The 115343-nt window shown below is 54.3% G+C and carries 89 protein-coding genes and 2 tRNA genes (1 of these 91 running past the window's edge); 36 read left to right on the top strand and 55 right to left on the bottom strand.

Annotated features, from left to right (window positions below; translation table 11 throughout):
• The 3 genes in view from IEW12_RS17790 to IEW12_RS17780 are tightly spaced (at most 20 nt apart) and all read left to right on the top strand, a layout consistent with a single transcriptional unit that may run on beyond the window.
• Positions 1-589 carry the 3' portion of a Maf family protein gene (locus IEW12_RS17790; protein ID WP_188567403.1) on the top strand. It extends 32 nt beyond the left edge of the window, so the window shows 589 of its 621 coding nt (coding positions 33-621); its start codon lies off the left edge, out of view; it ends in the stop codon at positions 587-589.
• A gap of 20 nt (positions 590-609) precedes the next feature.
• A complete protein-coding gene (rng, locus tag IEW12_RS17785) occupies positions 610-2076 on the top strand; it encodes a ribonuclease G (protein WP_188567402.1) in 1467 nt (488 codons plus the stop codon).
• A gap of 15 nt (positions 2077-2091) precedes the next feature.
• Complete coding sequence (locus IEW12_RS17780) at positions 2092-2886, top strand: alpha/beta hydrolase (RefSeq protein ID WP_188567401.1); 795 nt, start codon at positions 2092-2094, stop codon at positions 2884-2886.
• 281 nt (positions 2887-3167) lie between these two features.
• Here IEW12_RS17780 and IEW12_RS17775 read toward each other — a convergent pair whose 3' ends face one another.
• The 6 genes from IEW12_RS17775 to dnaE all read right to left on the bottom strand — a co-directional run bounded on the left by IEW12_RS17775 (position 3168) and on the right by dnaE (position 12674).
• Entirely contained in the window at positions 3168-3959 is a 792-nt protein-coding gene (locus tag IEW12_RS17775) for a THxN family PEP-CTERM protein (protein ID WP_188567400.1), read from the bottom strand.
• Positions 3960-4415: 456 nt separating this feature from the next.
• The gene (gene waaF, locus IEW12_RS17770; RefSeq protein WP_188567399.1) at positions 4416-5456 is read right to left on the bottom strand and encodes a lipopolysaccharide heptosyltransferase II; all 1041 of its coding nucleotides are present in this window, start codon (positions 5454-5456) and stop codon (positions 4416-4418) included.
• The gene (locus tag IEW12_RS17765; RefSeq protein WP_188567398.1) at positions 5453-6034 is read right to left on the bottom strand and encodes a peroxidase-related enzyme; all 582 of its coding nucleotides are present in this window, start codon (positions 6032-6034) and stop codon (positions 5453-5455) included. The genes waaF and IEW12_RS17765 overlap by 4 nt, the downstream gene beginning before the upstream one ends.
• 44 nt (positions 6035-6078) lie before the next feature.
• Positions 6079-7812, bottom strand: a complete 1734-nt coding sequence (gene msbA, locus IEW12_RS17760; protein WP_188567397.1) for a lipid A export permease/ATP-binding protein MsbA — start codon at positions 7810-7812, stop codon at positions 6079-6081.
• Between the two features lie 39 nt (positions 7813-7851).
• Complete coding sequence (locus IEW12_RS17755; RefSeq protein WP_188567396.1) at positions 7852-9174, bottom strand: O-antigen ligase family protein; 1323 nt, start codon at positions 9172-9174, stop codon at positions 7852-7854.
• Positions 9175-9179: 5 nt separating this feature from the next.
• Positions 9180-12674, bottom strand: a complete 3495-nt coding sequence (dnaE, locus tag IEW12_RS17750) for a DNA polymerase III subunit alpha (protein WP_188567573.1) — start codon at positions 12672-12674, stop codon at positions 9180-9182.
• Between the two features lie 239 nt (positions 12675-12913).
• Between dnaE and IEW12_RS17745 the strand changes: the two genes are divergently transcribed.
• Positions 12914-13834 carry a sulfurtransferase gene (locus IEW12_RS17745; RefSeq protein ID WP_188567395.1) on the top strand — a complete coding sequence of 307 codons (921 nt, stop codon included), beginning with the start codon at positions 12914-12916 and terminating at the stop codon, positions 13832-13834.
• A gap of 88 nt (positions 13835-13922) precedes the next feature.
• Here IEW12_RS17745 and IEW12_RS17740 read toward each other — a convergent pair whose 3' ends face one another.
• Positions 13923-15092: a cyanophycinase gene (locus tag IEW12_RS17740; protein WP_188567394.1), complete on the bottom strand. Its 1170-nt coding sequence runs from the start codon at positions 15090-15092 to the stop codon at positions 13923-13925.
• Positions 15093-15306: 214 nt separating this feature from the next.
• Here IEW12_RS17740 and IEW12_RS17735 point away from each other — a divergent pair, with 214 nt between their 5' ends.
• Positions 15307-16443, top strand: a complete 1137-nt coding sequence (locus IEW12_RS17735) for a succinylglutamate desuccinylase/aspartoacylase family protein (RefSeq protein ID WP_188567393.1) — start codon at positions 15307-15309, stop codon at positions 16441-16443.
• 30 nt (positions 16444-16473) lie between these two features.
• Here IEW12_RS17735 and IEW12_RS17730 read toward each other — a convergent pair whose 3' ends face one another.
• The 3 genes from IEW12_RS17730 to IEW12_RS17720 form a co-directional block, all read right to left on the bottom strand.
• Entirely contained in the window at positions 16474-17193 is a 720-nt protein-coding gene (locus IEW12_RS17730) for a hypothetical protein (protein ID WP_229751186.1), read from the bottom strand.
• A gap of 316 nt (positions 17194-17509) precedes the next feature.
• Complete coding sequence (locus IEW12_RS17725; protein ID WP_188567392.1) at positions 17510-18079, bottom strand: flavodoxin family protein; 570 nt, start codon at positions 18077-18079, stop codon at positions 17510-17512.
• Between the two features lie 102 nt (positions 18080-18181).
• Positions 18182-18883: a pirin family protein gene (locus tag IEW12_RS17720; protein WP_188567391.1), complete on the bottom strand. Its 702-nt coding sequence runs from the start codon at positions 18881-18883 to the stop codon at positions 18182-18184.
• A gap of 130 nt (positions 18884-19013) precedes the next feature.
• Between IEW12_RS17720 and IEW12_RS17715 the strand changes: the two genes are divergently transcribed.
• Both IEW12_RS17715 and gluQRS read left to right on the top strand, forming a co-directional pair.
• On the top strand, positions 19014-19937 hold the full coding sequence (locus IEW12_RS17715) for a LysR family transcriptional regulator (RefSeq protein ID WP_188567390.1): 924 nt from the start codon (positions 19014-19016) through the stop codon (positions 19935-19937).
• Complete coding sequence (gluQRS, locus tag IEW12_RS17710; protein ID WP_188567389.1) at positions 19934-20860, top strand: tRNA glutamyl-Q(34) synthetase GluQRS; 927 nt, start codon at positions 19934-19936, stop codon at positions 20858-20860. Before IEW12_RS17715 ends, gluQRS begins: the two co-directional genes overlap by 4 nt.
• Positions 20861-20938: 78 nt before the next feature.
• On the opposite strand, the gene IEW12_RS17705 is transcribed toward gluQRS, so the two are convergent.
• A complete protein-coding gene (locus tag IEW12_RS17705) occupies positions 20939-22474 on the bottom strand; it encodes a DEAD/DEAH box helicase (protein WP_188567388.1) in 1536 nt (511 codons plus the stop codon).
• Between the two features lie 649 nt (positions 22475-23123).
• On the opposite strand from IEW12_RS17705, the gene IEW12_RS17700 reads away from it, so the two are divergent.
• The 7 genes from IEW12_RS17700 to IEW12_RS17670 all read left to right on the top strand — a co-directional run bounded on the left by IEW12_RS17700 (position 23124) and on the right by IEW12_RS17670 (position 34219).
• Positions 23124-26351: an efflux RND transporter permease subunit gene (locus tag IEW12_RS17700; protein ID WP_188567387.1), complete on the top strand. Its 3228-nt coding sequence runs from the start codon at positions 23124-23126 to the stop codon at positions 26349-26351.
• A 1-nt stretch (position 26352) separates the two neighbouring features.
• A complete protein-coding gene (locus IEW12_RS17695) occupies positions 26353-27600 on the top strand; it encodes an efflux RND transporter periplasmic adaptor subunit (protein WP_188567386.1) in 1248 nt (415 codons plus the stop codon).
• Positions 27597-29051 carry an efflux transporter outer membrane subunit gene (locus IEW12_RS17690; protein ID WP_188567385.1) on the top strand — a complete coding sequence of 485 codons (1455 nt, stop codon included), beginning with the start codon at positions 27597-27599 and terminating at the stop codon, positions 29049-29051. The genes IEW12_RS17695 and IEW12_RS17690 overlap by 4 nt, the downstream gene beginning before the upstream one ends.
• Positions 29052-29544: 493 nt before the next feature.
• The gene (locus tag IEW12_RS17685; protein WP_188567384.1) at positions 29545-31242 is read left to right on the top strand and encodes a methyl-accepting chemotaxis protein; all 1698 of its coding nucleotides are present in this window, start codon (positions 29545-29547) and stop codon (positions 31240-31242) included.
• Between the two features lie 4 nt (positions 31243-31246).
• Positions 31247-32107: a CheR family methyltransferase gene (locus tag IEW12_RS17680; RefSeq protein WP_188567383.1), complete on the top strand. Its 861-nt coding sequence runs from the start codon at positions 31247-31249 to the stop codon at positions 32105-32107.
• Positions 32104-32577 carry a chemotaxis protein CheD gene (locus tag IEW12_RS17675; RefSeq protein ID WP_188567382.1) on the top strand — a complete coding sequence of 158 codons (474 nt, stop codon included), beginning with the start codon at positions 32104-32106 and terminating at the stop codon, positions 32575-32577. The genes IEW12_RS17680 and IEW12_RS17675 overlap by 4 nt, the downstream gene beginning before the upstream one ends.
• Before the next feature lies 1 nt (position 32578).
• Positions 32579-34219 carry a chemotaxis protein CheW gene (locus tag IEW12_RS17670; RefSeq protein WP_229751185.1) on the top strand — a complete coding sequence of 547 codons (1641 nt, stop codon included), beginning with the start codon at positions 32579-32581 and terminating at the stop codon, positions 34217-34219.
• Between the two features lie 345 nt (positions 34220-34564).
• Here the strand turns inward: IEW12_RS17670 and IEW12_RS17665 are convergent, their stop codons facing one another.
• Both IEW12_RS17665 and IEW12_RS17660 read right to left on the bottom strand, forming a co-directional pair.
• Entirely contained in the window at positions 34565-35218 is a 654-nt protein-coding gene (locus IEW12_RS17665; RefSeq protein WP_188567381.1) for a hypothetical protein, read from the bottom strand.
• Positions 35212-36408 (bottom strand): serine hydrolase domain-containing protein, encoded by a 1197-nt coding sequence (locus IEW12_RS17660; protein WP_268237256.1) that lies wholly within the window; start codon positions 36406-36408, stop codon positions 35212-35214. The genes IEW12_RS17665 and IEW12_RS17660 overlap by 7 nt, the downstream gene beginning before the upstream one ends.
• 214 nt (positions 36409-36622) lie before the next feature.
• Between IEW12_RS17660 and IEW12_RS17655 the strand changes: the two genes are divergently transcribed.
• From IEW12_RS17655 to IEW12_RS17645, 3 genes are read left to right on the top strand one after another with little or no spacing between them, the layout of a single operon-like run.
• Positions 36623-37852, top strand: a complete 1230-nt coding sequence (locus IEW12_RS17655) for a sensor histidine kinase (RefSeq protein WP_188567379.1) — start codon at positions 36623-36625, stop codon at positions 37850-37852.
• Entirely contained in the window at positions 37849-38490 is a 642-nt protein-coding gene (locus IEW12_RS17650; RefSeq protein WP_188567378.1) for a response regulator, read from the top strand. Before IEW12_RS17655 ends, IEW12_RS17650 begins: the two co-directional genes overlap by 4 nt.
• Positions 38477-39004, top strand: coding sequence for a hypothetical protein (locus IEW12_RS17645; protein WP_188567596.1), 528 nt, complete (start codon positions 38477-38479; stop codon positions 39002-39004). The genes IEW12_RS17650 and IEW12_RS17645 overlap by 14 nt, the downstream gene beginning before the upstream one ends.
• A gap of 901 nt (positions 39005-39905) precedes the next feature.
• Here IEW12_RS17645 and IEW12_RS17640 read toward each other — a convergent pair.
• Positions 39906-40658, bottom strand: a complete 753-nt coding sequence (locus IEW12_RS17640) for a hypothetical protein (protein WP_188567377.1) — start codon at positions 40656-40658, stop codon at positions 39906-39908.
• 414 nt (positions 40659-41072) lie between these two features.
• On the opposite strand from IEW12_RS17640, the gene trfA reads away from it, so the two are divergent.
• From trfA to IEW12_RS17615, 5 genes are all read left to right on the top strand, one after another.
• Positions 41073-41972 (top strand): plasmid replication initiator TrfA, encoded by a 900-nt coding sequence (gene trfA / locus IEW12_RS17635; protein ID WP_308789142.1) that lies wholly within the window; start codon positions 41073-41075, stop codon positions 41970-41972.
• A gap of 920 nt (positions 41973-42892) precedes the next feature.
• The gene (locus tag IEW12_RS17630; RefSeq protein ID WP_188567375.1) at positions 42893-43840 is read left to right on the top strand and encodes a DUF3421 domain-containing protein; all 948 of its coding nucleotides are present in this window, start codon (positions 42893-42895) and stop codon (positions 43838-43840) included.
• Positions 43841-43909: 69 nt separating this feature from the next.
• Positions 43910-44884: an alpha/beta hydrolase gene (locus IEW12_RS17625; RefSeq protein WP_188567374.1), complete on the top strand. Its 975-nt coding sequence runs from the start codon at positions 43910-43912 to the stop codon at positions 44882-44884.
• 855 nt (positions 44885-45739) lie between these two features.
• Positions 45740-46177, top strand: a complete 438-nt coding sequence (locus IEW12_RS29125; protein ID WP_371874551.1) for a transposase — start codon at positions 45740-45742, stop codon at positions 46175-46177.
• Between the two features lie 316 nt (positions 46178-46493).
• Positions 46494-48497, top strand: a complete 2004-nt coding sequence (locus tag IEW12_RS17615; protein WP_188567372.1) for a hypothetical protein — start codon at positions 46494-46496, stop codon at positions 48495-48497.
• 1167 nt (positions 48498-49664) lie between these two features.
• Here IEW12_RS17615 and IEW12_RS17610 read toward each other — a convergent pair.
• The 19 genes from IEW12_RS17610 to IEW12_RS17520 all read right to left on the bottom strand — a co-directional run bounded on the left by IEW12_RS17610 (position 49665) and on the right by IEW12_RS17520 (position 72683).
• Positions 49665-50255, bottom strand: a complete 591-nt coding sequence (locus IEW12_RS17610; RefSeq protein ID WP_188567371.1) for a hypothetical protein — start codon at positions 50253-50255, stop codon at positions 49665-49667.
• Positions 50252-51373, bottom strand: coding sequence for an ImmA/IrrE family metallo-endopeptidase (locus IEW12_RS17605; RefSeq protein ID WP_188567370.1), 1122 nt, complete (start codon positions 51371-51373; stop codon positions 50252-50254). The genes IEW12_RS17610 and IEW12_RS17605 overlap by 4 nt, the downstream gene beginning before the upstream one ends.
• 336 nt (positions 51374-51709) lie before the next feature.
• Complete coding sequence (locus IEW12_RS17600; RefSeq protein WP_188567369.1) at positions 51710-52540, bottom strand: restriction endonuclease subunit S; 831 nt, start codon at positions 52538-52540, stop codon at positions 51710-51712.
• The gene (locus IEW12_RS17595) at positions 52537-54384 is read right to left on the bottom strand and encodes a type I restriction-modification system subunit M (protein WP_188567368.1); all 1848 of its coding nucleotides are present in this window, start codon (positions 54382-54384) and stop codon (positions 52537-52539) included. The genes IEW12_RS17600 and IEW12_RS17595 overlap by 4 nt, the downstream gene beginning before the upstream one ends.
• 209 nt (positions 54385-54593) lie before the next feature.
• Positions 54594-54791, bottom strand: a complete 198-nt coding sequence (locus IEW12_RS17590) for an antitoxin VbhA family protein (RefSeq protein WP_188567367.1) — start codon at positions 54789-54791, stop codon at positions 54594-54596.
• A 3-nt stretch (positions 54792-54794) separates the two neighbouring features.
• Positions 54795-55820, bottom strand: coding sequence for a tyrosine-type recombinase/integrase (locus IEW12_RS17585; RefSeq protein ID WP_188567366.1), 1026 nt, complete (start codon positions 55818-55820; stop codon positions 54795-54797).
• A gap of 158 nt (positions 55821-55978) precedes the next feature.
• Positions 55979-56056 (bottom strand) — tRNA-Ile (locus IEW12_RS17580).
• Positions 56057-56158: 102 nt separating this feature from the next.
• Positions 56159-58867 carry an RNA polymerase sigma factor RpoD gene (gene rpoD, locus IEW12_RS17575; RefSeq protein WP_229751183.1) on the bottom strand — a complete coding sequence of 903 codons (2709 nt, stop codon included), beginning with the start codon at positions 58865-58867 and terminating at the stop codon, positions 56159-56161.
• Between the two features lie 651 nt (positions 58868-59518).
• Positions 59519-61318, bottom strand: a complete 1800-nt coding sequence (gene dnaG, locus IEW12_RS17570; protein ID WP_188567365.1) for a DNA primase — start codon at positions 61316-61318, stop codon at positions 59519-59521.
• Between the two features lie 76 nt (positions 61319-61394).
• Positions 61395-61841 (bottom strand): GatB/YqeY domain-containing protein, encoded by a 447-nt coding sequence (locus tag IEW12_RS17565; RefSeq protein ID WP_188567364.1) that lies wholly within the window; start codon positions 61839-61841, stop codon positions 61395-61397.
• A 303-nt stretch (positions 61842-62144) separates the two neighbouring features.
• Positions 62145-62357 (bottom strand): 30S ribosomal protein S21, encoded by a 213-nt coding sequence (rpsU, locus tag IEW12_RS17560; RefSeq protein ID WP_005877634.1) that lies wholly within the window; start codon positions 62355-62357, stop codon positions 62145-62147.
• 270 nt (positions 62358-62627) lie between these two features.
• Entirely contained in the window at positions 62628-63830 is a 1203-nt protein-coding gene (locus tag IEW12_RS17555; RefSeq protein ID WP_188567363.1) for a BaiN/RdsA family NAD(P)/FAD-dependent oxidoreductase, read from the bottom strand.
• A gap of 57 nt (positions 63831-63887) precedes the next feature.
• Positions 63888-64670 (bottom strand): uroporphyrinogen-III C-methyltransferase, encoded by a 783-nt coding sequence (cobA, locus tag IEW12_RS17550; protein WP_188567362.1) that lies wholly within the window; start codon positions 64668-64670, stop codon positions 63888-63890.
• A 181-nt stretch (positions 64671-64851) separates the two neighbouring features.
• Positions 64852-67119, bottom strand: coding sequence for a TonB-dependent receptor (locus tag IEW12_RS17545; protein ID WP_188567361.1), 2268 nt, complete (start codon positions 67117-67119; stop codon positions 64852-64854).
• Positions 67120-67402: 283 nt separating this feature from the next.
• Positions 67403-68398 carry a DNA-binding protein YbiB gene (gene ybiB / locus IEW12_RS17540; protein ID WP_188567360.1) on the bottom strand — a complete coding sequence of 332 codons (996 nt, stop codon included), beginning with the start codon at positions 68396-68398 and terminating at the stop codon, positions 67403-67405.
• 41 nt (positions 68399-68439) lie between these two features.
• On the bottom strand, positions 68440-69273 hold the full coding sequence (locus IEW12_RS17535) for an ABC transporter ATP-binding protein (RefSeq protein WP_188567359.1): 834 nt from the start codon (positions 69271-69273) through the stop codon (positions 68440-68442).
• Between the two features lie 68 nt (positions 69274-69341).
• Positions 69342-70307, bottom strand: coding sequence for a nitrate ABC transporter permease (ntrB, locus tag IEW12_RS17530; protein WP_188567569.1), 966 nt, complete (start codon positions 70305-70307; stop codon positions 69342-69344).
• An 18-nt stretch (positions 70308-70325) separates the two neighbouring features.
• Positions 70326-71498, bottom strand: a complete 1173-nt coding sequence (locus IEW12_RS17525) for a CmpA/NrtA family ABC transporter substrate-binding protein (protein ID WP_371874555.1) — start codon at positions 71496-71498, stop codon at positions 70326-70328.
• A 483-nt stretch (positions 71499-71981) separates the two neighbouring features.
• Positions 71982-72683, bottom strand: a complete 702-nt coding sequence (locus IEW12_RS17520) for an ANTAR domain-containing response regulator (protein WP_188567357.1) — start codon at positions 72681-72683, stop codon at positions 71982-71984.
• A gap of 141 nt (positions 72684-72824) precedes the next feature.
• On the opposite strand from IEW12_RS17520, the gene tsaD reads away from it, so the two are divergent.
• On the top strand, positions 72825-73862 hold the full coding sequence (gene tsaD / locus IEW12_RS17515) for a tRNA (adenosine(37)-N6)-threonylcarbamoyltransferase complex transferase subunit TsaD (RefSeq protein WP_188567356.1): 1038 nt from the start codon (positions 72825-72827) through the stop codon (positions 73860-73862).
• 98 nt (positions 73863-73960) lie between these two features.
• Here tsaD and IEW12_RS17510 read toward each other — a convergent pair whose 3' ends face one another.
• The 4 genes from IEW12_RS17510 to IEW12_RS17495 form a co-directional block, all read right to left on the bottom strand.
• The gene (locus IEW12_RS17510) at positions 73961-74383 is read right to left on the bottom strand and encodes a cache domain-containing protein (protein ID WP_229751181.1); all 423 of its coding nucleotides are present in this window, start codon (positions 74381-74383) and stop codon (positions 73961-73963) included.
• Between the two features lie 125 nt (positions 74384-74508).
• The gene (plsY, locus tag IEW12_RS17505; RefSeq protein ID WP_188567354.1) at positions 74509-75114 is read right to left on the bottom strand and encodes a glycerol-3-phosphate 1-O-acyltransferase PlsY; all 606 of its coding nucleotides are present in this window, start codon (positions 75112-75114) and stop codon (positions 74509-74511) included.
• A 194-nt stretch (positions 75115-75308) separates the two neighbouring features.
• Positions 75309-75803, bottom strand: a complete 495-nt coding sequence (ybaK, locus tag IEW12_RS17500; RefSeq protein ID WP_188567568.1) for a Cys-tRNA(Pro) deacylase — start codon at positions 75801-75803, stop codon at positions 75309-75311.
• 96 nt (positions 75804-75899) lie between these two features.
• Positions 75900-76367 (bottom strand): GNAT family N-acetyltransferase, encoded by a 468-nt coding sequence (locus IEW12_RS17495; protein WP_188567353.1) that lies wholly within the window; start codon positions 76365-76367, stop codon positions 75900-75902.
• 755 nt (positions 76368-77122) lie between these two features.
• Here IEW12_RS17495 and IEW12_RS17490 point away from each other — a divergent pair.
• Positions 77123-80029, top strand: a complete 2907-nt coding sequence (locus IEW12_RS17490) for a TonB-dependent receptor plug domain-containing protein (protein ID WP_188567352.1) — start codon at positions 77123-77125, stop codon at positions 80027-80029.
• A gap of 121 nt (positions 80030-80150) precedes the next feature.
• On the opposite strand, the gene xerD is transcribed toward IEW12_RS17490, so the two are convergent.
• The 5 genes from xerD to IEW12_RS17465 form a co-directional block, all read right to left on the bottom strand.
• Positions 80151-81104, bottom strand: coding sequence for a site-specific tyrosine recombinase XerD (xerD, locus tag IEW12_RS17485; RefSeq protein ID WP_188567351.1), 954 nt, complete (start codon positions 81102-81104; stop codon positions 80151-80153).
• Positions 81104-81631, bottom strand: a complete 528-nt coding sequence (locus tag IEW12_RS17480) for a methylated-DNA--[protein]-cysteine S-methyltransferase (RefSeq protein WP_188567350.1) — start codon at positions 81629-81631, stop codon at positions 81104-81106. The genes xerD and IEW12_RS17480 overlap by 1 nt, the downstream gene beginning before the upstream one ends.
• Before the next feature lie 446 nt (positions 81632-82077).
• Positions 82078-83358, bottom strand: coding sequence for a TRAP transporter large permease (locus IEW12_RS17475; protein WP_188567349.1), 1281 nt, complete (start codon positions 83356-83358; stop codon positions 82078-82080).
• A complete protein-coding gene (locus IEW12_RS17470) occupies positions 83355-83906 on the bottom strand; it encodes a TRAP transporter small permease (protein WP_188567348.1) in 552 nt (183 codons plus the stop codon). The genes IEW12_RS17475 and IEW12_RS17470 overlap by 4 nt, the downstream gene beginning before the upstream one ends.
• A 167-nt stretch (positions 83907-84073) precedes the next feature.
• Positions 84074-85075, bottom strand: a complete 1002-nt coding sequence (locus IEW12_RS17465) for a TRAP transporter substrate-binding protein (RefSeq protein ID WP_188567347.1) — start codon at positions 85073-85075, stop codon at positions 84074-84076.
• Positions 85076-85223: 148 nt separating this feature from the next.
• Here IEW12_RS17465 and IEW12_RS17460 point away from each other — a divergent pair, with 148 nt between their 5' ends.
• The 3 genes from IEW12_RS17460 to IEW12_RS17450 all read left to right on the top strand — a co-directional run bounded on the left by IEW12_RS17460 (position 85224) and on the right by IEW12_RS17450 (position 88811).
• Positions 85224-87203 carry a sensor histidine kinase gene (locus IEW12_RS17460; protein WP_188567567.1) on the top strand — a complete coding sequence of 660 codons (1980 nt, stop codon included), beginning with the start codon at positions 85224-85226 and terminating at the stop codon, positions 87201-87203.
• Between the two features lie 104 nt (positions 87204-87307).
• A complete protein-coding gene (locus IEW12_RS17455; protein WP_188567346.1) occupies positions 87308-87898 on the top strand; it encodes a response regulator transcription factor in 591 nt (196 codons plus the stop codon).
• A 4-nt stretch (positions 87899-87902) separates the two neighbouring features.
• Positions 87903-88811, top strand: coding sequence for an AEC family transporter (locus IEW12_RS17450; protein WP_188567345.1), 909 nt, complete (start codon positions 87903-87905; stop codon positions 88809-88811).
• A gap of 57 nt (positions 88812-88868) precedes the next feature.
• Here the strand turns inward: IEW12_RS17450 and queG are convergent, their stop codons facing one another.
• Positions 88869-89969, bottom strand: a complete 1101-nt coding sequence (gene queG / locus IEW12_RS17445) for a tRNA epoxyqueuosine(34) reductase QueG (RefSeq protein ID WP_188567344.1) — start codon at positions 89967-89969, stop codon at positions 88869-88871.
• Positions 89970-90053: 84 nt separating this feature from the next.
• Here queG and tsaE point away from each other — a divergent pair, with 84 nt between their 5' ends.
• Positions 90054-90539: a tRNA (adenosine(37)-N6)-threonylcarbamoyltransferase complex ATPase subunit type 1 TsaE gene (gene tsaE / locus IEW12_RS17440; RefSeq protein ID WP_188567343.1), complete on the top strand. Its 486-nt coding sequence runs from the start codon at positions 90054-90056 to the stop codon at positions 90537-90539.
• Positions 90503-91852, top strand: a complete 1350-nt coding sequence (locus tag IEW12_RS17435; protein WP_188567342.1) for an N-acetylmuramoyl-L-alanine amidase — start codon at positions 90503-90505, stop codon at positions 91850-91852. The genes tsaE and IEW12_RS17435 overlap by 37 nt, the downstream gene beginning before the upstream one ends.
• A 27-nt stretch (positions 91853-91879) precedes the next feature.
• On the opposite strand, the gene IEW12_RS17430 is transcribed toward IEW12_RS17435, so the two are convergent.
• Both IEW12_RS17430 and IEW12_RS17425 read right to left on the bottom strand, forming a co-directional pair.
• Positions 91880-94744 carry an ATP-binding protein gene (locus IEW12_RS17430; RefSeq protein WP_229751179.1) on the bottom strand — a complete coding sequence of 955 codons (2865 nt, stop codon included), beginning with the start codon at positions 94742-94744 and terminating at the stop codon, positions 91880-91882.
• A 179-nt stretch (positions 94745-94923) separates the two neighbouring features.
• Complete coding sequence (locus tag IEW12_RS17425) at positions 94924-95574, bottom strand: VTT domain-containing protein (RefSeq protein ID WP_188567340.1); 651 nt, start codon at positions 95572-95574, stop codon at positions 94924-94926.
• A 283-nt stretch (positions 95575-95857) separates the two neighbouring features.
• On the opposite strand from IEW12_RS17425, the gene mutL reads away from it, so the two are divergent.
• The 6 genes from mutL to IEW12_RS17395 all read left to right on the top strand — a co-directional run bounded on the left by mutL (position 95858) and on the right by IEW12_RS17395 (position 102340).
• Positions 95858-97726 carry a DNA mismatch repair endonuclease MutL gene (gene mutL, locus IEW12_RS17420; RefSeq protein ID WP_188567339.1) on the top strand — a complete coding sequence of 623 codons (1869 nt, stop codon included), beginning with the start codon at positions 95858-95860 and terminating at the stop codon, positions 97724-97726.
• Positions 97727-97787: 61 nt separating this feature from the next.
• Complete coding sequence (gene miaA, locus IEW12_RS17415) at positions 97788-98732, top strand: tRNA (adenosine(37)-N6)-dimethylallyltransferase MiaA (protein ID WP_188567338.1); 945 nt, start codon at positions 97788-97790, stop codon at positions 98730-98732.
• A 106-nt stretch (positions 98733-98838) separates the two neighbouring features.
• Positions 98839-98915 (top strand) — tRNA-Met (locus IEW12_RS17410).
• Positions 98916-99538: 623 nt separating this feature from the next.
• Positions 99539-100828, top strand: coding sequence for an amylo-alpha-1,6-glucosidase (locus IEW12_RS17405; RefSeq protein WP_188567337.1), 1290 nt, complete (start codon positions 99539-99541; stop codon positions 100826-100828).
• A 260-nt stretch (positions 100829-101088) separates the two neighbouring features.
• A complete protein-coding gene (locus tag IEW12_RS17400) occupies positions 101089-101442 on the top strand; it encodes a nuclear transport factor 2 family protein (protein WP_229751178.1) in 354 nt (117 codons plus the stop codon).
• Between the two features lie 28 nt (positions 101443-101470).
• Entirely contained in the window at positions 101471-102340 is an 870-nt protein-coding gene (locus IEW12_RS17395; protein ID WP_188567335.1) for an AraC family transcriptional regulator, read from the top strand.
• A gap of 115 nt (positions 102341-102455) precedes the next feature.
• On the opposite strand, the gene IEW12_RS17390 is transcribed toward IEW12_RS17395, so the two are convergent.
• From IEW12_RS17390 to IEW12_RS17365, 6 genes are all read right to left on the bottom strand, one after another.
• Positions 102456-103142, bottom strand: coding sequence for a GAF domain-containing protein (locus IEW12_RS17390; RefSeq protein WP_188567334.1), 687 nt, complete (start codon positions 103140-103142; stop codon positions 102456-102458).
• Between the two features lie 135 nt (positions 103143-103277).
• Complete coding sequence (locus IEW12_RS17385; RefSeq protein WP_188567333.1) at positions 103278-104216, bottom strand: aldose 1-epimerase; 939 nt, start codon at positions 104214-104216, stop codon at positions 103278-103280.
• On the bottom strand, positions 104213-104875 hold the full coding sequence (locus IEW12_RS17380; RefSeq protein ID WP_188567332.1) for a bifunctional 2-keto-4-hydroxyglutarate aldolase/2-keto-3-deoxy-6-phosphogluconate aldolase: 663 nt from the start codon (positions 104873-104875) through the stop codon (positions 104213-104215). Before IEW12_RS17380 ends, IEW12_RS17385 begins: the two co-directional genes overlap by 4 nt.
• Positions 104876-104968: 93 nt before the next feature.
• Complete coding sequence (locus IEW12_RS17375) at positions 104969-105859, bottom strand: SMP-30/gluconolactonase/LRE family protein (protein WP_188567331.1); 891 nt, start codon at positions 105857-105859, stop codon at positions 104969-104971.
• 121 nt (positions 105860-105980) lie between these two features.
• Positions 105981-107705, bottom strand: coding sequence for an L-arabinonate dehydratase (gene araD / locus IEW12_RS17370; protein ID WP_188567330.1), 1725 nt, complete (start codon positions 107703-107705; stop codon positions 105981-105983).
• Between the two features lie 58 nt (positions 107706-107763).
• Positions 107764-108777 carry a 2-dehydro-3-deoxygalactonokinase gene (locus IEW12_RS17365; protein WP_188567329.1) on the bottom strand — a complete coding sequence of 338 codons (1014 nt, stop codon included), beginning with the start codon at positions 108775-108777 and terminating at the stop codon, positions 107764-107766.
• 140 nt (positions 108778-108917) lie between these two features.
• On the opposite strand from IEW12_RS17365, the gene IEW12_RS17360 reads away from it, so the two are divergent.
• Positions 108918-109859, top strand: coding sequence for a LysR family transcriptional regulator (locus IEW12_RS17360; protein WP_188567328.1), 942 nt, complete (start codon positions 108918-108920; stop codon positions 109857-109859).
• Positions 109860-110080: 221 nt separating this feature from the next.
• On the opposite strand, the gene IEW12_RS17355 is transcribed toward IEW12_RS17360, so the two are convergent.
• The 4 genes from IEW12_RS17355 to IEW12_RS17340 form a co-directional block, all read right to left on the bottom strand.
• Positions 110081-110857, bottom strand: coding sequence for an SDR family NAD(P)-dependent oxidoreductase (locus IEW12_RS17355; protein ID WP_188567327.1), 777 nt, complete (start codon positions 110855-110857; stop codon positions 110081-110083).
• 78 nt (positions 110858-110935) lie between these two features.
• A complete protein-coding gene (locus tag IEW12_RS17350; protein ID WP_188567566.1) occupies positions 110936-112513 on the bottom strand; it encodes an aldehyde dehydrogenase (NADP(+)) in 1578 nt (525 codons plus the stop codon).
• A gap of 15 nt (positions 112514-112528) precedes the next feature.
• Entirely contained in the window at positions 112529-113536 is a 1008-nt protein-coding gene (araD1, locus tag IEW12_RS17345) for an AraD1 family protein (RefSeq protein WP_188567326.1), read from the bottom strand.
• Positions 113537-113600: 64 nt separating this feature from the next.
• On the bottom strand, positions 113601-115340 hold the full coding sequence (locus IEW12_RS17340; RefSeq protein ID WP_188567325.1) for an IlvD/Edd family dehydratase: 1740 nt from the start codon (positions 115338-115340) through the stop codon (positions 113601-113603).
• Positions 115341-115343 lie beyond the last annotated feature (3 nt).

The following is a 115343-nucleotide window of genomic DNA, read 5'->3' as shown; positions in this document are numbered from 1 at the left end:
ATCCAAAAGCCCGCGCCGCCGGGAGTTGCTGCGGCAAGTAGGCGTCGAGTTTGAGCTGCTGCTGTTACGCGACTCGCCAAACCGGGGCCAGGATGTGTCTGAAGCAGTATTGCCGGATGAATTGCCCGACGACTACGTTGCACGCGTTACCCGTGAAAAAGCCGATGTCGCCTGGCAAATCATGACCCTGCGCAAACTCCCGTTTCGTCCCGTGCTGGCGGCAGATACCACCGTCGTGCTTGATAATAAGATTCTCGGCAAACCCCAGGACCAGGCCGAAGCACTCGACATGCTGAAGCGCCTGTCCGGTGCCACCCATACTGTTCTGACCAGCATCGCGGTGCACTATCTGGATGGCACCCTGTACGCAACGCAGCGCTCCGAGGTGACCTTCGCCAGCTTGACCGACGCGCAGATGCAAGCCTACTGCATGTCGCCCGAACCGTATGACAAAGCCGGCGGCTATGGAATCCAGGGCAGTGCTGCCCGTTTTATTTCTCACATCAGCGGTAGTTATTCTGGCATTATGGGTTTACCATTATTTGAGACTAGTCAGCTATTACGAAAGGCTGGCATCTTTATCCCCTAATCATCCTAGCGTCCCCAAGCATGAGCGAAAACCTCCTCATTAATATCACCCCGCAAGAAACCCGTGTCGCCCTGATTTTCCAGGGAGCAGTGCAAGAACTCCACATAGAAAGAACCCTGTCCCGCGGCCTGGTAGGCAATGTCTACCTGGGCAAGGTGGTGCGTGTGCTGCCCGGCATGCAATCGGCCTTTATCGACATTGGATTGGAACGGGCCGCCTTCCTGCACGTTGCCGATATCTGGGATTCGCGTTCACATGACGGCAATACGACGGTGCCGCCTATCCCTATCGAAAAGCTATTGTTCGACGGCCAGGCTGTGACGGTGCAAGTGGTGAAGGATCCGATAGGCACCAAGGGCGCAAGGCTGTCTACGCAGATTTCCATTGCGGGCCGCATGCTGGTGTATCTGCCGCAGGATTCGCATATCGGCATTTCACAGCGCATAGAGAATGAAGCCGAGCGCGAAGCGCTGCGCGCCAAAGTGCAAAGCCTGCAGCAGCCGGATGAAAAAGGTGGCTTCATCGTACGCACGATGGCTGAAGATGCCTCCGATGAGGACTTGAAAACCGACGTTGAATACCTGCGCCGAACCTGGGCCAACATCACCCAGTTGGCCAAGACCAAGCCCGTTACCACCCTGCTGTACCAGGACCTGAATCTGGCCCAGAGGGTATTGCGCGATTTCGTCAATGAAGAAACCGACAGCATACAAGTTGATTCGCGTGAAAATTTCCTGATGCTGCATGACTTTGCCGGCACCTACACGCCGTCCGTACTACCCAAGCTGCAGCATTACACCGGGGAGCGCCCGCTGTTTGACCTGTATGGCGTGGAAGAGGAAATCGAGCGGGCACTGGGGCGGCGGGTGGACCTGAAGTCCGGCGGCTACCTGATCGTTGAGCAAACTGAAGCGATGACAACGATAGACGTCAATACCGGCAGTTTTGTCGCCGGCCGCAATTTTGACGACACCATATTCAAGACAAATCTGGAAGCCGCACATGCGATAGCGCGCCAGTTGAGGCTGCGTAATCTGGGCGGCATTATCATTCTCGATATCATCGATATGGAGAATGCCGAACATCAGGCGGCAGTGCTGGCAGAACTGAACAAGGCCCTGTCACGCGACCGCACCAAATTATCCATCTCCGGTTTTTCTGCGCTGGGGCTGGTGGAGGTTACCCGCAAGCGCACGCGGGAATCCCTGGCTCATATACTGTGCGAACCCTGCCCCGCCTGCAGCGGCAAAGGCCAGGTCAAGACCGCGCGTACGATCTGCTATGAAATCCTGCGTGAACTGCTGCGCGAAGCAAAACAGTTCAACCCGCGCGAATTCCGCATCATGGCATCGCAGGTCGTCGTCGATATGTTCCTGGAAGAAGAATCGCAGCACCTTGCCATGCTAGGCGACTTCATCGGCAAGCCTATCTCGCTGCAAGTGGAGAGCGTGTTCCATCAAGAGCAATACGACATCATCCTAATGTGAGTTTACCTGCAAGCCATGATAAAACATCTGCTGCTAGGCCTGTCGCTCCTCTATTCCTCCATGGCTGCTGCAGAAGATGGACAGATGCTGCAAGTGCAAACCCGGGATGGCGTCACTGTTCCGGTATTCTGGGTGAAACAGGAACACGCGTCCGCTACGCTCATTTTGCTGCCCGGCGGTGCCGGCGGCATAGGCAAGCTTGATGACGCTGGCTGGCCGGGTAGCGCCAACTTCCTGATACGCAGCGGCCGGATGTTCGCAGCCTATGGTTTCAATATCGCGATGGTGTCACGCCCTTCCGATATCCAGGATCTGGATTTTTCGGTACGAACCAGTGACAGGCATATCCTGGACCTGCACAAGGTGCTGGATTATGTGCATAATTTGTCGGATGCTCCGGTCTGGGTGGTAGGCACCAGCCGGGGTACCATCTCCGCCACAGCGCTGGCAATCAGTGAAAGTAATACCAACGCTAATGGCGCACTTGCAGGCATCGTACTGACATCCAGTATCACCGACAAAAAACCAGGGGCGTTGCCAACGCAATCATTGAGCAAAATCTCGGTTCCGGTGCTGGTAGTGCATAACCAAAAAGATGCCTGCCCCATCTGCCAGCCATATCAGGCAAGCTATATCGTCAATGCATTAAAAAATGCACCCGCCAGAAAATTGCTGATGCTGGACGGCGGCTCGGGTGCCAGCGGCGACGTATGCGAAGCACTGCACTACCACGGCTTTATAGGCATAGAGCAGCAGGCGGTCGATGCGATCTCGCAGTGGATACAGCATCCAGTAAACGCCGCTCCCTGAAGCGCAGCAAGCGCTTCTCCTCCCCTTCCGTAAGCTGCAGCATTCATCAGCGAGCATGATGTCGTTACCGCCCACGAACCGCTAGTGGCCAAGGGACGTTCAGCTATTTTCCTTGTGGAAATAATCTTTAAGCGAAGTATCACTGATACTTAGATGACCCTTAAAAAGACAAAGGCACAACATCGAAATGATGGTGTGCCTTTGTGTTTCTGCCCTCTTCTTATTTATTGATCTTCTCTATCTTTTCTATTTTTATCAGGGGCATGGTGTAAAACTGCAATTTACATTTTTTGCGATTTCCTGCCGCGGATGAAATATAGACCCAGCAAGCCTATCGCCAACAATGCCAGTTCGCTAGGTTCTGGAATCGTTACGACATCCGAAGTAATGACGAATGCAAACGTCGCTGGTGTATTTTGTCCTTCCAAAGTCTGGAAGCCCAGGCATCCTGTAGCAGCACCCGCAGCGGCGCAAGTCAGAGGATCCAGAGGAATCAGATTGTTTGTAGTAGAGAAAATGCTGACGAAGTAAGTATTGCCGTCATACATGAACGAGTTATTCAGCGCGCCCAGGTCAATCACAAAGATATCATCGCAAACACTGGTGCTTGGGAAGCCGCAAGGTGCGGTGTTAGGTGTTTCCTTGAAGCTGATATTGAAATTGATTGACTGGGTAGGCAGCGAAGGGCCGACGCTTGGCAGATTCGGTGTCAAGGTCAATTGGTTGAGCAAATTAGCAGACAGCAAAGTACTGAAGCTGGCGTCAATAGGATTGTTGTAGTGAGTGATGGTATTGGTAACTGCTGGAGCGCCATTCGTATTAATCGTGCTGTTCACAGTGTCATTGGTAATATCCAGGCCGCTACGGTTTCCTGCACCAAAGCTGCCGCCGGTTTGCCCCCAGCTCAGGGTTGTAGCAGATTGTGAAGTGGTGCCTGTACCGCTAGAGAAAGTAGCTGCGGTCCATGCCAATTTTTCACTGAAAGACCATTGGGTGACCAATGGGCCCGCGGCCGCTGTTGTTGCAATCAGCAAACCTGCTACGGCTCCCAACATACTTAGAATTTTTTTCATTTCATTCTCCTGAATAAAGTTAGCGGATCAAGATGGGCCTATGGCTACTTCAACCTTACCTTCACCAGCAGGACTAACGCTGAGCCGAATTACCCGAATGCCCACTTACTTCACCGCCATCAAGCAACTGGACAAACTATCATCAGCAAATACCGTACCTGATCGCACATATGAGGTGTCCTACTGGGGCAGATGTCCTTAACGGCGAGATAACTTTAGATGACTGTAAAATCTGTCGACGTTGCTATGAAAAACTAAAATAACGCAAGGAAATTGAATTGTTGGGACTAAAGAAATAGCTACCCAGAAAAGAAGGACCAAACAGCAGCTACAGAGGGGAAATGGGATAAATAGCGTTTGCGCCGGAGGGAAATAAAATCTGCACAGCAATTCCGGCATTTTCCGAGTTAAAAAAATCTGCAAAAAATTCCGACAAAACCGTGTAGCTACTCTGAATCAAGCTGTGGAAACGTCCAGCATAGGCTGCAACTCTTTCCATACAACAACACTGTCTAGTTTCTGCATGCAATCATGATGGCCCAGCGGGCACTCCCGCTGCTTGCAAGGGGCGCAAGCAAGACGAAGGGACAGCGAACGTGCGATATCGGAAAAAGGAGGCGCGTGGTCAGGATCGGTAGGGCCATAGATGGCGATCACGGGGCGGTTCAGCGCAGAGGCAATATGCAGCAGGCCGGAATCATTGCTGACCATGGCATCGGCTCTGGCAATCAGGGCCACTGCCTCGTCCAGCGAGGTTTTCCCAGCCAGGTTGCGGACAGCCGGACACAGTGTGACAATTTCTTCGCACACCGCCTGATCCTTGCCGGATCCCAACAGAACAATCTGGGCCATTGGCTTGTCAGCAAGCACTGTTTTTGCAAGTGCAGCAAAATGAGAAGTGGGCCAGCGTTTGGCATTACCAAACTCCGCACCGGGAGCAAATGCCAGCAGCGGACGATCTTGCTGCAAACCAAGCTTGTCCAGTACTCCGGTGATCTGTTCTGTAGCCACGGCCAGCGTCGGACGCGGCAATTGACCAGGCGTAACAGTAGAGGGATCACGCGCCAGTGCCGCATAGAAAGGAACCATGGCCCGCGGATGCACGGGATCATCGTGATGCATCACATTGATCAATCCGTACCGGCTTTCGCCCTTGTAACCGACCCTTTTGGATATTCCGGCAAGCCAGGGGATCAACGCAAACTTCAGCGTATTCGGCAGCACATAAGCGTCTGCATAGCCGCGCTTTTTCAGCTCACGGGCAAAGCGCCAGCGTTCTCGCAATTGCAAGGCACCATGCTTGAATGGCGTGCTGAGTACCGTATCCACTTCCTGCATGACACGTAGTACAGGCGCCACCCAGGCCGGCGCCAGCACGTCTATCGGCCTTTCCGGATGCTGCTGCTTCAATAGCCTCAATAGAGGCTGCGCCATGACGGCGTCTCCTATCCAGTTAGGCGCAATGACCAGCGTACGGGGAGTGCTCAAACCTGTCATGCGCGAGGAACCCGCCCCATCAGGAAAAACTCATCATTCGGCCGCATGGAAATCACGTTCGCCATGCGATTGGACAAACCGAAGAATGCAGTGATCGCAGCAATATCCCAGATATCCTCGTCATCGAAGCCATGCTTGCGCAACTCTGCATAGTCGCCGTCATTGACACTCTGGGAATCCAGGCAGACCTTGATCGCGAAATCCAGCATCGCCGATTCACGCAGCGTGATGTCGGCCTTCAGATGATTGACGGCAACCTGATCAGCCACCAATGGGTTCTTGGAGTAAATGCGCAGGATGGCGCCATGCGCAACCACGCAGTAAAGACAGTTATTTTTGGCACTGGTGGCAGTGACGATCATTTCGCGGTCAGCCTTGCTGAGATTCCCGGTCTGCTTCAGCATCAATGCATCATGATAGGCAAAGAAAGCACGGAATTCATCCGGCCTGTGCGCCAGCGTCAGGAATACGTTGGGCACGAAGCCCGCTTTTTCCTGCACGGCAAGAATTTTTTCGCGGATATCGTCCGGCAGTTGCGCCAGTTCAGGCACGGGGAAGCGGGAAATTGCTGTTGTCATTGGATGTCTCCTGTTATTCCTTATTTCAGTCCCAAAAACCGGACCTACGCTGCAAACTGAAGGCGATACAAGTTGGCATAGACGCCTTCGGCATCCAGCAATTCCGCATGCGAGCCAATTTCCACTATCTGGCCATCCACCAGCACGGCAATCCTGCTGGCTCTTTCTATAGTGGACAAGCGATGCGCAATCACCAGCGTGGTACGGCCCTGCATCAATTCATCCAATGCTTGCTGTACTGCACGTTCTGATTCGGAATCCAGTGCAGAAGTAGCCTCGTCCAGTATCAGTATCGGCGCGTCCTTATAGATAGCACGTGCAATAGCCATGCGCTGGCGCTGTCCGCCCGACAGGCGCATGCCGTTGTCGCCTATCATCGTCTGCAGGCCGTTCGGCAAATCCCTGACCACTTCGCCCAGATGCGCCGCCTGCACCGCAGCAGCAACCCGAGCCGGGTCCGGTTCAGGATCTCCATAAGCGATATTGGCTTCAACCGTATCATCAAACAAAATCACGTTCTGACTGACCATTGCTATCTGTTCACGCAGACTGCGTAAGGATATGTCTTGCAAAGAAACGCCATCCAGCAAGATGTCGCCTTGGTCGGGAGCATAAAAACGCGGCACCAGGTTCACCAGCGAGGTCTTGCCGCCGCCGGACATGCCGACCAGCGCAATCGTCTCACCAGGCTGTATGCTGAGGTTGATGTCACGCAGCGCCGAGCTCTCCTGGCCCGGATAGGTAAACCCGGTGTGCCGAAATTCAAGCTGGCCGCGCGCCCTGGCCGGCATATCCTTACCACTGTCTACTTCCGCTTCTGTATCCATCATCGCAAATACCGATTCCGCTGCCGCCATGCCACGCTGCATGGGGCCATTCAGGTCGGCCAGGTGCTTCAGCGGCGTCAATATCATCAGCATCGCCAGGATGAATTTGACAAAATCACCCGCCGTCGTTTGATTGTCCATCGCCTGCATGACCGCCAGCACGATGACCACGGACACGGCGCAGGCCGCCAGGATCTGAGTCAGCGGCGTGGTCGTTGCAACCGCAACCGTGGTGCGCATCGAATAGCCGCGCAATTTTTCATTTTTGCCGTCGAAACGCTTCTGCTCATATTGCTGCCCGCCGAACACACGTATTACCTGGTGCGCGCGGGTGGTCTCTTCAATCACCTGCGTCAGTTCATTATTGACTTCCAGCTGACTCTGGTTCAGCTTGCGCAGGCGCTTGCTGACATTGCGCACCAGGAACGCCAGCACGGGTATCAATACCAGGGTTACCAATGTCAATTGCCAGTTGACCCAGAACAAGTAGCCCAGCAAAGCAGCTACCGTTAGCGAATCACGAATCAACGTCGTCATCGATACCTTGAACATCTCGACGATCAGTTGCGCTTCAAACATGATGGTATTGATCACGCGGCCGCTGGATTCTGCCTGGTAGAAGCGGATGGGCACACTGAGTATCTTCGCAAATACGCTGGCCCGCATATTATTCAGCATTCGGGTAGCTACCCAGGACATCAGATAACTGGTGATGAAAGTGCAGACGCCGCGCAATACAAAAATGCCGATCACGGCAACAGGTATCTTCCACAGCGCGAGATGCTCGCCTTTTTTAAAGCCATGATCCAGCAGGTAGCCGAATACATTGGGCAGCATGATTTCGGTCAGCGCCGTGCCCAGCATGGTCAGCAAAGTGACCAGCAAGTGCTTGCGATATTGCCTGATGCTTAGCCACAGGCGCTTGAAGACCAGGATTGTTGCATTATTCATTGATTCGGATTTTCAATCTTTTCATTATTAAAAGCAGCTTCAGATATTATTTTTCTGCTCGCCGCTGCGCGCACCCGCCAATGGAATGGCCAGCAAGATCATGAAGGCCATGCCAAACACCCCGTCGCGCAAGATCGCATTGAACATGCCGCCTATCAGCATCGTCACGCCCAGCATGGCCAGCATCATGCCGCGTTCGCCGCCCATTCTTTTCGCGATCAGCAACTGGCTCAGCCATATCCACAGCAAGGCAGCCACGCCAAAAACCCCAACTTCCGTCGCGTACAGCAGGTAATCATTATGCGGTGTCGTCATCGTGCCGCTGGACAAGCCACGAGCGCGCTCCTGGTATTCGCTCAGCCAGCTGCCTATGCCGTGCCCCGTCCAGGGTTTTTCAGATGCGATCTGCGCGGTCAGATGATAGATCTCTGCGCGCATGCCATCTTCACCAGCATTTTCACCACGGACAAAAGCCCTGGCCTGATGCAGCGTGCACAGGCCCCGGTTTACCATGACCTGCGCCGGCGAGCTGTCCTGCATGTCCCTGACTATGCACTTTTCCGGCGCGGGCAGGCTGAACGCATACTGCAAGCCGCTCCACAGCAGTAAGGCAAAAAATCCCAGGATACCCACGCTGCGCCACGAGAAGCTCAGCCGGCTGAGCGGTATCATTGCGCACAGGAACAACATGATCAGGCTGGCCGTGCGGCTTTTAGTCAGCAGCATCAGCGCCACCACAATATAGGCCAGTACCAGCAAACGCAGCCAGCGCCCTTCCTTGATGATCACCAGCCGGTTCAGTGTCCACCCCGATGCTACCGCCAGCAGAATGCCCAGCAGGATGGATTTATTCCCCTGGTACACCACATAGCTGTGCGTCATCGTCGTCAGCGGAAGCAGTTGCAGGAAGTTAAGGTAAAACAGGCTCGCCGCAATCAAGGCGCCGCTCAGAAAAAATTGCACTGCCCTACGCTGCCAGTCCCCCGCCCCCACGCACAGGAACAATAGCAGGAACAAATATGTCTGATAGTGTCCAAACGCGGACCAGAATTCTCCGGCAGGCCGGGGCAGAAGGATAGCGACCAGGCAAGATACCAGGCTGAGCAACAGGACAGGCTTCAGCATCGGGCTATTGCGTATCGCCAGTCCTTTTTCCCTGTAGCCGCCGGAAAAGGCCAGGCTGATCAAGAACAGCAACACCCCTGCATACATCCATCCCAGCGGAAAAAACAAGCTCAGCGGCAATACCGACAATACATGCTGCGGCAGCTCTGCGCGCAGGGTCTGCGCAGGTTTCACCGTTACATGCCCATCACTGCTGCCGGCGCTTGCGCCGCCTGCATCTTGAATGCGTAAGCTCATAGGCCTCAGGAGTATTCTATCTGCACGTTTTTAGGAGATAGCCAGTCTGACAGCGTTTGCCGCAAACCGTCATCGGGATTGACCCGCCAGCTATCGGCAAAATACAGCTCGGCCGCAGCCATGCTGTTCTGGTAACGCACCACTACCGGACATCCTTCCTGGTCCAGATAGGGTTTCAGGGTTTCCTGCAGCGTCTTTACGTCAGCCTCGGCGGTCAGGGTGATCCGCAAGCCCTGCGAGAACTGCACCCTGGCGCGGCCTATATCCATCACCTTTTCCGCCGAGATGCGCAAGCCGCCGGAGAAGCGGTCTTCCGACACCTTGCCCAGCACTGCCAGGAATTCATCTTCCTTGAACAGGTTTTTGTACTGGTCCAGCAGTTCGCTGTACACAGTAACATCGACCACTGCTGTGCCATCGTCCAGCGTCACGATCAGTATCTTGCCGCGCTGCGTCATCTGCGTGCGTATGCCCGAGATGATGCCGGCAATCAGGCGCAAATCGCGTGAAGGTTCCAGCTTGGCCAGCGTGGTCTTTATAAACTGCCGCACCTCGGGGGCGTAAGAATCAAACAGATGGCCGGACAAGTAAAAGCCCAGCGCCAGCTTTTCTTCAGTCAGGCGCTTCTTGTCAGTCCACGGTGTGGTCTTGATGTATTCCGGTGGCGGAATCAGGTCTTCATCATCGCCAAAAAGACTGACCTGATTTGCCGCCTTGTCGGCCTGCTCCGCAGCATCCATTGCCAGGCCCACGGTTGCCAGCAATACCGCGCGGTCCTCGCCAAAGCCGTCAAAGGCGCCTGAGCGTATCAGCGATTCTATCGTGCGGCGATTCACCTGGCGCTTGTCGATGCGCTTGGCAAAGTCGAACAGGCTGACAAAAGGTCCATCCGCTTCACGCGCAGCGACGATGCTTTCTATCGCATTTTGTCCCGAGCCCTTGACCGCGCCCAGGCCGTAACGAATCTGGGTGGCTTTCTTGCCCGGCTCGCCGACAGGAATGAAACGGTATTCGGACTGGTTGATATCCGGCGGCAGCAAGGTCAGCTTGCAGATATCGATGGAGTCTTCGACCAGGATCTTGATCTTGTCGGTATCGTCCATTGCCAGCGACAAGTTGGCTGCCATGAACGCAGCAGGATGATGCGCCTTCAGATAGGCGGTGTGATACGACAGCAGCGCGTAAGCGGCAGCATGGGATTTATTAAAACCATAGCCCGCGAACTTTTCCATCAAATCGAAAATCTCGTCGGCCTTTTCCTGGCTCAGACCATCCTTGGCGGCACCGTCGCGGAAAATCTGGCGATGCTCCGCCATCTCTTCGGCTTTTTTCTTACCCATCGCCCGGCGCAGCAAATCCGCGCCGCCCAATGAATAGCCGCCGACGACCTGCGCCATCTGCATAACCTGTTCCTGATACACCATGATGCCGTAGGTTTCAGACAGAATGCCTTCTGTACGCGGATCGGGATAATCGAATTTCTCGCCGTGCTTACGTTTGCAGAAATCCGGGATCAGATCCATAGGACCCGGACGGTACAGCGCCACCAGCGCGATAATGTCCTCAAAACGATCGGGGCGTGCGTCTTTCAGCATGCCCTGCATGCCGCGGCTTTCCAGCTGGAATACCGCAACCGTTTTGGCCTTGGTCAGCAGCTCATACGAAGGCCGGTCATTCAGCGGCAGGCTTTCCAGGTTGAAGTCGGACATGGACGGATCCAGCCGCTTGATATAGTTCACCGCGCGGTCCAGGATGGTCAGCGTGGTCAGACCCAAAAAGTCGAACTTGACCAGGCCGACCGCCTCCACGTCATCCTTATCGTACTGCGACACCACGCCGGAATCGCCGCCCTGCGTGTACAAGGGGCAGAAGTCGGTCAGCTTGCCCGGTGCAATCAATACGCCACCGGCGTGCATGCCGATATTACGTGTAATGCCTTCAACCTGCTGCGCAAGGTCCAGCAATTGCTTGACCTCTTCCTCATTCTCTTGCCGCTCTGCCAGCAAAGGTTCTTCAATGATCGCCTCGGCGATCGTCACCGGCTTGCCCGGCTTGAACGGAATCAACTTGGACACGCCGTCGCAAAAGTTGTAGCCGAAGTCCATCACCCGGCCCACGTCGCGGATCGCGCCCTTGGCCGCCATGGTACCGAAGGTGGCAATCTGCGACACCGCCTCCTTGCCGTAGCGATCCTTCACATACTGGATGACCTTGTCGCGGCCTTCCTGGCAAAAGTCGATATCGAAATCGGGCATAGATACCCGTTCCGGGTTCAGGAAACGTTCAAACAGCAGGTTGTAAGCCAGCGGGTCCAGATCGGTAATGCTGAGAGAATAAGCGACCAGCGAACCCGCACCTGAGCCCCGCCCTGGTCCTACCGGCACGCCGTTGTTCTTGGCCCATTGGATAAAATCTGCCACGATCAGGAAGTAGCCGGGGAAACCCATCTTGATAATGGTATCGGTTTCAAACTTCAGCCGCGCCTCATAGCGCTCGCGATTCTGCTGCCGTTTTTCCTCGTTCGGGTACAGGTGAACCAGGCGTTTTTCCAGGCCCAGCTTGGATTCATGCACCAGGTAGTCGCCAATAGACATGCCATCCGGCGTAGGGAAGTCCGGCAATTTCGGCTTGCCCAGTTCCAGTGTCAGGTTGCAGCGCTTGGCAATCTCTACCGCGTTTTGCAGCGCGCCCGGCAAATCGGCAAACAACGCTGCCATCTCGGCTTGGGTCTTGAAGCACTGCTGATCATTGAAGCGCTTGACGCGTCGCGCATTGGCCAGCATCTCGCCTTCGGCGATACAGGTGCGCGCTTCATGCGCAATGTAATCATCCTTGCTGATGAACTGGATGGGATGGGTAGCCACGACCGGCAATGCCAGTTTCTGCGCCAGCCTGACAGCCTGGCGCACCTGGTTTTCCATATTCGGCTGATTGGCGCGCTGGATCTCGATATAGAAATGGCCGGGGAAAATACTCGCCCAACGTTCCGCATTACGTTCGGCCAGCTCAGTATTGCCATTGTCGATCGCTATCCCTACATCACCAAAATGGGCCCCGGAAAGAGCGATCAGGCCTGGCTCGCCGCCCTGCTGGTGCAATTCCTGCAGCCATTCAAATTTAAGCTCAGCCTTGCCTTTGTATTGATTGGTCAGCCATGCCTGGGCCAGTAATTCACATAATTGCAAGTAGCCCTTGCGATTCTTGACCAGCAATAGCAGGCGTGAAGGCTTTTCCCGGTCGGCGTCATTGGTGATCCATACATCGCAGCCGGCGATAGGTTTGATACCTTTGCCACGTGCGCTTTTATAGAATTTGACCATGGCAAACAGATTGGCCAGGTCGGTAATCGCCATCGCCGGCTGTTTGTCTTTTTCTGCGGATTTGATCGCATCATCAATGCGTACCAGGCCATCCACGATGGAATATTCGGAGTGCAGGCGCAGGTGCACGAACTGGGGGCCGACTGGCTGGGCCGCTGCCGGGGCTGCCCCTGCAGCCATTGCATCATTAGCAAGTATTAATTCTGTAGTCATCCCGCTATTTTACAGTGCCAGCGGGTATTAAACGAAGGGAAAAAGCCCTTGCAAAAACGAAAATGTAAGAGCGTGTAAAAGAACAATAAGCAGAGTAAATTGCGGTTTACCTGCGCTAGATCAAGTTTTTTGCAGGTCAAACTTTAAAAAGTAGCTCGCAAAAGTTTATAATACTGATAAATCAATGACTTACTGAATTATTTGCCATGCCATCCACCGCAACAACCGCCACAACGTCAGCAGCAACGCCCTACGTTAATATTTCCGCCTACAAGTTCATCACTTTCAACGATACCGCTGAAAAACGTCCGGAATTTCTGGCCAAATGCCAGGAATTGAACCTGAAGGGCACGGTCATCCTGAGCCCGGAAGGCATCAACATGTTCCTGGCCGGCCTCCGCGAAGAAATCGACGCCTACATGAACTGGCTGCATCAGGACGAGCGCTTTGCCGACGTGGTCGCCAAGGAAAGCCTGTCGGACAAGCAACCCTTCACCAAATTGCTGGTCAAGCTGAAGCCAGAAATCATCACGATGCGCATGCCGCTGATCAAGCCGGAAGATGGCCGCGCACCTGCGGTCGATGCGCAAACCTTGAAGCGCTGGCTGGACCAGGGCCATGATGACAACGGCAAGACTGTGGTCATGGTGGATACCCGTAATGATTTTGAGGTTGACGTTGGCAGTTTTGACAATACCATCGACTACCGCATCGCCAAGTTCACCGAATTCCCTGCCGTGATCGAAGCCAATCGCGACAAGCTGAACGACAAGACAGTCGTCACCTTTTGCACCGGCGGCATACGTTGTGAAAAAGCAGCCATCCATATGCAGAATGTCGGCTTTGACAGCGTGTACCAGTTGGAAGGCGGCATCCTGAAGTATTTCGAGGAAGTCGGCGGCGCTCACTATCACGGCGACTGTTTCGTCTTCGACTATCGCACCGCGCTGAATCCACAACTGGAAGCCACCGATACAGAGCAATGCTTTGCCTGCCGCGGCATCGTCACGCCACGCGAGCAATTATCGCCACTGTATATTCCCGGCGTTTCCTGCCCGGCATGCGCCTCTGCAGAAGCTAAAGCCAAGGCAGCAGCCCAGGCAAACGCAACACAGGAAGCAGCATAGCGTCACTGATGGCATTAACAAGACATCGATAAAGAAAAAGGGGCCGCACTGCGGCCCCTTTTTCTTTTGCATCTGCAATCTGCGTTCTCTAGTTCTCTTCAGTGTCCGGCCAATCCGAATACAGCGGCAATTGCATGCATACCGGCCGCACGTCCAGCCGTATATTCAACATGGTGTACGCTTCCGCACCGGAAGCGTTGGAAAAGTATCCTTCGCTGTCCGCCGTCTTGCAGAAGCTGAATTCAAAACCCAGCTCTGGCCTCGCATCCGCAGGACCGCCGAAAGCGAGGCCTGTTGCCCGCTGCTGCCGGCTATCGATCAGGTTTTCGAGTAAATCAATCAGCGTGGTATTGCCCAGGATATCGGGATAAAACCTGGCCCCATCACGATAAGGCAAACGCGGCTCCAGCCTGCCTTCCAGCTTGTCAGCAGCAGGCTGCACCACGCCGCTGAGGAAATTATAGCTATCCCCGTTGTCCAGATAACTGATCCTGGCATTGCTGATATTAAACTCCTTGCGGCTGGCATCGCTGCCCGCCCGCGATAAATCGATTAGCACAGCCCCTTTGTGGCCCACAATCTCCACGTCGCCCCTGCAAACTATCATCGCGGTGTTCTCGTCCACGCCCAGCCCCAGGCGATAGTTCTTCTGCCGCATTGCCACCAGCATTCTGGCAAAGCGGCCACGGACGATCAGGTGCTGGTCTATAAATACATCGGGGCCGATAAAGCCCAGGCCGGGAGCGACTTCCTTCCCATCTTCCAGGCCGGCTTTCAGGGCCGGCAGCACGGCCGCATCAACAAACGTCTGCGTGCTCATGACCGCCGCACCGGCACTACTACCGATGATAACGCCGCCGCTGCGGTACTTGTCCCACACCGCATCCAGCACCAGCGAACGGCTGCCATCCTCCCTGACCAGCGCCTGCATAATCCGGCCCTGGTCCCCTCCTGTGAAATAAACGCCGGTCGCTGCGCTGACCTGCCCGGCTATTGCCGGATCCTCCGCAGCCGCGCGGTAATCGCAGCCGGCCAGCTTGACGGCCAGCGGCACCATGAAGGCCTGGGCGCCATATTTATTCAGGCTGTGTATTGTCAGGGCCGCTGAACGCTCAGGGTCACCGGCAGCAGATGGAAATACGGCAATGTTTGCCTTCGCACCACCCGCCAGTTGCACAATACGCTCCCACACCGCGGCATTATCCACGCGCAATGCACCGCCTATGATGACCAGCGTACCTTTTATTTCATCTGACACTTTCGCCCCTTAGCACTTCTTCTTGGTTGTTCTTTTTTGCAATAGGAAATCCTGGCATAAATGATACAGCATGCGCATGCCGTCTCCAGGTATCGCGACTGACGTGTCTTGCCGCATTTTTATCTAAAAACGATATGTTTACGCTATGCTCAGCATTTAGCCCAGACGCTGTCGGGCGTTCTGGAATTCACCCACATCAAGGCCGACTTCTTACATGCGCATTGAATACCACTCCCTGCCATCGCCCAGTTCCAACTCGGAAAAACAATTGCAGAGCCTGCATTTCGGCCACGCCGGTATCGCCCCGCAGACCCGCAAGGTGTATATCCAGGCCTCGCTGCATGCAGATGAAATCCCGGGCATGCTGGTGGCCCAGCACCTGCGGCAGCGGCTGGAATTGCTGGAGGCAGAAGGCAGGCTGTCCTCGGAAATCGTGCTGGTGCCGGTCGCCAATCCAGTCGGCCTGGCGCAGGTAATACAGGGCACGCCGTTTGGGCGCTTTGATCTCAGTTCCGGCATCAATTTCAATCGTGGCTACCGCAACCTGGTGCCGCAGCTCAAAACGATACTGGCAGACAAACTCGGCAGCGACAGCGCAGACAATGTCAACACCATACGCAGCGCGGCCAGGCAATTGCTGATGGATTGGCAGCCGGTGTCGGAAACAGAGACCCTGAAAAAGACTTTGCTGATGCTGTCCATCGATGCAGATATTGTGCTGGATCTGCATTGCGACAATGAGTCTGTTCTGCATTTGTATACCGGCACGCCGCTGGCCGAAGCTGCCATGCCCCTGAGCCGCTTGCTGGGTGCGCAAGCGCTGCTGCTGGCAACCGAATCCGGTGACGACCCATTTGATGAAACCTGCGGCCGCATCTGGTGGGAGCTGGCCGAGCATTTTGCGCCAGACTATCCTGTGCCGCTGGCCTGCATGCCGGTTACGGTGGAGCTGCGCGGACAGGTGGACGTCAGCCATGCGCTGGCGAAGCAGGATGCAGAAGCCCTGATTGCCTTCCTGGTACACACCGGCCATATTGAGAAAGACGCACAGGGCGAGAAAAACCTGCCGCCCGCGCTATGCAAACCCACGCCGCTGGAAGGTGTGGAACCGCTGGTCGCCGCGCATGCAGGCATCGTGGTATTCAGCAAGCTTCCCGGCGATGCCGTTAAGCAGGGAGACTCTATCGCAGAATTGATCGACCCGGTCAGCGGCGTCGCGACGAGTGTCAAAGCCACGGTCAGCGGCAAGCTGTTTGCGCGCATTGCGCACCGCTATGTGCATAAAGGCACGACACTGGCCAAGATCGCCGGCGAAGTCGCCTATCGCAGCGGCAAACTGTTGTCGCCTTAGTAGAATTGGGGCGCTATTATTGAGACGCTATTATCGGGACACCTCGCCCAACAAACCCTGGCCCCATAAACCCAGCGCCTGCTCAAAAGGATTGACGCCCGGCTCAAAGCGCCTGGCGTCGCGCGCCAGTTGTACCCACGCCATCGTATCGTGACTGATCCCTATTGCCGCCGTATCGCTGCGCTGGCTTTGCAGCCATGCATACACTTGCTGATATTGCGCCGGATGGTATTGATAAGTCCAGGCCAGGCCGAACAGATCGGCAAATGCCTCTTCGCGCCGTGCTTCCTGCAGCGCCAATAAGCTAGGCAGCTTGTCTTTATTCAAGCCGGCGGCAGAGCGGTCGCGGGCTTCATTAAAGCCGCTAGGCAGGCTATGCCACTTGCCTTGCGCATAACGCCAACAATGGCCTATCTCATGCGCGGCCATGGTCTCTATCAGCAGACGATGCTGGGAGGGATCGGTGCCAGCCAGGCTGGCCTCAGCCTGCGGATTATTGCGCAGCGACAGCACCAGCTTGCAACGGCCGCCGTCATAGCCTAATGCGAGGGGTACATCATTGGCCTTGGTGTCCGGCTGCACGATGATATCCAGCGGCAGCTTGATCGCGCGGGCATATACAACCACCGGCCAGGCAGCGGTCAGCCATTTCTGCTCAAGCTCGGTCAAATCGGCGGCACGCGCACTCAAGCAATTAAACAATAGCAGGGTGCACAACAATGCATGAGAACGCGTTAACACGGTAAACACGATAAGCTCCTCGCCGATTTCCTTCATTGATTATCGGCAATTTTTTCTCAAAAAAACAGAGGCTTAACAATATTTATGAATCGCGTTTCCATTGTGATTACTTGGCTTTATCAAATGCAAACACAATGATAGCCATCTACTGCAAGCAAGCACGCGGGCGATTGCTTTGTACCAGATAACGACATAAAAAAAACGGCAGATCCATTCTTGCCATATTGAAAAGCAAGCATGGATCTGCCGTCAGCAGCTTGGGTAAGCTAAAAGTTAATGCTCTATCTGCCGCATCAATTTTCACCTTGCCCTGCCGGGTTCTACATTACTTCAGTTTTGCAACTACTTCTGCAATACGCTTGCCGAACAGTTTTGCTGTTTCCAGATCGCCTGGCAATGGGCCTTCTTCCGGCGATGCATCGGATGGGGATTGTGTCATCAGGCCGGAGAAGCTGGCGACGTAGTTGATGTCGTTACGTTGTGCAGCTTTGCTGTTGGACGGCATCAAGCCTGTGCCCACCCAGATCATGGAATGCTGTTGCGACAAGGTGAACAGGTAGTGCAGCGTAGACAGCTTGTCGCCGTTCATTGACGCAGAGTTGGTGAATGCGGCTGCAATCTTGTCTTTCCATACTTGGGAATACCAAGGCTTGGAAGAGGCATCGGCAAATTTCTTGAACTGCCAGGACACGGTGCCCATGTAAGTCGGGGAACCGAATACGATCGCATCAGCGGCTGCCAGTGTTTCCCATGCTGCCTCAGAAATATTGCCTTCAGCATCAATCAGGATCAATTCTGAAGATGCGCCAGCCGCAACGATACCGGCGTGTACTGCTTCTGCTGCTTTTGTCGTGTGGCCATAACCTGAGTGATAAACGATCGCTACTTTTTTCATGAAATATCCTTATTGAGATTAAAATTTTCCTCGTAGTGGCAATGACTCACAAGTCACCTCCACTACGAGGCTTACGAGACCTACGGTAAAAACCAGCAAAAACTAAACGGGCAAATCAAATACCAGTACTTCAGCCTGCTTGCCTTGCTCTATGCTCAGCAATTCTTCTTCCTGCAGCTTGACGGCATCGCCGGTTTTCAGCGCGACGCCATTTACTGTCAGCTCGCCGCGCGCCACATGCACATAGGCCAGGCGCCCCTTGGCCAGGTTCAGGCTGGCTTGCTGCTCGCCGTCAAACAGGCCCACATACAGGCGCGCATCCTGATGGATCTTGACCGCGCCGTCTTCCGCATCCGGAGAAGCAACCAGCTTCAGGCGGCCCAGCTTGTCTTCCCGGCTGAAGTTTTTTTCTTCATAGCTGGGAGCAATGCCGCCACGATCCGGCATGATCCAGATCTGCAACAGGTGGGCGGAATTTTGCTGGGATGCGTTAAATTCGGAGTGCATCACGCCTGTGCCGGCACTCATGCGCTGCACATCGCCCGGGCGTATGACGCTGCCATTGCCCATGCTGTCCTTGTGCGCGATCTCGCCCTCCAGCACATAGGTGATGATTTCCATGTCGCGGTGGCCATGTGTGCCAAAGCCCATACCGGGGTCTATCCAGTCTTCATTGATCACGCGCAGCGGACCAAAACCCATATGGCGCGGATCATGGTAGTCGGCGAAGGAAAAGCTATGGTAGGACTTCAACCAGCCGTGCTCTGCATAGCCGCGCTCCTGGGAAGAACGAACTGAAATCATAAGCACTCCTTTATTCAAAATTTTGCTACATCGATTGAATACTATATATGGGCATTTGCGCTAATATAAGAGCATATTTTTAGCCAATTCATTCAAAAATTCTGAATAAGATTTTTTGAAGTTTATTATTATGAATCTGACACTGGAAGCACTACAGATACTGGACGCGATAGAGCGCAAAGGCAGCTTCGCGGCAGCGGCGGCCGAACTGGATAAAGTGCCGTCCGCGATCACCTATAGTATCCGCAAACTGGAAGACGATCTGGACCTGCTGTTGTATGACAGACGCGGTCACCGGGCCAAGCTGACCACGGCAGGCCGGGAGCTGCTGACCCAAGGACGCCATCTGCTGAATGCCGCAGAAGAACTGGAACAACGCGTCAAGCGCACGGCCACCGGCTGGGAAGTGGAGCTGCGCATTGTTATAGACGGCATCATAGAGTTTGAAAACCTGCTGCCGCTGATACACGAATTTGAGCAGCAGGCTTGCGGTACCCGCCTGCGCATTTCGCAGGAAGTCTTGTCCGGCGTCTGGGAATCGCTACTGTCGGGCCGCTCGGACCTCGCCATCGGCGCCGCGTATGACGGCCCCGACACCATACGCATGCACGGCGACTACCAGACCCGCCTGTTTGGCACCATAGACTGGGTATTCGCGGTGGCGCCACAGCACCCACTGGCTAAAGTGCCTGATCCGCTGACTGCGGCGATGGTGCAGGGACATCGCGCCATTGCAGTAGGGGATACCGGCCGCAACCTGCCTGCGATCACGGCCGGCCTGCTGACCGGCCAGGACACGCTGACCGTGCCCTCGCTGCAGGCAAAACTTGCAGCACAACTGGCGGGGTTGGGTTGCGGCCACTTGCCGAGAATGATGGCCGCGCCCTATCTGGAGTCCGGCGCACTGGTGGAAAAAAATACACTGGAAACCCGGCCCGGCGGCAATAACCGCATTGCCTGGCGCAGTACCGACAAGGGCAAGGCCTTGCACTGGTTCCTGCAGCGGCTTGCCGATCCTGCGATACAGCGCAAGCTGATGGGGAACCCGGCATGACGCTCACCTCAGCATCGCAAACATCGGTCAAGCCGCCCTATATAGGCCGCTTTGCCCCCTCCCCAACCGGCCCCTTGCATATGGGTTCACTGGTGGCGGCGATGGCCAGCTATCTGGATGCCAGGGCACATGACGGCATCTGGCTGGTACGGATGGAGGACGTGGACTTTGACCGCAATGTGGAAGGCGCGGACCAGGCTATCCTGCAATCGCTATACCGCTGCGGCATGGATATAGATGCCGATGTGCAGTGGCAAAGCCAGCGCCAGCATCTGTACGAGGCAGCCTTCGAGGCTCTGGGTAAAAACATCTACGCCTGCTCCTGCTCACGCAAGGAGATCGCCGACTCCCGCACTGGCATCCAGGGTCCCTCGGCGCTGATTTATCCCGGCACCTGCCGGCAAGGGCTGGCACCGGGCAAACAGGCGCGCGCCTATCGTCTAAGGGTTCCCGAACCAAGCCAGGCAGTGATCCGTTTCCATGACCGCTGGTATGGCGACATGCAGCAGGATCTTAGCAGCGAGGTCGGCGATTTCGTGCTGAAACGCGCCGATGGATTCTGGGCCTATCAGTTGGCAGTGGTGGTCGATGATGCAGCGCAGGGCATTACCCACGTCGTGCGCGGTGCAGACCTTCTGGACTCCACCGCCAGACAGATTTACCTGCAAGACCTGCTGGGCGTGCCAACGCCAGCCTATCTGCATGTGCCGGTAGTAAACAACGCGAACGGTGAGAAATTATCCAAGCAGACCGGCGCTATCGCCTTTGACGACGGCTCATCCGGCCAGGATTTGCTAAAGAAGGCGCTACTGCCTGCGGCGCAGTTTTTAGGACTGCATATCAGTGCGGATAGTATTGAAGAATTCTGGAAAGCGGCCATACCGGCCTGGAAGGAAATGCTGGAAAAACGCCAGGCGGTTTAAACTGCTGACAGGCGGCAACCGGAACTTGCTTCCGGCTGCTGGCCCTGCCAACGACGTCTATCCTTTTATACAGCCGTACTACGACTGCTTGACCAAACCACCCAGCAAGGCGGCCTTTTTCTGCGGCTTGCTGCTGACCACATTCTGCACTGGCGCTGCATTGCCATTGACTGGTGCCACTGCGCCGGTGCTTGGCTCATACGGTTTCAGGAACCATGGATCGACTTTTTCACGCGGAGGATTGTAGCCGCGCGATGGACGCTCTGTGCGTTCACTACGCTCTGCGCGATCACCACGGTCACCGCGCTCACTACGTTCTGGACGCTCGGAGCGTTCTACGCGCGCAGCTTCACGCGGACGGCGCTCTGCGCCATGCACTGAAGTAGCCACAAATCCAGCCAGTTGCAGGCGCACGATTTTTTGCTTGATCAGTTTTTCTATATCGATCAGCAGGCGTTCATCCTTGTCCGTATGCAGCGAGATCGCATCGCCCTTGGCGCCAGCGCGGCCAGTACGGCCGATACGGTGCACATAGTCTTCTGCGTTGTAAGGCAGGTCAAAATTGATCACGCAAGGCATCTCGGAAATATCCAGGCCGCGGGCCGCAACGTCGGTTGCTACCAGCACCTCTACTTCGCCGCGCTTGAATGCTTCCAGTGCCGCCATACGTTCGGACTGGGATTTATCGCCGTGAATCGCGGAGGCTTTCACGCCCTGCTTCACCAGATGCACCGCCAGGCGTGACGCGCCTATCTTGGTATTGGAGAAGACGATGACCTGTTTCAACCCGCGCTCGCGAATGATGAAGGAAACCGCATCGCGCTTTTCCTCTTCTGCCACCTTGTACAAAATCTGGGTAACGTTTTCTGCTGTCGCATTGCTGCGCGCCACTTCTATCGTTACCGGGCTGGTCAGAAAGCTGGCCGCCAGCTTTTTGATCTCTTGCGAGAAAGTCGCAGAGAACATCAGGTTCTGGCGCTTCGCAGGCAGCAGGTTGATGATGCGCTGCAGGTCCGGCAAGAAGCCCATGTCCAGCATGCGGTCAGCCTCGTCCATCACCAGAATCTGGGTCTGCGACAGGTTGATGGTTTTTTGCTGCACGTGATCCAGCAGGCGGCCCGGCGTCGCAATGACGATCTCTATGCCGGAGCGCAACGCAGCTACCTGCGGCGCCATATCCATGCCGCCGAATACCACGGTTGCGCGCAAAGGCGTGTATTTGGAATAGGCGATGACATTGTCGGCAACCTGATCGGCCAGCTCGCGTGTTGGTGTCAGTATCAGCGCACGCACCGGATGGCGCGCCGGAGAGGCACTGGCACTAGCATGCGCCATCAGCAACTGAATGATAGGCAATGCGAAACCGGCAGTTTTACCTGTACCTGTTTGCGCCGCACCCATCACGTCGCGGCCCTGCAATACAACCGGAATTGCCTCGGCCTGGATAGGCGTAGGATGCACATAGCCCTGATCGGACAAGGCGCGCAAAATTTCCGGCGCAAGGCCGAAATCTTCAAAGCGGACAGTGGGTACAGGTTTCACGGTAGAAGCGTCTGCGGCGTCGGCAACTAAGCTGCCCTGTGTAGTATCGGTATCGGACTTGATATCAGTCATTGTATGGTGGTGAGCTTCCCGTGAGTTGAGCACGGTGCCAACGGAGTTTGCTGGCAATATCGTATATCTAAGACAATCAACAGAAGGTAAGCGAAGGCTAGAAAGATGAGAGTATATTACAAATCAAGGAGTTAGAGTAATTTACAAAAAATCGGCGGATGCGGGAAGGACTTCCCCAGTGAGACACGCTGAAAGCGGCAGCCGATGCCTGCCACGTCGCGGCCAAGTTCAGGCCAGATGCGCGGCAAACCGGCCGGAGCAGCGCGCTTTTTATAATTAAATAACAATATTTGCCATAATTTTAAGCATAACAAAGCCGGTGAATACGAATATTTCACCCTGATGACAGACAGCAAACTAGCGATACAAGCCGTTACCATGCTGATGCACACCCAAACAGGAAAGCGCATATCATCCTAGCCTCTGAAACCGGGATAAACAGGCTAGCGCCGAGAGATATCCCGCTTCATCGTTACCACCGGCTGGTTGTCTGATATACATTACAATGTCCCCGCCCGATGGCATGGACTTTGCTCTGAGCTTTGCTCAATAAGCAAGTCTATCATTCGGCCAAAGACAAGCTAACAGGCTACTGAGAAGCTAATCGGGCCACCGGCAGTTCAACATTCATTGCGGAAATTTATCTAAGATGTGGATCGTTAATATTGCGCTAAGGCGGCCTTATACCTTCATCGTCATGGCGCTGTTGATACTATTGTCGACCCCGCTGGTGCTGACTAAAATGGCAACGGATATTTTCCCCGAGATTAATATCCCGGTTGTCAGTATCATCTGGAACTACAACGGCCTGTCGGCGCAGGAGATGGGGCAGCGCATCGCCGCTGTTAATGAACGCAGCCTGACCACCACCGTCAACGACATCGAACATATAGAGTCGCAGTCACTGGCCGGCATTTCCATCATCAAGATTTTCTTCCAGCCTAACGCCAATATCCAGACGGCGATTGCGCAGGTCGTCTCCATTGAGCAGGCACAGCTGCGCCAACTGCCTGCGGGTATTACGCCGCCGCTGGTCATCAAGTATTCTGCCTCCAGCATCCCCGTCATCCAGCTGGGCCTGTCCAGCGCAACGATGACGGAGCAATCGCTGTTCGATACCGCCGTCAACTTCCTCAGGCCCCAGCTGATCACCATCCCCGGTGCCGCCGTGCCGTTTCCTTTCGGCGGCAAATCGCGGCTGGTCTCGGTTGATCTGGATACCCAGGCGCTGCTGTCCAAGGGACTGACGCCGACCGATGTTGTCACCGCGGTCAATGCGCAAAACCTGGCGCTGCCGTCCGGCACGGCCAAGATAGGCACGACCGAGTTCAACGTCAACATGAATGGTTCGCCCGACACCATCGCCGGGCTGAACAATATCCCTGTACTGAACAAGAACGGCACCACCACCTATCTGTCCGAAGTGGCGCGGGTACGCGATGGATTTTCACCGCAGACCAATATCGTGCGCCAGAACGGCGAGCGCGGCGTACTGCTGTCGGTACTAAAAAACGGCGGTTCCTCCACGCTGGACATCGTCAATACCTTGCGCGGCATCTTGCCGGCTGCGATGCAAACCCTGCCCAAGGAACTGAAGATCACTCAATTGTTTGATCAATCCGTATTCGTGAAAGCAGCAATCACCGGCGTCGTCCATGAAGCACTGATCGCGGCGGTGCTGACTGCCGCAATGATCCTTTTATTCCTCGGCAACTGGCGCAGCACCTGCATTATCGCGGTATCGATCCCGCTGTCCATCCTGGCATCGATCATTGCGCTGTATGCGCTGGGCGAGACCATCAATATCATGACGCTGGGCGGACTGGCGCTGGCGGTGGGTATCCTCGTGGATGATGCCACGGTGACCATCGAGAATATAGAACGGCATTTGCATCAGGGTTCGGATCTGCACAAGGCCATCCTGGACGGCGCCGGTGAAATTGCCATCCCGGCGCTGGTCTCCACGCTGTGTATCTGTATCGTCTTCCTACCCATGTTCTTCCTGACCGGCGTGGCGCGCTACCTGTTCGTGCCACTGGCAGAAGCGGTGGTCTTTGCGATGCTGGCATCCTATGTACTGTCGCGTACGCTGGTGCCTACCATGGTCATGCTGATGATGGACAAGGCGCATGTAGATCCCAACGCCAAGCCTAGCCTGCTGCAAAGGGTATATCGCGGCTTTGATGCGGCATTTGAAAAATTCCGTGGTGGCTACATCATCATCCTGTCCACCCTGCTCACCCACAGAAAAACCTTCGGCAGCATCTTCCTGGCTTTTTGCGTCTTGTCCTGCGGCCTGGTATTTGGGCTGGGGCGCGACTTCTTCCCCGGCGTCGATTCCGGCCAGATACGACTGCACATGCGCGCGCCGACCGGTACCCGTATAGAAGAAACCGCGCGTCTGGCGGATGAAGTGGAAAAAGCAATACGCGAGATCATCCCGGCAAAAGAAATCGGCACGGTGCTGGACAATCTCGGCCTGCCCTACAGCGGTATCAATCTGTCGTACAGCAATGCCGGCACGATAGGCACGCTGGACGGCGAAATCCTGGTGTCGCTGAACGAAGGCCACAGCCCCACCGGCGCGTACGTGGAACAACTGCGCAAGGAATTGCCAAAGCGCTTCCCTGGACTGGAGTTTTTCTTCCAGCCGGCAGATATCGTGACCCAGATCCTCAACTTCGGTTTGCCGGCGGCGCTGGACGTACAGATTGCCGGCGCTGACCTGCCTACCAACTATGCGTACGCCAGCAAGCTGATGAAACAGGTTAAGCAGATTCCTGGCGCGGTGGACGTGCATATTCAGCAAAAAATGGACCAGCCTACGCTGGCGCTGGACATGGATCGCAGCCAGATCAAGCAACTGGGCCTGAATCCGGTCGATGTGGCGCAAAACCTGCTGGTTTCCCTGTCAGGCAGCTTCCAGACCGCGCCTGCTTTCTGGCTCAATCCGGTGAACGGCGTGGTGTATAGCATTGCGGTGCAAACCCCGCAGCACCAGGTCAGCGACCTCAACGCGCTGCTGCGTACGCCGGTGCGCGCCAGCTCGGTCTCCAGCACTGCGGGCAACGGCATCGTGCCTTCGCAATTGCTCAGCAATCTGGTGCAGGTCAAGCCGGCGCAGCAGATGGCGGTGGTCTCACACTACAACATTACGCCTGTCATTGATCTCTTTGTGAGCGTGGACGGCAAAGACCTCGGCAGTGTGTCGGGCCAGGTAGAAAAACTGGTAGACCAGCTCCGTACGGAACTGCCGCGCGGCACGCGCATCGTGATACGCGGCCAGGTAGAAACCATGAAAACCTCCTTCATCGGCCTGGGCATAGGCTTGCTGATGGCGATTGTGTTGGTCTACCTGCTGATCGTGGTCAACTTCCAGTCCTGGGTTGATGCCTTTATTATCGTTACCGCCCTGCCTGCCGCGCTGGCCGGTATCGCCTGGATGCTGTTCCTTACCGGCACCACCCTCAGCGTGCCGGCACTGACAGGCGCGATCATGACGATGGGCGTCGCCACCGCCAATAGTATCCTGATGGTGTCCTTCGCCCGCCAGCGCCTGAATGAAGGCTTGCCGCCGCTGTCGGCAGCGCTGGAAGCTGGGGCCACGCGCATCCGGCCGGTGCTAATGACGGCGCTGGCGATGATCATAGGCATGATACCGATGGCGATCGGCCTGGGTGAAGGCGCCGAACAGAATGCACCGCTGGGCCGGGCCGTGATCGGCGGGCTGCTGTTTGCAACGATTTCAACATTGTTCTTTGTACCTATTGTCTTTGCCGGCATCCACCGCTACCTGGAACACCGCAAAAAGGCCAGCCCTCACACGGCCAGCCAGCCTCACTCATCATCGCCTGCTGTAGAAGAAGGGAATTCCTGATATGTCCGATAAACGTCACGCCGTCCTTGGTATACATAGCGCGCAGGCCAGCGGCGAGCCGCATGCGCATCATCACCCGCATCGCGGGCCCATCCTTAAACGCGCCAAACTCATCGGCGCATCCATACTCGGCTTGCTGCTGCTGGGCGCTGCGGCCACAATCGCAATGCGCATCGTCAATGCACGTGCGCTGGTGGAATCTACCACCGAACATGCCAAACAGTATGTGACGACAGTCAATGCCAAGGCGGCCGGCAATAGCGACGCACTGACCTTGCCCGGTACCTTGCAGGGCATCATAGAATCCCCTATCTATGCTCGCAGCAGCGGCTATGTATTGCGCTGGAATAAGGATATAGGCGCCAAGGTCGCCAAGGGCGAAGTGCTCGCAGAAATCGATACGCCGGAAGTGGACCAGCAATTATCGCAAGCCATCGCCGCGCGCCAGCAGGCCGCATCCAGCCTCGATCTGGCAAAATCGTCGGCGGAGCGCTGGGAAGCCCTGCGCAAGAAAGATGCGGTCACGCAGCAGGAACTTAATGAACGAAGCAGCGCCTTTACCCAGGCGCAGGCCAATCTTGCGGCCGCAGATGCGAATGTACGCCGCCTGCAAAAACTGGAAGGCTTCAAGAAAGTAACAGCGCCATTTGCCGGTGTGATCACGCGCCGCAACGTGGAGATAGGTGACTTGATCGATGCCGGCAACGGCGGCGCAGGACGCGCGCTGTTTACGCTGGCGCAAGTGGATAAGCTGCGCGTGTATGTGTATGTGCCGCAAGCCTATGCCCAGCGCATCAAGATCGGCGATACAGTCAAGGTCACGCAAACCGAGCTGGGCGGCCAGGTGTTCCAGGGCACAGTGGCAAGAACTGCCGGTGCAATCGATGCGGCGACCCGCACGCTGCAACTGGAAATCAATCTGCCCAACCGCGACAACACCTTGCTGGCAGGATCCTATGTGCAGGTGGCCTTGCCGGTCAGCGGCAGTTCCAATGCGCTGGTGGTGCCGTCCAACGTGATTTTGTTCCGCCCTGAGGGCACCCGCATTGCTGTCGTGGATGACAAGGGAACCGTGAAACTGCGCGCAGTAAGCATAGGCCATGACCTGGGCAATGCCCTGGAAATCCTGGATGGCATCACGCCAGCCGACAAGCTGATCCTGAACCCTGCCGATTCGCTTGCCGACAATGACACTGTGACCGTGGTGCAAGCCAAAGCAGCGGCCGCCGCAAAGAAAGCGGGTTCATGAACGCGCGTTATCCACTATATAAGCTGGGCAGCCTGAGCGTACTGGCAGTTGCCATAGCGCTGGCAGGCTGCGCCGCTGCCCCCGAATACAAGAAACCTGAAGTAGGTATGCCACAGGCATGGCAATCGACATCGCCGTTCCGCGAAGCCGTGCCCGGCGATCACGCGCTGAAAGGCAACTGGTGGGAATTGTTCCAGGACGAGGAATTGAATCGCCTGGAACAACTGGTGGCAACGCAAAACCAGAACCTGCAAATTGCCGCAGCGCGACTGGAACAGGCGCGCGCGCAAGTCAGCGTCAGCGCGGCAGGCCTGTTCCCGCAAGTGGGTCTGCAGGCTGGTGCGGCACGACAAAAGACTTCGGCCGACCGCCCCTTGTCTGCCTACGGCACCACCATCCAGTCCACGGTACAGAACAACGTGCAGCTTGGCTTTGCCGTCAATTATGAAGCAGACCTGTTCGGCCGGGTGCGCAGCACGGTAGCCAGCGCCAAGGCCAGCTCCGAGCAGGCGGCAGCAGATTTTGAAAACACGCGGCTGGTGCTGGCCTCCGAGCTGGCGGCAGATTATTTCAACCTGCGCGCGCTGGATGCGGAGATAGATGTCGTGCATCAGGGCATTACCCTGCAAAAAAAGGCGCTGGAGTTCATCAGTGCAAGGCATGAACTTGGAGCAGCTTCCGGCCTGGACCTGGCGCAACAGCAAGCCACGCTGGACACCAGCAAGACCCAATTGGAATTGCTGCGCAACCGCCGCGCGCAGTATGAACACGCGCTGGCCACGATGACCGGCACTCCAGCGCCCAGTTTCAGGCTGGAACCGGCGCTGGTCAAAATGAGCCCGCCCGCGGTGCCGGTAGGCTTGCCGTCCGATGTCTTGCAGCGCCGCCCTGACGTTGCTGCGGCGGAACGCGCTATCGCTGCGGCTAACGCCAATATAGGCGTCGCACGCTCAGCCTATTTCCCCACCATCCTGCTCGGCGCCAACGGCGGCTGGGACAGTACGCAAATGAGCAATCTGCTGAGCGCGCCGAGCCTGCTATGGTCACTGGGCGCCAGCCTGACGCAAACCCTGTTTGATGCCGGCAAGACCAGCGCCACGGTCAAGATCAGCGAAGCCTCGTATACCGCTTCGGTCGCGGGCTACCGCCAAAGCGTACTGGTTGCCATGCAGGAAGTGGAAGACGGCATCTACGGCCTCACCACGCTTGGCAATGCCGGAAAGCAGGCAGAAGCCAGCGTGCGAAGTTCGCAGCGCGTGCTGGACCTGGCAAACGACCGCTATACCGGCGGCCTGGATACTTACCTGGATGTCATTACTGCGCAGCAAGCCTTATTGAACAACCAGCGCCAGAACGTGCAAATTCGCGGCCAGCAGATGCTCACCTCGGTCTATCTGATCAAGGCACTAGGCGGCGGCTGGGAAGCAGGCTCCTTGCAGGCAGCCAAGTAATAAGGCAGGCGTATCACTAAGGCGAATGAATTAGACCATTTGCGCCACAGTAATGCTGCTACGCCTAAGATAAAAGAGGGATTGCTCGCATGAGTAATCCCTCTTTTTCATGCTATACGGCATCACTCGCAGGAACAATTTCACTCCCCCAACAAACCTCGTTTTCCCTGCTCTGACCTGTGAAATATTACAGGCATGCGGCCAGTCTTTTATCGGGTATAGTCAAAATGACTTTTTTAACAGTCCTGTTTAAAGCTAGTCTTGTCTTAAGTTATCGATAGTAGTTTGATCAAATCCGGACAGATCTACCTGTTTTAGCAATTTGATTATTTCATCACACTTTCGACGGTGATCAATATGGCTGCCTTTCCACTGGTAACTTCGCCTCCAAAGTGTAAATTCCATAAAAATTAAGCTCAGTCCGCGGCATCAATTCCTACTCCTGAATTTCGCGTCTCCGAGAGGCATTGAGTAAGCATTTAAAGGGAAAGATATGGAAGCGACCAAACAAGTGGGCGATGCCCAGGAGCAGGATCTTCATGCCATCAATACCGCACTGAACCGGGTGCAGGCGCTGATTGAATTTGAACTGGATGGCACCATCCTGCACGCGAATGATAATTTCCTTCACACGCTGGGCTACACGCTGGACGAAGTGCGCGGCAAGCACCACTCTCTATTCTGTGATCCAGCCTACGCCAAATCTCTGGAATACAAACAGTTCTGGAAAAAGCTGGCAAGCGGCGAATTCGACCAGGGCGAATACAAGCGCATAGCCAAAAATGGCGATGAGGTCTGGATCAGCGCTTCTTACAATCCCATCATCGGCAACAACGGCAAACCGTATAAGGTCATCAAGTTTGCCAATGACGTCACCGCAGAAAAACTCAACAACGCAGAATATGAAGGCAAGGTCAACGCGATAGACAAGGCCCAGGCCGTCATTGAATTCGATATGAACGGCACCGTGCTTAACGCCAATCAGAACTTCCTGGATGTGATGGGATACACGCTGGAAGATATCAAAGGCGAGCATCACAGGATGTTTGTGGAGACTGAATATGCCAATAGCTCCGACTATAAGCGCTTCTGGCAAAAGCTGAATCGCGGCGAATTCGATAGCGGGCGCTACCGGCGCGTCGGCAACGACGGCAAGGAAGTATGGATACAGGCGACCTACAATCCCATCCTTGACCTGAATGGCAAGCCCTACAAGGTGGTGAAGTTTGCCATCGACATCACCGAACAGGTGCATATGGAAAGAAGCATCAAGGAAAAAGCAGAAAATGACAGCCGCAAAGTCAATCAATTGCTAGAGTCCGTGGCGCGTGCCGCACAGGGCGACCTGACCTGCGAGATCAAGGTGGAAGGAACGGAACCGATAGACCTGCTGGCCGATGGCATACGCAAAATGATAGGGGATCTGCGTGCGGTAATCGGCGACGTAGTCAACTCCGCCAACGGCTTTGCCGTGTCATCCAATACGATTGCGGAACGCTCCGGCGAAGTCGCGCTGGGCACCCAGGCGCTGGGCGCAACAGTAGAACAAATGAATGCATCGATTGACGGCCTGACCCAGTCCATCAACTCCATCGCCGACAATACCTCGAATGCCGATTACCTGGCCAAATCAACGCAGGAAGAAGCCGAAGTAGGCGCCAAGGCCGTCGCCAAATCGATAGAGGCGATGGACCTGATCAACCGCTCCTCGGAAGATATAGGCGAGATCGTCAAGGTCATCAGTGAGATCGCCAGCCAGACCAATATGCTGGCCTTCAATGCGGCTATTGAAGCGGCGCGCGCCGGCGAGCACGGACTGGGCTTCTCTGTCGTAGCGGATGAAGTGCGCAAGCTGGCCGAGCGCTCATCGCAGGCGACCAAGGAAATCTCCAAGCTGATCAATGAATCGGTAAAAAGGGTTTCCGCCGGCAGCGAAATTTCCAAGAAGGCCAGCGATGCCTTCGACAAGATCGTTTCAGGCGTATCCAAAACCACGCTGGCCATCTCGGACATTTCCAAGGCAGCGAACGAGCAGTTGCTGACAGCGAGAGAGGTCAGCACCGCGATCCAGTACATTGCCGAAGAAGCGGAAAAATCCGCCGCCAGCTGCGACAGCATCGCCCGCTCTACCGACGAGCTGAACAGACGCGCTGGAGAAATGAACCAGGCTGTGTCGGGCTTCGTGGTATAACGCCATGACACAGGAAGCCGGGCTCAACGCTGCCACGCTGGCAGCCTTGATTGTGCTGATACGCAAGCACACCGGCATTTCTATCAGCGAAAAAAAGAGCATCCTGCTGGAAAGGCGCCTGCGGCCCCGGCTGCAGGCGCTGGCGCTCGACAATTACCACGACTATCTGAGCAGGCTGGAACGTGATGTCAATGAAGTGCCCTACTTCATTGACATGGTGACCACCAATGACACGCTGTTTTTTCGTACGCCCCAGATATGGAAATTTTTTGCCGCACAGTTTTTGCCGCAATGGACAAGACAGCACCCCGGTGAATGCCTGAGGATATGGTCCGCCGCCTCTGCCAGCGGCGAGGAGGTATATTCCATTGCGATGTTATGCGCGGAATTTCAAAGACTGATCAAGGGTTTCCACTACCAGATTCTGGGCACCGACATCTCGCAGAGCATGCTGGCCACCGCCACGGTGGGAGTATATGCGGGCCGGTCGGTGGAGCGCGTGAAGGAATCTCATCCTCAGTTGTTCCAGAAATATTTCAGCGCCGTTGCAGGCGGCGTCAAGGTCAGCGATGAGCTGAAACAGTTTGTCAGCTTTAGCCCGCACAACCTGCTGTCTTCGCTGCGATCGGCAAAGAAATTCGATATCGTCTTCCTGCGCAATGTGCTGATCTATTTTGATGTGGAGCACCAGCAAAAGGTACTCGCCAATGTGCTGCACAGCATGAAGCCGCAGGCGCGGCTGGTCGTCGGAGAGTCGGATTCCATCGGTCATATGAACACCAGGTATCAGTTGGAACTGCCGCTGGTATACCGCATCAATAACGACATGCTCAACGATGAGCATCTACAGGGAGCAGCCGCATGATTGCCTACCATCACCTGGAAGTCGGCATGGGCGAAGTCAAGGTGGGCGCCCACCATGATTTGCTGCAGGCCGTGCTGGGGTCCTGCGTGGGGATAGGATTCATCTGGAAAAAAGCCGGCCGCTGCGGCCTGGCCCATTGCCTGCTGCCGGAAGCGCCAACTCCGGTCGCCAACCTGGGCGCGCGCTATGTGAACCAGGCCGTGCCTTCGCTGCTGAAACTGATGCGCGCCAAGGAAGAGGATTATCCCGACATCGAGGTCATCCTCACTGGCGGCGCGCAAATGCTTAAAAATCCTTCACCACTGTTTCAGGTAGGCCAGCTCAATTGTGCTGCCGCAAAAAAATACCTGACGCAAACCGGGCTGCAAGTCGCATATTGCGATCTGGGCGGCAAGTGCGGCCGCAAGATACTGATCGATTGCGCAGATCAAAGCTACTCCATCACGGAAATCCTACCGCAAAGGAATTGACATGGAAGTTCTGGAAACGCCGGCATCGGCCACGGCTATGCCGCCCGCCGATGCCAGCGACGAACAATTTGCGGAAGCGGCCCGGCTTGCGGCAGCAAAAAAGCAGGCCCCACCGGTAAATGCAGCGGGTAGTGAACTGTTCGGCTCCTTCCTGTTGGGACGAGACGAGTTCTCGCTACCGGCCAGTTGCATACGCGAGGTGGTGAATTATCCGGAAAAGATGAGCACGCTGCCGTTATCGCCGCCGTTTTTGGAAGGCATGTTCACGCTACGCGGTACTGTCATCCCGGTGATCAACCTGGCCCGCCTGTTCAAACCGGATGCAGATGCATCCAACCCCAGCCAGGTCATTGCGATTATCGATTTTGAGCAAGTGCTGGTCGGCATACTCTTCGATACGACCGGTGAAATCCTGCGCGTCAGGCCGGAGCAAAGAAGCACGCTGTACTATGAAGGCGAAAATGTGCACGGTGTGATCGCCGGCACCATCCTGCTTGCAGGTGGCAGCCGCCTGCTGCAGATCCTGGATGCTTCCGCGCTGATCCATATAGAGAACGTGCCGCAAGTGCTGGCGCTGCGGGCAGCGAACCAGAAGCAAAGCGACCTGCATTTCAAAACCCAGAATGCTCGCCGTCAGTGCGTGAGTTTTCATGTGGGGGCCAGTTCCTTCGCCTTTGAAATGGAAGCGATACAGGAGATCATCCGCGTGCCGGAACTGCAGCCGTCCATCCTGAACAGCAAGCTATGCCTGGGCCGCATCAATTTTCGCGGTACCCAGGTAGGCGTGGTGGACTTTTCCACGCTGCTGAATGCTCCGCGCGCGGAACAGCAGGCTACACCGGATCAGCGCATCGTGCTGGCGCGCATAGGCGACGCCTCGGTTGGCTTTCTGGTGGATTCTGTGGATAGCATCATCAGCTTTTTTTCCAGCGAACTATTGCCCATACCACTGCTCAGCAAGGCGCGCGCAGGCATGTTCGGCGGCTGCATTTCACAGCCGGGCGTGGGCGAGATCATCTTCCTGAACCACCATGAGATTTTCTCGCGCACCGAAATCGTCGAGATGCGCCGCGGCCATAGCAACCTGTATCCGGAAGAGGAAAAGCTCGCAGGTCAAAGCCAGGGGGCGGCGCAAGGGCAGCGTGAAGCTAAAAAGATCCAGCGCCGCGTGTATATCAGCTTCCAGCTGGAAAATACCTTTGCGGTGGAGATCCGGCAGATACGCGAAATCATTGATTTCTCCGATAATTTCATCAGGCCGCCCGGCATGCCGGCCTGCATGCTTGGCATACTGAACCTGCGCCAGCAGATGATCAGTATTATCGACCTGCGCGGCCTGTACCAGATGCCGCCGCTGGCCGACACCGCGCAGGCAAAGATATTGATCGTGGAACGCGGCGATGAACGCTACGGCCTGCTGGTGGATGCGGTGGAGGACATCATGACCATCGCCGACAACAACCGCTTCCCCACCCCCAAACTGGCCCGCAACGCCTCCAGCACAGACTTGCGCAGCGAAATGGAAGAAGTGGTCGATATCATCGCAGAAGACGGCACGCGGCGCACACTGAGCGTATTTGAGTGCGAAGCATTCCTGCAAAGGCTGGCGAGGGAGATGCCGGAGAATGGCCAGTTACAATAGCTCACTTTGTGCGTTATGCTTCACGCGGAAAAGCAAGAAGGGCATGGATTTAATCCAAGTCCGTAACTCGATCTTACTTAACAGCTTATACCTCGATTGAAATTGCTCTTGATATTGTTAAAAAATGGGAATACCAAGTGCCGGCATGATGTCTTCGAAGCACGCTTGAATTCCACAATCCAATTTGATCGAACTTAGTGGTCTCATCGTTAAAGTCCTCATTCGCTGATTTCCGACCGTCTGGAGCTATGTCATCTTAGGCCTCGCCCAAGCATTCGTTCAGAGGATAAAGCTGCTATATTTCAGCCAACTTAGGCCAGCAAAGTATTATGTATATGGTGATGCTCACTTACATTTTCCTTTCAGCACGGCGTGGACGAAAAACGGCAGGGCCAGTTCATCCGCCAAGATCACCGGTCCCAAGTGCGGAATATCATGCTTGAGCGCATCGCCGTTCTTGCTAATGCAAGCCGGTACAGCCGCCTCAACCGCGGCATCCTGGAAGAAGTCGAACTTGCTTTTAAACTTTGCCTCCAGTGGCTTTTTCACCGCATCCGCCATGCGCCGTATTTCAGTGCGGCTGTCTCGATAAGCCTTCCCGATCGTGCCGCTGTCAATAGTCAACTCTGCCAGTGCCTGGCCCGGGATTGCGTCCGGCATGGAAGCCTGCGCTTCGTCTCTCCCTGCAACGGGCAGTACCCGGGCTTGCTCTGTACTCAATAATCCTGAAGTGCCCTTCTCCCCGTGACGCGCAGCCCGAGCAGTCTGTCTTTTTTTCATCGGCAGAGCGAAAAGGCGGGGTATCTCCGCAGGGATAATGATCAATGCTGTGGACACCTGCGGCTGTAAATCCAAGCGGTCACGCACGGAGCCCGTGCTACTCGCGCCCTTGCCGACGGTATACATGAAAGATGCGGTTATCAGGCAGCCAAGCAAGGCGGCCAGTACCCGCGTACAGAAGGCCCGCACTGCATTACCATGTCCGGCCGTTTTCAGCATGAAGCCGGTGAGGCGGCGCAAACCGCTTGAATCAATTTTGTAGAAAAAGCAAGCAGCGGCGTATCCTCTTGTATGTCCACATTGGTCAGTACAGAAACCGAAAAACCGTCGTCCAGGAACATGCCGTTAAATGCCGTGTACGCGTAAGTCTTGCCGTTGTGCCAAACAAAAGGATGCCCTGCCAGCGAGTTGCGTATCCACCCCATCGCATAAGGAGACGCAGTCGGTGCCTGCTGAAATACCGGGACCGTCGCAGGAGGCATCACTGCCATAGCAAACAATGCCGCAGGAATGACCTCCCCATTGAGCAGCGCGGCGTCCCATTTGTTCAGATCCTCGGCAGTTGTCCAGAGGGCCCCCGCAGCGAACAGGTAGGAAGAGTCAGGCACTATGCCTGGAGCGAGACCCTGTGCGCCGGGTAGTAATGGGCGCGTATAGGTGTACGGCATTGCGGTTGCTGTCGGGTTAAGATAAGAAGTATTTGCTAGCCCTAGTGGCAACAGAATGTGCTGCGCTAGGTAGTCGGCATAGCTGCGGCCGCTAACGTGTTCAATAATGGCGCCGAGAATAAAATAATTGCTGTTGCTGTAGGTATAGGCCGAACCCGCGACAAACAGGGAAGGTGCATGGGAAATAGCCGCCAATATCGAAGCTTGTGCGGCACCACCCGTCCACGACGGGGCCGCAGCAAACTCGACATAGTCAGGCAGGCCGGATGTCTGATTCAACAACATGCGCAAGCTCAGATTCGGATCAAAAGCGTATCTTGGCAAATAGGCGTTCACCGGGTCGTCCAGCTTGAGTTTGCCCGCATCCTGTAGCTGCAGTATGGCGGCGGCCGTGAATTGCTTGGTGACTGATCCCATTTGATACGCTGTATTCGTCTTCGCAGGCTGACAAGCAGAAAGGTCGGCATAGCCGTATGAATGCGAATAAAGAATACGGCCTCCTTTGGACAGGGAGATTTCCATACCAGGCAATCCCGCCGCCTCCATTTCGTTCGCAACTAAGGCATCGATCGTTGCGGACAGACTGCCCTCCGGCGCTGTTGACGCGGGTAGTGCTGGACAAGCATGTAGCAGGCCAGGCGTTGGAAATTTTGTAGGAGTGTCGCTACTCCCGCCACCGCAACCGGAACACAAGAAAATCAGCAGGGAGAATACGGGCCAGCGAGGTTTATGTATGCGCATAAGGAAGGTTCTGAAAAGTACAGGGGCCTGATCATGACACGGCGATTCCCACGCGCACATGTGCCGAAAGTCATAACTGGTTTTTTTATTTTTCGCCAAGGTTGCGTAGGAATCATGGTGTAGAATTCTCTGCGGCCTCTACCAGTGCCACCATTCCCGCCACTCTGTTAATCCTGCCATCGATACCACCCGGCACTTCCATGATCAAGTCTCAATGAAACGCATCACAAATAACCTGATTGGCGCCGTCGGCTTGTTTGCGTGGAGCGCCATCGTTGCGACGGGTCTGGTATCGCTGCTGACGGCAGGGCCGAAAGTCTTCCCTTTCATCCTCACACCTCTCAGTCTGGCAATGGAAGCCCTATGGGCATTTTTCGCCAGCACCAATGCCGAAACAGGCACGCAAAAATTCTGGGCTTATGTAAGCCTGTATGTCTTGCTGGCAGCTACTTTTGCATGGACGTTCTGGCGCCGTACCAGCGCGCCTGTTCCCGAGAACTCTCCCTGGGGCGCGTTACTGCTGTGCGCACAACTCTTTATCGCTTTGGCCGTAGAAACCCAGTTGCTCGTGATCGTTGCGGTAGAGCTGGCATTTGTACTAAAGCACCGCCAAGCCGTCTTATGGCTGCTTGCCCAGTTGGGGGGATATGCACTGCTGCAACTGCCGGACATTCTGGGAATAGGCAGATTGCCGCCGCTGGACCTGGTCGGCGATCTACAGCAACTGTGCATGAGCATGGTCTGGATGGCGGTTTCTTTCGGGGTTGGCTACCTTGCCTCTATAGAGCGCGAAGGGCGCCTCAGGCTGGCCATTTCCCACGCGGAGCTGCTTGCGACGCAAAAGCTGCTCCGCGATACTTTACGCATGTCAGAACGGACAAGGATTTCCCGCAACCTGCATGATGCAATCGGCCATCATCTGAGTGCACTGAACCTTCACCTGGAGCTAGGACTACGCCACGCCGGAGACAGCGCGCACTCATCCTTTCACATTTCACGTAGCTTGGCGCAAAGCCTGCTAACGGAAATACGCGGAGTCGTCAGTGCAGAACGCGAGGAACATTTCATTGACTTACGTCGTTCGCTTGATATTCTTTGCAGCGGCGTACCCACGCCAAGAATCAGCCTGCACTACGACGACGCAATATCGATAGGCGATCCGGAAATTGCACATGCCTTGTTCAGGTGTATTCAGGAAGCCATTACCAATGTCATACGCCACTCTGGTGCCTCAGACGCCGAAGTGAACATGACGATGCAAGAACAGGGCATCGCTGCGAATATCAGTGACAACGGCAAGGGGATGCCAGAGACGAAGGAAGGCAACGGATTGAAAGGCATGCGCAGCAGGATCGAAGGGCTGCGCGGCACCCTCGACATTGCCAACCACCCTTCCCGCGGCTTGGCAATAAATATCTGGCTGCCAACGGGAGTCGCAAAGTGATACGCATCGTGCTGGTGGACGACCAGACTCTGGTACGCAGCGGCATAAAAGGCCTGTTGGATCTGACCGGCGACATCAGCGTGGCGGGCGAAGCCGGAGATGCAAAAGCGGCCCTAACTTTAATCCCTCTGCTCAGCCCCGACGTCGTTTTGCTGGATATACGCATGCCGGGAGAGTCGGGACTAGAAGTGCTGACGAACCTGGCCGCGCAAGATGCCTTGCCGCCAACTATACTGCTCACCACTTTCGACGATGACGAAGCTTTGCTACAAGGCATGCGCGCGGGAGCCAAAGGCTTCCTGCTAAAAGATATCTCGCTCGAATATCTGGCTGATGCAATACGCCGCGTTGCTAGTGGCCTCACACTCTTTCGCCCCGCCCTTACCGAACGGATCTTGCATGGCTTACACGATGCGGCTACTTCTTTTCCCAGCTTGGAACAGGCCGATATCCTTACCATACGCGAAACCGAAATCTTGCGCCTCGTTGCCGGAGGCTTCAATAACAGGGAAATTGCCGAGGCCTTGAAGAACAGTGAAGGAACCATAAAAAACCATGTCTCCAGCATCCTGTCCAAGCTAGGCGTACGCGACCGGGTAAGGGCTGTTCTGCGCGGAGTGGAACTTGGCTACCTTTAAGACCCACCGGACACCGCCATCCGCCACGTATCGCGACTACGCTATTAAGGCACATATCACATCCTGCATGGCTTATTTTTATAGCCCCCATTTGTCGCTGGCAGAAAGTGCTTTTTGCGTAGCATGCTTGCTGTGTGCCGTCATGCCCGCCATACCTGCACGAGCGGACGTTCAGCAAACTCAGAGCGAGGCTTCAGGGAAACCCGGCAGACAAAAAGAATATCCCCCCGACATTGCTCAGCTTAGGAAAGTCATAGAATCGCAGCAACGCGGTGCACCCGACTATGAAGACATGGAGCCGGGCATGGCAGCGGTTGCCGCCAGCCAGGCAAAAAAATTCCAGATCGGGCTGAGCCGTCTCGGTAGACTAGAATCCATTGCCTTCCTGCGCCAGTCCAGGGACGAAAACATCTATGAAGTATGGTTTTCCAACGGTAGGATGATCTGGGGAATCTGCAATTCCCCAAGGGGGAAAATTTCACGCATTCGAGCTATCTTGCGGGAACACCGTTAAGGGAATTCGCGTACTTTCATTTTTATGGTCTCACCAAATCTTACTGCATCTTGCTCTACTCCTAAGAGATCGCTCAGCATTATCAACCTGTGCGGGCTTTACAAGATGCCGCCGCTAACCAACACGAACCAGACAACGATATAACAATCGCTTCCCTACCTCCAAACTGGCACGCAACACCTCCAGCACAGACCTGCGTAGTGAAATGGAAGAAGTGGTCGATATCGTCGCAGAAGACGACACCCAGCTCACGCTGAGCGTGTTTGAGTGCGCCGATTTCCTGCAGAGGCTGGCGCAGGAGATGCCGGAGAATGGCCATTAATGGCGGCCCGATTTGCGCGCTCATCTTTTAGCTTATTGGATGATCGTCAGATAACTCGAGTTGCATCACATGATATCTCAGGCTGCTTTGATCGAATAAACTTAATCACTGCAAATGGAAAGTCTACGGCGGTTTTTGCGCCATTTGGCCCAAAGGCTCATTCAGTTGCAATGTGCTTGCAAGCTATCAATATGAATGCCGATCTGCGCACAAAACATTTGAAAAGCGTAGTTCTAGAATTCAGTCGCAATCCAGAAACTCATAACAACAAAGCTCATAGCTTTTACTTCTAATTTCCTATTTCGCAAGGCTTCGATAATGACCCATTTCTTGCTTAATTTAAGAAACGTGCAAACAAAAAAGCCTTTGCGATTTCCCGCAAAGGCTTTTTATTACATAAATTCTGGTGGGCCTCCCGTGAGTCGAACACGGTACCAACGGATTATGAGTCAAACCAAGCTATGATTAGGTTACCAGCCATCACTTAATTTCACAAGCAATTTCATCACCCCTGATCACCACTAATCTCTCTCGTTTGCTGGCTGATTCCGGCAAAATTACGGCAGAATGCCCTTACAATTATTTCATTGCTAGGCCTCGTTGAATCATCCCTCGTTCCAGGAGTGCCATGCGACTCTGAAATGACTCAAAACTCCCTCTCCCCTCTTGCGTTTGAACTGCTTGAGCTATGAAAGCACGTTCATTTTTTGCTTGCTCTACCAATGCAGGCAAATACAACTCAATAGGAATTTTGAGATCAATGCCTGCCTCTAAATGAGAGACACCAGGAATTCCCTTGTTCCAAAGAATTCCCCATTGCCAAGCGTAAATTCGAATCATCTCCGGAAGCAGCTCGAATTCTCCGGATTTCAAAATATCGCTTATTCCCAAGCATGCATCGAATGAGGAGCGATCATATTTTAGACGTCGATAGGTAGGCCAATCACCTTCGTATCCGATTTGAAAATCGGTAGCGTCATAACCCCTAAGGTTCAATCCGTCATTTGGGCTACCTTCGACGTGATCATCTGATAAAAGAATGTCAGGGTTCAGTTTTCTATTGTTTTCAACTACGAGTTTATGCGAACAACGTTTCAACAGTGCGGCGACTCTATCCTCTAATTGCTGAATTCCAGCAGCCTGCGGTGACCGAGTTTTTCCAGAAATTGGGTACAGTGAATACCTGTATGACTGCCCATCAGGTAACCCTAGGTACTCGTCTAGCTGGGAAAATGTAAAGCCTGTTAAATCTCTCGCCTCTTCAATAAGAATTGCTGCAAATCGAGCGATCGCCAGCCGTAATCTACGCCCTTTGTTTTCTCCGACATTCAAACCTTTTTCTCCAATTCAAAAACTGGCCCTACTTGATTTCGTGTTCAGATTTTAGGATACATCCAGACAAACAGCAAATCACAGGAGATTTCAAATGACAAGAGCTGATATAGATTTTAGGCAAACGTTTAGTAAGTTAGCGCCACAAGCAATAGTCTCAAGATCGGAGCTCGCCATCCTCCTTAGCACAACCGAGGGCGCCATATCTCAAATGGCCTATCGTGGTGAACTGCCAATAACTGCATTTCCTAGCAAAAGACGTGCGTGCTGGTTTGCATCTGACATTCGGCAATGGCTTGATTCGCTTGCCAACAATCGACATAGAAAAACGACCCTAGACGAAAAAAGCCCGGTAAAGGCAATTGGTCGCCCTCGCTTTTCAACAGATTTAACTTGAGTTAGATCTCTATACCAATGACTTTCCGTGCCATCAATAACATTTTCCCATCGAACCAGACGGATCTACTTGCCCTCGTGCGTGGAATGGAAAAGAGAGCGAAGAACCGTCCTAGACAGCCCGAACAGGTTCTTCGAACTGTCGAATTGCAGCTTCCGTTATGGGGTGAGGAAATTCGCTGCATGCCAAATGAAATCCTGCGTTCCGCTTTGTTCAATGCGAGGAATCGGAAGCAGCCGCGCGCATATTTCAAGAACGAAGAAATTGGAATAATTGGCCAATCAACACGCATCACATATACAGGCGAGGAGTTGCGCCAATACGACGAATCAGTATGGTTGCAGTTGATTCACCTCGCGAGAATTGCGCCAATCGGTAGTCCAATCGAATTTACAGCTTACAGCATGGTGCAGGCATTGCGTCTTGCCAAATCAAAGCCCAATCCAGGTCATATTGAACGCTTGCGCGAAAGTCTCCAACGAATGCAGGCCACGGCACTGACGATACTTTCCAAACGTTTGGGGAGAGCTGTGAGTCTATCCATGATCCCTAAATTTGAATGGCAGGACGAGATATCAGGAGCGCGGTTACCTAAATGGAGAGTATTTATAGCACCCGAATTAGTCGATTTGTTTGGCAACGTTCACTTCACCCGGTTGCAGTGGTCTCAAAGACTAGATTTGCCTTCAGGCCTTGCAACTTGGATGCATGGTTATTTGGCATCACATCGTGATCCAATGCCGCTTAAGTTAACGACATTGCAGTTGGGCTCTGGATGTACGACGGTAACGCCAAGAAAATTCAAACAATTGGTCGCAAATGCCTTGGCAGAACTGGAGCGTGTCAAATTTCTCGCAGACTCAAAAATCGATGGCAAGCTAGTACATTTTTGTCGATCCAAATGTAGCGCCCGATGAAGTTTGCATACCGACCTATGAAGTACGAATGGTCGATCTATGAGGTACGCTAAGTCGCCCTATGAAGTACGGCCTATCGACTGATGAAGTACGCTATTACCGACCTATGAAGTACCACTTCTGAACCTCGAACCCTTATGCTGTTTATGCGTCTTGCCAAAGTGAAGTGTTGTTAACCATTCTTAACCAATATCTAACCAAACTGCTTGAGCCGTGTAAAGTCAGCGCTGATGCGATTTGGCCCGCCTGACGGTCTTAAGTCACCTACCCACAAGTGCGGAAAGCTACGCCGCATCGTGCGATTTTATAGATTGCATGAGGTCATTAAATTGGCAGCCTTGTACTAAATTGTATTGACGCCAGCACACTAGCATTGTTCGAGATGCGTCTAAAATATTGTCAAAAAATAATTCTTGATATTTATTTTTTAACATCTAACCTGAGACACGATGTCGTGATTACAACGGCACAAATAAATTTAAAACTCTGCTCGGGAAACTCCTATGTCCAGCTTGTATTGCTTGGCCGCATGCTTTGTCATGCCTGCCACCTCTATCAAATCTCGCGCATTTTATATAACTGACAAACAGCGAGCCGGTGATATTGCAGAGCAACTAACACACCGCCTTTCAAAATTCAGTAAATATTCGATTTTTTGGCGACTCGTCGCCGTCGCGAAATGATCACGCACATTTGAATCACTTCATTTGGTGCAATGGTAAGCAAAAAAATTTAGAAATAACACGGAATCTTGCGGACTTCGCTTGCCAATACGCATCAACAATTTTTGTTGCAACGATTGATTTTTAATTGCTGTCAAAACACACCTTCGCGATTGCAGCGCAAAGAAACTCACAAATTATTTTCTAATATTGCCGATTGAATGAACCTCTTTTTTCATAGCCTTAATGGAGGAAACTATGGCCACTAGACCTCAAATACCGTCCCATACACGATTCATGATTGCCGGGGTTGGAGCGCTTGTGCCGGTTCTGGTTTTATTAGCCAAATTGGACCTCACCGCACTGCGGTCCGACGAGGTGACTTTTTTAAACGGGTTAGGATGGATGCTAAGAATCGTCGGGATGTTTGCCTTAGGCGGAATTTTCGGCTGGATTAATATTGATGAGCATAAGGCTGTAAAGCTGGTGCAAATCGGAGTCGGTGCCCCTGCTCTAGCCGCAACTTTTGTATTTGGCCATGCAGATAAATCAGATCAGTTAAGGACAGGGTCAATTGATTTTTCAAGCTTTTTTATGAGCGAGGCGTATGCTCAATCCTCAAGCCCTGTTCAGAGCAAGCCCAACGGTGCGTTCCAGCAAATATTGGACGGATTTACCGGGAATTACGGGAAGCAAATTGATAGTACGGAAAACAACCGTCCAATTTCGAATCATGACCTTCCACCACGTGCATGGGTCGATGCGCGAGGTGGAAATATCCCTGTAGCGGCTTTAGCAGTCGGTAATGAAACTATAGATAAAAACTCCCTCTCACTTTATGCATGTAGAGCAAATTATGAAGGTGGAATGCACCCTGGAAAAATAAGAAAAGGATTGCTTGGTTGCGATATCGCATTCGGATCTAGGGAACAACAAGTTGAAACTTACCAAGTTCTTGTTAGCCTGTCAGATGTCTCATATACGTGGATAAGCGATACAAACGGGAAAATTCCAAGCGGCGCAGTGAAGGGGGGGGTTGATATACCACCAGGCAAGGAAGATTTGTTCATTTGTCGCGCCAAATTCGAGGATAAAGATGGTATCCATCCTGGAAAGATAAGGGGAAATTTCGGAGGTTGCAGTGTTAGTTGGGGAGGAAGGTCGGCAATTACCAAAAAATACGATGTACTGGTTCAAAGAGATTAGATCTTTTTGAGGAGAATTTAGAACAAACCACTACGCTCACACTACAAATAATAATTTCGCGAGGAACTAATGACTGATTTCATAATGACGGTGCGTGCCGCGCAGGGAAATGGCTTTTCTGGAGATGTGGGACAAACGTTATTTTTGGAGGTACCTACCGCACAAATGCCGTCCGTGCTGAACTCGATTCCTGCTTCGGTATGGTATGCGAAAGTGCTTGCGGCAGCTGCTTGGAAAAACGAGCAAGGAGAAGATCGTGGAGATATACTTTTTATCGTTCACGGTTACAACAACAGCGAAATTGAAGTTATTGAGCGCCATAGGATACTAAAGGAAGATCTACTGACACTTGGTTTTAAAGGAGCAATAGTATCGTTCGATTGGCCTAGTGGTGATAAGGCATTAGCTTACATAGAAGATCGTCACAAAGCCAAGATCACTGCTTTGAAATTGGTAACAGATGGCATCGCATTTTTATCCGGAAAACAAACACCATCTTGCCCAATTAACGTCCATGTTCTTGGGCACTCAATGGGAGCATTTGTCATCCGTGAAGCATTCGATGATGCAGATGATACTCAACTTTCCAACAGTAGTTGGAATATTAGCCAGCTCGCGTTTGCAGCCGGAGATGTGTCGTCTAGTTCCATGATTGCAGATGACAGTAGTGCTGAGTCACTTTATCGTCATTGCGTTCGGATAACAAATTATTCAAATCGATATGACCAAGCTTTAGATATTTCGAACGCTAAGCGGCTGGGCACTGCGCCACGTGTAGGGCGTATCGGCTTGCCTAGCGACATTCCCAGCTCAGCCGTCAACGTGGATTGCTCCGCCTACTATCAAGAGCTCACCGCATCGGGTTCAGCGACCACTACGCTCGATGAGCCTCGTGGCTTCAAAGGCGTTAAAAGCCATTCATGGTTTTTTGGAAATGCGATGTTCACCCGAGATTTATTTGATGTGCTAATCGGAGTCGAGCGAACGGTCATCAAAACTCGTACGCAAAATGCCGATGGTGCGCTTGTCTTGATTCACATCTAGATTTTTTCTTGAAATTTCTAGCCAATCATTTAAATTGTCTGCCAGGGGCAGAACTCGTCAGCGCTAGCACTGATTACATCGACAAAACCTTGGAGGTACCCGAGAGGAGCAGGTGCGCAATGCCCTGCCCCCAATCATGTCTCTGGATCGCATTGATACTCAGGTCATTTCGGGAATCATCAAGAACCAACTCGGGGCCTGATGGACGAGACAATCCAACTGGGCGAGATCTCGATAACTGTGACTCGCAAGGACATCAAAATTATCTCCCCCCACCGGTCATTCGCCTGACGGACAGGCACCCCTTCCAGTCCACCAATGCCATCACCTCGCATTCAAACAGCACTGCAAATGCAGTCATATGCAGTGAAAGCGCATTGTATGTGCTTATCCTATGCAGTCAATGTGCAGTCAATGTGCAGTCAATGTGCAGTCAATGTGCAGTCAATGTGCAGTCAATGTGCAGTCAATGTGCAGTCAGAATGGCTTGGTTAAAGTCGAAAGTATATCCGAGTTAAAGATGAGGGCAGGATATGCTTTACCGCTGCAAAACAGTACCACTTCACTAAAATGTGTGTGAAACCCCGAACCGAAATTTGACGTTATATCGTGCTAAAACATCAACGCAACAGTCAGCGTAGCAAAGCCAAAATAAGTGAGGGCAGATTAGGCTTTGCAGCGGCTTTTTGGTACAACCACGTGTGTGATGCCCCGAACGTAATCCGATTGTGGTTTGGCAAAACGCTGAGAAATTAGTTTGAGCCACTTAAAGGCTGGATTGGAAGTAGGCGTCGGCCCTGCACCGTCTGGTCTTCGCGAGTAGCGTCTGCCAAAGTAGTTCCCTTTACTTTTTTGGTGGGAACTACTTTGGACACTGAAGTGGAGTCGCGCAATCGTAGAGAGCGGCCGAACTATTCACCGGAGTTTAAACACCGGCTCGCAGTGGCGGCCTGCAGTCCCCGCGTTTCGGTATCGAAACTGGCCCAGGATCACAGGATTAACACCAGCACGTTACTTAAATGGCATCGAAACCTGCGTGCTGGTCTGCTGACAGGGCCGACTACGGAAGACACGAGGCTACTCCCGATCGTGCTGAAGTCATCCTCGCCAGCGGTAAAACCGACAAGCGGCCCTTGCGCGCGAGTGCTATCGAGATCACCATTGCCGACGCCGCTGTGCGTGTCTGCGCCAGCACGGACGCGGTGTTCCTGCGGCGGGCGCTTTAAAGCCTGCGCGCATGATTGGCCTTCGTATTGGCACCCGGATTTGGCTTGCCGCCGGTATCACCGATAGCCTCCGACCAAAGCGGTATTGTCCTAGCAGAATTGTTCTTGGTATCAAAGATCCTCGCAACACGGCTTACCAAGTCCACATGGTTCACGCGCAAAACCCGATACTTCCGATTGGCGCATGCCCGTTTCGATAGCGATCTGAACAATCCGAGATGTGTCCACATTCTGAGCCGATGGTCTCAACACCCGTACGAACGCGTCGTTATGTTCGCGTGTTGCGAAAATGTATATGGTTTTTATGGTTATCAGTTTTCAGCTGCTTGCTCAATAAGTGAAAGTGATAAACTAAATCCAGTTCAATCGCCGCGGAGTTTCCAATGCCTGACTTGACCAAAAACACTAACGCTGATTCTTTGATGCAGTCGCTAGGAATGACTCGCATCAATAACGCGTGGAAATGGAACAAGAGCCCAGTGACATTTGGTTCTGCAGGACGCCTTCCGTTGCCTCTACCCAAGTCAGTTGGCGAGCTATTGGGAAATAAGGCAGCTGATGCTGCGGCCACTAAAATCGCACTGGCGGAAAAATTGCGTCAAGACAAGCAAGCAGCGTTGGATAAGGATATCGAATCCCCGGGTCCGTTCAGTCCCTCTTACGAGGAGGCTAGTCTGGTTCCCCCGGTTGCAACGCCAGTTGGCGGGCTTAACGAAGATCCTGTCACTCGACTGGGCTCAACGTGGCGGGAACAGCTGTGGCCAGGCGTTGAGCAGATCCTTGCCAGAAATCTACGGGTCACCGCCTTTTCGGCCGCGTGGGCAGACGTGCTTCCACTTTTTCAAGCACAATATGCAGAGTATTTAGTCAATCCGGTCATCGTTTCAAATGACCAAACTGGTGCATTGGTTGAAACTACTGCTTTGCAAATTTCGCCCCGCTCCGTGAGCGGTCGCATACCTGAACTCGACGCTACCGATCTTGCGTTTACTCCTGAAGAGCTGCTCCTAGCCCGCCAGCTGCCCCCGCGCTTTCTAGAATATCACTTGGAGGCGGCCGCTAGTTTATTTGAAAAGGCACGGCATTTCCAGACCGAGCGCGAGAACAAGGCGGCACTTGCGGCGTCGTTTGCGTTGGATACGGTACAGTTCCTTGTTGACGACCAGCGCCAAAGGACCGACATTGCCTCGGGTGTAACCGTCGCGCCGGTCATTGGTGCGATGGGTGAATGGTCTCGCTCCGAGCGCGAATCAACAGCGATGACCAACCAGTCGGCACTGCTTGAGTCCATCGCAATCTCTCTACTAGTCAGACCTTCCGAGCCAGCAGTGGCTGCAGCGCACCTTGCCTATGCAACAGCTTGGATGCAGACAGTGAACTATGGTCCCGAGATTGCCACATTGAGCAATGGCACTCGCACTCGTTCTGCAGAAATTATGGACGCCGCTCAAGCCGCAGCACAGGTGTCAGGGAATCAACAGGGGCTCCTGCTGAGAGCTCAATCTGAAGACCTCAGCGCGAGGGCTACGGGCGCCTTGCATCAAGCGCTTTCAGAACGCGAGCGCGCAGCGGCTGCTGCCCATAGCGCTAACCGTGCAATCTTGCGAGTGAACGATCTCGCCCGAATCACGACCTCTAAATTATTAATGGCATGTACGCCCGGTGGCGCTCTTAATTACGCACAGCACGAGCAGCGAATAAGGCTAGAATACCTTGCCACGCTCAGGTCAGGTCTACTTCGCTTCGCCGCTTGCGCGCAAGGCTTGTATTCGATACTGGGTTACAATGTAAAGATGCCTAGACTCCTCTGGAGTGCGCTGCCTACTAACGCCATCCCTTCAGCGATGTTAGAACCAGGAAACATGGATGAGGCTGCGCTGCCCGACGAAGTGTTGCTAAGTGCGAGCCTATGGCTACGGGATGCCGCGACTTGGTTCTTGTCTAGAATGCGACTCGAGCGCAAATGGCTGCATGTCGTCCGGCTACGGCAGTGGGTTCCAAACGATGAGGTTTGGTCTGCTGCAATGATTAGCGGTCAACTGAGTTTTGAACTGGATGCAGGGAAGTTAGGCAGTGGAGCATCGCCACGCCTGCGGGGCTTAGCTTTAGAGGTGCTAACGTCGTCGAAAATTCCGGAGCAACAGACGTCCAGCTACTTCACGGCGCGCCTCTCATTCCCACTAACCGCTGGGCCCGCAACCGCTATTCAGTTGGATGATCGGGTTATAGGCCGCATCCGCCGGGTGGACGCCAACCTGATGCCACCGCCCCCCGAACTGACTGACTGTATTCTAAACATTAGTCCGGTAGGAATGTGGACAATAAAGTTAGAGCCTACCGCAGATCTAGAGGACGTCTATCTCCATCTCTGGATGACTGAAGCATGATTTTTCGAGACGACCCCGACGTCGAAGGGGGCACTTCCGGGGGAAGCGGCGCGAGCGGGAGTTTTGAGACTCCAAGCCATCCGGAGCCTCATACACTAGAGCATGATTTTTCTAGAGACTTCAATGGTGTCCATCTATTGGAAGTCGATCTTCGAAATCTTTCCTACGATTCTCGGGATTTCGACCGCGTTATTAACCTCCCGGGGCCCCACACTCAGGAATCCAATAGCAGTAAGGAACGTGATCTATTGCTGGCCGGCAGCATAGGGGGAGGCCTGTCGCTCGGTCGCTACTCCACCAGTGGGGGCCTAGGCCTCTATGTCATTGTCGACCTAAATTCAAAGTCGGTTTGGACATCGCTACGAATGGGGACTTTCTCTAGCATTGGCGCGCCAGGAGGCTTGAACGGGAATTCATCTGGGGGATTCAGTTTCGGCGGTAAGATTGGTCCTACAGTTATCGTTGGCTTTGGCAACGCAAACGCCGGATTTTTCGGGCCAACGAACTCCGTCACCATTGACGCTCCTTTAGTCTCGGTAGCCGTTGTGAAGACATCTGACTACGAAAGTATACAGGTCAGCGCTGGCGGAAGTGCTGGCGTTAGCGTCGAGCGTACGTCTAGCGTCAGTGGTGGCGAAATAAATAGCCAAGACCTACAACGCTGCGTTCAAGAACTGACGAACTATATCACTAGGGATACTGGCTATTGAGGAACTTACTTGAAAGCCACTACCGACACGCGGCCCAATTGCCGGCAGGGTGCTTGCATTCCTCCGAAAAACTCGACCACCAGATCGAGCAGCTGGAATTGGAGCTGGAAGACCTGCAGGCCGATAAGGCCTAGGCGGCGCGCGAGATGCGGCCCACCGACCGGGCGCCGCACTAGAAGCTTGTACGCCGGCCTTTGCCCGATCATCGTAAGCGTCTGCTCAGGGACGTCTTGAGTGATGCGCAGATCAGCGTCTAGACGGTGCTGACTTTACGCTTACGATTGAAACTTAATACGGCTCAGACAAGACCCTTACATCCGAATTGGATTCAAGGTGTCTTACGACCGCGTGGCGGTGTTCGCTATTTAATGTAGAGAGGGTCAATTCGGCGCAAGCGATCAAATTGGAGAAATCAGTATGTCGACTGATCTGATAGCATTACACTGATGTAGTGTGACTATTTCGGTGGACCGAAAATTTTGACAAATGTAGTGTGCTTGGCAGCGAGCCAAGTTCCAGTGGCATCGCCATTTCGCTCAATAGCCTCAATAATTTCTCGGACGTCTTCCTTTGTCAGCTTCTTTGCACTAAGCATTTTCGAGAGAAGCTCATATCCGTGCCAAACAACAATACCAAAATCTTCCGCCAGTTTGTGCATTCCCAAGTCATCGGTAACAACGATAGCTGGGCGAATTTGCCCAAAAGCCAATATGAAGCAGTCGGTTTTGGAAGGTGGCGAACGGCCGTTCGTCATGTAGCTTTGCATATCACTCAGTACCCAGCCATGCAAAACGCTAGTTGCGGCTTCGAGTTCGGCCCGTTCGGTTGCACTGAGCCTGACTTGCTTAGCTAACCGCTCTGCAACCACAGGTGCCGCATCAAACCAAGGGAACTTAGCCTGCAGTTTTGGGCTGCGATGTACTTCTTCCTCAACATCTTTTAGGATTGTTAAGGCATAACTTTTCTGGCCAAACGGAACCCCCAACATCGGGGAGATGCGCTTTGCTAAACGGAGATAAGCGTTAGTGTCGAGAAGGACTAGCGTCAACGGAGCAACTCTGCGTGAAGTGCTGCTCCGTCGTGAATGCTGACGTCAAGCACCTGCTGAAGATAACCAGCCCCTGTTCCGTTTTCCCGAAGCATACGACGCATAGCTTCAAAAAAATGCGACTGAAAAATTGATTGTGCACACGCAATCAACGCACTAGGATCTGGAGGCAACGGTTTGAAAAGAATTTCACTAACCAATTCTCCTCGGTTCCCGTTTCTCGCTGCGTGAATCTCTTGTTGCTTCGTTTTTAGCTTTGGAAGACCATTTGCCTCAGCATAGTTCTCTATCTCGCAATATACGGTGTACATTGAAATTTGGTGCTTCGCTGCATACCGCTGAAGCACCCCAAGCTCGCTGTGTTGAGTGTGCTTTTTCAATGCTTCGTTATACGCACCTTCAGCTACATCTTCGGGGAAGAGCAGAGCTCCGGCAAATGCATCGGCAAAATCTTCGCCATTTTCCGTTCCAGCAAGTTCCGGTGTATAGACGTGGGCAAGTTCGTGAGCCATCCAAAATTTGAAGTCCTCAATATGGGTATCGAGGTTCAAGTAAATGAACGTAACCTGTTCTTCCGGTAATAATATATGCAGAGCATTCTCATGCCTAAGTTTTTGGCCCCACATTGCCGGTACGATAATGGCATCGTTAGCAGCAAACTCACCGATGATGTGCTGATAGAGAAGTGGTGCCTGCATCCCAATACCAAGCTTTTCGCGTACCGCTTTAGCAGCATTCTGCATTGCGCGATATTCTAGAGATGGTGCATTAATTTTTGTGCGTAACGCTTTTAGTTTGGGAAGGTAAGGGACTAGTGGCTTAAGCATGGCCCCCATTGCCATTGCCTTTAATCGATGGGCATCAGTAGTCTTTGCGCCGGCCTTTTTTCTGAATGCGACTATGGGGGAGTTTGCCTCAGGCGCAACCAATTCTGTGAAGTTTAGCTTGAGTAACATTGCCAGTTTGAGCAACTTATCTGGACGAGGGAAATCACTGCCCTTCATCCAGTTTGTGACTGCTTGGGCAGTTACGCCAACCTTTTCCGCCAGCTCCTTTTGTGACCATCCGAGCTCGACTAGGGCAGCTTTGATTGTGGAACTGTGTAAGGTCTTTTGCATATTCTAATAGGATACCTTAATAAGACACTCGAATCAAGTTTAATCAAGTTAGTGATCTACGACTCCAGCTTGTAAAAACCTACGTAACCATATAAATTCAGAAAACAAAAAGCCCGGCCGGCAAGGGCTAGGCTAAGTACTTGAGTTTATTCGTGCCGACTCTGCCGGTTTCCAGCTGGCCACCTGATGATTACAAGTTCTTTAATGTGAATTCTTAGGCACACAAGTGCTAATAAATCAAAAGATTAGTGTGAATACCTCAAGGGCTTATCCGCATGAGAGGGGCCGCGGGCGGCGGATCAACCGCTTTGCGGTTGGCCTGCCACCTCTTTGGAACTAGGAGCCCCCTAAATCTAAAGTTAGGTCCTCTCCGGTATTCTTGTCGGTTCGTAAGCTAGGCAGAGAACGAATTAGCGCCCCAATGGCGTCGATATCATAAGGCGTACTCTCTACTGAGGTGTTAGCGTCGTCTCCTTCAATAGGTGATATCTCAGCCGTACTACCTGTCAAGCTAGCTGTTATCGTCTCCAAGGTCCGGCCCCAAACGCCATTGGCCCGGCGAATATCTCCTTCACGAGCTCGGAGTGCATTCACTACCAAGCTGGCGATTCGGTCCTGCTCCTCCGGCGACGGAACCGGAATTAACGTTTTCGCCACATCCTCATCCAGGATGGCAGGATAGCTTGAGCCAGTGCTCCATTTACGAAACTGTTCCAGCGTACTTGGCAAGCGCAACGCATATTGCAAATAAAACGGATTTACACCATTTCTAGGCCTAATAATGGAAAAACCGGTCGAAGCTACCTCGTTGTGCAAATTGACAGGCACAACAGCTATTGCCCCGCGTGTGGGCCTGCACGTCGATATCAGGAGATCAAATGCACGGACAACCTTACGAGCGCGAGATGGCGCTTCTGATCCTTCAACGTCTTGCTGATTGACAACTGCTCCGACTGAAATATCCACACTTGAAATATCGATGTACTGGAATGTTTCATCCGGGGCACGTCCGGGGTCCCGCTTATCTTTAACTATTGAGGCAACCTCATCAACGCGTTTAAGCAAAGATGCAGGAAATTTCTTAATCCCCTCAGCTGGCAAGTGAAAATCAATGTCCCACCGACCAGCTTTTTGAAGCTCGTGGCGAACTTTAGTTAATGTTTTCATGCCCAGGTTACCTCGCGGTGAAATGCGTCAACGGCTGCCGCAATTTCGGAGCCGCCTTTTGCACGCCCAGTTGCGTCGTATCCCAAATTCTCAACTTCACAAAGGAATGTTTTATCATTTATGTGTGATTTTGCTCCCGGCGGCAACTTTTGCAAAATACACAAGCAGGTCTTTACCATTGCGCCAAACGGAGTAAATGCCTCTTCTGGGAAGAAGAAGATACCTTTGACATATACCACTGTCTCAAGCCACTTTCTTACGAACAATGCACTCTTCCCTTTCATAAGGTGTTCTGGTAATACAATTGCTAACCGTCCCCCGGGTTTTAGAAATTGAATGCTTCTCTCTAGACCGAGTATTTCTAAGGGGAGAGACTTCTTTTTATGGCCAAGCACAAAGCGTCCCATCATTTCCATTGTTTCTTGGCGCATAATACTGCCGAAAGGCGGATTTGTGACAATTACATCAAATAACGAAGGGTCTTCCTGGCCGTCGTCCCGAAGCGCAATGATGTCCGGATAATTATCGAAACTTAATAGAGCGTCTTGATTTCGTATATTAGTATGTCCGTCATCGTGAAGCATCATGTCGGTCATAGCAATTCGAACCATCCGGTCCGATTTCTCAATTCCATGCAAATGGAAGAACTTAAATTCGTGCAAATCATGTGGAGTTAACATTGCTCCTTGCTTATCCAAAACGTATTGGAGCGATTTGGTTAAGAAATGCGCCGAACCACAAAATGGATCAAGGATTAATTCGCTTGCCTTAGGTTGAATTGCATTAACTGCGAGCTCAACAATCGGGTCAGGTGTAAAGTATTGACCCATGCCAGCACGGATAGCAGGCCCCAGAACTTTTTGAAATGCGCGTCCCTTAATATCGGCTTTAGTATCAATAAGGGAAAAATCTTGGAGCCTCTCGGCTACTCGATACAGCGCAGCATCCGATAAGCGAATTTGAGTCTTAAATACACCCCTTGAGCGCTCATAGCCTGGAATGCGTTTTGAATAAACTTCGATATCAGCGTTTCTAGCTTCTTCGTATATTACCCTGATGTTCGACGCGACCTCTGAGGCATTACTTGCTCCATAAGTTTGGAACCTGAATGCCGTGCCTTCCGGCTGTTTGGTCGTACTCCGTTCGTCATAAATTTTGGTGTAAATAACTTTGCATATCTCGTCCAGTGCTTCATCGGCGTGCAGTCCATCTACATCGCGGGCAACGCTATGGCAATCAAACAATACACGTTCGTAATCGTTATCAAGCAATCTGAGGCCTGTGCTTCGGCTTGTATCACCTTTAGGAATTTCTCGTACGAGCTGAACTTTGGCACGAACCTCCAATCCATAAGACGGGAGGTCAGCAATATAGTCAAAATCGTTGGGGTCGATTTTCTTTCGAAGCGTTTTGACCCTATCACCATCAGTTACTAATCCGATCGTTGCAGTATGAGTAGCTGCTAAGTAAGTTTCAAGTTGGCGCTCGGCCTCCTTAAATTCATCGTCAGATGCGCCCCGTTTTTTAACTTCTATATATAAAAATGTTCGTCGATTCCCATTTTTGATAGAGATATCTGCCTGCTTTTCGGTCGAGCCCATCTTAACGGACTCTTCAATAATAATTCGCTCGCCAATCCATTCTGGCGGATAGCTATAAACGTCTAGAAGCTGCTTTAGCGCCCACTGACGTACAAACTCCTCAATCTGCCATTCAGCCCCTTCATGGCTACCCTTAGCGTCATACCATTCTTGTGCACGCCGTTTGCCATCAATCACATCACCGTGATTGGGAAATAGCCACTGGTCCGGGGGAATTAAGTTAAATGAGCCGATTGTTGCCATGTGAGCATCCTAGAAATAAGTTAGGGGCGCGACGCGCCCCCTTGCTACCCATGAGTATATCAGGGACTCGCACTACACCGGGCGTGTAGTTTTTGGCTTCTCGCCGCAGGGTGGGAGGTGCGTTGGCAGTGCGGCCACCGTACCCCGAGATGCTCCTGCCCAAGCAGGAGTAGCCGGACCTATGGGGACCGAACTGCGGAAGGTACGCCTCAATCTTTGGCGCAAAGACCTTGCATAGCCTCTATATGCTGCTGAAGATCGATCTCACCGTTTATGTATTGACGATTAATTTTTTGTGCTTCGGCGGGCAATACAAAGCCCTCGAGTCTTAAACTCCCTTCGGCTGCCATTATGGAATCTGCTCGCTTTCTCATCTCGACCACAGTTATCTTATTTTCTGCATCCATATATCACCCCAACTTAACAAGTAATGACTCTGGTTTTAAGTGCGTGTATCTCTTCAGCATTTGCATGCTTTTATGACCAGTGATACTGGCTACTTCCATAGGATGCATCCCCTTTTCAAATAGACGCGACGCCGCCTCGTGTCGTAAATCGTGCCATCGAAGATCTGGTATATCCAAACTCTTCATTGCAAGCTTCCAAATACACATCGCGGCGTTCGGAGTTGTGTCCAGGACGAGGCCTTTCACATTTTCGGATAACGTGCCATTGACGTCCTTGGGGTGCAAAGCGAGTAGCACACTTACAGCTTTCTTCGATATTGGAAGGATTTGGGGCACCCCTTTATTGCCGGGCGATTTGACGTCAAACGGAAATTTAATCATTTGAGATTCAAGATTAATCCATTCCCATTTTAGTCCGAATAATGTAGATTTTCTAAGGCTGGTTTCAATGGCCAGATCAAATGCATGAACAACATAACGGTTGCCACTCGATGATAATCTGGAATATATCTGTTCGTATTCGCCTTCAACTAATCGACGATCACGGGCGCGGCTTCCGCTGGGTTTTCGAATATTATCTAGCGGGTTAGGCAGACCTTCCATTCCCCATTCTTTACGCGCGGTCTCAAAAATATGATTAATTAATTGAAGTTCGAGACGAATGGTATTTTCAGCCCTCCCCTGTTCTCGCCTGGCATCTCGATACCGCGCGAAATCAGCTCCCTTTAATTTAGCCAACGTTCTATGGCAAAGATCATTTCTCAACCACCTATCCACTCGGCCAACTTCTTGCATAGGATGGCGTTTGGTCGGCACGATTTCCCGTTTATAACGTTCGAGAGCCTCGCGCAAAGTTGTGCGTTCTGCCTCGGTACGATCAATATAAAGGCCTGAGTCCATCTCCGATTCAATTCGTCGTGCCCATTGTTGGGCTTGTTTTTGCGTGTCGAACGTTCGATAAGTAGGCTTATGACCTTTACGGCGAATTTCAGCTCTCCAGTATTCCCCGCGTTGTTTAATGTATGCCATTCCAAGTTTCTCCAATCAATTAAAAATTGCTTGGTCTGGATTGTTTCATTCCGGCAGTTTTCCGGCAAAGGCCAGTTTTTGAACAAAAGAGGGAGGCGCGCAAACGAAAAAAGCCTCTGCGTTTTATCGCAAAGGCTTGATTCAATTACATAAAATTCTGGTGGGCCTCCCGTGAGTCGAACACGGTACCAACGGATTATGAGTCCGCTGCTCTAACCAACATGAGCTAGAGGCCCTTTCTACTGCAAACACTTATCGGGCCTGACCACGTACTGCACAATCGTATTCAAAACCACATCAATAAGAGCCGGAAAAAATCCGACTCTTATTGTATAACATTAATTACCTTCTAGGAAGCTTTTCAGCTTGTCTGAACGTGAAGGGTGACGCAGCTTACGCAAGGCCTTGGCTTCTATCTGACGGATACGCTCACGGGTAACGTCAAACTGTTTGCCCACTTCTTCCAGCGTGTGGTCGGTGGACATTTCCACGCCGAAACGCATGCGCAAGACTTTCGCCTCGCGCGGTGTCAGGGAATCCAGCACGTCCTTGACCACGTTGCGCATCGATGCGTGCAAAGCTGCATCGGCTGGCGCCAGCGTGTGATTGTCTTCGATGAAGTCGCCCAGGTGGGAATCATCATCGTCGCCAATCGGCGTTTCCATGGAGATCGGTTCTTTGGCGATCTTCATGATCTTGCGGATTTTGTCTTCCGGCATTTCCATCTTGATCGCCAGGGTTGCCGGATCCGGCTCTACACCGGTTTCCTGCAGGATCTGACGCGAGATGCGGTTCATCTTGTTGATGGTTTCTATCATGTGCACAGGGATACGGATCGTACGCGCCTGGTCAGCGATAGAACGTGTAATCGCCTGGCGTATCCACCATGTTGCATAAGTAGAGAACTTGTAGCCGCGGCGGTATTCAAACTTGTCCACTGCCTTCATCAAACCGATATTGCCTTCCTGGATCAGATCCAGGAATTGCAGGCCGCGGTTGGTGTATTTCTTCGCGATGGAAATGACCAGACGCAAGTTGGCCTCGGTCATTTCACGCTTGGCTTTGCGGGCCTTCATTTCACCGGCAGACATCTTCTTGTTGATACCGCGCAGATCAGGCAAAGGCAATACAACGCGCGCTTGCAGGTCGATCAGTTTTTGCTGCAACTGCTGCACCGCAGGGATGTTACGGCCCAGGATGGCGCTGTAAGAATGGCCGCCATTGACTTCGCCGTCTACCCAGTTCAGGTTGGTTTCATTGCCTGGGAATACCTTGATGAAGTGGGCGCGCGGCATGCCGCAACGATTGACCACGACTTCGAGTATTTGTTTTTCCACGTGGCGCACTTCATCCACCTGGCCGCGCAGCGTGTCGCACAGTTTCTCAACGACTTTTGCAGTAAAGCGTATGCCCAGCAGTTCTGCAGAGATGGCTTCCTGTGCCTTGACGTAGGCTTTGGAGTTGTAGCCTTCTTTTTCAAAGGCTTTGCGCATCTTGTCGAAGTTGGACGAGATGATTTCAAACTTGGCCAGCGAATCACGCTTCAACTGTTCCAGTTGTTCATTGGAGAAACCGGCTGCACCTGCGGCGCTGCCTTCGTCTTCTTCCTCTTCTGCTTCGTCTTCTTCTTCGTCTTCTTCGTCATCTTCATCGGCGGCAGCGACCACCGGCAAAGGTGCAACGACGTCTTCGGCGTTAGGGTCTACCAGGCCGTCAACGATTTCATCGATCTTGATTTCATCACTGGAGATCTTGTCTGCAGCGGCCAGGATCTCGGCGATCGTGGTCGGGCAGGCGGAGATCGCCTGTATCATGTCTTTCAGGCCTTCTTCGATTTTCTTGGCGATGACGATTTCGCCTTCGCGCGTCAGCAGCTCTACGGAACCCATCTCACGCATGTACATGCGGACAGGATCGGTGGTGCGGCCGAAATCGGAATCCACGGTGGACAGTGCAGCTTCAGCAGCGGCTTCCACTTCATCATCATCGCTGGTGACGGTAACGACGTTATCGGACAGCAGCAGTGTCTCTGCATCCGGCGCTTGCTCGTATACCGCAACGCCCATGTCGTTGAAGGTGCCGATGATGCCTTCGATCGCTTCAGGATCGACGACGTTTTCAGGCAAGTGATCGTTGATCTCGGCAAAGGTCAGGTAGCCGCGATCCTTACCCAGCTTGATCAGGGTTTTCAGTTTCTGACGGCGGCGTTCCAGTTCTTCTTCCGTCGCTTCCGGATCGGAAGAGAATGCGTCCTTCAGCAATGCCTTTTCCTTGGCCTTGCGGTCCTTGGCTTTGGCTTTGTCGATCGCCTTCATTTCTGCGCGTTCAACCGCGTTCAGTGCAGCGATTTCCTCGTTTTCAGGCTGGTACTCTTTCGGTTTACGGCCACGGCGACCAGGCACTTTCACGCCAGGCAGAACATAGCCGGACGTGTCGATAGCTGCCAGAACTGCGGCATCGGTGGTCTGGCTGACGGCAGGCGCAGAGCCTGTTTTAATTTCCTGCACTTCAGGAGCTTTGTCAGCCTTTGCTGAATTCTTGGTTGGCTTAATCACTGTCTTTGAATCGGTTTTGTTAATTGTCACAGAAGCTTTCAATGGTGCAGTTTTTGGCTTGTCCGCTTTTTTGCTTATGCTCGAAGTATCTGTCGCGCCGGCTTCATCGGCCCTGCTGGTTTTCTTCGCTGCCGGCTTCGCATCCTTGCCTGTCGCTGCCTTGCTAGTCGCCTTGGCGACTATTTTCGGTTCATCTTTTAAAACACTATTCGTCTTCGTCTTAGGCGCTGTTTTGCTTGCCGATACTGCCGCCTTCTCTACACCCTTCTTCACCACTTTAGGCGCTTTGACATCTTTCGCAACCTCTTTTTTCTGAGGTGCAGGCTTCAATTTGCTGGCCGGCTTTGCAACCGGTTTAGCTGTTTGCCTGGCCGTTGCCATTGCCTTGGCTGCCGGTTTTGCGGCAGGTTTAGGGGCAGCCGCTTTAGCGACTACTTTGCCATTGGTTTTCTTTGTTGCTGGGGTTGTTAGAGTTTTTGCGGGTTTCTTCATTGCGCTAGCCATTGAATCAAACCAACCGGTACTACGACCACCTTCAGAAAGCTGAAAGCAAAAACAACAATGCACTGCCGCCAGACCAAACCGCTCTGCAGTGCATAGCAATTATGTTTCTAACTTCTTTTAGCCTAAGTACCGGAGTTATCGGGTTACTCGGAGGAGCACGAATGCTCGCCTAAACAACAAATTCGGCACAAACGTCAAGCGATCGGCAACATTGATTGCAACCGACCATCAGTTTTGTGAAGAACGAAACAACCTAAGACCTTGAATCGAAAGCCTTTAATTATAACATGAGACCGGACTTTCCTCCAGCCCCACCCCTGGCTACTACCTTGAAGACACGGCATCGGAGCTTAAAACACCTATTTCCACACCTGTTTCAGCACAGCTAAATTGCAGCTGTGCAAGCATCCATATCTGCCCGCGAGTTGCCTACGCAGTTGCTTACTTTATCAGCAGGAACAGGACCTATCTGGTCATAAAACGAGAAATCTCAAGTGCCTGCAATATGTGCACAAACCAGGCAGACCGCGACGAAGTGCTTCTTAAATTTATATAATATATTAATGAAATGCAAGGAAACTTGAGCACATTTTTGCAAATTTCACATCATTGTCATTATTAATAAAGACATAAGCCGGGCTATACCTGGCGCACTGCCGCTTCTGCTTCCGCCTGCTTACGTAGCTGATCTTGCAACTGCATTACCTCACGGTAACGAATGATATCGGCTTCTTCTCGCAGGCCGGTCGCGGCCAGTCTTTGCATTTCTGCATTCAGCACCTGTTTGCGGATCTGGCGTATGGCGCCGGTCAGCTCCAGCCTGACCACGTCCAGCTCGGTCTCGGTCTGCTCTGCGATCTCGGCGATCAGCGCATCATAGTCAGAACCGGTTGCGCGCAAATTTTCTGCCAGAGCCGCAAAATTGGCCTGCTCCCCCATGCCATAGGCAATGGTGGCGAGCTGCGTCAACATCTCTGCGCCATCCGGCGCCAGCAATGCCGCATCAGCCAATACAGAGGCATTCATCATGGAGGCCAGTACCGGATGCGCGACCAGGATGCGCATGATCTGCCGCTCTAGCCCCACCGGTGCGCTACGCTTGGATTTCGGCGGTGCCACCCGGGCACGAGCGACAGGCTGCGCCAGTTCAAACAATGCCTCGATCTCGGCGGGCGTGGTTTGCGTCATATTCGCCAGGCTGCGCACCATCTGCAGGCGCAGGCCGGAAGGCGGCATCTGCTGCAACAGCGGCTTGGCATCAAACTGCGCCTTGGCCCTGCCCTCGGCTGTGCCAAGATCATTATCCGCCGCCACTTCCTTCAGGAAAAACTGCGACAAGGGCATGGCATCCTGCACCTGCTGCTCGAAGGCCTCGGTACCCAGCTCGCGGATATAGCTATCCGGATCATGCTCGGTGGGCAGGAACAGGAACTTGATGATCTTGTCGTCATTTGCATGCGGCAGGCAGGCATCCAGCGCGCGGCGCGCGGCGCGGCGGCCGGCGCTATCGCCGTCAAAGCTGAAGATCACATGATCGGTCTGCCGCAGCAGCTTTTGCACATGCGTCGGCGTGCAGGCAGTGCCCAGCGTTGCCACGGCCTGCGGGAAGCCCATTTGCGCCAGCGCCACCACATCCATATAGCCTTCGGTCACCAGCACATAGCCGGCGTCACGGATCGCCTGGCGCGCTTCAAACAGGCCATATAACTCATAGCCTTTCTGAAACAGCGGCGTCTCCGGCGAGTTCAGGTATTTAGGCTCGCCCTGGTCCAGTATGCGGCCACCGAAACCAATCACCTGCCCCTTGGTATTACGGATCGGGAACATGATGCGGTCGCGGAAACGGTCATAGCGCTTGCGGTTGGAGCCTTCTTCGTCACTGCGGTCTATCAGGAGGCCGGCCTCCACCAGCTCGGGCGCGGCATAATCCGGAAACACCGCGCGCAAGCCGTCCCAGCCGTCAGGGGCATAGCCGAGTGCAAATTTGGCGGCAATCTCGCCGGTCAGGCCGCGCTTCTTCAGATAGGCAATCGCCGTGGATGCGCCGCGCAAATGATGGCGGTAGTGCTCGCTAGCCTTGGTCATGACCTCGCTCAGGGCCAGGCTCTTGGCCTGCACCTCGGCGCGCTGCGCAGGCAGCAGCTTGTCTTCCTCCGGCACGATCATGCCGTTGTTCAGCGCCAGATCCTTTACTGCATCGACAAAGCTCATGCCCGAATATTCCATCAGGAAGCCGATGGACGTGCCATGCGCTCCGCAGCCGAAGCAGTGATAAAACTGCTTGGTGGGACTGACAGTAAAACTGGGAGATTTTTCGTTATGGAAGGGGCACAAACCCATGTAGTTTGCGCCGCCCTTCTTGAGCTGGACGTACTTGCCCACCACGTCGACAATATCAACGCGGGCCAGCAGATCCTGGATAAAACTTTGCGGTATCACGGGTAATAAACCAAGGCTAGGCTAAGCGGTGCGGACACAATCCCGCATGACACGCCCAGCTTAGCAGCTATCGTTATTAGTGCGTCAGTGCAGCTTTGACCAAGCCGGAAACGGCGGTCATATCGGCACGGCCGGCCAGTTTTGGCTTCAATATTGCCATGACCTTGCCCATGTCCTGCGGACCGGCAGCGCCGGAAGCAGCAACAGCCGCAGTCACTTCCGCCTGCAGTTCTGCGTCGGACAAACCTGCAGGCATGTAGGCGGACAGAATAGCCAGTTCAGCTTTTTCCTTGTCAGCCAAGTCTTGACGGCCACCGGCTTCAAACTGGGTGATGGAATCTTTGCGCTGCTTGATCATTTTTTCTATGATCGCCAGCACCATGGTGTCGGTCAGCTCTACGCGCTCATCTACTTCTTTTTGCTTCATTGCAGCAGTCAGCAAACGGATGGTGCCCAGCTTTTCCGCTTCTTTTGCACGCATTGCAGACTTCATGTCTTCGGTGATCTGGTCTTTTAGGCTCATGGGATACTCTGACTAGTAAATTGAACGGAAAAGGTGCTTTGATTACCAAACGCGTTAGAAAGCGCGGCAATCAAGGTGGGCCTCACAACAAATCTCAGAAGCTGTTGCAAAATTAGGCTGGCTAGGCGCAACGACGAAGCAGGGGGACGCCGAGTCTGCGAGTAGCACCGAGGAGCAACAACGCCAGCGTAGTTTTGCAGCGGCTTCTTAGAAATGACAAAGCCCGCTGCGCTGTACGGAGCGGGCATGCTAGCCTGGATACTACCAAGTTGAACGGCACTGCAAGGCAGCGCCAGTTCAGGATTAGTACATCTTTTTAGGCAATTGCTGACTACGAATGCGTTTGTAGTGACGCTTTACTGCGGCAGCCAGCTTGCGCTTGCGCTCTGCAGTTGGCTTTTCGTAAAACTCGCGTGCGCGCAATTCGGTCAACAGACCGGTCTTTTCGATGGTGCGCTTGAAGCGACGCATAGCGACTTCGAACGGCTCGTTTTCTTTAAGGCGAATTGTGGTCATGTAAGTTCGAACCAATGAAAAATTTAAGGGAAGACCGAGATAATAGCAGAAATTTTGGGACTTTGTAAGGCCCGTGATTATTTTTTATGCAGAAAGCGAATTACTTGCCCAGGTGTTAAGTAAACCTACTGCCTTAACACGCAAGATAAAAAGCACGTGCCTTAGGAGGATTCGATATTCAGGGGAAAAGCCTAGCCCAAGCCCGACTTTCCCCCTGCAAATGCACTGGCAGCATAGGGTGCAGCGATTTTACAACAAGGCGATAGCCGCCTATAGTGCCTGCCCTGCCGCCATACCCGAGGCCCAGGCCCACTGGAAGTTAAATCCGCCCAGCCAGCCCGTGACATCGACCGCCTCGCCGATAAAATACAGCCCAGGCACACTATTGGCCATCATGGTCTGCTGCGACAGGGCACGGGTATCAACGCCGCCACGCGTCACTTCAGCCTTGCGGTAGCCTTCAGAGCCATTCGGCACCAGCACCCATCGGTTCAGGTTTTCGCCCAACTGGCGCAGGCGCTTGTCCTGCATATCGGCCACGCGGGCATCCGGAGCAAAGCCATTTGCCTGCAGCAAGCCATCTACCAGCCTTGCCGGTAAATGCTGGGACAAGTGATTGGAAAGATTTTTCTTGATCGTGCTCTTGCCCTCGATCAATTCTTGCGCAACATCGATCTCCGGCAGCAAATTGACGCGTATCGCTTGCCCCGGCTGCCAGAAGCTGGATATCTGCAATACCGCAGGGCCGGACAAGCCGCGGTGCGTAAACAGCAAATCCTCGCGGAATTGCGCCTTGTTCTTCTTTTCGCCGGTTTCTATATCCACTTCCAGAGAAATGCCGGACAGCGGCACAAAAGGCTCCCAGGCAGCAGCATCAAAGGTCAGCGGCACCAGCGCGGGGCGAGGCTCTATCAGCTTCAGGTCAAACTGTTTGGCAATACGATAAGAAAAATCCGTTGCCCCTATTTTGGGGATGGACAGGCCGCCGGTGGCAATCACCACACTGCCGGCATGTATCTCTCCATCTCCAGTGCTGATGACAAAACCTTCGCCGTCTGCGGCGCGCTGCACATCCTCTACCTTGCAGGGCATGCGCCAAGCAACCTTGCCGGCCTCGCACTCTGCCTTGAGCATATTGATAATCTCTTCCGCGCTGTTATCGCAGAATAACTGTCCCTTGTGCTTTTCATGGAAAGCGATCTTGTAGCGTTTGACCAGACTCAGGAAGTCTTGCGGCGTATAGCGCGACAAAGCGCTTTTGCAGAAGTGCGGATTATCGGACAGGAAGTTGTTCGGACCCGCATGCAGATTGGTGAAATTACAACGGCCGCCACCGGAAATCCGGATCTTTTCCGCCAGCTTGCCAGCATGGTCTATCAATACCACGCTTTTACCGCGTTGCCCTGCGACGGAAGCGCACATCATTCCGGCTGCGCCTGCGCCGATTACTGCAACGTCGAATTTTTTGCTCATGGCTGTCACTGTCCTGCATCTATATGAAATCAGGCGTGATTGTAGCCGATTAGGTCCTCAGCCCTGCGTGAAATGGCGTGACTCCAGCGCACCGGACTGCTGATCGGTATATGCCTGGTCTGCGCAACGCACCACATCGCCGATGACGATCACGCTGGGGCTGCCCAGGCCGGAGGCGGCAATATCGGAAGCCATGCAGCCCAATACCGTGATTAGCTGGGCCTGTGCAGAACGGCTTGCGGACTGCACCACCGCAACCGGCGTCGTTGCTGCCAGGCCGCCTGCCAGCAAGGCTTGCTGGATAGAGTCGCAGTGCGCCACGCCCATGTAAATCACCAGCGTCATGCCGGTTTTGGCCAGCAAGGCCCAGTCAGGCTTGGTATCCTCACTCTTGCCGTGGCCGGTAACGAAGATAGCGCCCTGCGACCAGTCCCTGTGCGTCAGCGGAATACCCAGCGAAGCCGGTGCCGCCAGGCCACTGCTGATGCCATTGATCACATCGACCTCTATCCCCTGCTCCAGCAAATGCTGGCGTTCTTCGCCGCCACGGCCGAAGATGAAGGGATCGCCGCCTTTCAGGCGCACCACGCAATGCCCTGCCAGCGCCTCTGCCGCCATCAGTTTTTCGATAAATGCCTGCGGTGTGGAGCGGCAGCCGCCGCGCTTGCCCACCTGCACGATCCTGGCGTCAGGCCGTGCATGCTGCAGCACTTCCGGATTGACCAGATCATCGACCAGAATCACATCCGCTTGCGCAATCGCCTTGACGGCCTTCAATGTCAGCAACTCCGGATCGCCCGGACCCGCGCCTACCAGCAATACCTTGCCTGCCTGATGCATATCAACCTCCCATGGTTCTTTGCAGACAGGCATGCAATTCACGTTCCATCTCAAAATGGCAATCTTGCGGGGTATCCGGTGTAATCATGCACTGCGCCGGTGCATGATCACATAGGAGCCCGCATCAATAAAAAAAGCCGGGAATATCCCGGCTTTTTTGGTTATGGCAGTTCTGACAGGATCAGAATGCGGCCTTGAATTGCACACCCCAGATACGCGGCTCATTGACGAAGCCGGTCAGATTGTTGAAGTCGATACCGCCGACTACGCGAACCTGGTTGGTGATGTTGCGGCCATACGCAGCGATTTCATACTTGTCGTTGTTCCACTTGTAACCTGCGCGCACGCCGCCTTCGGTCAAAGGCTTGCCTGTGTATTCAACAGAGTCGTACAGGAAGAAGTTGATCTTGCTGCGGTAGGCCCAGTCGGTAAAGATGAAGTATTCACCCTGCGCGGTAGGGATGCTGTAGCGGGCAGTGAAGTTACCGACCCACTTAGGCGATTGCGGCAGTGAATTACCATCGATCAGGTAAGTGCCGGCTGCTGTCTTTGGGTCCAGCACGGTACAGCCGCTGCCGCAGGCAGCGATTGCCAGGTTCTTGTCCTTGATCTCGGTCTTGTTGTAGCTGCCGCCGACTGTGAACATCAGGTTAGGCGTTACACGGGCTTCAAATTCCAGCTCTGCACCACGGCCTTCAGTCTTGTCTGCATTTACCAGGCGGTTGAAGTTGGCTTGTCCGCCGACTGCCGTCAACTGCTGGTCTTTTACCGTGTAATTGAAGACGCTGAAGCTGACGCGTGCGCGCTTGGCAAACAGATCGGACTTGATGCCGGCTTCATACGAAGTCACTTTTTCGGAATTGGCTACCGAGATCGAATCGCCGAACAACAAACGGCCCTGCACGCTAGGTGCGCGGAAACCGGTCGCTACGCGTGTATAGACATTGGTGTCTTTGTTCAGCGCATAGTCCGCGCTGAAATCCCAGCTTGTATTGGTAGCACGCGGATTTGCATACAGAACTGCGGATGCGCCTGCGCCTACCGGGGACTGGGTACGCTGTGCGGAGAAGTCTTTCTTGTCATCGGTGTAGCGTACACCGCCGCGCAGTTTCAATGCATCAGTAACAGAGTAGTTGACTGTAGCGAACGCAGCCCAGGCCTTGTTCTTTTGCTTTTGCCATGCATAGCCGTCTTGCGCGCCGCCGGCCAGCGTGTTGTAGTCGAAACTATCGATGGAGATATCTTCATCGAAGTAGTACAGGCCGCCTATCCAGTTCAAAGGACCTTTGTACTTGGACTCTACACGGAATTCCTGAGTGAACTGCTTATGGTCAGGCAAGCCGTCTGCGGATTCTGCCGTGAACGGGATAAAGCCAGGACCGGAAGGTTGTGCGAACGATGCGCCGTAGCCGCCATCGACGTCGCCGCGGCTATAGGTTTTTACTGTTTCGTAACCGGTGATGGAGTGCAGCGTGAAATCTTCCAGTTCCCAGCGCAGGCGCAGGCTGCCGCCGGAATTTTTCAGGTTCTGGCCGTTTGCACCGTCAGTAGCAATCTGGTCGTTGTGGAAATTCGGCACCAGGTCGTTGGTGCCCTTCTGGATGATATTGGCGCGGAACAGGCGCGCGGAGCCATCCATGTCGCGGCCATGCAGATTGATCAGCGCGCTGAAATCCGCACTCGGCTTGTACAGGAACTGCACACGGGCTGCCGTATCGCGGTAGCCTTCAAAATTCTTGGTAGGGCCGTTGAAAGTATTGTGCACCCAGTCGTCACGGTGCTGCGATTGCATGGACACGCGCATTGCCCAGTCTTCATTGATCGGTGCATTGACAGCGCCTTCCACGTTCACCGTGCTATAGGTGCCATAGGAGACATTGGCATAGCCTTCCAGCGTGCGGCCAGGCTTGACCGAGTCAAACTTGACGACACCGGCTGGGGAATTGCGGCCGAACAAAGTACCTTGAGGTCCGCGCAATACTTCAACGCGCTCCAGGTCAAATACCGGGAAACCTTTCAGGATAGGATTTTCCTGCACAACGTCGTCATACACCAGGGATACAGGCTGCGATGCGTTCAGATCGAAATCGGTATTGCCCAGGCCGCGGATGTAGAAACGCGGAAAAGCACGGCCATAGGAAGATTCAATATTCAGGCTGGGCACGCGCGCCGCCAGGAAGCGGATATCCTGGCCGCCGGAATTGTAGGTGTCCAGCGTATCGCCCTTCAACACGGAAATCGATACCGGTACTTCCCTCAGGTTTTCGGCACGGCGCTGCGCAGTAACGATCACTTCCTGCAATTGGCTCTGGTCTGCCTTGGCTTCTGGCGCAACTTCCTGCGCGAACGACGAAGCCATAGGGAAGGCGCTGGCCAGGGCCAGACTCAGCAGGCTGCGGCGGGCAATAGCGTGGCGCGCGGCGAAAGCCGCAAGGGATTTTTGGTGCATGAGGGGCGCTCCTTGATTAAAAACGAATCGCGCCTATTCACACGAGGGATAGAGACGGCATCCCTTAAGCTTGTGACTTTGAGCAAACAGGCGGCATTCTTGCAGAAATTGCATTTACAAATCTTTACGTCAGAAAGATTTTGCAATAATTAAGGCGCGCATTTTACACAACTATCACCGAATATACATATTCATTATTTGAATATGGTGATATTCATAGCGTGTTTGGTGGTATTTACAACGTGCAATAATATAAATTATTTTCATAATTGCACTAAAAACCCTAACCCCCCTTCTCGCGCTCCAGCAGCATCTTCGCCACCAACACGCAGTGCTCCACCTGTTCCGCAATACTGGCCGGAACCGGGATTTCTCCCCGCAACACGGCCTGTATCCAGGCAGCAGTCACTGCCGCGTCTTTTTCGTCCGGTGAGTCGGGCAGATCGCCGAGTATGGTCTGGTGCGTATGGACCAGCGTCGTGCACTGCCCCTGGTGAAACCAGTCTATCTGCTGCGCCCGGCCGGTGTTGGCGACGGTTTCCCCTTCTGTGCCGCGCATCAGGAAAGCATCTCCCCTGGCATGCGGGGAGACCTCGCTGAAGTAATGCTGCAACATCGTCGCGTATTCGGGATGGGTATAGGAAGTCAGCCTGAGGGCCGCCTGCTTGAACGGCTGCAATATCTTGACCAGCGTATGCGTGGAATTGCGCACGCCAAGGATGCGGCGCATGGCCAGCAAACGCGTCATCGCGGGAGAGAGCACGTCTATCGCGATAAAAGCCGGCAGGCCGGCAGCCATCTGCGCTTTGGCCTCGGAAACGGACTGTGCTAGCGGATGCTGCAGCGCTTCGAATATTTCCGCCGTCGCTACCCTGCCCGCATCACGCAATACGCCGTGCACCAGCACCGGCACGCCACGTCGCGCCAGCAGCAGCGCCAGCAGCGGGGTCAGGTTCGCTTTTTTGCGCGCGCCGTTATAGGTGGGAATGACGACAGGTGCATAGCGGCTGTTGGCCGGCGCCGTCAATTGCTGCATCTGGTTTTCGGCCGCCGCCATGAAGCCGGCAATCTCATCCGTGGATTCGCCCTTGATGCGCATTGCCAGCAGGATGCCGCCCATTTCCAGATCGGAGACGCGGCCTTCCAGCATTGCGGAATACAGCAATTGCGCGTCTTCGCGCGACATGCTGCGCGCGCCATTCTTGCCGCGCCCGATTTCCTTGATGAAACGCGCGGCCTGCAGAGGCTCAGCGGTTTTTTTGATATCTGTATTTTCCATGGCGATAGCTTACACCGAAGCAGCGCCAGGATGTGGCATCCTCATGCAGCAGCGGGATGCGATTGCCGGTGATACAGAAACTCCAGCACCGAGGTCCGGTATTCGGAATACAGAGGATTTTGCGCCAGCTCCACCCTGTCGCGCGGACGCTCCAGCCTTACTTGCAATATCTCGCCTATAGTCGCCGCCGGACCATTGGTCATCATCACGATGCGGTCGGACAGCAGCACCGCCTCATCCACATCATGCGTGACCATCACGACTGTCGAATTGGTCTTGGCGACGATCTTCAGCAACTCATCCTGCAAATGGGCGCGGGTCAGCGCATCCAGCGCGCCAAAGGGCTCGTCCATCAGCAAAACCTTAGGTTCTATCGACAACGCCCTTGCGATACCCACCCTTTGCTTCATGCCACCGGAAATCTCGTTCGGACGCTTGTTTTCAGCATGCGTCAACCCCACCAGCGCAAGCGCTGCCATGGCGCGCCGCTTCAGCTTGGTGCTGTTCTCTGTTTTGCCAAAGACACGCTCCACCGCCAGGTACACATTTTCATAACAGGTCAGCCACGGCAGCAGAGAGTGGTTCTGGAACACCACGCCACGATCCGGCGAAGGGCCGGCGATTTCCCGGTGCGCGCACAGCAACGCTCCGGAGGTGGCCTTGGTCAGGCCCGCGATCAGGTTCAGTAGCGTCGATTTGCCGCAGCCGGAGTGTCCAATCAGGGTCACGAATTCCCCCTTGCGCACCGTCAGGTTGATATCGCGCAGCGCATGGAAGCTGCCCTTGCGTGTATGGAAAACCATTTCCGCCTGGCGGATATCGATGTATTTGGCATCTGCCTTGGCATCCGCCGATTTGCTGTCCACGTTTTCCATGATGCTTTTCCCAATGAGATAGATTCCACAGCAGGGCAATCGGCACTTGGCGCCGATTGCATCAGCTTTTAATTGCCAGCGTCTTCGTAAGTGAATGCCTTGGCCAGCGACACCAGGATTTGCTCCAGTATCAGCCCGACCATCCCTATCACGACAATCGCAATGATGATGTGCGGCACATTCAGGTTATTCCATTCATCCCATACCCAGAAGCCTATGCCTACGCCGCCGGTGAGCATCTCAGCCGCAACGATCACCAGCCACGCGGTGCCTATCGCCAGCCGCACGCCAGTCAACATATAGGGCAGCACGGATGGAAACAGAATCTTGGTTACGATCTTCCATTCCGACAGGTTCAGCACCCGCGCCACATTCATATAATCCTGCGGCACGCGTTGCACGCCGATTGCCGTATTGATGATCATCGGCCAGATGGAACAGATAAAGATGGACCAGATCGCTGCCGGGTTGGCCGACTTGAACACCAGCAGGCCGATAGGCAGCCAGGCCAGCGGCGACACCGGTTTCAACAAGCTGATGATGGGGTTGAACATGCCGGATAAAAATTTGAAACGGCCGATCAAAAAGCCCAAGGGTATGCCGACCACGGCCGCCAGGCCGAAGCCGACCGCAACCCTTTTCAGAGATGCGTAGATGTTCCAGCCTATGCCCTGGTCATTCGGACCCTTTTGGTAAAAGGGATCGGAAAAAACTTTGATCGCCTCTTCCAGCGTCGTCATCGGCGACGGAAAGGCCGTATTTTTGTAGGCAATGATTTCCCACACCAGCACCAGGAAGGCCACACCCAGCAAAGGCGGCAGCACTGCGAGCAGGAAGGGGCGCAGCCGGGATTGTGCTTTGGCTGCATCGGATCCCGGCGCGGGCCTGGCCTCCGCGACGGCCAGCGGCTTGTCTTCGCCAATTGCAGTTTCGGCAGCAGCTTCGGTAGTAGTTCCAGCAACATCCTGCGCTTCCGGCTTGTGGCTCCCGGTAGCCGCCCCCAGGCCGGGATCACGGATCACTCCGTGGATCATCGTATTCATGTTGCCTCCCTAAGCCCTGATTTTGAATGACGCCGCGTACGCCGCCGGATTCTTACCATCCCATACCGTGCCGTCCATCAGCTTGCTGGTGCGCATGGCATCCTTAGGCACACTGACTTTGACCATGGCAGCGGCATCTTTGTAGATGTCGATGCGATTGACCGCTTTGGCGACGGCCAGGTAATCGGGATCTGCCTTCAGCAAACCCCAGCGCTTGTGCTGGGTCAGGAACCACATGCCGTCCGACAAATAAGGGAAATTGACGGCGCCATCGTTAAAGAACTTCATGTAGTTAGGATCGTCCCAGGTCTTGCCCAAGCCATTCTGATAGCGTCCCAGGATGCGCTGGTTGATGACATCGACCGAGGTATTCACATAGGATTTATCGGCAATGGTTTCCGCCATCTTGGTCTTGTTGGACAGCGATGCATCGATCCAGCGACCGGCTTCCAGCACCGCAGCAGTAAGCGCGCGTGCAGTGTTTGGATATTTCTGCACAAACTCGGCGGTCGTGCCCAATACCTTCTCCGGATGATCCTTCCAGATATCCTGCGTGGTTGCCGCGGTAATGCCTATGCCGTCGGCGATGGCCCTGTGGTTCCACGGCTCGCCCACGCAGAAACCATCCATATTCCCAACCCGCATATTCGCCACCATCTGCGGCGGCGGCACCGTAATGACTTTGGCCTCCTTCATAGGATCGATGCCATTGGCAGCCAGCCAGTAATACAGCCACATTGCGTGGGTGCCGGTAGGGAAAGTCTGCGCAAAGGTATATTCGCGCTTGTCGGTCCTCATCAGCTTGGCCAGGCCGGGGCCATCTATCGCGCCCTTGTCGGCGAGTTTTTTAGAGAGCGTGATCGCCTGGCCATTGTTATTCAGCGTCATCAGCAAGGCCATGTCCTTCTTGGTACCGCTGACGCCCAGTTGCACGCCATACAGCAGGCCGTACAGCACGTGCGCCGCATCCAGTTCGCCATTGACCAGCTTGTCGCGCACGCTGGCCCAGGAAGACTCCTTGCTGGGCACGATCTTGATGCCGTACTTTTTATCGAATCCCAGTACCGAGGCCATCACGACGGAAGCGCAATCCGTCAGCGGGATGAAACCCACTTTGACTTCTTCTTTTTCAGGCTTGTCGGAACCCGCTGCCCATACACCGCCGGTTGCCAGCCCCATCATGCCTGCCCCAGCAACGAGACCGGCACTTTGTATGAGAGTGCGGCGCTTGATGTTAATTTGATCTTCATTACCGCTCACGCTTTCTTGGTCAGGACGGGATCCATTGTTCAACATATCTGCACTCCGGGGAATTTCGCATCAAGCCGTAATGACGGTGTGATGAAAACAAATCAGCAAATAAAAAAGGCACCTCGCCACATTGACAGTATCAATATGGAAAGACGCCTTTGTCTGAAGTGAACCGACCGCCGTTAGCCGCATTCACGAAGGCGCCATCGTTGGCACCTGTTACTTGCTGAGCAATTGCTGTGCCAGCAGCAATTGACCGCTTATTCCTTGGAGAACTTGCACTTCACACTTTAGAAAATAGGTAATTTAGTAATACCGTGCTTGCACACCGCCCTGAAATGCTGCACATTTTTTGCGCAGCGCACCATTTCATGTCATCAAAACAGCGCAATAGCAACACTCATCCACGCGACTTCAGCCCAGCAGGTCCGCCACATCCAGTATCCGCTGCGCGATTTCCACCAGCTTCAGGTTCTTTTCCATCGCCAGCTTGCGCAGCTTCTGGTAGGCGTCGTTCTCCGAGATGCGATGCCGCTCCATCAGCAGGCCCTTGGCCTTTTCTATGGTCTTACGCTCTGCCAGCTTGGCCTTGGTATCGGATAATTCGGCGCGCAGTTTCTGCTCTGCGCTGAACCTGGCCATCGCCACATCCAGCACAGGCTTGACCCTCTCAGGCTGTAAACCCGCTACCACATAGGCCGATACGCCGGCCTCCATGGCTGCTGCCATGCAGGAGGTATCGCCATCTTCGGTAAACAGGGCGATCGGGCGCGGCGCATCGCGGGTCGCAATCACGACGTGTTCCAGCACATCACGCGCATCGGATTCTGCATCGATGATGATCAGGTCGGGCTGCAACTGCGTCAGCCTTTCCGGCAGATAGAAGTCGCCAGGCAGGGAAGCAATGATGTTGTAACCTGCTTGCAGCAGGCCTATGCGCAGTACGCGCGAACGCTCCAGTTGGGCGTGCAGGTGCTCGTCCTGTTCGGTTTCTTCCAGGACAACGGTGTTGACGACCACAATACGTAAACCCTGTAAGCCATGCAAGCCGTCCTCGCTATGCTGGCCATCCGGCTTACTGCTGAGGCTGGATTTGGCTGGGGGCTTTTGGCTCATTGATAACTCATTAAATGGGCTTCAGCGAATAATTGATCGATTGAGAATATAATCTCGGTTAACAACCAGTAAGCAAGAATCGCACCCATCAAATCGGAGCGTATTGTCTTTTTGCTTCAATTTGATGAAAACGGTATAGCAATGATAGTTTTAGGCGTTGAATCCTCCTGCGACGAAACCGGCCTCGCCCTGTATGACACAGAGGGCGGCCTGCTTGCGCACGCGCTGCACTCGCAGATCGCCATGCATCAGGAGTACGGCGGCGTGGTGCCTGAGCTGGCGTCGCGCGATCACATACGCCGCGCCATCCCCTTGCTACAGCAAGTACTGGAACAGGCGAAACTGCCGCGCACCGGTATTGATGCCATCGCCTTTACCCAGGGACCTGGCCTGGCTGGCGCCTTGCTGGTGGGCGCCTCCGTCGCTTGCGGCCTGGGCATGGCGCTGAATAAACCGGTGCTGGGCATACACCACCTGGAAGGACATTTGCTGTCTCCTTTGTTGGCCAGCAAGCCGCCAGAGTTTCCATTCATCGCCTTGCTGGTCTCCGGCGGCCACACGCAACTAATGCGTGTCGACGGCGTGGGCCAGTACACGCTGCTGGGCGAAACTCTGGATGACGCTGCAGGCGAGGCATTTGATAAATCAGCCAAGCTGCTGGGCCTGTCCTATCCTGGCGGGCCGGCGATTTCTAGGCTGGCGGAATTCGGCGATCCGGCCGCCTATACATTCCCGCGCCCCATGCTGCACTCCAAGGATTTGAATTTCAGCTTCTCCGGCCTGAAGACTTCGGTACTGACTGTCGTCAAGCAAACTGCGGCCAACTCCGCCAATATCTGCGAGCAGGACAAGGCAAATATCGCGCGCGGCTTTGTCGATGCGATCGTTGATGTACTGGTGGCCAAGTGCGTTACTGCGATGAAGCAAAGCGGTCTGAAAAGGCTGGTGATCGCCGGCGGCGTAGGCGCCAATCAGCAGTTGCGTGCCGCCTTAAACGCAGCAGCAGCGAAGAAACGCTTCCAGGTGTTTTATCCGGAGCTGGAATTTTGTACCGATAACGGCGCCATGATTGCTTTTGCCGGAGCGATGCGCCTGAAGAAGAATCCTGCAGCTGCTACCTTCGACTATGCGTTCAACGTGCGCCCGCGCTGGCCGCTGCATGAGTTGCTCGCTGCATAAAGCACCGTGCCCCACATCAGAGGTAAATCAGAAGTAAAAAAGCCTGAAGTTTGCGCTGCAGGCTTTTTTGATTTAACGAGGCTGCTTATTTATAGACATTACTTATAGATTCCGCAACCGACGATCACGTTGCCATATCTTTCCACATACATGCTTTTCGGCTCTACTTTTCGGCTAAGCGGATTCAGAAATTTATAGTCCTGCCAGCCGCTGCCCTTTTTGATCGCAATCTCCAGGCGCTCCCTGATGAAGTACTTGCCGTCTTCATCTTTCAATCCTCTCATATCCTTGCCGACCATTTTGGGATTCAGGTGTCCCAGGTTTTTTCCGTTCAGGTCATAGACAACGACATACAGGTCACGGTCCACATAGAGGCCGTCGCGCTTGTTGATGTCGGCAATGGTCGCATCTACGCCATTTTTTTTCATCGCAGCTACGGCTTTTTGCACCATTGCTTTCGCCTCATCGGCCGTGCCTGCATCCGCAGAAAAAGCAGCCGCCGGGAATACTAATACAAACATCAGGCAGGCAAAGAGCCATAACCGAGGCCATGCAAATTTCCATCTTTGAAGCATAGAACCTCCTGGTGCCACGACCGCAATATCATTCTGCTTGATGCAGGCCCACGCCAGCTGTGCAGCCGGATTTATTTTTTCTTGCTACCGATGCGGCTTTCCTTGCCGGCGATCAGGTTCGCGATGTTCTGGCGATGACGGTATACCAGCAAGGCGCTCATCACGAATACAGCGAGCATCAGCACGTCCGGGCCGAACATAAAGCCATAGAACAAAGGCGCAAAGAAGGCGGCAATCAGCGCCGCCAGGGAGGAATAGCGGGTCGCATAGGCAATGATCAGCCAGGTCGCCAGCGTCGCCAGTCCCAGCCAGGGGTTCAGGCCCAGCAATACTCCCAGCGCTGTCGCTACGCCTTTGCCGCCAACGAACTTGAAGAATACAGGCCACAGATGGCCCAGGAATACCGCAACAGCAACCAGCGCCACGCCGGTGTCATCGATGCCAAACTGCTCGCCGAACCGGATCGCAAGCCAGACTGCCAGCCAGCCCTTGAAACCATCGCCCAGCAAAGTACAGATTGCCGCGGCCTTGTTACCGCTACGCAGTACATTTGTAGCACCGGGGTTCTTGGACCCATAGGTACGCGGATCAGCCAGGCCAAATCCATGGCTGACTACGACTGCAAATGAAATGGAGCCTATCAGATAGGCGATGACGACGGCCAGTATTGTGTACATTGCGCTCCCGAGCACTTTTTAATTTTTGTCAGAAGGCACCCTTATATATATCTATGTATAGATAGGACGCCAAGTGCGACAGTATAGGGGAAGCGCTGCATTTTTCAAATGCGGCTTTGTATGTGACTGTATATGTGACAGTTTATGTGGCTGCTTACATGGTCATATAAGCAGCCGTAGGCAAAGGAAAAGAATTACTCTTCCAGCGCACACTCTACCGGCTTGGCATGCAAAGCCGTACCAAGCACTGCGGGGTTAATGCCGATCAGGTAGCCGCGCCTACCGCCGTTGATATATATCTTATCCAGATCCAAGATACTTTTCTCCACATAGACCGGCATTGCCTTTTTGGTACCAAACGGAGAGGTTCCGCCTATCATGTAGCCGGAATGCCGCTGCGCCACATCCGGCTTGCACGGCTCTACCGATTTGCAGCCTATCTGGCGCGCCAGGTTCTTGGTCGATACTTTACGGTCACCATGCATCAACACGATCAGTGGCTTGGCCGCCTCATCCTGCATGACCAGGGTTTTAACGACATGATGTTCATCCACGCCAAGCTCGCGGGCAGAGACGGAGGTGCCTCCATGCTCTTCATAGTCGTAGGGATGATCGGAAAATATCACGCCTTGCTTGCGCAGGAACTGGGTCGCCTGCGTTTCGGAAACATGCTCTTTTTTAGCCACGATAATGTCTTGTCTTGTAATGCCTGATAAAAATGAAAGTATAGCCAAATTACGCGGCACCAGCCTGCCCTGGCCAGCCAGGCGCAAAAAGTAAAGCCATCATAACTTTGCCAGCATCAGCAAATACCCGCGTGCCACTTCCCGCTGCACGACGAAGCCGCACTTTTCATACAGGAGGCGCGCCTGGTTTTGCGGATGCACAGTCAGCGCCACCGCTGGAAAGCGTCCACGCAGCGATTCTAGTTGATGCATCATCAGCGCTGTTCCCCATCCCTTGCGCTGATATTCAGGGAACAGGGCAATGCCTAGCTGCGGCGTTTCCTCGTTGACGAAGCCCAATCCCGTCTGCAAGAGCCGCGACCAGCAGGCGCCCATCACAATCTCCCCATCAATAGCGACTACGCCGACATCGGTCGGCCGTCCCCAGCCTGCCGCATAAATAGCAACACCGGGAAGGTCCAGTACTTCACGCGGGCGCATAGGCGCAGGCGGTGGATCCCAAAGGGAGACATGCAAGATATCCCACAGCACTTGCTGATGCCGGCTTCCAAGACTAACCAATTTCATGGAAATACCTCGGCTAGAAAATTTCTAAAGGTGGCAGCACATCGGCAGCCTGGCTCAATCTTCTCGCGGAGGATATCGCTTCAGGACCGCCACCTGCTGCGCCTCCACACCGGCTACTTCCGTAACAACTCATTACAGTTAGCACATGGATGAAACATGGATTCGGGCAGTACTACGAAGAAAATTTTGTTGGCCGGTAGCTATTTTCATAAACTGCTCGCAAGGCAGCGCCAAATTATCAACGGTATGTACTAAAAAGAAGCGTGGATGCCTGCTTAAGGGGCAATGCTCGCAATTTGCATCATTCTGAGGAAAATTGTAGAGATAAACCCTCAATTTGGCGTAATTACAGGGATTTTATATGTCAGTTTTGAATAAGCTTATACAGTTACTTTATATCAATATCACAGAATAAAATATGATATAAACGGAAAAACCTTCGAAATATATTCAGTGATCGCCAACATTCCTAAACATTCTATTTAATTCATTTTATTTTCATTTTTCCGTGTCCCTTCAGCAACAGCGAGTAACACGAGGTTAACATCTCGTTACATAATGCAGAGTCTCTTTACATATTAGCAGCACTCTTGAGCAATTAATTTTCAACAAAAATTGCCTGAACAGTAGCAATTTGTCCGAGAAACAGCAGCACGCAACATCACTAGTAAGCAGGTGGCAGGACACGCGTTAGAAAAAGTCCGATATCTGCATACTTTTTAATCCTCACCCAATAACCATCAGGGAGTAAGTTGATGATTTTCCAGGAAAAAGCAAGCGCCAAGTCCGTTCGACTGGCACTCAGCATATTGGCGGGATCGGCGTTCATCGCCGGTAACGTTCATGCGCAAGAAGCAGTGTCTGCCGACAAAGCTCAAAGGGTCGAGATCACCGGCTCCAACATCAAGCGTACCGAAAAAGAAGGTACAGTCGCAATCCAGACAATTAGTGCACAAGATATCAAAAACAGCGGCGCAACTACGGTGCTGGATCTGTTGAAAGCAGCAGTACCTGGTCTGGGTACCGGCGGTTTCAACGATACACCTAACCAAAATGGTTTCTCCAAAGGTGTAGCGACAGCCGACTTGCGCAATCTGGGCTCCACTTCCACGCTGATTCTGTTGAACGGCCGTCGCATGACGCCGTCCGCTTTCGCGAATCCAAACAACGGCCAATCCACTCTGTACGATCTGAATAGCATTCCTATTTCAGCTCTGGAGCGTGTTGAGGTGCTGAAAGACGGCGCATCTGCGATTTACGGTTCCGATGCAATCGGCGGCGTTATCAACTTCATTACCAAGCGTGACTACCAGGGCGGTGAATTCACTGCTACTGCAGGCGCGAATGACGATGGCCGCTTCGGGCGCCAAAACATCAATGGCTTCTTCGGCCTGGGTGACTTTAATAAAGACGGCTACAACGTCTTCGCAACGATCGACTTTAGCCAACGTCAAGCTGTCAGCAAAAAAGACGGCGTTAACGATATTGAGCAAGGCCTGTATGGCGCGATCAACAACCGCTTGACCAAATTTAACGGTACGGCCCTGGCAAATGGCGCAAGCAACAGCTCCACTAGCGCGCAGCCTTTCTTCTACCGTGAGACATTACCAGGCTCTGCAGCGTTCACGACTGGCTCCACTGTAGTCAACCGCACCAATTGCGATCCAGCAAATATCGTGACTGGTACTGCGGCGAATGGCGTTACGTCCGGCACTTTGTTTAACCGTAAGTTCTGCGTATTTGATACAGACAACTATGCGCAAGTCCAAGGTAAAACACAAGACATAAGCTTCCTGACCCGTGGTGAACTGAAGCTGGGCGAAAATGCTTCCGCTTATGCTGAAGCTGCGATGACCAAATCGGATCGCTGGTATGTTGGTGCGCCAATTACCATCAATGGCCGCACACCTGTCACCAACTTCACGTCCACTGGCCTGGCTGCGCCTTTCCAGGCTATCCTGCCTATCGGCCATCCCGACAATCCATTCACGGACGTTCGTGCTGCAGCCGTATATCGCTTTGAAAACCTGAGCGGCGACTCCCAGCAAACGACGAAGAACTATCGCCTGGTTGGTGGCGTAAAAGGCACTAACTTCGGTATCGACTGGGATACCGGCATATTGTGGAACAAGTCCGACGTAGAAACGATTACTGACGGCACTCTGTACCTGCCAGTCCTGAGGCAGATCACTACTCGTTCGCTGGCTTCCTTGGCTGCTGACCCTAACATCTCCCGTAACACGCTGGATAAAGGCTCTGCCGAAATCCTGCAATGGGATGCCAAAGGCAGCACCGAATTCGGTCAACTGGGTGGCGGCGCAATCGGCGTTGCTGCTGGTGTGGAATTCCGCAAGGAAAAAATCAGCATCACTCCTGATGCCGACAAAGCTGCAGGTAACATCTACGGCTACGCCAACACCATCATTGATGGCGAACGTAACGTAGGTTCTGCATTTGTTGAATTCCGCGCTCCATTCACCAAAAACTTCGAAGTGGACATAGCTGGCCGTGGCGACAAATACCCGGACATCAAAACCAATTTCGTACCTAAGGTTGGTGCAAAATGGACAGTCAACGATAGCGTTGCCTTCCGCGGTGGCTACTCTGAAGGTTTCCGCGCCCCTGCCTTGTCTCAGGTAACGCCAGGCGGTGCGCAGTTCTTTCAACCCGGCCTGCAAGATCCTAAGCGCTGCCCTAACGGCAACGATCCAGCTCCAGGCGCAGATACAGTGGATTGCAACAAGAGCGTATCCGGCACAGGCGGTGCAAACCCCAACCTGAAACCGGAAACATCGAGGAGCTATACTTTCGGTGTGATTCTGTCGCCTACGAAAAATTTCGACGTCACGTTGGACTGGTACAAAGTGCGCAAGCTGGGTGAAGTGATCCTGACTGATGCTCAATTTACCGTGAATCACGAAGCAGATAACCCAGGTAACGTTGTCCGCGATACTAATCCGGCCAACTTCCTGAAAGATGCGAACGGTAATGTGATCCCTAACTCCGGCCCTCTGTTATCTGTTAAAGAACCTTGGATCAATCAGGGTGCAACTGAAACCAGCGGTATCGATATCGATTTGAAATATCGTTCCAACCTCGGTGAGTGGGGCACGTTGACTACCGGCCTGAGTGCTACTTATGTGATGTCCTACAGAAGGGCAGAACAAGCAGGCGACGTAGAAGCCAACGTCGTCGGCGCTAACGGCGGTATCTCCGATTGGGCAACGCAAGGTGGCGACATTCCACGTCTGAAAGCACGTTTCTCGGCCAACTGGACCAAAAATGAGCACAACGTTTACGGCGCGATCAATTTTGTAGATAGCATTTCCCTGATGCGCAATACTGATGGCAACGTCACCTACCCGGCACCATATTGCTATTATGGAACAGGCCAACCACAAAATGATTTCACTTACTCATTGGGTGGCCTGCCTAACTACAGCAAGTACTTCAAGGATTGCAAGGTCCCTACCTGGACCACATTTGATTTGGGCTACCGTTACACTGGTATCAAAAATCTGACATTGGGTCTGTCGATCGCGAACTTGTTCGACACTAAAGCTCCATATGATCCACGTTACTATGCGAACGGTTATAACGATTCCCTGCATAACAATACAGGCCGTTATTTCACAGTCAGCGCTAACTACAAATTCCGATAGTCAAGGCTGAGGGTTTAAGTACCCTCTGCTGAAATTATTGTTGTATGTAGTAAAGCAAACGCCCCGAAATCGGGGCGTTTTTTTTGGACTGCAGATTCAGGAAAATGCGGGCCGCTACACCTCAGCTTCCGCGTGGATGGTGGTCCGCATGCAATTTCTTCAGTCGTTCGCGCGCCACGTGCGTATAGATCTGCGTAGTGGAAATGTCCGCATGGCCGAGTAATAGCTGGACCACGCGCAAGTCCGCGCCATGGTTAAGCAAATGCGTGGCAAAAGCATGGCGCAAAGTGTGTGGAGACAAGGGAACAGTGATATCCGCTTGCAGCGCATATTTCTTGATCAGTATCCAGAACATCTGCCGGGTCATTGCCCCGCCGCGTGCAGTCACGAACAAGGCATCGTCAACCTGACCATTCAGAATGACTGGACGCCCTTCTTTCAAGTAACGCTCCATCCACATCCTCGCGATTTCACCAAACGGCACCAGCCTGGCCTTATTGCCTTTGCCGGTGATACGGATGACACCCTCGTTCAACCCCACCTCCACCGAGCGTAAAGACACCAGTTCGCTAACGCGCAACCCGCAGGCATACAAGACTTCCAGCATGGTACGGTCACGCAGGCCATGCGGCGTTGTGCTATCCGGCGCCTGCAGCAATGCCTCTACCTGCTTTTCGTTCAGGGTCTTGGGCAAGCGGCTGGGCTGCTTCGCCGATTTCAGTTTGGTGCAGGGATTGACGCTGATCAGGTTCTGCCGGAACGCCATCTGGTAAAAACGCTTGAGCACACTAAGCCGCCGATTGGCGGAGGTCGCCTTGGAGCTTCCGTGCTTTTCTGCAACGTAGTTAAGGATATCGGCCTCATCCGCCAGATACAGATGCCGGCCGTGTTTGCCGTACAAGTGCTCGGCAAACAGCCGCATATCGCGCCGGTAGGCTTCCAGCGTATTTTTTGACAAACCATCTTCCAGCCACAGGCTGTCGCAAAACTGGTCTATCTGGGACTGCACCTGCTTGCTAAGTACCGGAGCAGCATGGTCAGCTTGTGGAGCAGCACCGGTGAGCACTGGTGGCATTATTTTGCTTTCTTCGGCGCGATGACAGGAGAATAAGTGCTGACTCCTTCATGTTGCAGCAGCCAGAGTTTGACGCCGATGTGAAAGCTGCTTTCATCATCGGTATGACCAAAGCCGCCCAGGCCGCCGGCAGCAGTCACCCTGTGGCAGGGTATGACCAAAGGGAACCAGTTTGCGCCACAAGCCTGCCCTACCGCCCGTGGAGCCGATTTGATGTGCTTTGCAATCTGTCCATAGGTCCACACTTCGCCTTGCGGGATGGCGGCAATCACGGCCCAGACCTTGCGCTGGAAATCGGTACCAACTTGCTGTAAAGGCAATTTAAAACGAAAGTCTGGCTGCTGCAGGTATTTTTCTATCTGCTTCTGCGCCTTTGCTGCGACTTTGTCGGTGGCGTCTTTTTCTGCAAACCTGGGGGGAAGATAAACCAGCTCGCTGATTGCCTGGTCTTGTGTGCGTATGCCGATTGCACCGAAAGGCGCGGCTACCACGGCAGAAAAAAGTGTGGATTCTTTGCTTAACATCATGAACTCAACAATACCATGTCCGGCACATGGCTGCGAACCAACAGAGGGGCACCACAAAGAAAAAAGGCGCATCCATGATGCGCCTTTAAAACTTCTTTCGCGTTTCGGGCTGTTTAGCGATAGTTTCGCTCAGCTTGTATTAAAACGCGCGTCTCCTCAGTGTCCTCGGTATCAATACCGTTTTTATGCACTACCGCCTTGTAAATCTAAGCATGCTGCAAATTTCTTATCTGCCGAGAATATATCACGGCATTGCACTCGTGTTCAAAAAAAAATGCACGAAAAAGGCGCACTGTTGCATATATGTATAAATCAATTGCCCAGGCAAATACTTTGCTTAAACATTAACAATTCATATAAAAATTGGTGTAAACGCGCAATTTTATATTCCATCATGCGACAAAAAGGCCGTATTAAAATTCATCAATACGGCTTTTAGCTATATTTTATTTAAAAACCAGGTTGGGTAGCCATAGTGTGATCTGAGGGACATAGGTAATCAGCATCAAGAAAGCCAGCATCGTCAGCAGCCACGGCAGTACTGCAACGGTTAGTTCAGTAATCCCCATTTTGGTGATTCCCGACGCCACGTACAGATTAAGCCCTACCGGTGGATGGCACATGCCGACTTCCATATTCACGACCATGATGATGCCGAAGTGCACCGGATCGATACCCAAGGTGGTCGCCACCGGGAACAGGATAGGTGCCATGATCAGTACGATGGAGGAAGGCTCCATCACATTACCGGCCAGCAGCAGCAGGATATTCACGACGAACAGGAAACTGATCATGCCGAAGCCCTTGTCCATGATCCAGGCTGCCATTGCCTGCGGAATATTTTCACTGGTCATCAGGAAAGAGAACAGCACCGCATTCGTGATGATATACAGCAGCATGGCCGACATCGCCGCGGAATCCAGCAAGACCTTGGGCACTTTCTTCAGTCCCATGTCCTTGTACACAAAAACGGCAATGACGAAGGCGTACACCGCCGATACCGCCGCCGCTTCAGTTGGCGTGAACATGCCGGTATAAATACCGCCCATCACGATGACGATCAGCAATAAGCCCCAGGCACTCTTGCGGAAAGCCGTGAAACGCTCTTTCCAGGTCGCCTTGGGCATGCGCGGATAATTATGCTTGCGGGCCAGGAACCAGGTTGTCAGACCCAGACAGAATGCCAACAGCAAACCAGGAACCACCCCGGCCATGAACAACTGGCCCACCGAAGTATTGGTGGACACCGAATACATCACCATCACGATCGATGGTGGAATCAGGATGCCCAGCGCACCGGAGGTGGTAATCACACCCGCGCCGAAGCCTTTCGGATAACCTTGCTTGACCATCGCCGGCAAAATGATGGAACCGATCGCAACCACTGTGGCGGGCGAAGAACCGGATACAGCAGCAAACAAGGCGCAAGCCAGCACGCCGGCCAATGCCAGGCCGCCATGCCAGTGCCCGACCATTGACGTTGCAAAATTAATCATGCGTCGCGCTACCCCGCCATGGGTGAGGAAATTGCCTGCCAGGATAAAGAACGGGATCGCCATGATCTCAAAATTCTCTATGCCGGTGAACAGTTTCAATGCGACCGATTCCACCGGCACTGAGGTCATCGTAAACAGGAAGGCCAATACCGTCAGGCCGAGCGAGATCGAGATCGGCATGCCGGTCAGCATCAGCACCAACAGCAGAACAAAGATGATGGCCGCGTTCATGCTTTCACCTCATCTTCCAGACCCTCTACGTGGGCATGGTCATGCTTGGGCAACTCACCCGTCTTGATGAAGACCCAGGTCACTTGCAGGAAGCGGAAAGACATCAGATAGGAACCCAGCGGAATCGCCATGTACACGATCCACTTAGGCAGCTCCATGTCCGGCGTGGTCTGATCCGTCTGCGCAATGCCCCATACAAACTTGGCGCCCAGGGTGCCCACGATCAAGGTAAACAAAGCTCCTGCCAGCAAACCAAAGACGATGAACTTATTGCGCCACGGCGTATTCAACTTATTCACCAGCACATCGACACCCACGTGGATGCCGGTGCGCACGCCGTAAGCAGCGCCAAACTTCGCCATCCATACAAACATATAGATGGTCAGCTCCTGCGCCCAACTGGTATTGATTTTAATCAGTGCATCCTGTAACCCTGGAATAGGCATGCCGGACGCATACCGGTGCAACACTGCAATAAAGGTGACGAGGGTTGCGGCCCCCATCAGAAAGGCGATCAGCCATTCTTCCAGATGATCAAGAAATTTCATAATGCCCTTTTTGGGAAAAGTGAAAAGCAAGGCGATATCAGTCCACGGATTTTCTTTGTATCCGTTTTTGCTACCCCAATAGGGGCTGATAACACCTTAAAGCATGGGTAAAGAGCCGGTTGGCGTGTGTAGCCCAGCGCTCACGCGAGGCCGCACACTAATTCAGATTACTTGCCGCCAGCAGTGGATAACTTGCGGATGGAAGCGATCAAGTCTTTGCCGATACGGCCTTCCATCTCGGTTTGTACCGGTAACAGGGCCTTGCGCCATTCTGCTTTTTCGGCTGGAGTCAGCTCATAGATCGTGGTTTTGCCCGACTTGCGTATCGCATCCATCGCACGCCCGTTTTCCTGGTCGGCAATCGCATTCGCGTAGCTGGTTGCACCCTTCATTGCCGTGTCCAGTTGCGCGCGGATGTCGGCAGGCAGGCCGTCCCAGAATTTTTTATTCACAATGACCGCATAACCGAGGTAGCCATGGTTGGAGACAGTCAGATGCTTTTGCACTTCATGCATCTTCTGCGTGTACATATTGGAAGGCGGGTTTTCCGTTCCATCTACCACGCCGGTCTGCAAAGCCTGATAAACCTCGGAGAAGGCAAGCACCTGCGGGTTCGCACCCAGCGCACGCATCTGCGCGTCCAGCACCTTGGATGACTGGATACGCATTTTCAAACCCTTGAAATCGGCAGGCATATGCAAGGGTTTGTTGGCGGACATGATCTTGAAGCCGTTGTCCCAGAATGCCAGGCCGGTGATACCTTTTGGCTCCAGCTTTTGCATCAGGCTCTTGCCTATCGGACCTTCGGTTACCTGGTACAGCACATCCTTGAACGGAAAGATGTAAGGCAGGTCAAACACCTCAAACTCCTTCACGCCCAGAGGGCCGAATTTTGCCAGTGAAGGGGCCAGCATCTGCACCGCACCGAGCTGCAGGGCCTCCATCTCTTCCTTGTCTTTATACAGCGTGCTGTTCGGATACAGTTCTACCTTGACCCTGCCCTTGGTGGCTTTTTCGGCCAGTTCCTTGAAACGCTCGGCAGCCTTGCCTTTAGGCGTGTCGCTGGCCACCACATGGCTGAACTTGATGATGATGGGTGCTTGCGCAAACGCGGAACCGCTGACCAGGGAGGCAGCGACAAGAGAAAAGAGCAGGGATTTGAGTTTCATTGCAGGTCTCCGTATAATTTTCATTGATACAACTTTTTTAGTGTCTGGATTATTCCTTGGCAAGATATTCTTTGCAACTGTGGATAACCACAATCCGTCATTTATTTATCCCCGAGACGCTACTATCATGCTCGGCTACACTAGCGGCATGACGAATTTTTCCACCATCCTGAATTGGCAAGGCCAGAAATGGCGCTGGCTGATTCCCATCCTGCTGGTCTTGCTGTTCTTGGCAACCCTGATCTGGCTGCCCTGGCAGGCACAGCGCATGGAAGCCACCGACCGGCAGGAGCAACTGATCGCCGATACGCTGTGGGTCGAGCAGGCGATACAGTTCCAGCTAAACCGCAATGAAGAAATCCTGCGCCTGATAGGGGCGGAAATCGACAACTCCCACCTGCCCCCGAACGCCGTGCTGGAACGCTTCCGCACGCTGATGAAAAGCAATCATGAGATCCAGCGCATAGTCTGGTTTGATGAAAACGACTCTTTACTGGCATCCACCTCGGACGCGCCGTTGCCGCCCAAAGCCACTCTGATTCCGGCGCGCGGCCAGTCTGCACTGGCGCATGGCAAAACCCAGTGCATGCCACCGTCGCTGGGAACCAACGGCAAGAATGCCTACCTGCTCAGTTGCCACATTCCGCTTGTGAAGGATGGCCAAGCCAAGGGAAGTATTGTGATCAGTTATCGCCTGGCGGGAATACTGGACGAAATGGTTCCGTGGTGGTTCGCACAGGACAACCAGATCTCGCTAATCGATCCCGATGAGAAAGTCTATGCCGACCGTTCGGCCGGCGGATCGGGCAAGAATGTGTACACCCATATCCGCGCGTTGGATCTGCCCGGCACCCAATTATCGCTGCGGACCAATAGCAACAAGAGTGAACCCAAGCTGCTGGCCAATCTGCTGGTGCTATCGGTCATATTGCTGTCGATAGGCCTGATCTGGAGCCTGGCAGCGCTCTGGCGCGATATCAATCGCAGGCTGGCGGCCGAGGGCGCGCTGCGCCAGCAGGTTGCTTTTCGCGCCGCGATGGAAAATTCGCTGGTAACCGGCTTGCGCGCACGCGACATGGAAGGACGGCTGACCTATGTCAATCCTGCCTTCTGCAAGATGGTGGAACGCACCGCCGAAGAAATCGTCGGCAGGATTCCTCCTATGCCCTATTGGGCCCCGGAAGCGATTGCAGAATACCAGCAGCGCTTTACCCAGCTCTTGGCAGGCACCGTGCCCTCTGAAGGTTTTGAAACCATCTATCAACGCGCCAACGGCGAACGTTTTCCGGTACTGATCTATGAATCTCCGCTGGTAAATGAAAATGGCGTGCAGACAGGCTGGATGAGCTCCATCCTGGAGATTTCCGAGCTGAAGCGGGCCCAGGACCTGAGCCGCCAGCAGGAAGAAAAGCTGCATGCCAGTGCGCGCCTGGCAACCATGGGCGAGATCGCCTCCATGCTCGCGCATGAACTGAACCAGCCGCTGGCTGCCATTTCCAGCTACACAACGGGCGCAGTCAATTTGCTGGAAGCGGGCAACAGCGACAAGGAATTGATGCTGCAGGCGCTGGGAAAGGCCAATACGCAAGCACAGCGCGCAGGGCAAATCATCCGCAGCGTGCATGAATTTGTGAAGAAGCGGGAGCCCAGCCGCGAGCCGGTCAGCATCGCCGCCGTCATTGATGAATCGATGCCGCTGATCGAGCTGCAAGCGCAACCGTTTTATGTCGCAATCCAGCTCAGCATAGAGCCCAAGCTGTCTCCAGTGCTGGCGGATCGCGTGTTACTGGAACAAGTGCTATTGAATCTGACCAGAAACGCCATCGAGGCCATGCAGGCGAATTCTCCGGCCCGCCGCATATTGCGCATCACTGCTGAAACGGCGAACCCGCATGAGCAAGATGGCCCCGCTTTAATTGTGGTATCCGTCATTGACCAGGGCCACGGCATACCGGCCGATGTTGCCGAAAAATTATTCTCGCCTTTCTTTTCTACCAAATCGGGCGGCATGGGCATGGGTTTAAAAATTTGCCGTACCGCGATAGAATTTCATGGCGGCACACTGACCCATCGTGACAATCCGGCAGGTGGTACTATCTTCAGATTTGCGCTGCCGGTAAGTCAATGAGAGCCAATATATAAAAAATACAATAAGAATAGCGACAGCCGGGCGTGCCCGCCTCTGGCTATCGAGAAAATTCTAAATATAGACTGATCCGGGATGGAGACCGAATGCTGCACATCATAGATGACGAAGACGTAATCAGGGACTCGCTGTCCTGGCTGGCGCGCTCGCGCAGCATCGCCGTAACGACTTACGAAAGCGCCGACAAGTTCCTGGTGGCGCTAAACCAGCCCATGCAATTTGACCCGCAGGGCGATTGCATCTTGCTGGATATACGCATGGCCGGCATGAGCGGCTCTGCGCTGTTTGACCTGTTGACCGCAAGACAGTTGACCAAACGCCTGCCGGTCATTTTCCTGACCGGCCACGGCGACGTGCCGATGGCTGTGGACACCTTGAAACGCGGCGCTTTTGATTTCTTTGAAAAACCCTTCAATGACAACAAGCTGATGGACAGGGTGCAGGAAGCCTTTGCAATATCGATGCAAGCCGGCGCGAATGCCGCCATCTACGAAAGGCTGGCAACCCTGTCCACGCGCGAGCGCGAGGTACTGGACCTGATCCTGGCTGGCAAGATGAACAAGGTGATTGCCGACCAGCTAGGCATCAGCATGCGTACGGTGGAAGTACACAGGGCGCATATCTTCGACAAGATGCAAATCAAGACGGCGGTGGAGCTGGCGGGCTTGTTGAAATAAGCCCATGTCTATAGCTACTCTGTTGTTGCCTGATTTTCTGCTGATACTTTTAGGCTTCGTACTGGCCCGCAAGGCAAACTGGGGCGGCCACTTCTGGTCGGGCGTGGAAAAGATCGTGTATTTCCTGATGTTCCCCGCTTTGCTGTTCTATACCACATCGCGCACTCCATTCGATTTCCATGCCACGGGCACCCTCCTGAAAATAGCAATGGCGGCAACTACCTGTGCAATGCTGCTAGGCTGGCTGGGCAAGCCTATGTTCACCGCTGCGCCACGCGTTTTCGAATCGGGTGTGCAAACCGCCTTCCGCTTCAATTCCTATATCGGGCTGGCGCTTGCATCCCGCCTGGCCGGCGACCAGGGTACCGCCCTGATCGCCTTGCTGATCGGGTTTCTGGTGCCTCTCTGCAATATGGCAGCGGTGTACGCACTGGCACATGACAGTGGCAAGCTGCTGAAAGAAATCGCTCAAAATCCACTGGTCGTGGCCACGGCCTGCGGCCTCATCGTTAACCTGTGCGACATTCCCATTCCCGAGGCCATTAATGCCACGCTGTCGCGGCTGGGAAATGCATCCATCGCACTGGGCTTATTGGCCGTCGGCGCTGGCCTGCGGCTTTCTGCCTTGCACGAGGCCAAGGCAATGGCGAGCTATTTCCTCACCATTAAATTGCTTGCCTTGCCGGCCATCGCGCTGAGCTTGGGTCTGTATATGGGCTTGCCGGCGTTACAGTTGCAGATACTGGTGATTTTCTGCTCGCTTCCTACTGCCTCCAGCGCTTATGTGCTGGCCGCGCGCATGGGCGGCAACGGCCCGTTTGTCGCTTTTCTGATTTCGGCCGGCACTTTGCTATCGTTGGTGAGCTTGCCGTTTTGGCTGATGGCGACCAGGGCAATCCTTGGTGTGGGCTAACTTATTTCGGAGTGACCGCGTACGTGGCTGCATATGTGGTTTCATAGTTGGCTGGGGCTAGATTCCGTGCTGTCCCAGCGCCCACAGCACATGCTCCCTGACCATCTCGGACGGATGCTCAAGCCGGTTCTTTAACGCGGCGACAATTCCTTCATCGCCACGCATGCTGCTCGCAGCGTTCCCCAGCCCAACCGCAATATTGCGCAGCCAGCGCTCATGTCCTATGCGGCGTATAGGACTGCCTTCCAGCAGGCGCTGGAATTGCTGTTCCGTCCATGCGAACAGGCTGACCATGCTGGCACTGTCCAGGCCATTCCTGACCTCGAAATCGTCCACGCTGGCACGCTGCGCAAATTTATTCCAGGGACAAAATAACTGGCAATCATCGCAGCCGTAAACCCTGTTGCCTATCAAGGGGCGCAATTCCAGTGGGATACTGCCGTGCAGTTCTATTGTTAAATAAGAAATGCAGCGGCGTGCATCCAGTTTGTAAGGGGCAATGATGGCCTGCGTAGGACAAACATCGATACAGGAACTGCATTGTCCGCAATGACTGCTAATCGGCTGGTCCACCGGTAGCGGAATATCCACCAGTATCTCACCCAGGAAAAACATGGAACCGGCTTCCCGGTTCAGTAATAGCGTATGCTTGCCGCGCCAGCCGAGGCCGGCTTTTTCTGCCAGCGCCACTTCCATCACCGGCGCCGAATCGGTAAATACCCGGTAGCCAAACTCGCCTATTTCCTTTTGCACCCGTTCCGCCAGTTGCTGTAGCCGTGAACGCAATACCTTGTGGTAATCCCGTCCGCGGGCATACACGGAAATGACAGCGGTATCGGCTGAGTGCGACTCCTCCTTGCTGCGCCAGTCGTTTCCCACGCTAGCTGGCAGATAGTTCATGCGGGCAGAAATGGCACGCACTGTTCCCGGCACCAGTTCTGCAGGCCGGGTGCGCTTGGTGCCGTGGGCGGCCATATACGCCATTTCCCCGTGATAACCTGCATCCAGCCAGGCCTGGAAGCCAGGCTCGGCATGCGACAAGTCCACATCGGTAATGCGTACATCGGCAAAGCCCAACTCCACGCCCCAGGCCTTGATCCTGTCTGCCAATGCATCCAGATCATGCGGCGCAGACCCAGACGTTCCCTGCGGGGTCATGGCAGCATGTGGGGAGAACACACAGCGGTCGCACTGTATGGTATGTTTTCGGAAATCATCAGAATCGCAGAATTGAGCAGGGAAATGTCACATTATAAAACTTACTTGGCCGACGAGGCAGCAACTCAGGCATTGGGCAAGCGCCTGGCCCATTGCCTGGCGCCGGGGCTGACTATCTATCTGCATGGCGACCTGGGTGCCGGCAAAACCGCGCTCACTCGCGCTTTGCTGCATGCGGCCGGCTATACCGGCCACGTCAAGAGTCCGACCTACACCCTGGCCGAGCCCTATACGGTAAGCCTGCGTGGCAAGGAAATCAGGATCATGCATTTTGACCTGTACCGGATGATCAGTGCGGAAGAATTCCTGGATGCAGGCTTTCGCGAAGAATTCAATGCCACCAATATCTGCATCGTAGAATGGCCGGAAAAAGCCGATACGGTCTTGCCGCCCCCCGACCTGAATGTGTTTTTAAGCATCGCCGGCGAGGGACGTGATGTAGAATTGCAGGCGTTGTCAGACAAAGGTTCAGAATGCCTCACCCGCTTACAGTTCGCCCCCAATCTCTAAATTCCAAATCGCGCCGCACCGTATTGAAAGCCGGCGGCGCGCTACTGATTTCGGTGCTGGCCCCGGGCGCAGCGCAGGCCGCACAGATTCTGGCCGTAAGGGTATGGCCTGCGGATGACTACACCCGTGTCACACTGGAAAACGACAGCGACCTGAAAACCACGCATTTCACCGTCAAGAATCCCGAGCGACTGGTGGTGGATATCGAAGGCATAGAACTGAACCCGGCGCTGAAGGAACTGGTCGCCAAGATACAATCCAACGATCCCTATATCAAGCAAGTGCGCGTGGGCCAGAATCGGCCCAATGTGGTCAGGCTGGTGTTCGACCTGAAAGAAGAAGTCAATCCACAGGTATTTACCCTGCAGCCTGTGGGCAACTACAAGCACAGGCTGGTCTTCGATCTGTATCCGACCAATCCGCCGGATCCGATTGCGGCCCTGATAGAAAAAGGCGACTGGTCAAAAGAATCTCCTAGAGATATTCCCCAGCCGGCACCTGACTTTAAGCCAGTACCGCGCCCGGATACCAGGGCCGATCAGCCGCCGGCGATGGCCGAGGGCGACAAGAACAATTCCAAATCGCCGGCCCCGCCTGCGATGACACGCCTGATCACGATCGCGCTGGACCCCGGCCATGGCGGCGAAGACCCAGGCGCCACCGGCCGCGGCGGCAGCCGCGAGAAAGACGTTGTCTTGTCTATCGCCAAACGGCTGAAGGCGAAGATAGAACAGCAGCCGAATATGCGCGTGATGCTGACCCGCGATGGCGACTATTTCGTTCCGCTGCCGGTCCGGGTGCAAAAAGCCCGTGCCGTGCAGGCCGACCTGTTCATGTCCATCCATGCGGATGCCTTTGTCGAATCCAGCGCGCGCGGCTCATCCGTGTTTGCCCTATCCGACAAGGGCGCCAGCTCCACTGCGGCACGCTGGCTGGCAAACAAGGAAAATTCAGCCGACTTGATCGGCGGCGTGAACATCAAGAATCACGACAAACAGCTAGCCAGTGTCTTGCTGGACCTGTCCACCACCGCGCAGATCAGCGACAGCCTGAAGCTGGGCAAGGTCGTGCTGGGCGAAATAGGCGGCATCAACCGTCTGCACAAGGGTGCGGTCGAGCAAGCTGGATTTGCGGTACTGAAAGCGCCGGACATCCCCAGCATATTGATAGAAACCGCCTTCATCTCCAACCCGGAAGAAGAGGCCAAACTGACCGATGACGATTATCAGGACAAGATGGCAGACGCAGTTTTGCGAGGCATCAAAAAATATTTCGCCAAGAACCCGCCGCTATCCAAAAACAAGCTGACCTGATCCTGGGACCGGATCAGGCTTTAACAGCTATATGCCGATTGCGATTTTCTTGTCCCGGTCGGACTTGGCCTGCTCTTGCTGCTCATGCTTGAGCGGTGCCTGCAAGGGCAGCTCGATCAGGATGCTGACACCTTGCCCCGGCTTGCTGTCTACCTGTATGGCGCCGCCCAGTATTGATGTAACGATGTTGTAGCTGATGCTCAAGCCCAGCCCGCTGCCGCCCTGCCCCAGCTTGGTAGTAAAAAAGGGATCAAATACCCGTTTCAGATTTTCTTCTGAAATACCCTTGCCGTTATCGGTAAACCGGAGCTGCACCGTCTCTGCGTCCAGTAACTGGGCGCTCAAGCTCATCATCCCATGGCTGGTGCCATCGAAACCGTGCAAGATCGCATTATTGATCAGGTTGCCAATCACCTGCCCCAGCGGGCCGGGATAACTGTCCATGCCTATGTTGGGCGCTACCTGCAAGTTGATGGTGTGCTCGGACAAGGCAATGCGGTTCATCACCGGTGCGATAATGTCTTTCAGCGTTTGCTGCAGATCGAAAATACGCCGGTGCTCTGTCGCCTGGTCCACGGCCACCTGCTTAAAGCTGTTGACCAGATTGGCTGCAGTAGTCAGGCTCCTGACGATCAGTGTGGATGCTTCCCTGGCATCGGCAATGAAACCGCTCAGGTCTGAGCGCTTCATACTTTGCTGGTCGAACTGCCGCCCTATATCCTGGGTCTTGTCCTGCATCGTGCTGGCCAGCAGCAGGCTGTTGCCTATCGGCGTATTCAGCTCATGGGCAACACCGGCCACCAGTGCACCCAGTGCCGCCATTTTTTCCTTGGATGCCAGTTGATCCTGGGTCTCTTGCAGGCGCCGGTAGGCATAGGCATTGTCCAGCGCAATCACGCCATATGCACACAGAGTGCGCAGGATCAGCCTTTCCCTGTCGCCATACGCATAGGCTTGTATCGATTGCACCGACATCACGCCAATCACCCGGTCGTTGATCGCCAGCGGAGTAAACAGGCGGCTCAGAGTTGGCAGCGTACCCTCGATCACATTCAGCATATCCCGTTCGCCCGCGGCATCGATCATGATGTCGCGGCGCTCCAGATAGGATTTCACGCAGTCCGAATTCTCGCTATCCAAAGGAATGCGGTCGGGCGGCAAAGGCTTGCCATCTTCAATGCCAAATGCCATATCCAGTATCTGCTCACCCTGCTCGCTCTCCCCCGCTAGGTAGATCACAAAGGTGCTGGGATTAAGCAAGGCCGCCACATAGCGGTCCAGCGTTTGATAAATACCGTCTACGCTCAACTGCGAAGTGATTTCCTGGCCGATTGCACCTAGCAGTTCCAGCGTGGAGCTGATCTGCTGCAACGCAGACGCGCGCTTGGCTTCGGATTCTGCCAGTTGCTTGTGATGCTCGCCGTCTGCCAGAGCGCGCTCAGTCTGGAAGCGCACCTGCATTGCGATAGCGCGGTTGGTGCTGGACTGGTCATGGGTTTTTTCACGCGCCGCATTGGCCAGCAAAGACATTTCATAGGCCCGCTGATAGTCTCCCACTTTCGCACATTCACGGGCAACGGTCGCCAGCAACTCTGCCGGAAAAGTATAGCCTTGCACCATCGAGGCTACTTTTACCGCCTGCTCCAGGTAATGCAGCGCCGCACTGGCCGCCCGCATGCCTTCGGGTGCAGGCAAATCGTGGCTGGCATAGATGTCCGCCAGCGCTGTCAGTGCGCGTATCTCGTAATAGGTATTGCTTTGCACGCGGGAAAAGTTCAAGGCCCTGGTCGCAGCCTCCAGGGCCTGCTCTGCACGCCCCAGGCCGGACAAAGCCTCGGCCTGGCCGCGTTCGGATATCCACATGAACTCAGGCTCATCCAGCGACAGCGATTTTTGCTTCAGTTGCAGGAAAGCGGCAAGCGCAGCCTCATAATCTTTCTGGTCCAGCAAAATATCGGCCAGCGTGCGTACCGCAATCGCATAGCCACGCGACTGCGGCAGCACTTCCAGAGTGGCCAGCGATTCCTGCATCAGCTCCTGGGCTGAGGTCAACTGCCCCATCTTGCGCAGGATATCGGCGCTATTGGTCAGGCAGCCGCCTATGCTGCTGGGCCATGCGGTCGGACGCGCAAGATCCAGGCTTTGCTGTATCCATTCCAGGCCGCTATGGTAGTCGTTCAAGCTGGAAAAGGCGTAGCTGATGTTGCTGCCTATGCTGATCGCGCGCCGGATCTGGCCGGTTTTTATGGCCGCGTCATGGGCATTCATGAAGTACTGTATCGATTGCGTGAACTGGCCGTCCAGCCTGGCGGCCAGATCCTCGGCCCAGGTTGTCAATGCAGGATGCCGCTCTTCTTCCGGCGCATTCTGGACTTGCACCTCCCAGCGCTTTTTGGCAGCCGAAAAATTTTGCGACAGATTGAACAGGATCGCCGCTGTTTCTATGACCTGAATGCGCAGCACATCCTTGGCCTGCGTGGCCTTTTCTGCTGCAGCAAGCAGTGCCGCCTGGCTAGCTTGATGCTGTCCCAGGTCAATCGCGATCTGCGCCAGCAGCCAGTGTGCATCCGCCTCGCCAATCGGATCGTTCAGCGCAGCAAACGGCGCCAGCGTGTCTTGCGCCAGTTTTTGCGCGACTTCCAGCTTGGCAAACAGCCAGCTTGCTTCAGCCAGCACCAGTTGCGCGCGCAATGTCAGGCGCTGTTTTTCCTGTTCCGGACAATTGCTGGTGCTAAGCAGGCCCTGTGCTTCGTTGGCCAAGAGCACCGCACGCTTGGTATCGCGCTGCCTCAGATTCCATGACAGATTGACCAATGCCCGGATGCGCGCATTGCCTGATAAGGCAAGCAAATCCGCCTCGGACTGGGCCAATTGTTCGTCAAGTGCGAACATGATCATCGAATGTCATTCCTCTGAAACAAAAGTGTGTACGGATATTACCCAATTTGACATGGCTGTGCATCTGCAATGTGTGACGCACTGTTGCATGTTTGAGCGATGCATAAAAAAACAGCAAGCTATAAGCTTGCTGTTTTTTTATCCTTGCCAGGCCAGCCTGGGGCTGAACGCGTTTAGCGTGTTTTACCAGTCATTCCCTTTAGCAGCCTCCAGGCTGCACCAAGAACCACAGGCACGACGGCAGCAGCAACACCTAACAGAATAATGGTATTCAAATGATCACGCAGCAGCGGAATATTGCCAAAGAAATAGCCACTCAACACGACCGACAATACCCACAGCAGCGCGCCCACCACGTTGTAGATCTGGAAGGTCTTGAAAGTCATTTCAGACACACCCGCAACAAAAGGAGCGAAGGTACGCACCAGCGGGATGAAGCGGGCCAGCACAACCGTCTTGCCGCCATGCTTTTCATAAAAAGCATGGGTTTTATTCAATGCATTTTTGTCTATCCAGCGATAGTCATGTTCCAGCACCTTGTGCCCGATCAGGCTGCCTATCCAGTAGTTCAGCGAATTGCCCGCAATGGAGGCAATGATCAGCAAGACTATCAACAGCACCGGATCCATCAAGCCGCGCGCGCACATTGCACCGGCGATGAATAGCAGGGAATCGCCGGGTAAAAAAGGGAAGACCACAAAAGCGGTTTCGCAAAAGATGATCGCAAACAGTACGAAGTAGATCAAAGTCCCGTATTGATCAATCAAGGTACCCAACATTTTGTCGACATGCAAAATCATGTCCAACAACTGCATAAAATCCATAACTATCCTTAGGTACTATCTCGAATTCAAGCCAGAGCGCACAACAGGCCGAGTCGCCCAAAAAGGACGCGGCAGCGTATGCGACGTGCACATTGCGGTTTGAATTGTTCGTTCCCGGTTGCGCCCGGCTTCTGTGACCGGATCGTACGATTGTTGCGGCGCAATCATACACCATGCAGGCGGAAAAACTCCAATATGACATCTTTGTAAGGTTAAAAACTCACCCCCTCGTTCCAGACGGGGAATCAGGCTTTAGGATGCTTCTCAAGGTTATAATCTAGGTATGAATGCACCTCAAACGCCCTTTCGCCCTATCCAGGCCCTCCCCGACCAACTGATCTCGCAGATCGCCGCAGGCGAAGTGGTGGAGCGCCCGTCCGCTGTTGTCAAAGAACTACTGGAAAATGCCCTTGATGCCGGTTCCACGGCGATCACCGTGCGCCTGGAAGAAGGCGGCGTAAAGCGCATTGCCATTACCGACAACGGACGCGGCATACATCCGGATCAACTGACATTGGCCGTGGCCCGCCATGCAACGTCCAAGATTGCCTCGCTGACGGATCTGGAAAATGTAGGCACGCTTGGTTTTCGTGGCGAGGCGCTGGCTTCTATTGCCTCGGTTGCATTACTGACACTGACTACCCGCACTGCCGATGCCGCTCATGCTTGGCAGATAGAAAACGGCAAGATCAGCCCTTCGTCCGGCGCCCATGGCACGACGGTCGATGTGCAGGATTTGTATTACAACACGCCGGCCCGGCGCAAATTCCTTAAGTCGGAGCAGACCGAATTCGGCCACTGTGCCGAAGTCGTGCGCCGTATCGCACTGGCCCGCCCTGACGTATCATTCTCGCTGGCCCACAACGGCAAAACGGTGGACCACTGGAACGTGGCAGCTATCGACAAACGCAGCGCCCATATCCTGGGCGAAAATTTCGCCAATGCCCGTTTGCCGCTGGATGAGAGTGCCGGCCCGCTCAGGGTACACGGCTTTGTCGGCCTGCCGACTGCCTCCAAGGCACGCGCCGACGCGCAGTTCTTTTATGTGAACGGCCGCTTTGTGCGCGACAAGTTGTTGACGCATGCGGTACGCGCCGCTTATCAGGACGTATTGCACGGCGATCGTTATCCATCTTATGTGCTGGCGCTGGACCTTGACCCGGCCCTGGTCGACGTGAACGTGCATCCATCCAAGATAGAAGTTCGCTTCCGCGATAGCCGCGCTGTGCATCAGTTTGTTTTCCATGCAGTCAGCCGCGCACTGGCACAGACTTCGGCGACCGCCTTTGGCACCGTGCCGGCACCGGTACAGGCCGGCACCAGCGCAATGCCGTGGATGCGCGCCGAGCAGGCCAGCTTTGGCTCTCAGTTTTACGGCAACTCCAATGGCGCGGGTGTAGCGCAGACCACGGCCAGCTATGGTGCACTATTTAATCCCGGCGGCGGCAGTACCTTCACCAATGCGGATGGCGAAATTACTCAGTATGCAAATCCCAACACGGCAACTGCACCCTCCGGCTTCGAGCCTGTGTTTTCGCGGGCAGCCGGCAATACGTTGCCGGAAGACGATCATCCGCTGGGCTTCGCACTGGCGCAACTGCATGGCATCTATGTGCTGGCACAAAACACCAAGGGCCTGGTGCTGGTGGATATGCACGCCGCGCATGAACGCATCCTGTATGAACAGCTAAAGAACGCACTGGACGAAAACAGCATGCCGGTGCAGCCGCTGCTGATCCCGATTACCTTCTATGCAGACGCAGTCGAGGTCGGCACCGTGGAAGAAAACCAGGCCATCCTGCAATCGCTGGGCTTTGATATTGCAGCGATCTCGCCGACCACGCTGGCCGTGCGTGCAGTACCGGCACTGCTGAAAAATGCAGACGCCCAGTCGCTGGCGCGCGATGTGTTGCGCGAGGTGCGGGAATACGGCGGCTCCCGCGTATTGATAGACCGTCGCAACGAATTGCTGGGCACGCTGGCTTGCCATACCGCCGTGCGCGCCAACCGCAGCCTGACCGTGGTGGAAATGAATGCGCTGTTGCGTCAGATGGAACATACGGAGCGCGCAGACCAGTGCAACCACGGCCGTCCAACCTGGGTACAACTGGGCCTGAACGACCTGGACAAGATGTTTTTGCGCGGCCAATGATGGCATGTAGTTTCCGCCCCAGCTTCCACTCCAGTTTCCGCCTTAGCCAGACAAGACCGCAATGAGCAGCACCGCAAAAATAATCTCCATCATGGGCCCCACCGCTTCCGGCAAGACGGCGGCGGCGCTACAGATTGCGCAACATATTCCATCCGAAATCATTTCCGTCGATTCCGCGCTGGTATACCGTGAGATGGACATAGGCACGGCCAAGCCGAATGCCGCCGAGCTGGGCTCGGTGCCGCACCACCTGATCGACATCATCGATCCCAGCGAATCGTATTCGGTAGCCCAGTTCCTGGACGATACGCAAAGCCTGGTCAAGGACATCCAGAGCCGCGGCAAACTGCCGTTGCTGGTGGGCGGCACTATGATGTATTTCAAGGCCCTGCTGGACGGCCTGGACGATCTGCCGCCGGCAGATCCTGCGCTGCGCGCAGAACTGGATGCAGAAGCGGCCCGCATAGGCGTACCTGGCCAGCACGCAAGGCTGGCCACACTGGACCCCATCACAGCCGCCCGCCTCAAACCTAACGACTCGCAACGCATACAGCGCGCACTGGAGATCATCACACTGACCGGACAGGCCATGTCCACCTTGCTGGCACAGCAAACCCGGCCCGCACGCCCCTTTGAAATGCTGTCCATCGCGCTGGAACCTTCGGACCGTGCAGCTCTGCATCAGCGTATCGCCACCCGCTTCGACACCATGCTGGAACAAGGCTTCCTGGATGAGGTGCGCGCACTGCGCCAGCGCGGCGACCTGCATCCTAATTTGCCGTCGATACGCTGCGTAGGCTACCGGCAGGCATGGGACTATCTGGACGGTAATTGCAGCATGGAAGAAATGCGCGAACTCGGCATTATCGCCACCCGCCAGCTAGCCAAACGCCAGCTCACCTGGTTGCGCTCAATACCGGAACGCATCGTCATCGACTGCCTGCAGCCGGACGCAACCCAGCAAGTGCTGCAACTGGTCCTGCAGAATAGCCAGGCGACAGAATAACGAAGCCAGGATTAGCCAGACAGCATGCCGTTTTAACTATATTTGGCGAAATATTAGCCATAGGCTTGACACCCTAATACCGGAATGGCATAATCGCAGGCTTCTTGGTGATATAGCTCAGTTGGTTAGAGCACAGCACTCATAATGCTGGGGTCGGTGGTTCAAGTCCACCTATCACCACCAGATCTACGTTAAAGAGCTTCTTTGACGTCTTAAAACCCGCTTCTAGCCCAGTGCTGATGCGGGTTTTTTGTTTGATGAAGTCTTCTGATGCCCACTCACATTCAAGTTTTTTGCTGTACTTTTTCGAGCGCCTACTTGCATCCAAAAAAATAGGCATCTGTAAAACACTGAAGCTGATCGTGTCGCTCCCCCACATCCAATCCAAAACGGCAAAGCCAAACGGATCTCCAATTGGTTGCTCATAGCCGCCCCATGAATACTAAGTCGCGCGACTGAAACTGCCGCCACGAATCACTTACCCATTCACATAAGTTGCCGCACCTCAAACGATCCGCAATTTATCAACTTATCTTTTACGGAAGTTATCCAGAGCAGGCAACTGGAATCCTTGCACCGGCAATCCTGCCCCTAGCTATGCCCCTCTAGTATCTAAGCTAGTTCGCCCCCACGCCGTCCTCAGTCACCAAAGACTATAGGGCAGGTTTTTAGCTTTCCCGAAATAAATTATCAGATTGACTACATCTGTAGAACACGTGATAATTCAGGACATTGAAGTTGTAATCATCACACCAGTTTTCAGATATTTTCCAGTGCAGGACAGGCCCAGGGAGGGGTCGCATGACATGAAGAAATCGTTGTCAGTTCGCCCCTTGATGCTGGCCTTGAGCTTGCTCCTGGCGGCATGTTCAGGCGGGAATCAGTCATCTGTCGCACCGCCGGCTGAACCTTCGGCCGACGCCAAGCTCGCCAGCGCCATCCGTAACGACCCGCAGTTGCCTCTGATCCGCGCCAAAGCCAAGCAACTTATTGCCACGGGCTCATCTGCAGGCAGCATTTATGCAGAAGTGTTTATCCGCGATCTCAATACCTTTGTCGAACTCGCCATCGAAGCGCAGGGAGCGCCTATCGTGCGGTCCCAGCTTCGGCTATTCCTGGACCACCAGGCCGACGATGGAAACATCCTTGACGCGATCGATACCCAGAATGGATCCAGCTACAAGAATACGGTCGAGAGCGACCAGGAGAGTTCCCTGGTTCAGGCTGTCGCCAAATACGTAGCAATCACCGGCGACAAAGCCTTTTTGTCGGAAGATATCCGCGGTGTTTCTGCAATGGGGCGGCTGGAAAATGCCATGATGTTCCTCTACACGCAACGGTACTCAAGCAAGTACGGACTGATTTTCGGCGGCACGCGGGCAGATTGGGGTGATGTGCAGCCCGAGGATTCTCCCGGCACAATCTTGAATGCGGCCAGCCATCCCAGCCTCAGCATTTATGACAATGCCATGCTGACTTTGGCCCTGGTCGACATGCAAACCCTGGAAAAAGCAGCCGCGCGCGATGCCAGCGCCTGGGCCGGACGGGAGCGCGATTTACGTAGCGCAGTACGGGCTTACTTGTGGAATGGCACGCAGTTCATCCCACACATCTATCTTGAAAAGGGATCGCCTATCCCGGCCGATTTCGACGAGTCGCGGGTTTATTTTCAGGGCGGCACAGCCGTGGCCATCCAGGCCGGTTTGCTGCTGCCAGCCGAAGTCGATCAGGCTTTTACTCGGATGATCAAGAACAAGATCGATTCCAAATCAGGAAGCATCGGTGTCAGCCTTTATCCGCCTTATCCGGCAGGCTTCTTCAAGAACCCGCATATGGGGTCGGAATACGTGTACCAGAACGGCGGCGACTGGCCATGGTTCGGCGCGCGTATCATTCAGCAGATGATCGCGCGCGGACAAGTGCAGCTTGCCTACCAGGAGCTTGCTCCCATGCTGAACCGGGTAGTTCGGGACGATGCATTCTACGAATGGTATACCCCCGACGGGATCAAGCAAGGATCGAACGACTATCGGGGCTCTGCGGGGCAACTTGTCAAGGCAATCGACATGCTCCAGGCATGGGCAGCGCAGCACTGATATCCAACTGGCTGATGCCTGAAAATTGCTAGCGCAGACGACAGGAATTCTGCCTGGCTGTGGCCCTAGCTCAGCCCCTGGCTACCAGGAACATACCTCAGGCAACGCCAACCTATCCAGGTTGGCGTTTTTGTTTCAGCGGCGCAAATTCTTTGTGTCGGGACTTTTCCGGTTTTTATGCGGCGACAGCACAAAATATCAAAACTGATGCGCAGCCTTGATGCACCATGCCTGCATTACCAATCAAGCGGGAATCCAGTATGCAAATCGATCATCATCAAGTTTGGGAAACGTACACTTCCGCCTGGAAGGCAGAAAGTGCCGACGACAAACATCCGCTTGTAGCAGCCACTCTGGCACAGCAATGCACTTACCAGGACCCGCTGGCCAAGGTCAGCGGCCGGGACGAGCTGATTGCCTATATGTTAAATTTCCATCAACAGCTACCCGGCGCACATTTTGTCACGCGCCGTTTCCGCTTTCATCATGGGCAGAGCGTTGCACAGTGGGATATGCTTGATGCACAAGGCAAGCTCATCGGTGACGGTGTCAGCGTAGGCCATTACAATGAAGCAGGCCAGCTTGTAACAATAAGCGGCTTCTTCGATATCTAATATTTTTCAGCGCTGTGATGGGATGCCGGTGAACTATCTGAATCAAATACAGCGAGGCATCGACTTCATCGAAACCTATCTGGAGGAGGACATTCCGTTGGCGACGGTGGCGCGGGAAGCTGGTTTGAGCCAATGGCACTATCAGCGTATTTTCAAGGCATTGACCAAGGAAACGCTGAAGAACTATATACGCGCGCGGCGCCTAGCCAATGCACTGGACAAATTGCTGGAAACGCGCATGGGCATTCTCAATATCGCTATCCTGGCTGGCTACAATAGCCAGGAAGCATTCACGCGGGCATTCAAAGAACACTACGCATTGACGCCGAATGAATTCCGCCAGCGCGGGCGGCGTAATCTTATCGTGCGCAAGCTGAAAATAGACGAGAGCTATCTGCGCCATATCCACCACAACATGGAGCATATTCCCGAACTTGATACACGGCCGGCGATGCTGCTGGTTGGCATGCACACGCGCTTTTATGGCAGCGACTCGGACAAGAATAATCTGGGCGAGCAACTTCCTCCGCTGTGGGAACGCTTCATCGCACGACTAGCGGAGGTGGAACATACCGTGCCGGGATGCTGTTATGGTGTTGTACTGCCAGCGGCAGGAGACTCCGACGAACTGGAGTACTATGCCGCCATCGAAGTACGGCAAATAGATGCGCTACCTGCGGGCATGCACAAGATTGAAATCCCGGCTACAAATTATGCGACGTTTCTGCATCGCGGCGTAGGCAAGCTGGTTGACCAGACGGTTGATTTTATTTATTCGAGCTGGTTATGCCAGTCTGAATACCGCCATAACGGCGGCCCCGATCTGGAAATCTACGATGCCAGCTTCGATCCACTGTCCGAAAATTCCCAGATGCGCTACGCAATTCCGATTGCTTGACGCGACACTCCTAGTGGGCATGCAAGGTCCCGCTTTTCATGCAAACGAACTAGCGCGCAGCTGATTTGAAACGCAGAGACATCGGGTCAACGACGTGCGTTGCCCGGGCACTCTATCAATCCTGCAACAACGCCGGCAAACTGGTAGTCACCGCAATCAGAAGCGCCAGTTCCGATCCGGAAAAGATATTTTGCTCGAAGGCTTCCGAATCGATAATGCCCAGCACCTTCCCATCCTGCGCCAATAGCGGCAGGCAGGCTTCTGCCTGTACCTTGGGGTCGCAGGTGTAATACTCTCCGCCGGCAGCGACATAGGACTCCACGTTATTGATGATGCGCCCCTTGCCGCTCAATCCTACAGTGCTGTTGTTGCTGATCGCAGCAAATTCAGGCGTAAGCGGGAATTCCGCCCTGGACATTGCGCCGAAATACGCCAGCTTGGCCAATACCGTCTCACCTTGCGGATTGACCAGCTTTTGATAGACGCCAAACCATTGGCTGCGGCTGTGCTGCTGATAAAAATTCACTACGGCTGTCACTTGCTGCAATAAGCGGAGCTTGGCCGGGCTTTTGCCGCCCAGGGTCGCTTCCAGGTTATACGGTTCCGGTGCAGCTTGGCCGAACAGCGAGCAGGAGCCGCCCTCACCCAGCTCAGGAACCTGATATTGCCACTGCGGCTCGGATGCAGCCGTTGCAATGGCGGACTGCAATTGCTGCTGGTAGCGCGAAACCTGCTCCGCAAAATCGGATGGCAATTCAGACAAGCGGATACCGCTGTTAATGAGATAAGACTCGAGAGACATTATAGAAATTCCGGCAATTGAAAAAACGGCTCAGTCTATCAGAAAACGGGAATCGGATTTAGCTGCGGGGGAAACCCCAACTTGTGCGGGCCAGCTGCAAGCTAGCCCTCTGGAATTAGATAGGAAGAACCAGGCTCAATCGACCAGCAGGCTAAAACCAGCCGTATAGACTTCTCCCGGAGCTACCACCGCCCCGCCTTTTTCTGCCTGGGTATGCGATGCCAGGTTCAGCCAGTCTGTGCAATTGCTGGCAGGCTCCACACAAAAGAAATCCTGCCCGGCAGGCGTGTAAAGCACTACATAGTCAAACGGCGACGAAGCCTGCAGCTTCATGCTGCGTGCGGGGCCTGCATCGCTTGCAGGCCAGGTCACATTTGCAATACGGTCCCAGCCTGCGAAGTTATTATCCAACGCAAAATCATCGACGCGTATGCCTTCCTTCAGCTTTTGCAACAAAGGCGGCTGGTCCAGCGTGGTAGGCATCACTTCATGATCGCCCTGCCACATGCCTTGCGCGGACAGCGTCAGGCGGGTGTCGGGTTCGCGCACAAAATAAGGATGATGGCCTATGCCCAGTGGCATGGGAACATTATCGGTGTTTTTCACTTCCATCGTGATGAACAAGCCCTGCTCCGTCAGGCTGACATGCTGGCTTGCCTTGAATTTAAAAGGCCAGCCACCGTTGTCATTATCCGGACCGGGAAAATCCAGGTGCAGGCTTGCAGACGCTGCTTCGTGCTGCACGCAACTCCATGCGCGGGTCCATCCGAAGCCGTGCAAGGGGTGGCGCCGCGCGCCGGACGGTACAGAGACCTGCCGGCCATCGAATACCGCTTTGCCATCGCGTATGCGGTTGCAAAAAGGGATCATGGGAAAGCTGGCCATGCCCTCGGCACTTTTGTTTTTCAACGCAAGCTCGCTGGCAGGCCGCAGCCAATGTGTCTGGATACCGTGCCGTAAACGATAAAAGCTGGCGATAGAGCCGCCAGCTTCCAGTGCGATGCTTACCCTGAGATCACCATTGCTGAGCTTAATCAGCAACGGCTGCTCCTGGATGCTGGCGCCCTCGCTCATGATGCTTTCGAGCCCGATTGTTTTTGACGTATACCGGCCATGCGCTGTACAAAGGCCGCTGCATTGGCTGTCACTGCGGCGTAATCGCCTTTTGCAGCGGGAGCAGTCAGGCTGCCGCCTATGCCGACCGCAACCGCGCCCTGCTCAAACCACAAGTGCAGATTTTCCAGGGTAACGCCGCCGGTGGGCATCAGCGGCGCTTGCGGCAGCGGCGCGCGCAACGCTTTGATATAGGCCGGGCTGAAGGCTTCCGCAGGAAAAACCTTGATGATGTCTGCACCTGCTTCCAGCGCTGTCAATATCTCGGTTGGCGTCATTGCACCGGGCATGGATAATACCTGATAGCGCTGGCACAGGCGTATGGTCTCTGTGCTGACGCTGGGCGAAATAATGAACTTGGCGCCGGCCAGGATGGCCAGGCGCGCGGTTTCCGGGTCCAGCACCGTGCCGGCACCGAGAAATACTTTATCGCCATGGCGCTGGCGCAGGGTTTTGATCACATCCAGCGTATCCGGCGTAGTGAATGCAATTTCCAGCGCATCCATGCCGCCTGCGATGCAGGCCTCTGCTAGTTGCAATGCCGCGTCTGCGGTATCGGCCCTGACAATGGCGACCATGCCGCGATCGAGTATGGCCTGGAATAATGTGTGTTTCAGCATGTGATCCTTAGTGTAGTGCTTGATGTGGCCTTGGCGTGATCTTGCTGCGGTTCTTGATGCGCCCCTCACATCAGAAGCGTTCATATCAAGATGTTAGCCAGTGATGAAGCGGTTTTCTGCAAGCCCGCGTATGCCTTGCAACTGTGCATGGAATAGTCCGCCGGCCTGCGGCTGCCTGGCGATACGCTCTTCCGACATCGACTCACGGGCCGTGGTGACAAATAGCTGATCCAGTTGCTCGCCACCCAGGCATACGCAGCTAGGCTGCGAGGTTGGCACATCCAGGCTGATGTCAACGCGGCCGTCGGGTGCATAGCGCACAACGCGCTTGCCGCCCCATTGGGCATTCCATAGAAAACCTTCCGCATCGATGCAGGAGCCATCCGGTGCGCCCGTATCGGCACTCAAATCGGCAAATATATGGAACTGGCCGGCATCGGTATTGCCGCTGCCATAACCGTCCCAGCGATGGATAATGCCTTGCATGGAATCGCAATAGAACATGGAATTACCGTCCGGGCTGAAGCAGATGCTATTCGCTATCGCGATAGACGGCAGCGGCAGGCGTTCCAGCGACAGGTCCGCATTCAGGCGATAGAAACTGCCTATGGCTGTCTTCTCTTCTGCTTCATTCATGGTGCCAAAGACAAAGCGCCCCTGACGGTCGCAACGGCCGTCATTCAGGCGGGTATCTGGTAAATCGGCTTCCACCTTGCAAATCGGCGTGATGGCCGCGGTGGTCAAATCAAAAAATGAAAAACCGGATGCAAACCCTGCAAGGAGGCGGTTGCTGTCTTCGGTAAAAGCGAAGTTGCACAGACGCTCAGGCAACTCCCAGGTCTGCGTCTCACCGCTTACTGGGGAATGCGCATGCAGGCGAGCGGACTGGATATCGGTCCAGAATACGCGCCGGGTGCGGTCACACCACAGCACGCATTCGCCTAACTGGTTCTTGGCATCGACTAGCAGATTTACTTGGCTCATGGTCGCACAGAGTTTGGTTGAGGGTCAGCGCATTGTATGACTATTGCCGTACTTATAGTATGACTATGGTACGGCAATACTAAGGCCATCATTTATCTTAATGGCCGTATCACCGTCTGCGTCAATGCGATTCTCTCGGTACTGCTGCACCGCGGCAACCCACCAGGAAGTCCAGATCCACGCCCTGATCAGCCTGCAATACATGCTTGATATACATTTCCTGGTACCCGCCGCGCATGGCAGGCTCCGGTGCCTTCCACTCGCTTTGGCGGCGGGCCAGTTCTTCATCGCTCACATCCAGGTGCAAGCGGCGGCCTGCCACATCCAGTTCTATCATGTCGCCATCGCGCACAAGCGCCAACGGGCCGCCCATCGCCGCTTCCGGCGCCACGTGCAAGACCACAGTGCCAAAGGCGGTGCCGCTCATGCGTGCATCGGAAATGCGCACCATATCGCGTACGCCCTGTTCCAGCAATTTCTTGGGCAAACCCATATTGCCGACTTCCGCCATGCCTGGATAACCCTTGGGGCCGCAGTTCTGCAGCACCATGATGCAGCTCGCATCGATATCCAGATCCGGATCATCCACTCTTTCCTTGTAGTGTTCTATGCTGTTGAACACGACCGCGCGGCCGCGATGCTGCATCAGATCAGGCGTTGCCGCAGATGGCTTGATGATTGCGCCGCGTGGGGACAGATTGCCTTTCAATACCGCAATACCGCCCTCTTCCTTAAACGGCGTATTCACCGAGTGAATTACGTCCGTGTTGAAGTTCTCTGCCTCTTCCACATTTTTTGCCAGGCTTTGACCGGTCACGGTCAGTGCATCGCCATGCAGGCTTTGCAGCAAGTCCTTGATGATCACAGGCAGGCCGCCTGCGTAGTAAAAATCTTCCATCAGATACTGGCCGGACGGCATCAGGTTCAGCAAGCAAGGGATTTCGCGGCCCAGCCTGTCCCAGTCGGCCAGTGTCAGGTCAACGCCGATGCGGCCGGCAATCGCCAGCAGATGGACTACTGCGTTGGTGGAACCGCCTATCGCGCCATTGACCATGATGGCATTTTCAAATGCCTGCTTGGTCAGGATTTGAGACAGCTTCAAGTCTTCGTGCACCATATCAACGATGCGGCGGCCTGTCAGTTGCGCCTGCAATTTGCGGCGTGCATCGACGGCAGGAATCGCCGCATTGCCCGGCAAAGTCACGCCCAGAGCTTCGACCATGCTGGCCATGGTGGAGGCTGTACCCATGGTCATGCAGTGGCCGGTGGAGCGGGACATGCAGGATTCTGCCTGCTTGAAACTGTTCAATGTCATGCGGCCTGCGCGCAGGTCTTCAGAAAATTTCCAGACATCGGTGCCGGAGCCGATAGGCTTGCCGCGGTAATTGCCGTTCAGCATAGGGCCGCCGGACAATACGATGGTAGGCAGATCGCAACTGGCAGCGCCCATCAGCAGGGCCGGCGTCGTTTTATCGCAGCCGGTCAGCAGTACAACGCCGTCGATAGGATTGGCGCGTATCGATTCTTCCACGTCCATGCTCGCCAGGTTGCGGAACAGCATTGCCGTCGGGCGCAGATTGGATTCACCCAGGGACATCGCAGGAAACTCGACAGGAAAACCGCCCGCTTCCAGCACGCCGCGCTTGACCGATTCTGCCAGCTCACGGAAATGGCCGTTGCAAGGTGTAAGCTCGGACCAGGTATTGCAGATACCGATGACGGGCCGGCCGTCGAAGGCATCGCTAGGGTAGCCCTGGTTTTTCATCCAGCTACGGTGGATGAAGCTGTCTTTATCATCGCCGCCAAACCAGGCGTGCGAACGTAGGGGTTTCTTAGCTTGTGTCATGTTTCTGATCTGTCTCTGAAAGTTCTGTTTTAATGTTACGTCGTATGTACTAATGTTCTTACTGTGCAGCTGCCTGCGGAACCAGTCCGCGCGCTGCCGCAATCGTGATTGCGCCAAAGCCTGCGAGGTTATCCTGATCCTCGTCATTGACGACGATCTGTTTTCCATAAAAGAATCCGTTTTCCTTGATCAGCAATGCCAGCGCCTGCCTCAGCATCGGCTTGCCGGAAATAATAATGCTGGTGTCCGGGCGCATGCGTATCGCGCTGCTGTTCTTCAAGGTCAGCAGATCACCGCTCAATACTGCGCCCAGCAGGAAATTGGCTTTTTCATTCAATTGCGACTCAGTGAACAAATCCAGGATGCGCACGCTGAAGCAGGCGCGCGCCAATCCTGTCCTTTGCGCGGCAGCGGCACCGGCCAGCAGCATCTCCGGATGCAGTTCGCTGGCAAATTCGCCTTCCACCGATTTTTTCAGCAAGGTATGTTGGGTGATCGCCTGCAGCAACTCGCCGGCGATGGAAGTGGCGCAGCCGACGATGCGCTGTTCATTGTCTATCGATACCAGCTTGGTATGCGAACCCGGCAGGATGATCATTGCCGACCCTTGCAGCTTGAGGCGCGCAAGCAAGGCCATGGCCTCGGTTTCTTCGCCGCGCATCATGTCCATCGCTTCATGGTTGTGCAGGCCGACCTTGTCGACGCTATTGCGTACGCCGGGTATAAACCATACCGGCTGCGGAAACACTTCACGCATGACCACGCTCTGCATGCCCTGCGCCAGCTCCTGCAAGCCTGCCGGCGCCGGCAAATGCGGTATCTCGGACAGGCCGACATTGGAAGTGATCATGCCGGACGCCAGCATCAGGTCCACCTGCTCTTCGGCGAAGCCTGCCTGCGACAGGGCGCCGTTCACGGTATCGCGCACAGCTTGCTTCAATGCGGCATTGCTGCCGTTGATCGCCGTATCCCGCACACCGACCTCCGCGTGAGCCTGTGCCTTCAGTTGCCCATCTATCCACAGGCTGCTGCGGGTATTGGTCGTTCCTGTATCAATAGTGACAATATTCATGAAGCCGTGTTCCAAGTCGGGATGGCAGCTATGTTAAAACCGGGCTTAATATCTTTCCAATCAATATTTCGGTAGTTTTAATATCGATTCTGATATCATGGTCACTAGCTTCGCTACCATTCTTGCCATAAAGAAAACACGTGGAAAATACCAATTCGAACTGGTTCCTGCGCGCCAGGCTCAAGACCCGTCAATTGTTGCTGCTGATTGCGCTGGATGAGGAAAGAAACATCCATAGGGCGGCAGACGCACTGCACATGACCCAGCCGGCCGCTTCCAAGCAGTTGAAAGACCTGGAAGATATGCTGGAAATCCAGCTATTTGACCGTACACCGCGCGGCATGCAGCCGACTATCTACGGCGAGACGATGATACGCCATGCAAGAATGGCGCTCACCAGCCTGTCGCTGGCGCATGAAGATATCGTCGCGCTCAAATCCGGCCTGTCCGGCCAGGTGGAGGCCGGCGTCATCATGACACCCGGCATGTCCTTGCTGCCGCGCGCCATTTCCCGCGTCAAGCAGCAGGCACCCATGCTGCGCATAGGCGTGCAACTGGAAACCAGTAATATCCTGCTGAAGCGCCTGCAGCGCGGCACGCTGGATTTCATGGTGGGCCGCATCCTGGATCAGGAAGACCGCTCCGACCTGCTGTACGAAGAATTGGCAGAGGAACCGGTGTGCGCGGTCGGCCGCGTAGGCCACCCGCTGGAAGGTGCACTGGGGCTGGAACTGAAGGACATGGTCAAGGAAGGCTGGATACTGTCGCCGCAGGGCAGCGTGCTGCGCCATCGTTGCGACATGATGTTCCGCAAACAGGGGCTGGAGCCGCCGGTAAACGTGATTGACACCACCGCCATCCTGATGATCACATCGCTGCTGCAACAGACAGATTTCCTGCATGTGCTGCCGGTGGAGGTGGCGCGCTACTATGCGCAACTGAATATCCTGAGCATCTTGCCAATAGAGCTGCCGATCAAGATGGATGCGTTCGGTATCATCACGCGGCGCAGCCACTTGCTGTCGCCGGGCGCAAGACTATTGCTTGACGCCATACGCGTCGCCGCCAAGGAAATGTACTAGAAAAAAACCACTCTCATTCAAATGAAGGAGAGTGGTTAAAAGCCGGCCTTGCTTCTATCCCGCCGCCGGTCTAGGGGGAGAACCCGAACCGGCTAAGCAAGGACCATGCAGTTGTGGAGCCAACCGCATGCGGCAAGGAGGCGCTGCAAAACACCCACAGTGCCGGCTGGTGAAGAAAAATCAAGTACTCAACACCACTTACTCAGTAATGCCGAGCAGGCCTAACTCCAGCCGGCGTCAACGATGAATTCCTGCGACGTGCACATCACGCTATCGTCGGATGCCAGGAACAACACCATGCGGGCAATATGCATAGGCAGCAGCTTGTCCGGCAGGCATTGGTTTTGTTTGATATCTTTCTCCGCTTGTTCATCCACCCACAGCGCCAGTTGGCGCTCTGTCATGACCCAGCCGGGCGTGACCGTATTGACACGGATGTTATGCGGACCGAGGTCGCGTGCCAGGCCGCGGGTCAGGCCGATGACTGCGGCCTTGGTCGTTGTGTATGCAGGGTAGCCTGCACCCTTGATATGCCAGGAGATAGAGCTGACATTGATAATGGAGCCGCCGCCTTTTTTCTTCATGCCGGGCACAACGGCCTGGCTGGTGAAGAACATCGGGCGCTGGTTGATCGCGATACGTTCGTTCCAGTAGTCCAGCGTCACTTCTTCCAGATTGTGGCGCTGGTCATTTGCGGCGTTATTCACCAACACATCGAAATCGCCGATCTCTGCGGCGAGTTCCTGCATGGTTTTTTGCAGCGCCGGGATATCGGTGATATCGCAATGGCGGAACAGCGGCGCCTCCAGACCGGCCTGCTTCAGCTTGATGCATAAAGCCTCGCTGGCATCCTTCTGGATATCAACGAAGGCGACCTTTGCGCCCTGCTCTGCAAATGCCGCCACCAGTGATTCGCCGATGCCTGTGCCGCCGCCGGTGATAAAAACCCGCTTGCCCTTCAGGCTGCCGTATTGTGCCAATTGAAGATTGCCACTCATTTTATTGTCCCCTTTGTTGCGCTTACTTAGTTAAATTTTATCTTGCCTGCTCCTGCAGGCTGGCCGTACCTATCGTGCCTATGCCCTGCCGAGCTGGCCGTCCTTGCGCCGCCAGATCTGCAAAGGATTGCCGTCCTTTAATGCTGCCGGCAACAAGGCCTGCGACATGTTTTGATAGGATACCGGGCGCAGGAAACGGAAGATCGCTGCCGTTCCAACCGATGTACTCTTGCTATCCGACGTCGCAGGGAAAGGGCCGCCATGCACCATCGCGGTGGACACTTCCACGCCGGTAGGGAAACCATTGACCAGGATGCGGCCGACCTTGCGTTCCAGCACAGGCAGCAAGCCCAGCGCCATTTCGGTATCTGCGTCATCCATTTGCAGCGTCGCGGTCAATTGGCCTTCCAGCTTTTCCGCTACCTGGCGCATCTCTGCGACATCCTTGCATGCCACCAGCAGCGAAGAAGGGCCAAACACTTCGTCGGACAGCGCATGCTCTGCCAAAAAGTCGCTGGCCTCGGTGATGAACAAGGCGGGTGCAGCCTGGCATGATGCCGTAGCCGCAGCGCGCTGCTTCAAGGTCTTGACCTTGGGATGCCGGGCCAGGCCATCCACACCACGCTGATAGGCAGCGGAAATGCCGGGCGTCAGCATGGTACCGGGCTGTGCCGCCGCCAATGCCTGCGCCGCCTGCTCTGCAAAACGTTCAAAGTCCTTACCCTTGATGCCAAGTATCAGGCCTGGATTGGTGCAAAACTGTCCTACGCCCAAAGTCAGCGATGCTGCAAAACCGCTTGCAATCACTTCGCCGCGGCTTGCCAGCGCCTGCGGCAGCAGGAAAACAGGATTGATGCTGCTCATTTCCGCATATACGGGAATAGGCTGCGGCCTGGCGGCGGCAATCGCCATCAGTGCCAAGCCACCCTGGCGGGACCCGGTAAAGCCCACCGCCTGTATCGCAGGATGACGTACCAGGTCGGCGCCCAGGCCATTGCCTATGCCGGTCAGCAGTGAGAATACGCCTTCGTGCAAGCCGCACAGGGCAACCGCCTTTTGTATCGCCCGCCCTACCAGCTCGGAAGTACCGGGGTGCGCCGGATGCGCTTTCACGACCACCGGGCAACCGGCAGCCAGCGCCGATGCGGTATCTCCGCCTGCAACTGAAAAAGCCAATGGGAAATTACTGGCGCCAAACACCGCTACCGGGCCCAGCGCTATCATGCGCATGCGGATATCCGGCCGTGGAATTGCGCGTTCCGGCAAAGCCGTATCCAGCCGTGCGTCCAGCCACGAACCTTCGCGCAGCGTTTCAGCAAACAGTTTCAACTGGCCAACGGTACGGCCGCGTTCGCCCTCCAGCCTGGCGCGCGGCAAGCCGCTTTCCGCCATAGCCCTCTGGATTAGCTCATCGCCCAGCTCCAGTATCTGCTCGGCTATCGTCTCCAGGAAACGCGCACGGCTGTCCTTGTCGGTTTCGCGGTAGCTATCAAAAGCCGCCTGTGCCAGCGTGGCTGCGCTGGCTATTTCCGCCAGGCCTACGGTATGAAATTCCGGTTGCAGATCCTCGCCGCTGACTGGGGAAAACGCGCGAAATGCTTCGCCTGTACCGCGTACGCTTGCAGCGCCGATCAGCGCCTCGCCTGTAATATTCAACATAATTCTTTCAGTTTATAAGCTTGTAACGAGATTCTGCACAAAGGCCGGCTCGGCATCGACGACCAGGCGGTTGCGCAGAGGGGGTCCGAAGGCTTCGACTTCTATTTCGAAGCTCTCTCCCTGTTCCACTTTAATGCCTTCAGCAAAACTCAGTGTGGCAGTGCCAAAGAAATGCACATGCACATCGCCCGGACGGCAGAATAAAGGATATTTGAAATGATGGTATTCAAGATTGGAGATCGTATGCGACATATTGTCTTCTCCGCTGACGAAAGGCTTTTGCCAGCGCATCGCACCCTGGCTATCGCGTATGCCCGAGGTACCGGCTACGTGCGACGGCAAATCGCCCACCAGCAGTGCCGGGCCTACCGCACAGGTACGTAATTTGGAGTGTGCGAGATACAGGTAGTTCTGGCGCTCGGTGACATGATCTGAAAATTCATTACCCAGTGCAAAACCGATACGGTAGGGCTTGCCGTCTGCGCCTATCACGTACAGGCCGGCAATCTCAGGCTCTTCGCCACCATCCAGCGCAAATGCAGGCATGCGCAAATCCTGGCCGCTGGCGCTGACGATGGAACCGTCTCCCTTGTAAAACCATTCCGGCTGCACTCCATGCTGGCCGGCGGCAGGCTTGCCGTTTTCCAGGCCCAGGCGGAACATCTTCATGCTATCGGTCAGGGATTCAATCGCGCCATCCACCTTCTTGTGCATTGCATCGCGCGTATCGGCGCTGCCCAGATGCGTGAGGCCGGTGCCGGTCACGAAGCAGTGTGCGTTATCCGTATGATCCAGCGGCGGCAGCAGGCGGCCCTGCTCTGCTACTTCGCTGTAAGCCACAACGGTAGCGCCGAGAGCGGCAGTAACAACGGCTTCCAGCTTGCACTTCTTTGCAATCGCAGCCTGCGCCAGTTGATAGGTGCTGGTATACGCATCCAGCACACGGATTGCCGTATTGCCGTTTTGCAGGCAACCTACGCGGCGCGCGCCTTGCGCATCTTTAAACTGTACCAATAACATATTGTCTCCTGTCTTTTATTTTGCATGGACAGCGGACGTCCGCCGGCCACCGGCAAATAAAGTATTAGTGTGAATGCTTGGGAACTGCCGAGCCGCGGCAACCGACCAGGAAGTCAAAATCGCAACCTTCGTCCGCCTGTAATACCCGGTCTATATACAGTTGCTGGTAGCCGCTCTGTATCGGCAATGGTGGTTGCTCACCCAATTGCTTCAGGCGACTGGCCATTTCTTCATCGCTGATATCCAGATGCAGGCGGCCTGCATGGCAATCCAGCTCGACATAGTCACCGTCCTGCACGATGGCCAGCGGGCCGCCGGCGGCGGCTTCCGGCGCAACGTGCAACACCACGGTGCCATAGGCGGTACCGCTCATGCGGGCATCCGAAATACGCACCATGTCCTTCACGCCCTGGGCCAGCAACTTAGGCGGCAAGCCCATATTGCCGACCTCTGCCATGCCGGGGTAGCCCTTGGGGCCGCAATTCTTCATCACCAGCACCGAGCTGGCATCCACATCCAAATCCGGATCAACGATGCGCTGCTTGTAGTGGTCAAAATTTTCAAAGACAACTGCCTTGCCGCGATGCTGCATCAGTTCCGGCGACGCGGCGGAAGGTTTCAGTACCGCACCGCGCGGGGCCAGGTTGCCGCGCAGGATACTGATGCCGCCGTCTGCGATCAGGGGCTTGTCCAGCGGGCGTATCACTTCGTCGTTATAGATAGGCGCGGCGCTGGTGTTTTCCCAGATGCTCTTGCCGTTCACGGTCAGTGCATCCTTGTGCGGAATCAGGTTCGCTTCGCCCAGGCGGCGCAGCACTCCCGGCAAGCCGCCGGCATAATAAAACTCTTCCATCAGGAAACGGCCGGAAGGCATCAGATCAACGATAGTTGGTGTCTCGCGCCCTATGCGGGTCCAGTCTTCCAGTTCCAGCGGCACGCCCATGCGGCCGGCTATCGCCTTCAGGTGGATCACTGCGTTGGTGGAGCCGCCTATAGCCGCATTGACGCGTATCGCATTTTCAAATGCTTCCTTGGTCAGCACCTTGGACAGGCGCAGATCTTCCCACACCATTTCCACGATGCGTATGCCTGACATGTGCGCCAATACATAGCGGCGCGAATCAACCGCAGGGATGGCAGCATTGTGCGGCAGCGAAGTGCCCAGCGCTTCGGCCATGCAGGCCATCGTGGAGGCCGTACCCATGGTATTGCAGGTGCCGGCAGAGCGCGACATGCCGGACTCTGCCGACATGAATTGATGCATAGTGATCTGGCCGGCCTTCACTGCCTCGTGCAGTTGCCATACTGCCGTGCCTGATCCTATGTCCTTGCCTTCGTGCTTGCCGTTCAGCATAGGGCCGCCGCTGACTACGATTGCCGGCACGTCGCAGCTTGCTGCACCCATCAATAGTGCGGGCGTGGTCTTGTCGCAGCCCACCAGCAGCACCACTGCATCCATGGGATTACCGCGTATGGATTCTTCCACGTCGATACTGGCCAGGTTGCGGGTCAGCATCGCGGTAGGACGCAGGTTGGACTCGCCGTTGGAAAACACCGGAAACTCTACCGGAAAGCCGCCGGCTTCCAGGATGCCGCGCTTGACGTGTTCTGCGATCTTGCGGAAGTGCGCATTGCAGGGGGTGAGTTCAGACCAGGTATTGCAGATGCCAATGATGGGCTTGCCCTGGAACTCATGATCGGGAATACCCTGGTTTTTCATCCAGCTACGGTACATGAAGCCATTTTTATCTGCTGTACCAAACCATTCTGCGGAGCGCAGACGCACTTTCTTTGTCTCGGACATACT

This window comes from Parundibacterium terreum (genome assembly GCF_014636315.1).
In the GTDB taxonomy this organism is placed as follows: Bacteria; Pseudomonadota; Gammaproteobacteria; order Burkholderiales; family Burkholderiaceae_D; genus Undibacterium; species Undibacterium terreum.
This window is presented reverse-complemented; position numbering and strand designations above follow the sequence as displayed.

What these genes read in the sequence shown, in the direction of transcription:
- rng (WP_188567402.1), top strand. Translation starts at nt 610, where the DNA reads ATGAGCGAAAACCTCCTCATTAATATCACCCCGCAAGAAACCCGTGTC.
- IEW12_RS17780 (WP_188567401.1), top strand. Translation starts at nt 2,092, where the DNA reads ATGATAAAACATCTGCTGCTAGGCCTGTCGCTCCTCTATTCCTCCATG.
- IEW12_RS17775 (WP_188567400.1), bottom strand. Translation starts at nt 3,959, where the DNA reads ATGAAAAAAATTCTAAGTATGTTGGGAGCCGTAGCAGGTTTGCTGATT.
- waaF (WP_188567399.1), bottom strand. Translation starts at nt 5,456, where the DNA reads ATGACAGGTTTGAGCACTCCCCGTACGCTGGTCATTGCGCCTAACTGG.
- IEW12_RS17765 (WP_188567398.1), bottom strand. Translation starts at nt 6,034, where the DNA reads ATGACAACAGCAATTTCCCGCTTCCCCGTGCCTGAACTGGCGCAACTG.
- msbA (WP_188567397.1), bottom strand. Translation starts at nt 7,812, where the DNA reads ATGAATAATGCAACAATCCTGGTCTTCAAGCGCCTGTGGCTAAGCATC.
- IEW12_RS17755 (WP_188567396.1), bottom strand. Translation starts at nt 9,174, where the DNA reads ATGAGCTTACGCATTCAAGATGCAGGCGGCGCAAGCGCCGGCAGCAGT.
- dnaE (WP_188567573.1), bottom strand. Translation starts at nt 12,674, where the DNA reads ATGGCTGCAGGGGCAGCCCCGGCAGCGGCCCAGCCAGTCGGCCCCCAG.
- IEW12_RS17745 (WP_188567395.1), top strand. Translation starts at nt 12,914, where the DNA reads ATGCCATCCACCGCAACAACCGCCACAACGTCAGCAGCAACGCCCTAC.
- IEW12_RS17735 (WP_188567393.1), top strand. Translation starts at nt 15,307, where the DNA reads ATGCGCATTGAATACCACTCCCTGCCATCGCCCAGTTCCAACTCGGAA.
- IEW12_RS17725 (WP_188567392.1), bottom strand. Translation starts at nt 18,079, where the DNA reads ATGAAAAAAGTAGCGATCGTTTATCACTCAGGTTATGGCCACACGACA.
- IEW12_RS17720 (WP_188567391.1), bottom strand. Translation starts at nt 18,883, where the DNA reads ATGATTTCAGTTCGTTCTTCCCAGGAGCGCGGCTATGCAGAGCACGGC.
- IEW12_RS17715 (WP_188567390.1), top strand. Translation starts at nt 19,014, where the DNA reads ATGAATCTGACACTGGAAGCACTACAGATACTGGACGCGATAGAGCGC.
- gluQRS (WP_188567389.1), top strand. Translation starts at nt 19,934, where the DNA reads ATGACGCTCACCTCAGCATCGCAAACATCGGTCAAGCCGCCCTATATA.
- IEW12_RS17705 (WP_188567388.1), bottom strand. Translation starts at nt 22,474, where the DNA reads ATGACTGATATCAAGTCCGATACCGATACTACACAGGGCAGCTTAGTT.
- IEW12_RS17700 (WP_188567387.1), top strand. Translation starts at nt 23,124, where the DNA reads ATGTGGATCGTTAATATTGCGCTAAGGCGGCCTTATACCTTCATCGTC.
- IEW12_RS17695 (WP_188567386.1), top strand. Translation starts at nt 26,353, where the DNA reads ATGTCCGATAAACGTCACGCCGTCCTTGGTATACATAGCGCGCAGGCC.
- IEW12_RS17690 (WP_188567385.1), top strand. Translation starts at nt 27,597, where the DNA reads ATGAACGCGCGTTATCCACTATATAAGCTGGGCAGCCTGAGCGTACTG.
- IEW12_RS17685 (WP_188567384.1), top strand. Translation starts at nt 29,545, where the DNA reads ATGGAAGCGACCAAACAAGTGGGCGATGCCCAGGAGCAGGATCTTCAT.
- IEW12_RS17680 (WP_188567383.1), top strand. Translation starts at nt 31,247, where the DNA reads ATGACACAGGAAGCCGGGCTCAACGCTGCCACGCTGGCAGCCTTGATT.
- IEW12_RS17675 (WP_188567382.1), top strand. Translation starts at nt 32,104, where the DNA reads ATGATTGCCTACCATCACCTGGAAGTCGGCATGGGCGAAGTCAAGGTG.
- IEW12_RS17670 (WP_229751185.1), top strand. Translation starts at nt 32,579, where the DNA reads ATGGAAGTTCTGGAAACGCCGGCATCGGCCACGGCTATGCCGCCCGCC.
- IEW12_RS17665 (WP_188567381.1), bottom strand. Translation starts at nt 35,218, where the DNA reads ATGCTGAAAACGGCCGGACATGGTAATGCAGTGCGGGCCTTCTGTACG.
- IEW12_RS17660 (WP_268237256.1), bottom strand. Translation starts at nt 36,408, where the DNA reads ATGCGCATACATAAACCTCGCTGGCCCGTATTCTCCCTGCTGATTTTC.
- IEW12_RS17655 (WP_188567379.1), top strand. Translation starts at nt 36,623, where the DNA reads ATGAAACGCATCACAAATAACCTGATTGGCGCCGTCGGCTTGTTTGCG.
- trfA (WP_308789142.1), top strand. Translation starts at nt 41,073, where the DNA reads ATGACTTTCCGTGCCATCAATAACATTTTCCCATCGAACCAGACGGAT.
- IEW12_RS17630 (WP_188567375.1), top strand. Translation starts at nt 42,893, where the DNA reads ATGGCCACTAGACCTCAAATACCGTCCCATACACGATTCATGATTGCC.
- IEW12_RS17625 (WP_188567374.1), top strand. Translation starts at nt 43,910, where the DNA reads ATGACTGATTTCATAATGACGGTGCGTGCCGCGCAGGGAAATGGCTTT.
- IEW12_RS17615 (WP_188567372.1), top strand. Translation starts at nt 46,494, where the DNA reads ATGCCTGACTTGACCAAAAACACTAACGCTGATTCTTTGATGCAGTCG.
- IEW12_RS17605 (WP_188567370.1), bottom strand. Translation starts at nt 51,373, where the DNA reads ATGCAAAAGACCTTACACAGTTCCACAATCAAAGCTGCCCTAGTCGAG.
- IEW12_RS17600 (WP_188567369.1), bottom strand. Translation starts at nt 52,540, where the DNA reads ATGAAAACATTAACTAAAGTTCGCCACGAGCTTCAAAAAGCTGGTCGG.
- IEW12_RS17595 (WP_188567368.1), bottom strand. Translation starts at nt 54,384, where the DNA reads ATGGCAACAATCGGCTCATTTAACTTAATTCCCCCGGACCAGTGGCTA.
- IEW12_RS17590 (WP_188567367.1), bottom strand. Translation starts at nt 54,791, where the DNA reads ATGGATGCAGAAAATAAGATAACTGTGGTCGAGATGAGAAAGCGAGCA.
- IEW12_RS17585 (WP_188567366.1), bottom strand. Translation starts at nt 55,820, where the DNA reads ATGGCATACATTAAACAACGCGGGGAATACTGGAGAGCTGAAATTCGC.
- rpoD (WP_229751183.1), bottom strand. Translation starts at nt 58,867, where the DNA reads ATGAAGAAACCCGCAAAAACTCTAACAACCCCAGCAACAAAGAAAACC.
- IEW12_RS17565 (WP_188567364.1), bottom strand. Translation starts at nt 61,841, where the DNA reads ATGAGCCTAAAAGACCAGATCACCGAAGACATGAAGTCTGCAATGCGT.
- rpsU (WP_005877634.1), bottom strand. Translation starts at nt 62,357, where the DNA reads ATGACCACAATTCGCCTTAAAGAAAACGAGCCGTTCGAAGTCGCTATG.
- IEW12_RS17555 (WP_188567363.1), bottom strand. Translation starts at nt 63,830, where the DNA reads ATGAGCAAAAAATTCGACGTTGCAGTAATCGGCGCAGGCGCAGCCGGA.
- cobA (WP_188567362.1), bottom strand. Translation starts at nt 64,670, where the DNA reads ATGCATCAGGCAGGCAAGGTATTGCTGGTAGGCGCGGGTCCGGGCGAT.
- IEW12_RS17545 (WP_188567361.1), bottom strand. Translation starts at nt 67,119, where the DNA reads ATGCACCAAAAATCCCTTGCGGCTTTCGCCGCGCGCCACGCTATTGCC.
- ybiB (WP_188567360.1), bottom strand. Translation starts at nt 68,398, where the DNA reads ATGGAAAATACAGATATCAAAAAAACCGCTGAGCCTCTGCAGGCCGCG.
- IEW12_RS17535 (WP_188567359.1), bottom strand. Translation starts at nt 69,273, where the DNA reads ATGGAAAACGTGGACAGCAAATCGGCGGATGCCAAGGCAGATGCCAAA.
- ntrB (WP_188567569.1), bottom strand. Translation starts at nt 70,307, where the DNA reads ATGATCCACGGAGTGATCCGTGATCCCGGCCTGGGGGCGGCTACCGGG.
- IEW12_RS17525 (WP_371874555.1), bottom strand. Translation starts at nt 71,498, where the DNA reads ATGATGGGGCTGGCAACCGGCGGTGTATGGGCAGCGGGTTCCGACAAG.
- IEW12_RS17520 (WP_188567357.1), bottom strand. Translation starts at nt 72,683, where the DNA reads ATGAGCCAAAAGCCCCCAGCCAAATCCAGCCTCAGCAGTAAGCCGGAT.
- tsaD (WP_188567356.1), top strand. Translation starts at nt 72,825, where the DNA reads ATGATAGTTTTAGGCGTTGAATCCTCCTGCGACGAAACCGGCCTCGCC.
- IEW12_RS17510 (WP_229751181.1), bottom strand. Translation starts at nt 74,383, where the DNA reads ATGTTTGTATTAGTATTCCCGGCGGCTGCTTTTTCTGCGGATGCAGGC.
- plsY (WP_188567354.1), bottom strand. Translation starts at nt 75,114, where the DNA reads ATGTACACAATACTGGCCGTCGTCATCGCCTATCTGATAGGCTCCATT.
- IEW12_RS17495 (WP_188567353.1), bottom strand. Translation starts at nt 76,367, where the DNA reads ATGAAATTGGTTAGTCTTGGAAGCCGGCATCAGCAAGTGCTGTGGGAT.
- IEW12_RS17490 (WP_188567352.1), top strand. Translation starts at nt 77,123, where the DNA reads ATGATTTTCCAGGAAAAAGCAAGCGCCAAGTCCGTTCGACTGGCACTC.
- xerD (WP_188567351.1), bottom strand. Translation starts at nt 81,104, where the DNA reads ATGCCACCAGTGCTCACCGGTGCTGCTCCACAAGCTGACCATGCTGCT.
- IEW12_RS17480 (WP_188567350.1), bottom strand. Translation starts at nt 81,631, where the DNA reads ATGATGTTAAGCAAAGAATCCACACTTTTTTCTGCCGTGGTAGCCGCG.
- IEW12_RS17475 (WP_188567349.1), bottom strand. Translation starts at nt 83,358, where the DNA reads ATGAACGCGGCCATCATCTTTGTTCTGCTGTTGGTGCTGATGCTGACC.
- IEW12_RS17470 (WP_188567348.1), bottom strand. Translation starts at nt 83,906, where the DNA reads ATGAAATTTCTTGATCATCTGGAAGAATGGCTGATCGCCTTTCTGATG.
- IEW12_RS17465 (WP_188567347.1), bottom strand. Translation starts at nt 85,075, where the DNA reads ATGAAACTCAAATCCCTGCTCTTTTCTCTTGTCGCTGCCTCCCTGGTC.
- IEW12_RS17460 (WP_188567567.1), top strand. Translation starts at nt 85,224, where the DNA reads ATGACGAATTTTTCCACCATCCTGAATTGGCAAGGCCAGAAATGGCGC.
- IEW12_RS17455 (WP_188567346.1), top strand. Translation starts at nt 87,308, where the DNA reads ATGCTGCACATCATAGATGACGAAGACGTAATCAGGGACTCGCTGTCC.
- IEW12_RS17450 (WP_188567345.1), top strand. Translation starts at nt 87,903, where the DNA reads ATGTCTATAGCTACTCTGTTGTTGCCTGATTTTCTGCTGATACTTTTA.
- queG (WP_188567344.1), bottom strand. Translation starts at nt 89,969, where the DNA reads ATGACCCCGCAGGGAACGTCTGGGTCTGCGCCGCATGATCTGGATGCA.
- tsaE (WP_188567343.1), top strand. Translation starts at nt 90,054, where the DNA reads ATGTCACATTATAAAACTTACTTGGCCGACGAGGCAGCAACTCAGGCA.
- IEW12_RS17435 (WP_188567342.1), top strand. Translation starts at nt 90,503, where the DNA reads ATGCCTCACCCGCTTACAGTTCGCCCCCAATCTCTAAATTCCAAATCG.
- IEW12_RS17430 (WP_229751179.1), bottom strand. Translation starts at nt 94,744, where the DNA reads ATGTTCGCACTTGACGAACAATTGGCCCAGTCCGAGGCGGATTTGCTT.
- IEW12_RS17425 (WP_188567340.1), bottom strand. Translation starts at nt 95,574, where the DNA reads ATGGATTTTATGCAGTTGTTGGACATGATTTTGCATGTCGACAAAATG.
- mutL (WP_188567339.1), top strand. Translation starts at nt 95,858, where the DNA reads ATGAATGCACCTCAAACGCCCTTTCGCCCTATCCAGGCCCTCCCCGAC.
- miaA (WP_188567338.1), top strand. Translation starts at nt 97,788, where the DNA reads ATGAGCAGCACCGCAAAAATAATCTCCATCATGGGCCCCACCGCTTCC.
- IEW12_RS17405 (WP_188567337.1), top strand. Translation starts at nt 99,539, where the DNA reads ATGAAGAAATCGTTGTCAGTTCGCCCCTTGATGCTGGCCTTGAGCTTG.
- IEW12_RS17400 (WP_229751178.1), top strand. Translation starts at nt 101,089, where the DNA reads ATGCAAATCGATCATCATCAAGTTTGGGAAACGTACACTTCCGCCTGG.
- IEW12_RS17390 (WP_188567334.1), bottom strand. Translation starts at nt 103,142, where the DNA reads ATGTCTCTCGAGTCTTATCTCATTAACAGCGGTATCCGCTTGTCTGAA.
- IEW12_RS17385 (WP_188567333.1), bottom strand. Translation starts at nt 104,216, where the DNA reads ATGAGCGAGGGCGCCAGCATCCAGGAGCAGCCGTTGCTGATTAAGCTC.
- IEW12_RS17380 (WP_188567332.1), bottom strand. Translation starts at nt 104,875, where the DNA reads ATGCTGAAACACACATTATTCCAGGCCATACTCGATCGCGGCATGGTC.
- IEW12_RS17375 (WP_188567331.1), bottom strand. Translation starts at nt 105,859, where the DNA reads ATGAGCCAAGTAAATCTGCTAGTCGATGCCAAGAACCAGTTAGGCGAA.
- araD (WP_188567330.1), bottom strand. Translation starts at nt 107,705, where the DNA reads ATGACACAAGCTAAGAAACCCCTACGTTCGCACGCCTGGTTTGGCGGC.
- IEW12_RS17365 (WP_188567329.1), bottom strand. Translation starts at nt 108,777, where the DNA reads ATGAATATTGTCACTATTGATACAGGAACGACCAATACCCGCAGCAGC.
- IEW12_RS17355 (WP_188567327.1), bottom strand. Translation starts at nt 110,857, where the DNA reads ATGAGTGGCAATCTTCAATTGGCACAATACGGCAGCCTGAAGGGCAAG.
- araD1 (WP_188567326.1), bottom strand. Translation starts at nt 113,536, where the DNA reads ATGTTATTGGTACAGTTTAAAGATGCGCAAGGCGCGCGCCGCGTAGGT.
- IEW12_RS17340 (WP_188567325.1), bottom strand. Translation starts at nt 115,340, where the DNA reads ATGTCCGAGACAAAGAAAGTGCGTCTGCGCTCCGCAGAATGGTTTGGT.